At 42.7% G+C, this 115,343-nt stretch carries 89 protein-coding genes, 1 other RNA gene, 2 pseudogenes and 1 riboswitch (1 of these 93 running past the window's edge); of the genes and pseudogenes, 43 read left to right on the forward strand and 49 right to left on the reverse strand.

The features are described 5' to 3' along the window. The 3 genes and pseudogenes from V7K36_RS01925 to V7K36_RS01935 form a co-directional block, all read left to right on the forward strand. A pseudogene (locus V7K36_RS01925) lies at positions 1-123 on the forward strand (photosystem II D2 protein (photosystem q(a) protein)); the annotation flags it as partial. After that, entirely contained in the window at positions 107-1,498 is a 1,392-nt protein-coding gene (gene psbC, locus V7K36_RS01930; protein WP_335112734.1) for a photosystem II reaction center protein CP43, read from the forward strand. The pseudogene V7K36_RS01925 and the gene psbC, both read left to right, overlap by 17 nt. 130 nt (positions 1,499-1,628) lie before the next feature. Next, positions 1,629-1,814: a PCP reductase family protein gene (locus tag V7K36_RS01935; protein ID WP_334833163.1), complete on the forward strand. Its 186-nt coding sequence runs from the start codon at positions 1,629-1,631 to the stop codon at positions 1,812-1,814. Positions 1,815-2,026: 212 nt separating this feature from the next. Here the strand turns inward: V7K36_RS01935 and ovoA are convergent, their stop codons facing one another. From ovoA to V7K36_RS01950, 3 genes are all read right to left on the reverse strand, one after another. Further along, on the reverse strand, positions 2,027-3,382 hold the full coding sequence (gene ovoA / locus V7K36_RS01940; RefSeq protein ID WP_335112736.1) for a 5-histidylcysteine sulfoxide synthase: 1,356 nt from the start codon (positions 3,380-3,382) through the stop codon (positions 2,027-2,029). Positions 3,383-3,729: 347 nt separating this feature from the next. Further along, positions 3,730-5,886, reverse strand: coding sequence for a polyribonucleotide nucleotidyltransferase (locus tag V7K36_RS01945; RefSeq protein ID WP_335112738.1), 2,157 nt, complete (start codon positions 5,884-5,886; stop codon positions 3,730-3,732). Between the two features lie 102 nt (positions 5,887-5,988). Then, the gene (locus tag V7K36_RS01950) at positions 5,989-6,534 is read right to left on the reverse strand and encodes a GNAT family N-acetyltransferase (protein WP_335112739.1); all 546 of its coding nucleotides are present in this window, start codon (positions 6,532-6,534) and stop codon (positions 5,989-5,991) included. A gap of 143 nt (positions 6,535-6,677) precedes the next feature. Here V7K36_RS01950 and V7K36_RS01955 point away from each other — a divergent pair, with 143 nt between their 5' ends. The 3 genes from V7K36_RS01955 (at position 6,678) to V7K36_RS01965 (ending at position 13,716) form a co-directional block, all read left to right on the forward strand. Next, on the forward strand, positions 6,678-11,372 hold the full coding sequence (locus tag V7K36_RS01955; RefSeq protein WP_335112741.1) for an SNF2-related protein: 4,695 nt from the start codon (positions 6,678-6,680) through the stop codon (positions 11,370-11,372). 245 nt (positions 11,373-11,617) lie between these two features. Then, positions 11,618-12,466: a caspase family protein gene (locus V7K36_RS01960; protein WP_335112743.1), complete on the forward strand. Its 849-nt coding sequence runs from the start codon at positions 11,618-11,620 to the stop codon at positions 12,464-12,466. A 413-nt stretch (positions 12,467-12,879) separates the two neighbouring features. Next, on the forward strand, positions 12,880-13,716 hold the full coding sequence (locus V7K36_RS01965) for an SWIM zinc finger family protein (RefSeq protein WP_335112746.1): 837 nt from the start codon (positions 12,880-12,882) through the stop codon (positions 13,714-13,716). A gap of 290 nt (positions 13,717-14,006) precedes the next feature. Here V7K36_RS01965 and V7K36_RS01970 read toward each other — a convergent pair whose 3' ends face one another. Then, on the reverse strand, positions 14,007-16,037 hold the full coding sequence (locus V7K36_RS01970; protein WP_335112748.1) for a S9 family peptidase: 2,031 nt from the start codon (positions 16,035-16,037) through the stop codon (positions 14,007-14,009). Positions 16,038-16,275: 238 nt separating this feature from the next. Continuing rightward, complete coding sequence (ilvC, locus tag V7K36_RS01975; RefSeq protein WP_334943866.1) at positions 16,276-17,271, reverse strand: ketol-acid reductoisomerase; 996 nt, start codon at positions 17,269-17,271, stop codon at positions 16,276-16,278. 345 nt (positions 17,272-17,616) lie between these two features. Here ilvC and V7K36_RS01980 point away from each other — a divergent pair, with 345 nt between their 5' ends. The 4 genes from V7K36_RS01980 (at position 17,617) to V7K36_RS01995 (ending at position 22,315) form a co-directional block, all read left to right on the forward strand. After that, a complete protein-coding gene (locus tag V7K36_RS01980; RefSeq protein WP_335112751.1) occupies positions 17,617-18,543 on the forward strand; it encodes a DUF4349 domain-containing protein in 927 nt (308 codons plus the stop codon). A gap of 234 nt (positions 18,544-18,777) precedes the next feature. Continuing rightward, positions 18,778-20,139: an NAD(P)/FAD-dependent oxidoreductase gene (locus V7K36_RS01985; protein WP_335112753.1), complete on the forward strand. Its 1,362-nt coding sequence runs from the start codon at positions 18,778-18,780 to the stop codon at positions 20,137-20,139. A 179-nt stretch (positions 20,140-20,318) separates the two neighbouring features. Further along, positions 20,319-21,554, forward strand: a complete 1,236-nt coding sequence (locus V7K36_RS01990; protein WP_335112755.1) for an LL-diaminopimelate aminotransferase — start codon at positions 20,319-20,321, stop codon at positions 21,552-21,554. A 122-nt stretch (positions 21,555-21,676) separates the two neighbouring features. Continuing rightward, positions 21,677-22,315 carry a Uma2 family endonuclease gene (locus V7K36_RS01995; protein WP_335112757.1) on the forward strand — a complete coding sequence of 213 codons (639 nt, stop codon included), beginning with the start codon at positions 21,677-21,679 and terminating at the stop codon, positions 22,313-22,315. A gap of 182 nt (positions 22,316-22,497) precedes the next feature. Here V7K36_RS01995 and V7K36_RS02000 read toward each other — a convergent pair whose 3' ends face one another. Both V7K36_RS02000 and V7K36_RS02005 read right to left on the reverse strand, forming a co-directional pair. After that, the gene (locus V7K36_RS02000) at positions 22,498-22,794 is read right to left on the reverse strand and encodes a hypothetical protein (RefSeq protein ID WP_335112759.1); all 297 of its coding nucleotides are present in this window, start codon (positions 22,792-22,794) and stop codon (positions 22,498-22,500) included. 277 nt (positions 22,795-23,071) lie between these two features. Continuing rightward, a complete protein-coding gene (locus V7K36_RS02005; protein ID WP_335112761.1) occupies positions 23,072-24,412 on the reverse strand; it encodes a voltage-gated chloride channel family protein in 1,341 nt (446 codons plus the stop codon). Positions 24,413-24,525: 113 nt separating this feature from the next. Further along, positions 24,526-24,609, reverse strand: a riboswitch (Fluoride riboswitch). A 68-nt stretch (positions 24,610-24,677) separates the two neighbouring features. Here V7K36_RS02005 and V7K36_RS02010 point away from each other — a divergent pair. Beyond that, positions 24,678-25,163, forward strand: a pseudogene (locus V7K36_RS02010) (hypothetical protein); the annotation flags it as partial. A gap of 119 nt (positions 25,164-25,282) precedes the next feature. On the opposite strand, the gene V7K36_RS02015 reads toward V7K36_RS02010, so the two are convergent. Then, positions 25,283-26,878, reverse strand: coding sequence for an alkaline phosphatase family protein (locus tag V7K36_RS02015; protein WP_335112763.1), 1,596 nt, complete (start codon positions 26,876-26,878; stop codon positions 25,283-25,285). Positions 26,879-27,217: 339 nt separating this feature from the next. After that, on the reverse strand, positions 27,218-27,787 hold the full coding sequence (locus tag V7K36_RS02020) for a Uma2 family endonuclease (RefSeq protein WP_335112765.1): 570 nt from the start codon (positions 27,785-27,787) through the stop codon (positions 27,218-27,220). 167 nt (positions 27,788-27,954) lie between these two features. Here V7K36_RS02020 and ureE point away from each other — a divergent pair, with 167 nt between their 5' ends. From ureE to ureG, 3 genes are all read left to right on the forward strand, one after another. Beyond that, positions 27,955-28,401 (forward strand): urease accessory protein UreE, encoded by a 447-nt coding sequence (gene ureE, locus V7K36_RS02025; RefSeq protein WP_334948289.1) that lies wholly within the window; start codon positions 27,955-27,957, stop codon positions 28,399-28,401. Further along, positions 28,376-29,068 carry an urease accessory protein UreF gene (locus V7K36_RS02030; protein ID WP_335112767.1) on the forward strand — a complete coding sequence of 231 codons (693 nt, stop codon included), beginning with the start codon at positions 28,376-28,378 and terminating at the stop codon, positions 29,066-29,068. The genes ureE and V7K36_RS02030 overlap by 26 nt, the downstream gene beginning before the upstream one ends. Positions 29,069-29,131: 63 nt before the next feature. Beyond that, complete coding sequence (gene ureG, locus V7K36_RS02035) at positions 29,132-29,728, forward strand: urease accessory protein UreG (protein ID WP_335112769.1); 597 nt, start codon at positions 29,132-29,134, stop codon at positions 29,726-29,728. Positions 29,729-30,131: 403 nt separating this feature from the next. Here ureG and V7K36_RS02040 read toward each other — a convergent pair whose 3' ends face one another. Both V7K36_RS02040 and V7K36_RS02045 read right to left on the reverse strand, forming a co-directional pair. Then, positions 30,132-31,046, reverse strand: a complete 915-nt coding sequence (locus tag V7K36_RS02040) for a DUF1338 domain-containing protein (RefSeq protein WP_335112941.1) — start codon at positions 31,044-31,046, stop codon at positions 30,132-30,134. 55 nt (positions 31,047-31,101) lie between these two features. Then, positions 31,102-32,430, reverse strand: a complete 1,329-nt coding sequence (locus V7K36_RS02045; protein ID WP_335112771.1) for an acetyl ornithine aminotransferase family protein — start codon at positions 32,428-32,430, stop codon at positions 31,102-31,104. 50 nt (positions 32,431-32,480) lie between these two features. Here V7K36_RS02045 and V7K36_RS02050 point away from each other — a divergent pair, with 50 nt between their 5' ends. The 3 genes from V7K36_RS02050 (at position 32,481) to V7K36_RS02060 (ending at position 33,389) form a co-directional block, all read left to right on the forward strand. Further along, positions 32,481-32,636 carry a hypothetical protein gene (locus V7K36_RS02050; protein WP_335112773.1) on the forward strand — a complete coding sequence of 52 codons (156 nt, stop codon included), beginning with the start codon at positions 32,481-32,483 and terminating at the stop codon, positions 32,634-32,636. 59 nt (positions 32,637-32,695) lie between these two features. Next, positions 32,696-33,064, forward strand: coding sequence for a hypothetical protein (locus V7K36_RS02055; protein WP_335112775.1), 369 nt, complete (start codon positions 32,696-32,698; stop codon positions 33,062-33,064). 136 nt (positions 33,065-33,200) lie between these two features. Continuing rightward, entirely contained in the window at positions 33,201-33,389 is a 189-nt protein-coding gene (locus V7K36_RS02060; protein WP_335112777.1) for a hypothetical protein, read from the forward strand. Positions 33,390-33,449: 60 nt separating this feature from the next. On the opposite strand, the gene V7K36_RS02065 is transcribed toward V7K36_RS02060, so the two are convergent. The 9 genes from V7K36_RS02065 to V7K36_RS02105 form a co-directional block, all read right to left on the reverse strand. Further along, entirely contained in the window at positions 33,450-34,712 is a 1,263-nt protein-coding gene (locus V7K36_RS02065; protein ID WP_335112779.1) for a M20 family metallopeptidase, read from the reverse strand. A gap of 160 nt (positions 34,713-34,872) precedes the next feature. After that, on the reverse strand, positions 34,873-35,565 hold the full coding sequence (locus tag V7K36_RS02070; protein ID WP_335112781.1) for a DUF4337 domain-containing protein: 693 nt from the start codon (positions 35,563-35,565) through the stop codon (positions 34,873-34,875). A gap of 27 nt (positions 35,566-35,592) precedes the next feature. Beyond that, positions 35,593-36,498 (reverse strand): undecaprenyl-diphosphate phosphatase, encoded by a 906-nt coding sequence (locus tag V7K36_RS02075; RefSeq protein WP_335112783.1) that lies wholly within the window; start codon positions 36,496-36,498, stop codon positions 35,593-35,595. Between the two features lie 829 nt (positions 36,499-37,327). After that, positions 37,328-38,008: a dethiobiotin synthase gene (gene bioD / locus V7K36_RS02080; protein ID WP_335112784.1), complete on the reverse strand. Its 681-nt coding sequence runs from the start codon at positions 38,006-38,008 to the stop codon at positions 37,328-37,330. After that, positions 38,008-39,720, reverse strand: coding sequence for a serine/threonine-protein kinase (locus V7K36_RS02085; RefSeq protein ID WP_335112786.1), 1,713 nt, complete (start codon positions 39,718-39,720; stop codon positions 38,008-38,010). The genes bioD and V7K36_RS02085 overlap by 1 nt, the downstream gene beginning before the upstream one ends. 371 nt (positions 39,721-40,091) lie before the next feature. Then, complete coding sequence (locus V7K36_RS02090; RefSeq protein WP_335112788.1) at positions 40,092-41,657, reverse strand: glycosyltransferase family 39 protein; 1,566 nt, start codon at positions 41,655-41,657, stop codon at positions 40,092-40,094. Between the two features lie 197 nt (positions 41,658-41,854). Beyond that, positions 41,855-42,190, reverse strand: coding sequence for an SMR family transporter (locus tag V7K36_RS02095; RefSeq protein WP_335093103.1), 336 nt, complete (start codon positions 42,188-42,190; stop codon positions 41,855-41,857). 52 nt (positions 42,191-42,242) lie between these two features. Next, the gene (locus tag V7K36_RS02100; RefSeq protein ID WP_335112790.1) at positions 42,243-42,803 is read right to left on the reverse strand and encodes a YqeG family HAD IIIA-type phosphatase; all 561 of its coding nucleotides are present in this window, start codon (positions 42,801-42,803) and stop codon (positions 42,243-42,245) included. Between the two features lie 67 nt (positions 42,804-42,870). Further along, positions 42,871-43,857, reverse strand: a complete 987-nt coding sequence (locus V7K36_RS02105; protein ID WP_335112792.1) for a decaprenyl-phosphate phosphoribosyltransferase — start codon at positions 43,855-43,857, stop codon at positions 42,871-42,873. A gap of 633 nt (positions 43,858-44,490) precedes the next feature. Between V7K36_RS02105 and V7K36_RS02110 the strand changes: the two genes are divergently transcribed. Further along, a complete protein-coding gene (locus V7K36_RS02110) occupies positions 44,491-45,507 on the forward strand; it encodes a ribose-phosphate pyrophosphokinase (RefSeq protein WP_335112794.1) in 1,017 nt (338 codons plus the stop codon). 255 nt (positions 45,508-45,762) lie between these two features. Next, positions 45,763-46,458, forward strand: a complete 696-nt coding sequence (locus V7K36_RS02115; RefSeq protein WP_335112796.1) for a Uma2 family endonuclease — start codon at positions 45,763-45,765, stop codon at positions 46,456-46,458. Positions 46,459-46,745: 287 nt separating this feature from the next. Here the strand turns inward: V7K36_RS02115 and V7K36_RS02120 are convergent, their stop codons facing one another. From V7K36_RS02120 to V7K36_RS33930, 4 genes are all read right to left on the reverse strand, one after another. Beyond that, entirely contained in the window at positions 46,746-50,390 is a 3,645-nt protein-coding gene (locus V7K36_RS02120) for a response regulator (protein WP_335112798.1), read from the reverse strand. Positions 50,391-51,009: 619 nt separating this feature from the next. After that, positions 51,010-51,897 carry a hypothetical protein gene (locus V7K36_RS02125; protein WP_335112800.1) on the reverse strand — a complete coding sequence of 296 codons (888 nt, stop codon included), beginning with the start codon at positions 51,895-51,897 and terminating at the stop codon, positions 51,010-51,012. Positions 51,898-51,955: 58 nt separating this feature from the next. Beyond that, positions 51,956-52,234 carry a GlsB/YeaQ/YmgE family stress response membrane protein gene (locus V7K36_RS02130; protein WP_334692088.1) on the reverse strand — a complete coding sequence of 93 codons (279 nt, stop codon included), beginning with the start codon at positions 52,232-52,234 and terminating at the stop codon, positions 51,956-51,958. A 254-nt stretch (positions 52,235-52,488) separates the two neighbouring features. Then, complete coding sequence (locus V7K36_RS33930; RefSeq protein WP_442948424.1) at positions 52,489-52,692, reverse strand: hypothetical protein; 204 nt, start codon at positions 52,690-52,692, stop codon at positions 52,489-52,491. Positions 52,693-52,856: 164 nt separating this feature from the next. Here V7K36_RS33930 and argS point away from each other — a divergent pair, with 164 nt between their 5' ends. From argS to V7K36_RS02150, 3 genes are all read left to right on the forward strand, one after another. Continuing rightward, positions 52,857-54,620, forward strand: a complete 1,764-nt coding sequence (gene argS / locus V7K36_RS02140; protein ID WP_335112802.1) for an arginine--tRNA ligase — start codon at positions 52,857-52,859, stop codon at positions 54,618-54,620. Positions 54,621-54,690: 70 nt separating this feature from the next. Beyond that, a complete protein-coding gene (locus tag V7K36_RS02145; protein ID WP_335112804.1) occupies positions 54,691-55,254 on the forward strand; it encodes a Uma2 family endonuclease in 564 nt (187 codons plus the stop codon). 210 nt (positions 55,255-55,464) lie between these two features. Then, the gene (locus V7K36_RS02150; RefSeq protein ID WP_335112806.1) at positions 55,465-56,079 is read left to right on the forward strand and encodes a cobalamin biosynthesis protein; all 615 of its coding nucleotides are present in this window, start codon (positions 55,465-55,467) and stop codon (positions 56,077-56,079) included. 5 nt (positions 56,080-56,084) lie between these two features. On the opposite strand, the gene V7K36_RS02155 is transcribed toward V7K36_RS02150, so the two are convergent. Then, a complete protein-coding gene (locus V7K36_RS02155; RefSeq protein WP_335112808.1) occupies positions 56,085-56,438 on the reverse strand; it encodes a phage holin family protein in 354 nt (117 codons plus the stop codon). Between the two features lie 279 nt (positions 56,439-56,717). Between V7K36_RS02155 and V7K36_RS02160 the strand changes: the two genes are divergently transcribed. From V7K36_RS02160 to cheB, 7 genes are all read left to right on the forward strand, one after another. Continuing rightward, positions 56,718-58,268 carry a CheR family methyltransferase gene (locus V7K36_RS02160; RefSeq protein ID WP_335112810.1) on the forward strand — a complete coding sequence of 517 codons (1,551 nt, stop codon included), beginning with the start codon at positions 56,718-56,720 and terminating at the stop codon, positions 58,266-58,268. Positions 58,269-58,275: 7 nt separating this feature from the next. Continuing rightward, the gene (locus V7K36_RS02165) at positions 58,276-59,337 is read left to right on the forward strand and encodes a chemotaxis protein CheW (RefSeq protein ID WP_335112812.1); all 1,062 of its coding nucleotides are present in this window, start codon (positions 58,276-58,278) and stop codon (positions 59,335-59,337) included. Between the two features lie 167 nt (positions 59,338-59,504). After that, the gene (locus V7K36_RS02170; protein WP_335112813.1) at positions 59,505-60,962 is read left to right on the forward strand and encodes a methyl-accepting chemotaxis protein; all 1,458 of its coding nucleotides are present in this window, start codon (positions 59,505-59,507) and stop codon (positions 60,960-60,962) included. A gap of 92 nt (positions 60,963-61,054) precedes the next feature. Beyond that, positions 61,055-62,461: a methyl-accepting chemotaxis protein gene (locus tag V7K36_RS02175; RefSeq protein WP_335112815.1), complete on the forward strand. Its 1,407-nt coding sequence runs from the start codon at positions 61,055-61,057 to the stop codon at positions 62,459-62,461. Between the two features lie 21 nt (positions 62,462-62,482). Then, positions 62,483-64,063, forward strand: coding sequence for a HAMP domain-containing methyl-accepting chemotaxis protein (locus V7K36_RS02180; protein ID WP_335112817.1), 1,581 nt, complete (start codon positions 62,483-62,485; stop codon positions 64,061-64,063). Positions 64,064-64,113: 50 nt separating this feature from the next. Then, complete coding sequence (locus V7K36_RS02185) at positions 64,114-66,423, forward strand: hybrid sensor histidine kinase/response regulator (protein ID WP_335112819.1); 2,310 nt, start codon at positions 64,114-64,116, stop codon at positions 66,421-66,423. Between the two features lie 58 nt (positions 66,424-66,481). Continuing rightward, positions 66,482-67,612, forward strand: a complete 1,131-nt coding sequence (gene cheB, locus V7K36_RS02190; RefSeq protein ID WP_335112821.1) for a chemotaxis-specific protein-glutamate methyltransferase CheB — start codon at positions 66,482-66,484, stop codon at positions 67,610-67,612. Between the two features lie 226 nt (positions 67,613-67,838). Here cheB and V7K36_RS02195 read toward each other — a convergent pair whose 3' ends face one another. The 11 genes from V7K36_RS02195 to V7K36_RS02245 all read right to left on the reverse strand — a co-directional run bounded on the left by V7K36_RS02195 (position 67,839) and on the right by V7K36_RS02245 (position 83,911). Next, positions 67,839-68,222: a response regulator gene (locus V7K36_RS02195; RefSeq protein WP_334828129.1), complete on the reverse strand. Its 384-nt coding sequence runs from the start codon at positions 68,220-68,222 to the stop codon at positions 67,839-67,841. A 96-nt stretch (positions 68,223-68,318) separates the two neighbouring features. Continuing rightward, complete coding sequence (locus V7K36_RS02200; RefSeq protein ID WP_335112823.1) at positions 68,319-70,361, reverse strand: GAF domain-containing sensor histidine kinase; 2,043 nt, start codon at positions 70,359-70,361, stop codon at positions 68,319-68,321. Between the two features lie 658 nt (positions 70,362-71,019). Further along, a complete protein-coding gene (locus tag V7K36_RS02205) occupies positions 71,020-72,060 on the reverse strand; it encodes a peptidoglycan-binding domain-containing protein (protein WP_335112825.1) in 1,041 nt (346 codons plus the stop codon). A gap of 245 nt (positions 72,061-72,305) precedes the next feature. Next, positions 72,306-73,577, reverse strand: coding sequence for a M16 family metallopeptidase (locus V7K36_RS02210; protein WP_335112827.1), 1,272 nt, complete (start codon positions 73,575-73,577; stop codon positions 72,306-72,308). A 45-nt stretch (positions 73,578-73,622) separates the two neighbouring features. After that, positions 73,623-74,864, reverse strand: coding sequence for a M16 family metallopeptidase (locus tag V7K36_RS02215; RefSeq protein WP_335112829.1), 1,242 nt, complete (start codon positions 74,862-74,864; stop codon positions 73,623-73,625). Positions 74,865-75,148: 284 nt separating this feature from the next. Continuing rightward, complete coding sequence (locus V7K36_RS02220; RefSeq protein WP_335112831.1) at positions 75,149-80,590, reverse strand: trifunctional serine/threonine-protein kinase/ATP-binding protein/sensor histidine kinase; 5,442 nt, start codon at positions 80,588-80,590, stop codon at positions 75,149-75,151. Between the two features lie 942 nt (positions 80,591-81,532). Next, positions 81,533-81,716, reverse strand: a non-coding RNA gene (gene ssrS, locus V7K36_RS02225) — 6S RNA. A gap of 60 nt (positions 81,717-81,776) precedes the next feature. Next, the gene (locus V7K36_RS02230) at positions 81,777-82,934 is read right to left on the reverse strand and encodes a 5-(carboxyamino)imidazole ribonucleotide synthase (protein WP_335112943.1); all 1,158 of its coding nucleotides are present in this window, start codon (positions 82,932-82,934) and stop codon (positions 81,777-81,779) included. Continuing rightward, complete coding sequence (locus tag V7K36_RS02235; protein WP_335112945.1) at positions 82,931-83,422, reverse strand: pentapeptide repeat-containing protein; 492 nt, start codon at positions 83,420-83,422, stop codon at positions 82,931-82,933. The genes V7K36_RS02230 and V7K36_RS02235 overlap by 4 nt, the downstream gene beginning before the upstream one ends. 127 nt (positions 83,423-83,549) lie before the next feature. Continuing rightward, positions 83,550-83,762, reverse strand: a complete 213-nt coding sequence (locus tag V7K36_RS02240) for a hypothetical protein (RefSeq protein WP_335112833.1) — start codon at positions 83,760-83,762, stop codon at positions 83,550-83,552. Next, the gene (locus V7K36_RS02245; protein WP_334828103.1) at positions 83,759-83,911 is read right to left on the reverse strand and encodes a lmo0937 family membrane protein; all 153 of its coding nucleotides are present in this window, start codon (positions 83,909-83,911) and stop codon (positions 83,759-83,761) included. The genes V7K36_RS02240 and V7K36_RS02245 overlap by 4 nt, the downstream gene beginning before the upstream one ends. Before the next feature lie 342 nt (positions 83,912-84,253). Between V7K36_RS02245 and V7K36_RS02250 the strand changes: the two genes are divergently transcribed. Further along, the gene (locus V7K36_RS02250) at positions 84,254-84,481 is read left to right on the forward strand and encodes a hypothetical protein (protein WP_335112836.1); all 228 of its coding nucleotides are present in this window, start codon (positions 84,254-84,256) and stop codon (positions 84,479-84,481) included. A gap of 495 nt (positions 84,482-84,976) precedes the next feature. Continuing rightward, positions 84,977-85,300: a hypothetical protein gene (locus V7K36_RS02255; protein WP_180277395.1), complete on the forward strand. Its 324-nt coding sequence runs from the start codon at positions 84,977-84,979 to the stop codon at positions 85,298-85,300. 163 nt (positions 85,301-85,463) lie between these two features. Here the strand turns inward: V7K36_RS02255 and V7K36_RS02260 are convergent, their stop codons facing one another. Further along, positions 85,464-86,009, reverse strand: coding sequence for an ImmA/IrrE family metallo-endopeptidase (locus V7K36_RS02260; RefSeq protein ID WP_335112838.1), 546 nt, complete (start codon positions 86,007-86,009; stop codon positions 85,464-85,466). Between the two features lie 4 nt (positions 86,010-86,013). Beyond that, complete coding sequence (locus tag V7K36_RS02265; protein WP_335112840.1) at positions 86,014-86,385, reverse strand: helix-turn-helix domain-containing protein; 372 nt, start codon at positions 86,383-86,385, stop codon at positions 86,014-86,016. Positions 86,386-86,529: 144 nt separating this feature from the next. On the opposite strand from V7K36_RS02265, the gene V7K36_RS02270 reads away from it, so the two are divergent. From V7K36_RS02270 to V7K36_RS02295, 6 genes are all read left to right on the forward strand, one after another. Then, entirely contained in the window at positions 86,530-87,666 is a 1,137-nt protein-coding gene (locus V7K36_RS02270; RefSeq protein WP_335112842.1) for a restriction endonuclease-related protein, read from the forward strand. 3 nt (positions 87,667-87,669) lie between these two features. Next, positions 87,670-91,302, forward strand: coding sequence for a hypothetical protein (locus V7K36_RS02275; RefSeq protein WP_335112844.1), 3,633 nt, complete (start codon positions 87,670-87,672; stop codon positions 91,300-91,302). A 24-nt stretch (positions 91,303-91,326) separates the two neighbouring features. After that, on the forward strand, positions 91,327-94,299 hold the full coding sequence (locus V7K36_RS02280; protein ID WP_335112846.1) for an RNaseH domain-containing protein: 2,973 nt from the start codon (positions 91,327-91,329) through the stop codon (positions 94,297-94,299). Positions 94,300-94,512: 213 nt separating this feature from the next. Further along, positions 94,513-96,567: an FAD-dependent oxidoreductase gene (locus V7K36_RS02285; RefSeq protein ID WP_335112848.1), complete on the forward strand. Its 2,055-nt coding sequence runs from the start codon at positions 94,513-94,515 to the stop codon at positions 96,565-96,567. Between the two features lie 179 nt (positions 96,568-96,746). Then, a complete protein-coding gene (clpS, locus tag V7K36_RS02290) occupies positions 96,747-97,073 on the forward strand; it encodes an ATP-dependent Clp protease adapter ClpS (RefSeq protein ID WP_334828168.1) in 327 nt (108 codons plus the stop codon). A gap of 5 nt (positions 97,074-97,078) precedes the next feature. Beyond that, entirely contained in the window at positions 97,079-97,402 is a 324-nt protein-coding gene (locus tag V7K36_RS02295) for a DUF2103 domain-containing protein (protein WP_335112850.1), read from the forward strand. 24 nt (positions 97,403-97,426) lie between these two features. Here the strand turns inward: V7K36_RS02295 and V7K36_RS02300 are convergent, their stop codons facing one another. Together V7K36_RS02300 and V7K36_RS02305 are read right to left on the reverse strand one after the other, a co-directional pair. After that, entirely contained in the window at positions 97,427-97,747 is a 321-nt protein-coding gene (locus V7K36_RS02300) for a hypothetical protein (RefSeq protein ID WP_334828083.1), read from the reverse strand. Between the two features lie 888 nt (positions 97,748-98,635). Next, a complete protein-coding gene (locus tag V7K36_RS02305) occupies positions 98,636-99,121 on the reverse strand; it encodes a molybdenum cofactor biosynthesis protein MoaE (RefSeq protein ID WP_334828080.1) in 486 nt (161 codons plus the stop codon). A 486-nt stretch (positions 99,122-99,607) separates the two neighbouring features. On the opposite strand from V7K36_RS02305, the gene V7K36_RS02310 reads away from it, so the two are divergent. Then, the gene (locus V7K36_RS02310) at positions 99,608-101,695 is read left to right on the forward strand and encodes a hybrid sensor histidine kinase/response regulator (RefSeq protein ID WP_335112852.1); all 2,088 of its coding nucleotides are present in this window, start codon (positions 99,608-99,610) and stop codon (positions 101,693-101,695) included. On the opposite strand, the gene V7K36_RS02315 is transcribed toward V7K36_RS02310, so the two are convergent. Beyond that, positions 101,685-101,891 carry a KTSC domain-containing protein gene (locus tag V7K36_RS02315; protein WP_335112947.1) on the reverse strand — a complete coding sequence of 69 codons (207 nt, stop codon included), beginning with the start codon at positions 101,889-101,891 and terminating at the stop codon, positions 101,685-101,687. The two genes, V7K36_RS02310 and V7K36_RS02315, sit on opposite strands and share 11 nt — an antisense overlap. 2 nt (positions 101,892-101,893) lie before the next feature. Beyond that, complete coding sequence (locus tag V7K36_RS02320; RefSeq protein ID WP_334941634.1) at positions 101,894-102,628, reverse strand: DUF1995 family protein; 735 nt, start codon at positions 102,626-102,628, stop codon at positions 101,894-101,896. Positions 102,629-102,763: 135 nt separating this feature from the next. Here V7K36_RS02320 and V7K36_RS33935 point away from each other — a divergent pair, with 135 nt between their 5' ends. Beyond that, positions 102,764-103,270: a DUF1294 domain-containing protein gene (locus tag V7K36_RS33935; RefSeq protein ID WP_442948425.1), complete on the forward strand. Its 507-nt coding sequence runs from the start codon at positions 102,764-102,766 to the stop codon at positions 103,268-103,270. Positions 103,271-104,015: 745 nt separating this feature from the next. Here the strand turns inward: V7K36_RS33935 and V7K36_RS02335 are convergent. Genes V7K36_RS02335 through V7K36_RS02345 form a run of 3 tightly spaced genes read right to left on the reverse strand, consistent with a single transcriptional unit; the run spans position 104,016 to position 104,699 of the window. Further along, positions 104,016-104,204, reverse strand: a complete 189-nt coding sequence (locus tag V7K36_RS02335; RefSeq protein ID WP_335112854.1) for a hypothetical protein — start codon at positions 104,202-104,204, stop codon at positions 104,016-104,018. Positions 104,205-104,250: 46 nt separating this feature from the next. Further along, positions 104,251-104,424, reverse strand: a complete 174-nt coding sequence (locus V7K36_RS02340) for a type II toxin-antitoxin system VapC family toxin (protein ID WP_335112856.1) — start codon at positions 104,422-104,424, stop codon at positions 104,251-104,253. Further along, complete coding sequence (locus V7K36_RS02345; RefSeq protein ID WP_335112858.1) at positions 104,421-104,699, reverse strand: hypothetical protein; 279 nt, start codon at positions 104,697-104,699, stop codon at positions 104,421-104,423. Before V7K36_RS02345 ends, V7K36_RS02340 begins: the two co-directional genes overlap by 4 nt. 195 nt (positions 104,700-104,894) lie before the next feature. Between V7K36_RS02345 and V7K36_RS02350 the strand changes: the two genes are divergently transcribed. Then, positions 104,895-105,158 (forward strand): helix-turn-helix domain-containing protein, encoded by a 264-nt coding sequence (locus V7K36_RS02350; RefSeq protein ID WP_335112860.1) that lies wholly within the window; start codon positions 104,895-104,897, stop codon positions 105,156-105,158. Continuing rightward, positions 105,155-106,072 carry a hypothetical protein gene (locus V7K36_RS02355; protein WP_335112862.1) on the forward strand — a complete coding sequence of 306 codons (918 nt, stop codon included), beginning with the start codon at positions 105,155-105,157 and terminating at the stop codon, positions 106,070-106,072. Before V7K36_RS02350 ends, V7K36_RS02355 begins: the two co-directional genes overlap by 4 nt. On the opposite strand, the gene V7K36_RS02360 is transcribed toward V7K36_RS02355, so the two are convergent. Continuing rightward, positions 106,038-107,126 carry a DNA methyltransferase gene (locus V7K36_RS02360; protein WP_335112863.1) on the reverse strand — a complete coding sequence of 363 codons (1,089 nt, stop codon included), beginning with the start codon at positions 107,124-107,126 and terminating at the stop codon, positions 106,038-106,040. The genes V7K36_RS02355 and V7K36_RS02360 overlap by 35 nt on opposite strands. Before the next feature lie 408 nt (positions 107,127-107,534). Here V7K36_RS02360 and V7K36_RS02365 point away from each other — a divergent pair, with 408 nt between their 5' ends. Next, positions 107,535-108,800 carry a hypothetical protein gene (locus V7K36_RS02365; RefSeq protein WP_335112865.1) on the forward strand — a complete coding sequence of 422 codons (1,266 nt, stop codon included), beginning with the start codon at positions 107,535-107,537 and terminating at the stop codon, positions 108,798-108,800. Positions 108,801-108,953: 153 nt separating this feature from the next. On the opposite strand, the gene V7K36_RS02370 is transcribed toward V7K36_RS02365, so the two are convergent. Next, a complete protein-coding gene (locus V7K36_RS02370) occupies positions 108,954-110,123 on the reverse strand; it encodes a cysteine desulfurase family protein (RefSeq protein ID WP_335112867.1) in 1,170 nt (389 codons plus the stop codon). Positions 110,124-110,343: 220 nt separating this feature from the next. Between V7K36_RS02370 and V7K36_RS02375 the strand changes: the two genes are divergently transcribed. Continuing rightward, entirely contained in the window at positions 110,344-111,975 is a 1,632-nt protein-coding gene (locus tag V7K36_RS02375) for a DUF655 domain-containing protein (protein WP_335112868.1), read from the forward strand. 85 nt (positions 111,976-112,060) lie between these two features. Here the strand turns inward: V7K36_RS02375 and V7K36_RS02380 are convergent, their stop codons facing one another. Both V7K36_RS02380 and V7K36_RS02385 read right to left on the reverse strand, forming a co-directional pair. Next, entirely contained in the window at positions 112,061-113,146 is a 1,086-nt protein-coding gene (locus tag V7K36_RS02380) for a glycosyltransferase family 4 protein (RefSeq protein WP_335112870.1), read from the reverse strand. A gap of 357 nt (positions 113,147-113,503) precedes the next feature. Further along, positions 113,504-115,343 carry the 3' portion of a TonB-dependent receptor domain-containing protein gene (locus tag V7K36_RS02385; protein WP_335112872.1) on the reverse strand. Its footprint extends 233 nt past the window's final position, so the window shows 1,840 of its 2,073 coding nt (coding positions 234-2,073); the start codon falls outside the window, past its right edge; the stop codon is at positions 113,504-113,506.

Here is a 115,343-nt window from a genome sequence, read left to right on the forward strand (position 1 = left end):
ACCTTCTATACCAAAAACATTTTGCTGAATGAGGGTATCCGCGCTTGGATGGCTCCTCAAGATCAACCCCACGAACAATTTGTATTCCCTGAGGAGGTATTACCACGTGGTAACGCTCTCTAATAGACCAAATATCTTAGGCGGCGCTGGACGCGACCAAGAATCCACTGGGTTTGCCTGGTGGTCTGGTAACGCACGTTTAATCAACCTATCTGGCAAACTACTGGGTGCTCATGTTGCCCACGCTGGTTTGATTGTATTCTGGGCTGGAGCGATGACCTTGTTTGAAGTCGCTCACTTCATTCCTGAAAAGCCCATGTATGAGCAGGGCTTAATCCTATTACCTCACCTCGCCAGTCAGGGTTGGGGTGTTGGTGCTGGTGGTGAAGTTATTGATACCTTCCCCTACTTTGTTGTCGGTGTACTCCACCTAATTTCCTCAGCCGTCCTTGGCTTTGGCGGTATTTATCATGCCGTCCGTGGTCCAGAAACCTTAGAAGAATACTCTTCTTTCTTTGGTTACGACTGGAAAGACAAGAACAAGATGACCAACATCATCGGGTTCCATCTGATTATTTTGGGATGCGGTGCGCTGCTGTTGGTGATAAAGGCAATGTTCTTTGGTGGTTTGTATGACACCTGGGCACCAGGCGGTGGTGATGTTCGGATTATTACTAATCCGACATTGAACCCAGCAGTTATCTTCGGTTATATAATCAAGTCTCCCTTTGGTGGCGAAGGCTGGATTGTCAGCGTCAATAACTTGGAAGATGTGGTCGGCGGTCACATCTGGATTGCCTTTATCTTAATTGCTGGCGGTATCTGGCACATCTTCACCAAGCCTTTTGCTTGGTCACGTCGGGCATCAATCTGGTCTGGTGAGGCTTACCTTTCCTACAGCTTGGGCGCTCTCTCTCTGATGGGCTTCATTGCCTGCCTGTTTGTTTGGTTTAACAACACCGTTTACCCCAGCGAATTTTACGGTCCTACGGGTCCTGAAGCTTCTCAAGCTCAGGCTCTAACCTTCTTGATTCGTGACCAACGCTTAGGTGCTAACGTCGGTTCTGCCCAAGGCCCTACAGGATTGGGTAAATATCTGATGCGCTCTCCCACTGGTGAAATCATCTTCGGTGGTGAAACCATGCGCTTCTGGGATTTCCGCGGCCCTTGGTTGGAGCCTCTACGTGGTCCCAATGGTCTTGACTTGGAAAAAATCAAGAACGATATTCAGCCTTGGCAAGCTCGTCGCGCTGCTGAATACATGACCCACGCTCCTCTGGGTTCTCTGAACTCCGTGGGTGGTGTGGCTACCGAGATTAACTCCTTCAACTACGTATCTCCTCGCGCTTGGTTGGCGACTTCTCACTTCGTACTAGGGTTCTTCTTCCTAGTTGGTCACTTGTGGCACGCTGGTCGCGCACGAGCAGCTTCTGCTGGTTTTGAGAAAGGAATTAACCGCGATACTGAGCCAGTGATGTTCATGGACAACCTCGACTAGGTTGTAAGGTTTATCTAATCACTGACAATTAAATAATTTAGAGGCTCTTGCATAAAAGCAAGGGCTTTTTTTATAGGAGAATTAGTAATCTGCTGATTAAACTGGGCGACTTACCAAGGTAATTAATACTATGAGCGATTCCAATTTTATTGATGCTTTGCGATGGACATCTGAAGCTAAGGAAAAGTTACAAAATATTCCCTTTTTTGTCCGTGTTCAAGCTCAAGCCCGAATTGAACAACTGGCTCGTGAAGCAGAGCAAGAGTTTGTGACAGCTGATTTGGTAGAACAGGCTAGGCTTGAGTTTGGACAATAACACATTCTGGTTTAGCTTAGGAATAAGAATTAAATAACATCCAATTTATGTCCCTGGCTTACCTCACCCTCAATCCCTCTCCTTATAAAGGAGAGGGAAGCTAGAGATAGAATAAATAATCCACGTTCCTTACTCAAAAATTCATCTCATCGCTTACCCGTTCGCGTAGCGATGAGATGAATTTTTGGAATTTTTAGTTTTTTTGTACCTTTCTACCCTTGCAAATCTTGAGCAATTCTAAAACCAGCATGTTGATAAAAGTAGGGACGAAACCAGTTGCGATAGGTTGGTAATGCCATTGAACCATTAGTAGCCCATGAACCGCCGAGCATCATCTGATGTTTGCCATCAAAAAAGGGTGCTGCTTGGTCTTCGTAAAGCGGATGAGGTTCAAATCCTGGTAGGGCGTTGAAAGTGTCCCCTAGCCATTCCCAAACATTTCCTCTGAGGTCATAAAGCCCACAACTACTATTAGCTGGTTTGAACATTCCCACTGGGCTGGGGGAAATGAATTGTAAGTTGAGATTATAGTTAGCTAATAATTGGTTATCCTCACAGGTAAGTAAGGCTTGATTCCATTCGGCTTCACTCATCAGGCGTATTTCTGAGCCTTGAGAGCGACAAAATGCGATCGCTTCGTAGTAATTGACTTCCACAGGCCAGTCTAGAGGTAAGTCTATTTCGTCGAATGTGGCTCGATAACGGTAGCCATCCTGAAAGGGTATCCAGAATTTGGGATGTTGGACATTGTAGAGTTGCTTCCAATTCCCAGATTCACTATCCCAGTAATCGAAATTTTTGTAACCACCAGCTTGAACAAATTTCAGATATTCTCCGTTAGTGATTAGATGTTGACTAGCTAAAAACGGTTTAACTTCAACAGTGCGATCGCCATATTCGCTATCCCAACCATAGGTAAGATCATCTTGGGGTTTTCCTAGTTTCACCACACCACCTGGAACCCAGCGCATTTCATTGTTAGGAATATTACCGTTAGTAGGTGCGTAATTCCAGCCGGGGGGACGTTTTAGACGATCGCTAGGCAATTGACGCACCAGCATCGAAGAGGTTTCAAAGTGAATGCGACTATGTTCTATTCCCATCAGCAAAGCCCAGAAGGGATGCTGTTGATGAATTGGGAGATCCAGGCACGTATTTTGAATCACCTTTGTGATCGCCTCTCGTGCCTTGTCCCGATATTGCCAAACTTTTTTGACATCAGGCCAGCTAACCCCTTGCATAGCTGCGTCGAGTTCCGTCGGTGTTTGTGGGTCAACTCCGATTTCAAATAGGGTTTCGTATTGTGAATCAATTCGAGCTTTTATTAAACCAACGGCAATTAACTTGTTGATCAAAAAAACAGCTGAGTGACCAAGATAAAAAATTATCCGGTTTCTTAAAGGATCAGGGTTAAGATAAAAAGTCTCTTCCCCGACCAAACTTTTCATGAGTATTTCTTCAAGTTCCCAAGAATTTTCAAAGTAGTTGAGCAGGCTTTGTGAACTGCAATCACTGAGTATGGGAACTTGATTTGATTTCAGTTTATTTATCGTTGAAACTAAAGCCATGATATTTTTGACAGGAGATTAATTGCACAAATTACATAAATTATGACTGATTACAAGAAAAAGTGTTTTTGATCACATTTTTTCTGTGTCGCCATGATCGGGCAATTTGCTCAATTTGTAAATAGACAAATAATGTATTTTAAAATACTCAAACTACGGATTGACAGAATAATATAAATAATGAATTGACGTTAACTAGAGTCTAAAAAACCTAACAACTATATCTGATGACCGCAAAGTGATATCAAGTTAAAAGTTCTGCAACTAATTTGAGAAGCATACGGCGATGCCTTCACAATAGGCATCGCGGATTTTAGATTAGATTAAATCTAAAATCCCAAATCGAGTTATCGATTCACCGCCGCAGCTTCTCGTGCTGCTGCTGCTTGATCTGGGTGGATACCCAAGCGGGTGAGATTAATCCGACCTTTGTTATCAATTTCGCGCACTTTGATAATCACTTCATCGCCCACTGCTACTTCATCCTCAACTTTGCCAACGCGGTAGTCAGCAAGTTGTGAGATGTGGATCATACCTTCTTTTCCAGGCAGAAATTCCACAAATGCACCTATCGGTATAATCCGAGTGATGCGTCCGGCATAGACATCCCCTTCGTTCAGCTTGCGGGTCATGCCTTGGATGATGTTTTTGGCTCTCTTAGCCCTGTTCTCATCCACAGCTGAAATTGTCACCGTGCCATCATCTTCGATGTCAATTTTAGCACCAGTTTCCTCTGTGATTCCCTTAATAGTCTTGCCTCCAGGCCCGATGACCAAACCAATCATGTCTGAATCAATCTTGATTGTTAACAGACGTGGGGCATAGGGTGAGGTTTCAGTCCGCGGGGTGTCAATGCAGGCGAGCATTTTCTCCAGAATGTGCAATCGGGCTGATTTGGCTTGGTGGACAGCTTGGGAAATAATATCCAAAGATAGACCGGAGATTTTCATATCCATTTGCAAGGCGGTAATCCCGACATCCGTCCCGGCAACTTTGAAGTCCATATCGCCTAAAAAGTCTTCAATGCCCTGAATGTCGGTGAGGATTCGCACTTCCTCCCCATCCTTAATCAGACCCATTGCTGCGCCACTGACGGGTTTGAGAATTGGCACACCAGCATCCATTAGGGCGAGGGTGGAACCGCACACCGAACCCATTGAGGTGGAACCGTTGGAGGAAAGTACTTCCGATACGATGCGAATCACGTAGGGAAATTGTTCTTTTGACGGTAGCACAGGTAGTAGCGCTCGCTCTGCTAATGCCCCGTGACCAATTTCGCGCCTTCCTGGCGCCCGCATTGGCTTGGTTTCCCCGACTGAGAAAGGCGGGAAGTTATAATGATGCAGATAACGCTTGTGTTGATCTAGCTGCATGTCGTCGTTGAGGTTTTGGGCATCCCCAGGTGTACCCAGAGTACAAGCGGATAATACCTGAGTTAGTTCCCGGTTAAATAAACCGCTACCGTGGACTCGCTTTGGTAAGACATCAACTAAACAAGAAACAGGTCGCACTTCATCAAGTTTACGACCATCAACGCGAACGTTATCTTCGATGATTTGCCGCCGCATGAAGTATTTGGTAATATCTTTAAAAGTGTTACCAAGTGCCTTGCTATTTGCAGTTGCGGCAACTCGAATTGGGTCTTCTTGTGGCAGTTCAGTGATCGTTGTGGCAATTTCATCCTTGACGACATCTAAAGCGTCATCGCGTTCGGGTTTGGTGAAATGAAATTGAGACAGGATTTTCTTAATCTGGCTACTAGCGCGATCGCGGATATAATTTTCTAGCGTCTGGTCTACTTCTGGTGCTCCTGCTTGCACTATTACCAAACCCAGTTCTGCTACTAAATCTTGCTGCGCTTTGATTAAGTCCCGCACTGCTTCATAACCAAAGTCAATCGCCTCGATAATATCTCGCTCTGGCAACTGATTGGCTCCCGCCTCCACCATGATCACGCCATGTGGTGAACCTGCTACGACCAGATCCAAGTCTCCAGCTTCAATTTCTGCATAGGTGGGGTTAATAATGAAATCATCTCCCACTAAACCAACCCGCACTGCTGCCATTGGCCCATTAAAAGGAATCTGGGCAATTAGGGTAGCGATGGAAGCACCTGTAACTGCTAGCACATCGGGCGGTACTAACTCGTCCATCGACAGCGTTATGGCAATAATTTGCAGATCATCCCGTAGCCATGAGGGGAACAGGGGACGCATGGGACGGTCTATAAGACGGCTGGTGAGAATTGTTTTTTCTGGTGGGCGACCTTCCCGCCGCATGATCCCGCCGGGAATCCTGCCTGCGGCATACAGCCTTTCTTCATAATCTACTGTGAGTGGAAGAAAATCAATACCTTCTCTGGCTCGCGATCGCGTAGCCGTAACTAAAACGGATGTGTCCCCTGATTCTATCAACACCGACCCACCAGCCTGGGGAGCTAGTAAGCCTACTTTCAGTCGAATATCCCTACCATCGAAGGATATTGACTTATCAACTTCTGCCATTCAGTTTTTTTTCCTTCTCTTTCGCTATTCTCTTTCTGTGGCAATCCTAACATTTATGCCCTATGACTGACTCCTAGTACATACAAAGATAAGACTTGTGGTTCAACCCAAAGCGCGATACATCATCAGCGCGTCTACTACCTCTTCATCCCCTAGCTTCGCCGCACGCCCAATGCGCCCAATGATCTCAAATCCTAACGACTGCCAAAGTGTAATTGAAGGTATATTAGTTTCAAAGACCAAATTAAACATTACTGCCTCATAACCAAGGTTAGCTGCTATCAAAAGCATCGCCTCTCCCATGAACCGCCCTATCCCCTGACCGCGTAACCCAGGTTGTACAATAAAACCAGCGTTGCAAATATGGCTACACCGACCGGGAAAGTTTGGTTTTAAATAAAACGCCCCTAATATTTCTTTTGGCTTGTGTGTAGCATTCTCAACAGATGTCTTGACAACAAAGGCATCCTTACTCAACCAGTAAGCTGAAAATTCTGCCTGAGATAGAGGTTGTTTTTGGGGATAAGTTTTACCTTCAACAATTACAATATTAAGTAATGCTCTTACAACCTCCTGTTCTTGAGGATGCATATAATCTAGTTCCACTAATAACCCATTTTTTAAAACTTTAATTAGGGGAAAAATCATTATTAATAATCTTTGTGTAGAATATTTGCTGAAATATTTATTATATGCAATATTTGACTAAAAAATCTTATTGAGAAGATGCAAAAAAGAAAATAATAACGATTTTAATTCTTGAGTTTTGGGAAAATCTGAGTAGTTAGCAAATGGCGATTTTACACGGGAATTGGTTACTAAAAAATCAAAATGGTTGTTTATTTATTTGGGGAGAAACGTGGCGATCGCCACGAGTAAATTTCCAGCCTAATGACTCTGGAGATATACCACTACATCCATTGGCAATGACATCAGTTGAGTTGAGTGAGTGGTTGCGTTCGCGGAACATGGCGATTGCTAACTTCATCCAACAACCTCAAGTAGCGATCGCGATCGCTACTACTGGGCGAACGCGCAAAGCCGCCAGTACCACTGAGATCAGTTTGCCAACGCATTCGCAAATAATTGCCCTACCAACTTATATCCCCGAAGGCAGTAAAGAAGGAACAACAGCGATTTTCCCTGTGCATTCTGCCAGCTTGGGGTTGGATACAGACTCCCCGCAATATTTGCAACCGTGGCGAGTTGAGGGTTTTTGTCTTAATCCCAGCGAGGCAGTAAAATTTCTCACTGCTGTTCCCCTAAATGCTGCTAAAGGGGAAGATGCCTTTTTAGGAGGAGATTTACGTTTTTGGTCGCAGGTTGCCCGGTGGAGTTTAGATTTAATCTCACGGTGTAAATTTTTACCAATAATTGAGCGACAATCAGATGGTGCATTTGCCACTAGCTGGCAAGTACTTCTAGACAGTGCTGTAGATGGAACCCGCCTAGAAAAATTTTCTGCGAATATGCCATTGGTTTGTCGTACCTATCAGGAGGGAGTGGGGAGTGGGGGAATAAGGGAGCAGGGAGATCAGGGAGCAGGGGAAGAAGAATTAATAACCCATGCCCAATGCCCAATGTATGTAAACTTCCCCAGCGAACCTCAAGAATTACTTTTGGGATTTCTTAATAGTACGATAGATGCCCAAGTGCGAGAAATGGAGGGTTCCCAACCTCCAATGGAAGTGAAAGCAATGGCATCTTTACCATCTGCGGTGCGACAATGGTTGCAAGCTTTAACCAGTGCATCTGGTACAGTCAATGCAGATGCAATTGAAGTGGAACGACTGGAAGCGGCACTGAAGTCTTGGACTATGCCGCTACAATACGAATTAACTCTTAAAACTCTATTTCGTACCTGTTTTCAATTGCGTTCTCCAGAGGCTGGCGAAACAGATTGGACATTGGCGTATTTCCTGCAAGCGGCTGACAATCCAGAGTTTTTGGTGGATGCGGCAACTATTTGGAATAATCCAGTTGAGCAATTGGTTTATGAAAATCGGGTAATTGAGCAACCACAAGAAATATTTTTGCGAGGTTTGGGGCTAGCTTCCCGATTATATCCAGCGATCGCACCCAGTTTTGAAACCGAATATCCCCAATTTTCTGATCTCACTCCCATCCAAGCTTATGAGTTTATCAAGGTTGTAGCTTGGAGGTTGGAAGACAGTGGTTTGGGAGTAATTTTGCCTCCCAGTTTAGCGAACCGTGAAGGATGGGCGAATCGTTTGGGTTTGAAAATTACTGCCGAAACCCCAAAGACAAGGCAGGGACGTTTAGGGTTGCAAAGTCTGTTGAATTTTCAATGGCAATTGGCAATTGGTGGACAAACTATTTCCAAAGCTGAGTTTGATAAACTTGTGGCTTTAAATAGTCCGCTAGTGGAAATTAACGGCGAGTGGGTGGAATTGCGATCTCAAGACATCAAGACAGCCCAAACTTTTTTTACCACTCGCAAAGACCAAATGGCGCTTTCTTTGGAAGATGCCTTGCGTTTCAGTACAGGGGATACCCAGGTAATTGAAAAGTTACCAGTGGTTAGCTTTGAGGCTTCTGGAGCATTGCAAGAGTTGATTGGGGCGTTAACAGATAACCAGGCGATCGCACCTTTGCCCACACCAACAGGCTTTCAAGGACAGTTGCGACCTTATCAAGAACGTGGTGCCGCTTGGCTGTCCTTCTTGGAACGTTGGGGTTTGGGTGCGTGTCTCGCCGACGATATGGGATTGGGCAAATGCATAGCAAATAATACATTACTAGATGTAAACGGACTGTTACACACAGCCGAGACAATCTGGACAACTCACGCTGGAGAAACAGAGTTTGACGGCGAAGGATTTTGGGCTAACCCCACAGAGCAATTATTAGTTAATTCCATAGATGAAAAAACTGGCAAAATCGTCCAAGCTAATGTCAGACGGTTATATCGGCAGCAAGTCCGCGAGAAATTACGAAAAGTCACGCTAGAAGACGGTAATAGTATCACCATTACCCGTCGTCACAAGCTGCTGACAAGCAAAGGTTGGACAAATAACTTACAGGTAGGTGATTACGTTTGTGTACCAGGTAAAACGCTTTGGAATGGACAATCGCAAGATCCTGATTTAGTCAAATTTCTCGCTTGGCAGATTGCCGAAGGGCATGAACTACCCGATGTAGGAAGAGTCACAATATCTCAAAAAGACACCAGAGTACTAGAGGATTTACTCCAGACTTGCCAACGCATTCAAAAGCGCTATAACCTCAAAATTAACAGCCCTAATATCTGCACCTTTCCTAATAGAGTTCCTTGTCTTCGAGTTAACAGCCAAGCCTATCGGCGATTTTTAGAAGCTAAAGGTTATGTTTGGGGAAAACTGTCGGCAGAAAAATCTATTCCGCCTTTCATCATGCAGGCAGACTTGAATAGTGTGCGGATCTTTTTACAAAACTATTTTGATGCTGAATCTGCTGTGATTTGGAGTATGGGGAGTATCGAGATTTCTACAGCTTCAGCTTTACTAATTCAGCAACTTTCTACTCTGTTACGTCGTTTCGGCATTTGGTTGCGAATATCGCCCAAACTGAAGTGTGCCACTAATGGAACTCGTACTTTTCGCACCTACTATATCGGTGTAATTGGAGGAAATTCTGCCCGCAGATTTTGGCAAAAAATTGGTTTTAATAACTCAGAAAAACAGAGTAAATTAGAACAAATTTCTCAACTGGTTAGCAACACAAATATTGAAGGAATTCCGGCTTCTGATATTGTTGCCCAAACAGTCAGAGCCACGGGACTAGCGTTGCGGCATTTTGGGATGCACAACACTGTTTATATTAATGGCTCACAGCAATTTTCTAAAGATAGTTTACAGCGAGTAATAGCTGGGGTGAGCCGCATGATTAGTGGAGAAGCCCAAGAGCAGTATCAGCTACTAAAACCTTCCAAGTGGACAACTCAAACTTTGTCGGCCTATGGCAACCTAGATGTAGAACAGTTGAGCTTAACGAGAGACTCTTTGCAATGTCTTCTCGATCAAGAGGTCTTTTATTGCCGGATTGAGGGTATTGAAGATGTGGAGTATGAAGGGTGGGTTTACGACTTTGAAGTTAGCAAACATCACAATTTCGTTGCTAACAATATTATTTGTCATAACACTATCCAGTTCATTGCCTTTCTGCTTCACTTGAAAGAACAAGATGCACTCGAAAATCCAACTCTATTGGTTTGTCCAACTTCTGTTTTAGGCAACTGGGAAAGGGAAGTCAATAAATTTGCACCAAGCCTGAAAATTTTGCAATATCACGGTGACAAACGCCCAAAAGGGAAAGCGTTTTTAGAAGTAGTGAAAAATCACGATTTAATCGTTACCAGCTACTCACTTCTTCATCGAGATATCAAGTCATTACAAAGTGTCTCTTGGCAGATAATTGTTTTAGATGAAGCGCAAAATGTCAAAAATCCAGAGGCGAAGCAATCAAAAGCAGTGCGGCAATTATCAGCTACGTTTCGCATTGCATTAACGGGGACACCCGTAGAAAATAGACTGCAAGAACTATGGTCGATTTTAGATTTTCTTAATCCTGGGTATTTAGGTAATAAGCAATTTTTCCAGCGTCGGTTTGCGATGCCAATTGAAAAGTATGGGGATACAGCTTCTTTGGCTCAGTTACGTTCATTAGTTCAACCATTTATACTGCGGCGATTGAAAAGCGATCGCGACATCATTCAAGACTTACCAGATAAGCAAGAAATGACTGTATTTTGCGGTCTGACTGGCGAACAGGCTGCACTTTATCAACAAGTTGTAGAAGCATCTTTAGCAGAGATTGAATCTGCGGAAGGATTGCAACGCCGGGGGATGATATTGGCTTTACTAATCAAACTCAAACAAATCTGCAATCACCCAGCCCAATATTTGAAACAAGCGACATTAGAGCAACATAGTTCAGCCAAACTTCTGCGGTTAGAAGAAATGTTAGAAGAAGTTTTAGCAGAAGGCGACCATGCTCTAATCTTTACACAATTTGCTGAGTGGGGAAAGTTACTTAAACCTCATTTAGGAAAACAGCTGGGACGAGAAATATTCTTTTTATATGGCAGCACTAGTAAAAAACAACGCGAGGAAATGATCGACCGTTTTCAACACGATCCTCAAGGTCCACCGATTATGATTCTTTCTCTAAAAGCGGGTGGAGTAGGACTGAATTTAACACGAGCAAATCATGTATTTCATTTTGACAGATGGTGGAATCCAGCCGTGGAAAATCAAGCCACAGATCGAGTATTTCGGATTGGTCAAACCCGAAATGTGCAAGTACATAAATTTGTTTGCACTGGCACTTTAGAAGAAAAAATTCATGACATGATTGAAAGTAAAAAACAACTCGCTGAACAAGTTGTAGGTGCTGGTGAAGAATGGTTAACTGAAATGAATACAGATCAACTTCGCAACTTACTACTACTTGACCGTAGTGCAGTAATTGACGATGATGCAGAATAAGTTCGTAGTAAGGACTTTAGTCCTTGAATTGAGGGCTAAAGCCCTCACTACAAACCCGTCCAAATTGGTGTAGCAGATTACTATAGTGCTTCTCATTTGTATGCAATAGACTCTGACTTCACTTGCATCCCTTTCTCCTTTTAAAAGAGAGGCTTTAAGACTTACTCCCCTTGTAGGGAAGGGGCTGAAGGTTAGGTCTATTTGGACTCACCTGAGAACCGCTATAGATTAAATATGCGATATTAATGACAAATATCACACCTTCTTCTTTAGTCTGTGCCATCATGTCAAACCACTTTGCCCACGGTTATGCGTTGTTGATTGGGGTTGGCACAACAGCCGAATCCCGATGGTCATTGCCTGTCACAGTTAAAGATGTGCAAGCCCTGAAGACGGTGCTAATTGACCCAAACTTGTGTGCCTATCTGGATGATTCAGAACATATTCGCTTATTGCAGAATCAGCAGACGACGCGCAGCGCAATTTTGGATGGATTAACGTGGTTAAAGGAAAAAGCTGCTACTGATCGCGATGCAACAATTGTAGTTTTTTACTCTGGGCATGGGGGCATTGACACATCAACTCAGTGCTATTATCTGGTTCAGCATGACTTCAATTCCACAGACATTGCTAACACCGCTCTGTCTGCCCAAGAATTTACTGAAGCTTTGCGGCAGATTCAGGCAAAGCGGTTGTGGGTGGTAATTGATAGTTGCCACGCGGAAGGTATGGCTACTGCTAAGGGCGAACTACCTGCTGATTTTATCGCTACGGCATTACCCAAGGGGGTGGTCGATGCCTTGAAGCAGGGTGAAGGACGGGCGGTGTTTACGTCCTCCAGAGGCAATCAGGTTTCTTGGATACGTCCTGATGGAACCATGAGCCTCTATACTTATCATCTAATTGAGGCATTGCGAGGAGCGGCTAATCAACCAGGGGATTCCAAAGTCATGCTCTCAAATCTGATCAATCATTTGGGTAAAACCGTGCCAGAGAGCGCCAGAACCTTACGTCAGGCAGAACAGACTCCGTTTTTTGATACAGCGATGGAAGATTTTCCTATTGCCATGCTGCGGGGATGGAATAATTCGTAATTAATTCAAGCTTTCACGCCCCTATATACTGCCAGAGTTCCATTCTGTAAGCGTATATTTGCGAAACTGATATGTTCCTAATGATAACGCTATATATAGGAATCCGGTTTGATTTATGAAAAGATACGTAGGGTGTGTTAGCGACAGCGTAACGCACCAAACCCTTGATAATGGTGCGTTACGAACTTCGTTCTAACACACCCTACAATCCCTAATTTTGTTCAAAAATCAAGTAGTAATCCTATAGCAATCCTAAATAAGTTATGAATAAAAAGATCCCCGACTTCTTGAAGAAGTCGGGGATCTGAGCCTCTCGGTGTTTGCGACTCAAATAGGATTGCTATAGTCTGAGGTAATTCTCACAAAACGAGATCAACTTATCCATCCCATAATTTTGAATTTTGAATTTATTTATGACTAATTACACATTACAAGCAAGTCGAGAATGGTGGTCACAACAATGGCTAGATTTGTTAGATTCCTATCGTTTTAAAAAGCGTTTGGAACGTGCAAGAAATTATGCTCGTCAAGGAAATGTTCTCAGCATCGAATTTAAAGGTGCAAAAGTATTGGCTAGAGTGCAAGGTAGTGAAATCGAACCTTATAAAGTTTCCCTTTCCCTTGAACCCTTTAGTGATGAGCAATGGGGTTATGTAATTGAAACCATGTCTCAAAGGGCCATTTTTGCTGCCAAACTTTTAGCAGGAGAAATGCCACAAAATATAGAAGAAGTGTTCACAGCTAATGGTCTTTCAATATTTCCTTTTACCCTTGCTGATATTCAGAGTAAATGCTCTTGTCCTGATAAAGCAAATCCCTGTAAACACATTGGTGCGGTATACTATCAGTTAGGCGATCGCTTCAGTGAAGACCCCTTTATACTATTTCAATTGCGCGGACGTACCAAAGAACAAATCATCAGGGATTTGCGTCAGTTACGTAGTGCCAAGATTGAACCCAATACTACACAAACTCTTGATGTTCAACAGTCAATTCCTAATAACAAATACTCGGTAAAAATTGACTCTTTCTGGCAATATAATGAGCCACTAGAGTCAACCTTGGTAGTGATTGTGCCCTCCAGCAGCGAGACGGTATTAGATGTATTAGGAGCAATTCCCCTAGCCAAGGAAGAGGAAAATGCAGTAAATTCAACTTCGACTGATGTGGTAATGAAGTATTTGAATACGGTTTACAGAGATGTGAGCCAGAAGGCTGTTCTAGCAGCAATGAATGTGGGAGGAAGTTGACACTAATTCGTAATTCGTACTTATGAATTAGGTTGACTGGGTAGTTCAATTTTTAAGTAGGTAGTCGTAATTAAATATAAGATCAAACCTCACCCTCAATCCCTCTCCTTACTAAGGAGAGGGAAGCCGGAGGCAGGGGTGAGGTTTAATTTACTAATAATCCAATAATCCCCTATGCGATCGCTAATTCCCAACTCAACCACAACATTTAACTTTTCACCCCTAGCTTGACCTTTAATAAATACCTCCGCTTTTTCTTTTCCAGCAGAACACTGAATTCTTCTTCAAGACTATTTTCCAGTAGTTGCGGTTGAGGGGATCAAGTATTTATCATACCAAGCTAAATAACGCTCTAGGACATCACGTTGATAACTCGGTTTGCTGATTCCGTGGGACTGTCCGGGATAAACTACTAACTGAGTATCAATTCCGAGACTTTTCAGGGCTTGATACATCTGTTCAGAGTTTTGCAGTGGTACAGAACCATCCTTGTCACCTCCCAGAAATATTGTCGGTGTCACAATTCGGTCAGCGTGAAGAAATGGGAAAGAAACTCGTAGCCATGTATTAAGGTTCTTCCACGGTACGCCTAACTCCTGTTCTACGTCATAGATATACTCATCTGTACCGTAGGTTGCAAGAATATTTGATTCGCTAGCCCCACTAACTGCGGCTTTAAAGCGAGTATCTTGAGCAATAGTATAGTTGGTTAACATCCCCCCATAACTCCACCCACCAATTCCTAAACGCGATGGCGAAGCAATTCCGCTAGCGATCGCATAATCAGCACCGGCAATAATATCTTGAGCGTCTTTGTTTCCCCAGTCTGCATAAATCGCTTTGGAGAAGGCTTCACCTCTTCCTGAACTCCCGCGTGGGTTAACACCGACAACGACATAGCCTTTGGCCGCAAACAGTTGCCAATTAAACATAAACTGATTTGTGAACTGCCCCACAGGTCCGCCGTGCAGCATCAGCAGTGTCGGGTATCTCTTCCCTGACTGAAAGTTAGGTGGCTTGACAAGAAAACCGTGAATTTCTGTTCCATCTTTACTATCAAAGGTGATTTCATTTGTAGTTGCTAAATTTAGTTGAGCTAGCAACTGATCATTTTGGTGCGACAATGGACGTAAATCTTTACCTTTGAAGGCGAAGACTTCACTTGGTTGTTGTGGCGTTGAAGAAAGTAAAGCGATTTTGTCATCGCCTCCTAAATCAAAGTTACTAATATTTCGCCTTCCTGCTAACAAGCGCTCAATTTTGCCACCAGCTACGGGTATCTTTGCAAGGTGAACGTTGCCATCGTCTTCGATTAAAAACAGTATTGATTTCCCATCTTTTGTAAAGTGCGGTTTGACAACATTGCGATCAAGGCTGGAAGTCAGTAGACGCGGAGTGCCGCCAAGGGCAGGAATCACCGCTAGATGGTAAACTGCGTATTCAATGAGTTTGGGTGAACCTCCTTGAAGATAGGCAATTGACTTCCCATCTGGACTCCAAGCTGGACGGCTACCCCAATCAGGATCGCTATCAGGTCCAGAAAAAGTGGTTAGCTGGCGGGCTTTTGCTCCAGGTTGGGCAGCGATGACATAAAGATCCCAATTATTGTTGCGCTCGCTATTTTCACCGCGTTTGCTCACAAAAGCAATATTTTTACTATCACTTGACCAAGCAGGTAAAGACTCATTAAATGAACCTGGGGTGAGAATCTCTGTTTTGCGAGTTCCTAAGTCCAATACATAAAGATGTTCTCGACTTTTGTCGATAAAACCGACACCATCTTCTTGAAAGTGAAACAGATCGATAACAATCGGTGGTGGGGTTTTGCCATTAAAGGGAGTTTCTGGAGCTGGTTCAGACGCAATTACGGCTAGTCGTTTACTGTCACCAGACCAGACAAAATCGCTAACATCACCAGCAAAGTCGGATATTTTTTCGGCTTCACCACCTGCTAGGTTGAGCAACCAAATTTGCTGTTTTCCAGATTCACGGCTGGAGATGAAAGCTAGATACTTCCCATCTGGGCTGAACCGAGGGTTATATTCACTATCTTTACCGTTAGTTAAATGTAACGTTCGGGAAGCATCCCAAGAAGTCATGTAAATATGTTTATCTTGTGTCTCATTTTTCAAATCGGTATTAGTTACTGTGTAAGCAATCCAGTCTCCAGTGGGAGAAAGTTGGGGATCGCTAATTTGGCGAAAGGCAAACTGATCCTCAAGCGTCAGCAGGCGTTTCTCTTGAGCTTGAGCCGAAATATTTATACCAAGTGTCATCGCTAAAACAGCACTTATTAAAGCGATTTTTGTTAGCTTTTTCATAACTAGATATCTTGAAGGAGGCAGCTATGCTGAAGGAATAATTGGATGGGGATTCAGACGGTCCTGATATGTTAAGCAATTTTAGGGGTTTAAGTTGCATAGCAACTACTAAGCAGAGCGTTTGGTGTCGGGGTCTAAATCCCCGTCACCAAATGTAATTGCAAATTGCGAATTGGTTTAATGTAGCCGCGACTTCAGTCGTTTGGCTCCTCCACACAACTGAGTCGGGTACTTTTGCTTAAGCTTTTTTCAACCAGCTAAACATAGCGCGTAAATCTTTGCCAACTTCCTCAATTTTGTGTTCAGCTTCTTTGCGACGCAAGGCGGTAAATCCTGGTTTACCAGCTTGGTTTTCCAGAACAAATTCCCGTGCAAATTGCCCAGATTGAATTTCGCTGAGAATCTTTTGCATTTCAGCTTTGGTTTGTTCGGTAACAATTCGCGGACCACGGGTATAATCGCCATATTCAGCTGTGTTAGAAATGCTGTCGCGCATTTTGGCTAAACCACCTTCCACAACCAAGTCAACAATCAGCTTGACTTCATGCAGACATTCAAAATAAGCCAATTCTGGTTGATAACCAGCTTCTACCAAAGTTTCAAATCCGGCTTTGATTAAAGCACTCAAACCACCGCATAATACCGCTTGTTCGCCAAATAAATCTGTTTCGGTTTCTTCGCGGAAAGTAGTTTCGAGAACACCAGCGCGAGTACCACCGATACCTTTAGCGTATGCCATCGCCCGATCGCGTGCCTGACCACTGGCATCCTGATAAACTGCAAACAGCGCTGGTACACCTTCACCCTGTTCATAAGTCCGCCGTACTATATGTCCCGGACCTTTGGGTGCTATCATCACCACATCTACGTTATCTGGTGGTACAATTTGCCCAAAGTGAATATTGAACCCGTGGGCAAAAGCTAACACATTCCCTTCTTCTAAATTGGGTTCAATCTCATTTTTGTAAATCGTTTTTTGGACTTCATCAGGTAACAAAATCATGATAAAGTCAGCAGCATTGGCAGCATCTGCAACATTCTTCACAGTTAACCCAGCTGCTTCAGCTTTCGCTACTGATTTACTACCCGGATATAATCCCACAATCACATTCAAACCACTATCTTTTAAATTGAGAGCGTGGGCATGACCTTGGGAACCATAGCCGATAATAGCAATAGTTTTTCCAGCCAAAAGGTCTAAATTGGCATCTTCGTCATAATACATCCGGGCCATAGAAGCATCTCCTGTCAGCAAGCATCGTAAATTGGCAGATTTTTGATTGTACCTCAAATTGAGTAACCACAGATTAACTATGAGCTATTGAATTCTTTACCCCTTTTAACGTGAGTTCGATGAACCTCTCCCTGACTTGAACTAAAGTTCAATTCTGTCCCTCTCCGAGTCGGAGAGGGACAGGTTTTGCGTAGTAAAACCAGGGAGAGGTTTTTGATTCGACTAATTAGGCAAACACGATATAACCCATCGAACTCACGTCCTGTTACATAAATCGCAACAATCCAGGCTTTGAGTTTTTCTTCAGTAATACTGGGTTTAACTTCATCCATCTGGGGGTAGATTATGTACGCTTCGATTAAATTACCGCGCACATCTGCTTTATTTGTGAGTGCGTTATTAGGAGGGGTAATTTTCACCAGTTGTGCCGCTTCCCATCAGTCAGCAAATCAGGCTTTACCTCAAGTTGCAGCCGATGGCGCGGCAAATAAAGCAATGGCACCTGCTAGTGAAAGCAGTATTTCCCAAAAGACGGAAGCTGCACCAATAGCCCGTTCTCGTCCCCAACTAATCAAAAAGGCAGCAATGTCTTTGACTGTCAACTCTGTAGATAAGACTATTGATGCTGTTTCGCAAATTATCAATAAACAGCAAGGGGATTTGATCGGGTTGCAAGAACAACAACCCAAAAACGACAATCGGCGTTACACAGCAACAATCCAATTGCGGATACCAGAGAATCTGCTGGAATCTACCTTAGAGCAACTAGCTAAATTGGGCACTGTCGAGAGTCGTAATATCACTGCCGAAGATGTGGGCGATCGCCTGGTGGATTTCCAAGCTAGATTAACTAATTTGCAGAAAACTGAAGTCAATTTGCAAAAAATTATGGATCGGGCGGGTTCCATTAGAGATGTGCTTAGTGTTGCCCAAGAATTGAATAATGTCCGCCAAACAATAGAACAAATTAATGCCCAACTCAAAAGCCTACAAAATCAAGTTGCATATTCCACTATTACGCTGTACCTAGAAGCAGCAGTTTCTAGCACCAGTCCCCAACCTGCCTTTGGTTTGCAAGTTCAGGAAACTTGGAACAATTCTACCCACTCTTTGAGTGCATTTACCGTTGGCTTACTCAAGCTGGGTATTTGGTTAATTGTTTACAGTCCCTATTTGTTAATTTTTGTTGCTCTTGTCTATGGCTTTTCCCGTTGGCGGCGAACTCATTCACCACGTTTGACACAAACACCAGAATCAACTAATTCTGGGTGAAGTTACATAAATCCTACATCTATCTTTGAGAAATTTACACAAGCAACGAGTAATGTAAACATTCCAATATTTTATTGTCTGCGCCTCTATCTGGAAAAGTTCTGTTTATCCTGTAGTTCTGATTACTTTAATCATTCTTCAAATGTAAAAAGCAATACAAAATATCTGATGACAATTTTGATACAAATTTGTTAAGAATAGTTACAATAGTCAGAATACAGGATAATATTTCTTATGAAAAATTCACTTGACAATAATCCACCCCATCAAGTAGTGATTGTTGGCGGTGGCTTTGGTGGACTTTATGCGGCAAAAACACTGGCGAAAGCGGCAGTAAACGTCACTCTGATTGATAAACGTAACTTTCATCTATTTCAACCCCTTTTATACCAAGTCGCCACAGGTGCGTTATCTCCTGCGGATATTTCTTCGCCGTTGCGTTCTGTACTCAGCAAGAGCAAGAATACGAAAGTGTTGCTGGGAGAGGTGAATAATATTGATCCAGAAGCGCAAAAAGTGATTGTGGGCGATAAAGCAATAGCTTACGATACGTTAATTGTCGCCACAGGAGCGAAGCATTCCTACTTTGGTAAAGACAACTGGGAAGAATTCGCCCCAGGCTTGAAAACTGTAGAAGATGCCATAGAAATGCGTCGCCGGATTTTTACAGCTTTTGAAGCCGCAGAAAAAGAAACTGATCCAGAAAAACGCCGTGCTTGGTTAGCTTTTGTAATTATTGGTGGTGGCCCAACTGGTGTAGAATTAGCAGGCGCGATCGCAGAATTGGCAAACCAAACTCTCAAAGAAGATTTCCGCAACATCGACACATCGGAAGCTAAGATTTTGCTATTAGAAGGTCTGGATCGCATTCTCCCACCCTTTGCACCAGAATTATCACAAGAAGCGGAAGCATCTCTAACGCGGTTGGGGGTGATTGTCCAGACAAAAACGCTGGTAACGAATATTGAAAATGATCTTGTTACTCTCAAACAAGGTGATGAAGTTAAAGAAATTGCCTCAAAAACGGTATTATGGGCAGCAGGTGTGAAAGCTTCAGCAATGGGAAAAGTGCTAGCAGAACACACAGATGCTGAGTGCGATCGCGCTGGGCGCATTATCGTCGAATCTGACTTGAGTATTAAGGGACATCCCAATATTTTTGTAATAGGCGACTTGGCAAATTTTTCTCATCAAAATGGGAAACCCCTACCTGGTGTTGCACCTGTAGCGAAGCAACAAGGTGAATATGTCGCAGAACTAGTCCAGCATCGGCTTGCAGGTAACAGTTTGCCACCCTTTTCTTATGTTGATCACGGTAGTTTAGCGATGATTGGGCACAACTCTGCTGTGGTAGATTTGGGTTTTATCAAGCTGAAAGGTTTCTTTGCATGGCTGTTTTGGCTGTTGATTCACATTTATTTCTTAATTGAATTTGACAACAAATTAGTAATAATGATTAAGTGGGCATGGAACTATTTTACCCGTAATCGCGGAGCAAGATTGATTACAGGACAAGAATCCTCACCCACTCAGGAATTGGCGATCGCAACAGTTATTACAACATCAGAAAATAGTAAACAGCCGGTAAATATCTAATTGGGCATTGGGCATTGGGCATTGGGCATTGAGGAAAGAGTTCTTATAACTCCTAACTCCTAACAGACGCGATTAATCGCGTCTCTACTCCTAACTCCTGTACAGACGCGATTAATCGCGTCTCCCCGCCCTCATAAATTAGCAGTAAGCTGTTTGAGGGCGTTTTTCATAATCTACACATGGCAACTATTAACGACAACTACCTGAAACTGAAAGCGGGCTACCTGTTTCCAGAAATTGCTCGGCGGGTGAATGCCTTTGCGGAAGCGAATCCTGATGCTAATGTTATCCGGTTGGGGATTGGCGATGTTACTGAACCTCTGCCGGAGGCTTGCCGGACAGCTATGATTAAAGCTGTGGAAGAAATGGGCGATCGCAACACCTTCAAAGGGTACGGACCAGAGCAAGGCTACGCTTGGTTACGGGAAAAAATTGCTAGTCAAGATTTCCAAGCACGGGGAGCTGCGATCGATGCTTCAGAAATCTTTATCTCCGACGGTTCCAAGTGCGACACAGGTAACATTCTGGAAATCTTTGGACATGACAACATCATTGCCGTTACTGATCCCGTTTATCCCGTATATGTAGACACAAATGTAATGGTGGGTAATACGGGGAATATCAACGATAAAGGCGAATTTGAGGGTTTAGTTTATCTACCAATTACGGCTGAAAATAACTTCACCGCCGAAATTCCCTCAAAGAAAGTCGATTTAATTTATCTCTGCTTTCCTAATAACCCCACTGGCGCAACTGCAACCAAGGAATATTTAAAGGCATGGGTGGACTATGCCAAAGCTAATAACTCGATTATTTTCTTTGATGCAGCCTATGAAGCTTATATTACCGATCCATCACTACCCCACTCAATTTATGAAATTGAAGGTGCAAGAGAAGTTGCGATCGAATTTCGGTCTTTTTCCAAGAATGCAGGTTTTACGGGAATCCGTTGCGCGTTAACCGTGGTCCCGAAGACACTCACAGGAAAAGCCGCCGATGGTTCCGATGTGGAACTGTGGAAACTGTGGAATCGTCGCCAGTCCACCAAATTCAATGGTGTTTCTTATATCGTCCAACGAGGAGCCGAAGCGGTTTACTCTGAAGAAGGACAGACACAAGTCAAAGGATTGGTTAGTTTCTATCTAGAAAACGCCAAAATTATCCGCGAGAAACTCACAGCCGCCGGATTATCAGTGTATGGTGGCGTGAATGCACCTTACGTCTGGGTAAAAACGCCTAATGGTTTATCCAGTTGGGAATTCTTTGATAAGCTGCTGCAAACTGTCAACGTTGTCGGCACACCTGGTTCTGGCTTTGGTGCTGCGGGTGAAGGTTACTTCCGCATATCAGCGTTTAATAGCCGCGAGAATGTCGAAGAGGCGATGAAGCGGATTACTGAGAAGTTTAAGGTGTAAGGCGATCGCTTTTAGCTGCTTTTGTTAAACTCATTCTATTAGTCTAAAGGTTACGGTGGGCTGTATTCTCCACCGCAACCTGATAGATAATTATTTAAACTCAGCTTACTCATATTCTGGTTATGACTGCTGCCATTCCCGTTTTCAAACCTGTTAGCCAGATGCAGTTAGCACCTGGTAGCACAGTGACTATTCCAGATGTTACCTGGGAAGAATTTGAATCTATTTTACAAGAATTGGGAGAAAAAAGAACTACACGAATTGCCTACAGCCAGGGTACTTTAGAAATTATGGCTCCTTTACCAGAACATGAAATTCCCAAAGATTTAATTTCTGATATTGTCAAAATATTGCTGAAGGCTAAACATATCAGATACCAACCTTTTGGTTCCAGCACCTTTAAACGGCAAGGTGTAGCAGGAGTTGAACCTGATGCTTGCTTTTATATTCAGAATTATCAACGAATGATTGGTCATCGCCGCTTACAACCTAATGATCCGCCGCCAGATTTAGCGATTGAGACTGATGTGACATCAAAAACTACTCTCGATGCTTATGAAGCCATTGGAGTCCCAGAATTATGGGTTTACGATAGTGGAAACCTTTCTATTTATTTGCTAAGAGATGGGAAATACATAAAATCTAATAGCAGTCCCAATTTTGCAGATATAGCTATTACTCAGATTATCCCTGCTGCTGTGGAACGTAGTTGGCAAGTAGGAAGTTTTCAAGCTTTGGAAGAATTGGAAGCGATGATTTAGGAATAATAATTAAATAACATACAATTTATGTCCCTGGCTTACCTCACCCTCAATCCCTCTCCTTATAAAGGAGAGGGATCGTGAGATAGGATGAAGTTTTGCATTTTATTTAATCCACGTTCCTTAGTAAATAAAATAGGCAGTAGGAGGTGTATTGGCATTGCCAGCCGCAGGCATCGCCTTCATATTGTGCTTGCCAAGTTAGCGTTTTGGGTATGTTTGGCAGAATTAGTTTCTGGCTCTGAATACATAGCAAATAACTCACTAAAAACCTTTTCCCCATTAATCTCTCCACTACTAACAAATCGTTCTACCTCAATCGAACCATCCTCAAAAAATTCCACTTCCCATCGTTCCCCAGCCACCGCCACATTTACCATAATCGTTTCATCCCGATGATGGGCTAAAGTATAACTAATTTTCTCTTGTTCTAATTGATTTAGAAAACTAACTAGTTTGCCAAATCCGTGATTCTTCATTTGTCAAACCTCTTATCGCTTAATAACTTGCGAACAACTTTAAAACCCGGTTGATTTGCCTCTGATCCCGCTTATATCTCCTTCCATAACATTTCACAAAATTCATCCTAACTGGGGGATTCCTCTGGGAGTGGAGCCTGTTTTTTACTACCCTTCTTGTACTTCAGGATTTCAGACACCTTTTGCCCAGCAAATTTATGTACGATTTCCTCCTCTCTTTTTGATTGCGTGGCTACTTTCCTTTATACAATAGCGATCGCGCATACATGACTACTCTTTATTCCTGAGAATTACTTTTTCTTTCTTCGCTATCATCAGGTAAATCAATTTTTGGCGCAACTTTTGGTTGCCCATAATTAGCCAAAGTTACCCCTTCTTCTAAATATACAGCAGAGTATTTAGTCAACCCGATACGCTGTGAAGTGTAAATTCCAGAATGACCTGAAAATAAATAGCTCACTACACAGCCAATAGCAATAAATACCCCTGATTCCAAACCAAATAGTTCAATTCCCATTAAGGTGGATGCCAAAGGTGTATTTGCTGCACCCGCAAACACACCCACAAATCCCATTCCTGCTAACAGTGGTGAAGGTAATGCTAAAAGCAACGACAAAGTATTACCTAAAGTTGCACCAATAAAAAACAAAGGGGTCACTTCCCCGCCCTTAAAACCTGCTCCTAGAGTTAGAGTAGTCAAACCCAATTTTGCTGCAAAATCCCAAGGAGGTAGCTGAGTGTGGAAGGAATCAACGATAGTAGGGATACCAAGCCCAATGTATTTAGTTGTGCCACTCAAACCAACAATTGCTGCTATCATCGCACCGCCTACCAAAGGACGCATTGGAGGATAAGATATCTTTGCTTTAAACAAGTGACTAATTTGGTGAGTTACTTTAGCAAAGAATCTCGCTACAATTCCAAAGATTGCACCTGCAATAATCGCAGAAATCAGCCCCCAAATTGTGAGCGTCGGTATAGACGGCGCGTATTGGTATGCAGTATGATGCAAACCCAATAGTAAGGTTACTTGATTTCCAACGATCGCAGCAATTAAAGAGGGAAAAAGAGCATCATAATTAATTTTACCAATTGCTAAAACCTCTAGACCAAATACGGTTCCAGCTAAGGGAGTACCGAAAACTGAAGCGAATCCTCCACTGATACCTGCGGTTAATAAAATTCGCCGATTGGCTCCTTGAAAATGTAATATTTTAGTTAACTGGTCTGCCAAAGAAGCACCCATTTGTAATGCTGTACCTTCACGACCGGCTGAACCTCCAAATAAATGGGTGAGGTCTGTTCCTAGCAAAACAAGAGGAGCCATACGAAAGGGAATAATATTTTTGGGGTTATGGATTTCTTCAAGTAAAAGGTTATTTCCGGCTTCTACAGTCCGACCGAATTGATGATAAATCCAACCGCTCAAAAAGCCACCAAGGGGAAGTAAGGCGATAATCCACCGATGCGATTCCCGCCAATCGGTTGCCCATTCTAATGATGCCAAAAGAGCCGCAGAAGCCGTTCCAGCAAAAATGCCAACTACAACGGAAATAGGCAACCACTTAATTAAGTGTGGTAATGCAATAAACGGTTCAAATTGACGAAACTGTTTCATAAATACACTGGTGAACATCCCATGACTCCTTGAGGCGCGATTTGTAGACTTACACTTTCTACAGGGGAGTCAGGTGATGCGTTTAGCCAAGCCCTACTCTCCCGCAGTCAGCGAAGAAAGTAGGAGCCATCAGCCTTTCAGTGGTGATTTTGGGGACTGAAAAGGCGGTTTCGGCGAGCTCCATCGCCATTGATTTGACTTTCGTTGTGAGTTTAGTGTATCGCCAAATTCCAGGCTTAAGAGAAGTAACTAGGGTATTGTCACATATTACTTAACAAACGTACTTGACCCTGAAACTTTATCTGCCCAACATGTATGTGAATTATATCGTGACGGAAAGCGCGTTGAAGATGCTTTTCTGCTCACAAAAAGACTTCTTGGTTTAGCTTATATTTGGGTTGGCGACAACAATGGTGTACAAATCCAGATTTTTGCCACTTGGATTTTTTATGCTGTTCTTAACCAATTATGTATCGATGTAGCGTAGTTTACCGCCGTAGGCATCGCTCTCAACCAACCTTTAGACCGAATTTCTACAGAAATGGTGTTTCGCAGTTTATACCATTTGTCCCAAGCTGTTCTCCGTGGTGATGCCAGTGACGCTATTCCTTATCTTGTGCAACATCAAAAGCTCTTTGGATTAGTCAAAACTAGGCGTAAGCGTCATCGAGAGATTGACGCTTACACTCAACGAATTTGGGCAAAATCTTCTTACAGCAGAATTCAAGTATTTGAACCACATCTGTCGTAGGAGCACAGCAATGCTGTGCCCTTACTGCGTGGTCTATTTACCTCAAAATAGCTGTAATAAGTAATCAAGCGGACATGATATAACGTGTTTAGCTATCGGAAATCTCTATTGAAAAATTCTCAAAACTTCCTAGCATCTTCGATCTGCGTCCCTGGTAATGGTAGTGTATTTTCAGACCTAGCTCCCTGGAGTTTCCTCGGATCAAGTCCCAATGCCTCCAATACTGTAACCGCAATTTGTTTGCTAGAAACTTTCTTAATCTGAGAAGTCCCCCTAACACGAGCTTCTAGTCCACGACTACTGAGAATCAGAGAAATATGGGTATCATCATCAGAAAAACCGCCGTGTTCTGCCCTTTTGGTGCTATTTGAAATCACATATCCTGGTTTAAGTTTGATAATCACATCAGGAGTACGATCTTCCTGCAACGGATTCCCAAAGCCTGCTGCCAATAGTGCGCCACCCGAATAAACTGTATCAATTGCTGGATTTGTCAGTTTCTTTAAAACAGTTGTTGCAGTGCTAGCTTGGCTTTGATTCTTAAGCCAGAGTAAAGCAACATCATCCTGAGTAGCTTGATTAACTGTGATACCAGCTTTCGTTAAGGCATCTGTAAAAGTATTTTCGGGAATTAGGGTAGCTGTTCCCAAACGAGGATTTTGACCATGTTTCGCTGTCAAGACTATCAGTGTCGAGTCAAATTTCCCCTGTTGCTTTAAGGTATTTATTATCTTGCCAATACTAGCATCCGTATGTTCTAGAGCATTAATTAATCCTGACGAAGGTGTGCCATTAGTGGCAATACCACCATTATTGCTGGCATCCTTTTGGGCTACGCTGAGAGCTTGGAAATTCATGCCAAAAATGGCGGGAGTTCCGGGTTTAGTTGTGCCTCGTGAATTTTTTCCAGCAATTTCGTTCAGTATTGCATTTACCTTCAGATCATCATAAGCTTCCGTGAGGTTAGTGTCTTTAGTTGTCGTTTTAAATGTGAGATTAGCAGGATTCTGCGCTGTTGATTGGTCTACAAGTTTGCCATTTTCTAAAGCAACTTGGGCATTTATTTCTGGAGCGTAGAAGTCGTCAACTCCCTTGCCAGAAGGACCGTTGGCAATGTCATAAGCAGGATGTTTATCACTAAATGCAGTGTGCAAACCTGAAGCTTTTGCGATCTCAAAAATGGTATTTACTTTCAAATAGTTGTGAGGATAGACACGATTTCCATTACTATCTACTGGTAATTTGCTTGGGTCAATACTATTTATCCCGAAGTCACCCCCACCACTGAGGAGATTCGAGTTTTTATCAATGTTTTCCGCAAATTCAACTTCTATACCAGCAGCAGAGTCGGGTTTATCTGATAATATCCGACTATATGTATCATCATAATAAACCCCAGTGGTTTTGGGACTTGCTCCTGTTAAGTAGTTTAATGTACCAGGGAAGGAATCGGAGGGAGTGCTAGTAAACGCATTAGTGTAACTGATACCTGTTTGTCTTAAACTATTGATGTTTGGTAAATACAGTTGTAGTTTGGGATCTTCCAAATCTGCTTGACGGAAACCATCAATTGATAGTAGAAGCACGCTCTTAAACTTCCCAGGACGCTTATAGAAGGGTTTATCATCCTTTTTCCAGGCATCAGCTATTTTGACTATGGGCGAGGAGTAGTCATATCTAATTACTGGAGGCTGTAAATATTGAATTGGTATCATGATGTTTGGATGTGCTGTGTAAACAGAGTTCTAGAAGTTATTTTTGATAGTCACGCTTGGGCTTATGTTAATAAAGCTTCACAAAAGACTACTAAATCTTCAATAGCAACTCTGGTATTTTCAACCTCAAGATACGATTTAAATATTAAGAAAAGGTTATGTTAAATAGTTACAAAAGGTTATGATGTGAAACCATCTGACTAGCAGGAGGGCATGATTTAATGTTGCGGCTATCAACCTTGCCCGTAAAAATTCAGGTTCAATCTCATCAATTTTTAAATCAATATTTGCATCTATAATCTAGCGGTTAGGTTTCCATAAATATACTCGAATTTGCTATTATTCAGGAAAAAATAAACGGATAGAACAACAAAATCCAGGTAAAAGTGGTGATGTTATTTCATCATCCCCTAACAAAGTAGCAACTAAAACCAACTGTGCTTTTTCTCGCCGATAAACTTCGACTTTTTGAGTGAAGCGATCAACAATCCAATACTCACGCACGCCTTGAACTGAATAAAGTTTCAGTTTTGCTTCTTTGTCTCGAAATTCATTTTGTTTACCAGGGGATAAAACCTCTACGACTAAATCTGGTGTGCCTGTCAAATGTCCCGCTTCATCTTCAATTTGCGCCAGTCGTTCTCGACTTACCCAAACTACATCCGGTATAACGCTATTTGCTTGCGAAAAAATCACTCCTGGAGCCACAATTGTTTCCCCTAAACCACTCGAATCTGACCAAACATCGAGTTGTCGAGCAATTTTAACACAAACTTGTTGATGACGGCGGTGAGCAGTGCGAGTCACAAAGAGTTCTCCATTAATAATTTCATAGCGTGTCCACTCATTTTCGGGTAGAACCTCTAAATCGTAAATTGTCCAGCGTACTCCCTCAATGGCTTGGTTCATGATTGTCCCCGTTTGGCTCGTTGCCTTTGTTTGTTTAATTTTATCTTTTCTTCGGGCAAGGCAACTATGGTGTTTAAAATAATTCGTAATTCGTAATTCGTAATTAGTTAAATTAGAACCATAATGAAAAGCGGAAGATCAAAGCGGAAGATCAGGCGAAACTCTGTATGCTGACATTTACTCAACTTAAACCACCTAATCCCGATACCGCAGTCACCTTTACTCTGGCGTTGACAGCAGAAGAACGTACCCGCAGTCGTCATCGTTTTGAAACGGAAGATGGTAAGGTTGTGTTTTTACATTTACCCCGAGGAACTGTGTTACACGATGGCGATATTCTGCAAGAAGAAACCCATAGCAGTTTAATCAGAATTACTGTCAAATCAGAACTAGTACTGACTGCCTTTGCCCAAACACCACTTTTATTATTACGGGCGGCATACCATCTGGGAAATCGTCATGTACCTGTAGAAATTACCCCAACTTATTTACGCTTGTCCTCAGATTCTGTTTTACGCACAATGTTGGAACAATTGGGGTTAGAAGTTAAAGAAGAAATTTTACCGTTTCAGCCAGAATTGGGAGCTTATGGACAACACTATCATGCTCACTGATAGCCATCTTTTGAGCATTTTACAGCTGGCTAGCCCCACATTGCCTGTGGGAGCATATAGTTATTCTGAAGGCTTGGAAATGTTGGTAGAAAATCGTACGATCGCTAACCAGATACATCTCAAAGATTGGCTAAAAGCAGAGTTGCTCTACGGGGCAATTCGGTTAGAGGCGGCGGTGATGGTACGATCTGAGCAAGCTGCAAAAATAGGTGATGTTGAGTTGCTATGCCGTTGGAATCTCTGGTTATCGGCAGCTAGGGAAACAGAAGAATTACGCGCCTCTAGTTGGCAGATGGGGCGATCGCTCATCCAATTACTTGGTAAACTAGAACCGCAGATTATGCCTATTGCCAATGCTGTAGGTAATCCTTGCAATTATGCGATCGCTTTTGGCATTGCCGTTGCCCATTGGCAAATCAGCATCAAAGCCGCATTACTCGGATATCTGCATAGTTGGGCAAGTAATTTGATTACTGCTGGCGTGAAACTTATTCCCCTTGGACAAACAGCAGGACAGCAGTTATTGCTAGATTTGCAACCATTACTCAGTGCTGCGGCATTGGAAATTCTAGGGTTGGAGGATGATCAACTCGCCTGCTGTAGTTGGGGTTTGTCGCTAGCGAGTATGCAGCATGAAACTCAGTATACAAGGTTGTTTAGGAGTTAGTCATTGGGCATTGGGCATTGGGCATTGGGCATTGGGGCAGAGTAGACAAGGATAATATAACTAATGAATGCATTTCGAGTAGGGGTTGCTGGGCCAGTGGGTTCGGGGAAGACGGCTTTGGTGGATGCTTTGTGCAAGGGATTGCGTGAGCAGTATCAGATTGCGGTGGTGACGAATGATATTTATACTCAGGAGGATGCTCAGTTTTTAGTGCGTTCTCAGGCGTTGGCAAGCGATCGCATTTTGGGCGTAGAAACTGGTGGTTGTCCTCACACTGCCATCCGCGAAGATGCTTCGATGAATTTGGTAGCAATTGAACAGTTAGAGGAACGTTTTATCGATTTGGATTTGGTCTTTTTGGAAAGTGGTGGTGATAATTTGGCTGCTACTTTTAGTCCAGAATTGGTGGATTTAACGATTTACGTCATCGATGTTGCGGCTGGCGATAAAATTCCCCGCAAGGGTGGTCCCGGCATAACTAAGTCTGATTTGTTGGTGATTAACAAAACTGACCTTGCACCCTATGTCGGTGCAGATTTAAGTGTGATGGAACGGGATGCTAAGAAAATGCGCGGTGATAAACCTTTTATTTTTACTAATTTAAAAACTCAGTCAGGACTTGCAGATGTAATTAACTTTGTTTGCACAAATATCTGTTAAAAATAAAATAATCAAGAGTCAGAATTGAGCAAAAATGTTTCGCTCAACTCTCTAACTTTTCACGACATCTGGAAAACCTCTCTCTAAATCTCTCTCCTACAAGGAGAGAGACTTTGAATTTACCCCCTTCCCGACACGGGAAGGGGGTAATATCATGTCCGGGTAATTAGTTGTGATTCCCATAGTTATTGCACCCCACACGCCAGATGCTCCACTTGGGGAGACCTCTCTGAGCGCTGGCTCCCCTTAATCCCCTCCCCGCTCTTCGGGAGGGAGACAAAACGCAGCTTTGTCGGGGTGGGGTTCTTCGGGTTTAATAAGCAATCAAGCGGACATGATATAAGGGGGTTAGGTTTTTCATGGGCTTTTCCAGATGAGGTGAAAAGTCAGGCTCAACTCTGGGCTACTTAAACAAACGAGTCATTTCAAACAATTGCTGGGCATTACTTCTTAAAAAAGCATCGAAAAGTATTTGCTCTCCAGATTCCACTTCCACTAGATAGCGCTGGGCAATTTCATAATAGGCGTAAGTCCAAGGGATCTGAATCTCTGCGCCACTGTTATCATCTAACACTGTCACCATTTCTGTTACTGCTTGAGTTGCCGTTTGGCGCAAACCACAAGCAACATTTCCCTCTATCTCTGCTTTCATCGCTACACCCACGTTAGCCAAACCACTGGCGGTAGTCTCAATGTCTGGATATTCTGGGGTGTTCTGGCTGTTGACATAGCCTGTAAAATGGTTGACAACATATCCGTGTAGCAACACCCAAGCCCCATATTGAGTAACCTGATTCACCTCTTCGACAACAGAACGCCGGGGAGGTAGCCAAGAGCGGGTGAAGACTTGCTGGAGTTGTTTGGCAATGGTTTCAATATTCCCGTCTTTGTGTAGAAAAGTCAGAGGTAAAGTCAGTTCGTCTGAGATTGAAGATACTGTTTTAGAGATGAGTTGGGCAATATTAGCAGGCAATTCATCGACAATCAACTCGCTGATAAACAGTTTGGGTAAATTAAATTCCTCTTGCTGCGGATGACGATAATGACGAGCGTATAAATGGGTTTGAGGAAAATTATACTCTCCAGCCGCCACGTAACCTAAAGCTTCTGCAAGTTGCCCCAGGTAGTCAATTCCCAAGTTAACTTGACCCTGTGGACTATCTACTAATAAACGCAAAGACCGAAAGGCGATGTGGTCGTTGGCGACAGTCCCACCCGCAGCAGTTATCATTTGCTGGTAGGTACGGGCATGATTTACCCTAGTGCTGTATTCTTGCCAAAGTAATTTCCATAAATGAAAGGCTATTTCGGGTTTCATATACATTAGTTATTAGTCATTTGTCATTAGTCATTAGTCATTTTCTTCCCACTCCCTACTCTGCTTCATTTTTTAAAATCTCGCTGATAATCTGAAGGGCTATCTGAATTTGGTCGCTGTCGATAACTAGAGGTGGACAGAAACGAATTGCTGCTTTACCGCAACCTAGTAACAATAAACCGCGTAGAAAAGCTTCTTGGATAATGCGATCGCGCAATTTATGATCAAGATTACCCTGTTTATCTAATAAGTCCACCGCAACCATCAAACCCTTACCTCGTGGCGGCGATACTCTAGGAAATCTTTGATGCAACTTGGTAAGACTAGCTTGTAATAATTCTCCCATCTGGGTAGCGTTGGCCATTAAACCACTTTCCAGCAGTCGCAGAGTGGCAATACCAGCAGCACAAGCTACGGGATTACCGCCAAATGTGGTGGCGTGAGAACCAGGAGGCCAAGTCATTAACTCAGGTCTGGCAAGTATAGCTCCTAATGGCAGACCACTAGCGATGCCTTTAGCAGTGGTAATGATATCAGGCATGACACCCCAATGCTCGATCGCAAATAAGCGACCAGTCCGCCCCATCCCCGCTTGCACTTCATCCACTACCATCAGAATACCGTGGCGATCGCAAATATCCCGAATCCGTTTTAAAAAACCATCTTCGGGAACAATATACCCACCTTCTCCTTGAATCGCTTCGACTACGATCGCCGCTACTTCTGGCGGTGGTAAAATTGTGCCAAATAGCTGTTGTTCCAGGTAATCTAAGCTAGCGTGAGTGCCATAGGGGATATGAGTCACCCCAGGAAGTAAAGGCCCAAAATTAGCTCGCTGTACTGTTTTGGAACCCGTGAGAGACATTGCTCCATAGGTGCGTCCGTGAAATGCACCTAAGAAGGCTACGATTAGCGATCGCTTGGTATAATATCGAGCTAGTTTGATGGCTGCTTCGTTAGATTCTGCCCCGGAATTGGTGAAAAATACTTTTGCAGGGAACTCAGCGTTATTCCGTGGCTGGGGAAAAGGGGCGCGAATCGCTAGTTGTTCCGCTAGTTCCACCATCGGCTCATAATAAAAATCCGTCCCCGACATATGCAGCAGACGCGCCGACTGTTCTTGAATTGCTTTGACGACTTCTGGGTGGGCGTGTCCGGTGGCGGTAACGGCAATACCTGCGGTCATATCCAGAAATACATTGCCATCTACATCTTCCACCATACAGCCCTGGCCGCGAAATGCAACTAAGGGATAATCGCGGGTGTAAGAAGGGGAAGTTACGGCGCGATCGCGTTGTACAATTGCTTGAGCGCGAGGCCCGGGTAAAGAAGTTATTAGGCTGGGTGTACGAGGTAAATTTAGATTAATAGGGATAGCTAACATAATTTTTTAGATTTTTTAAAGATTACTGATGATTAAACCCTAAAAGTTGATTGCTTACAGTAGCATTTGATTCCATTGGTGTAGAAATTACGCATTTACGAAAAATTCGAGTATACGTCAGCGATCAGGCAAAAATACAGAAATCCTCAGAAGTTGCCCGTTTTTATAACACAACTTCTGCGATCGCGTCATCTTGTATTTTTTGAAGCATAATAGCTTCACTATTAGATATCAGGGTACAAGCTACAGAACATTTGTTGCTTTTGTGATCGCATTTGTTAGATCAGCAGTCGTATTTGTTGCTTTTGTGATCGCATTTGTTAGAACGGTAGTCGTATGTGTTGCTTTTGCGATCGCATTTGTTAGAACGGTAGTCGTATGTGTTGCTTTTGCGATCGCATTTGTTAGAACGGTAGTCGCATTTGTTGCTTTTGCGATCGCATTTGTTAGATCAGCAGTCGCATTTGTTGCTTTTGCGACCGCATTTGTTAGATCAGCAGTCGCATTTGTTGCTTTTGCGATCGCATTTGTTAGAACGGTAGTCGCATTTGTTGCTTTTGCAATCGCATTTGTTAGAACGGTAGTCGCATTTGTTGCTTTTGCGAGGGCAATACGTTTGTCGAACTCAGGTTAACATTCTTAACATTACGGAATTTTACAAAAACTCAATCTTCCTCTTCGCGCCTCTGCGTAAGCTATTTATAGCCTAATTCAGCAACGCCACATTCTCCATACCTACTGATGGAAAACCACCATAACCAACAAAAAGCGTGTCAGAATCAAGATTAGCCATCAATAAATCTAGGCATATGTTCTGGCAAGATGGACAGCTAATATACAACGGCAAATACAAGATAGAAAAACACTTGGGCGGTAGTGGTTTTGCAGTTACCTACCAAGCCATGCATACCAAGCTCAACCGCCGAGTCGTCATCAAAACCTTTTCAAGCGGCAGATAGAGCCGCGATGAAAAGTATTTCCAAGTAAAACCTGGAAACGAGATTTTAATATCCGCCTACTCATAAACTAAAAAACTTTTCCACGCATCTAACAAACATTTCCACACCCATTCCTAACGCCGTCTCATCAAAATCAAACCGGGGATGATGATGAGGATAGACCAAGTCTTTCTCAGGGTTAGCAGAACCTAAGAAGAAATAGCAACCAGGAACCTCTTGCAAGAAAAATGACATATCTTCAGCAGCCATAGTTTGGCATTCTGGCACAATACCCATTGGGGTTTCTACCACTTCTTCTGCTACAGTTCGCACCAATTCCGCTATCTTAATATCATTAATTACTGGTGGATAAAGTGACCAGTATTCTAAGTCATAACTCGCACCATGACTTTGACAAATTCCAGCAATAATCTGCTCAACACGCTGGTTGAAAAAGCCTTTCAAACTAGGATTAAAATACCTGACAGTGGCACTCATTCTCGCTGTATCAGCAATCACATTCCGCTTGGTTCCAGCATGAAGTTCGCCTACTGTCACCACAGCTGAATCAATGGGATTAACATTCCGAGCGACAATGGTTTGCAAAGCATTCACAATTTGAGCAGCAACTACCACGGAGTCAACAGTTTGATGGGGTAGTGCGCCGTGTCCACCTTTGCCCAAAATTGTGCAGTTAAAGCACTCCACAGCTGCCATCAACGCTCCAGCCCGCACACCCACTGTTCCCAAAGGCAAATTATTCCATAAGTGCAAACCGATAATCGCGTCAACATCAGGATTTTTCAGAACTCCAGCTTCAATCATCGGTTTTGCGCCTCCTGGTGATTCTTCTGCTGGCTGAAAAATAATTTTCACGATACCAGAGAAGTCTTGGCGATGCTGCTGGAGATGGTAAGCTGTACCTAAAGCGATCGCAGTATGTCCATCATGTCCACAAGCGTGCATGACTCCATCATGCTGCGATTTGTAGGGCACTTCGTTGAGTTCTTGGATTGGTAAAGCATCCATATCTGCCCGAATCGCCAAAACTTGGGGAGTGGGGAGAGACGCGATTAATCGCGTCTGTACGGAGTCCTGAGTGCTGAGTTTGTTACCTTTTATGGTGGCAACAATGCCAGTGTGAGCAATACCAGTTTGATGCTCAATTTCCCATTCTTGCAGCTTTTGTGATACAAATTCAGCCGTCAGTTTTTCTTGAAAACCCAACTCTGGTTGTTGATGCAATCGCCGCCGCCACTCTACTAATTGTGGTTGCAATGAACGGATTGCCAGTCGGATGCGAGATAGGTCAACAGAAGAGGGATTGGGAAAGGTAGAAACCATTATGAAGACAAACTAGTTTAAGTACAGCTAACTTAGTTTATTTTCCCAGTTTATCGTCGGGAGTGGGGAGTTTGTTCCCTTTTATGGTGGCAACATTCCTAATAATTCAATTATGTAGAGCATAAGTAGTTGATCATCCCGCCAGCTTGCCAATAGGACTTCAGAACACTTTGGGATTTGGGGAAGTGCGAGTGGAAAGCACTATTTTTTTTTCGGCTGGCTTTTCTAAGAAGTTTTCGGATAGTAATTTGGTCAACGCATCGGGATGTAGTTGCCAGTTTAATAATCCAGATAACCCCATCACCAAGCCAAATATAGTTGGAACCAAGGCGAGGTAGAACAACCATCTTTTCTGAGATAGAGATGTGATAGCAAATAGCGAGACAGAGAGCGATAAGGAGGCATCAGCTAGGTCAAACTGGTCGTCATGGTAATTCAGCTGGTCATAGGTTGTTTGATCTTTTTCGGCGGCTACCTTCTGTTCCTGCTTTTTCTGGTCTTCTTTATCAGCAATGACTTGATAAGCCGCAATCTGTTTTTCATAGTCAGCCCTCACCGCAGAAGGTTGAGAAAGAGATTGCAATTTGAGTTGCGTCACATTTGATTTGGCTATTTCTTCACGAATATTACGAGCTTGGTATAACGCCCAATCGTCAATTTTATTTGCTTGAGCTTGCTGCATTGCCTGAACCAGATTATCGTCTTTGACTTTGCAGATCCCCATAAAGGTTGCGATCAATGCAACTGCAATTGCAACAGCACTATTTAGACGGCTTTGACGTTTTTCGCGGTTAGCTGAGGTTTCGGGTTCATCGTTTTCCGGCTCAACCAGGTCAATCGGGTTTATGTCCATATCGTCATACCCCATTATCAGTTAAAATCAATTTTGCAACCAACCAGCCATCACAGCAACTATTAAAAATACACCCATCGCCAAGCGGTAGAAAATAAAAATCAAGGTACTGTGTTTTTCTAGGTAGCGTAGGAGTCCCCAAATTGCTAGAAAAGCGGAAATGCTGGCGGAGATTAAGCCCACTAATAAAGTCAACCAACCAGCTGCACTCAGTCCGGCTTTCGTAAGTGTGTGGAGTTCTACAGCACCTGCCAAAATCACGGCTGGTAAGCCCAACAAAAAAGAAAATCGGGCAGATGTCTCCCGTTTCATGCCCAAAAATAACCCAGCAGTAAGGGTGGAACCAGAGCGAGAAACGCCAGGAATCAGAGCAAAAGCTTGAGCAACCCCTACCCAAATGCCATCCCAGAGGGTGAGGTTGTCGAAAGTGCGATCGCGTCCTCCACGTTTTTCGGCGATCGCCAGCAATCCTGACATAATAATTGAAGCCGCTCCGATAACTACTAACCCTCGTATTGGTGAGTTACAGGCGTTAAGAATTGGTTTGAGTAGCACACCAGCCACAGCAATCGGCAAAGTTCCTAACAATAAGCCTAACATCAGTTGCAAAGAACTAGATTGATAGTCTTGCCTGCTAATTGCTCTAATTGTCTCTCCTGTTAATTTTTTTAAGTCTTGCCAAAAATAGACTAAAACAGCAGTCAAGCTAGCTAACTGCATTGCTGCGGAAAAAGCAGACCCCGGATCTTTCAGTCCCAGTAGAGTTGGCACTATCCGCAAATGAGCAGTACTGCTAATTGGTAGTAGTTCTGTAATTCCCTGAACGATGCCTAAAATAATCACGTCAATCCAGCTAAAGTTAGCAAAGTCTAGATTTACTTCGCTACCGTTGCCACAGACTGCATTCGCCACCACAAAAGAAAGCATCATCATGTCAGGCGTAAATAATTTACTTTTAATCAAATACCGACAAATTAACTTATGCTAGTGACGTTTCCGTGACTAAGATATGCCACTTGGATGACATTTATATATCGTGTATTCGCGCCGGTGTCGTCAGACAAGAAAATACCATTTGCTAATTCTAAAAACCTCTTTAAACATTCATACAGCGTTTTTCAGGTAAATGAGGTACACAGGTAGGGGCACAACAATGTTCATTGGTGTCAACTTAAGCGCAAACCCTTTTAAAACCTCGTTTCCAGCCTCTGGCTGGAAATGCACTTCAATTGCGGCTCTGCCGCAAGTCTTGAGGCGGAGCCTCCCATAGGCATAGGCATTCCCAGTCTCCGACTGGGAACGAGACAATCTCTAAAAGCTGGTTCTAGGGAGGTTTTTACGTTAAGTTGACACTAATGAACAATGTTGTGCCCTTACAATAATCTGTACAGAGGCGCTTGTTGCAATCTGCTGTATTTGGCACATACGAAAGCTGCTAATGAAGTGATGTTTTACTCACCAAAGATGAAATAAGGCAGGTAAATCCTGCCTTGTGTGTCACTAGAGTTAGGTTAATTCCATTCTTCCTCACCATTGCACGTCTTATTGACAAAGCTATTACCAAGTTATGTCAGAACTGTGACTGCACCAGTTGTAAAAAGTGATTGGACGTTCGCTACTTTTTCTCCAATGCCCAATGCCCAATGCCCAATGCCCCTGATCAGTGCTGAGTTTTGAGTGCTGAGTGCTGAGTGGGGAATCTCACTTTTTTACTCGGAAAAGAGGAACTGTTTTGCCCAATGTCCAATGCCCAATCCCCAATTTAAAGTGTTAGTGTTTCCCAATCTAAATCTGATGCTATTTCAGCAAGTTTATCTAAATCAGTCAGGTTATCTAAATAGGGCAAACAGCCTAAAACTGGTGTGTTAGTAAGTGATTGAATCAATTGGTGTGGTGTCCAATCGGCTATTTCTGCATCCGTTCGAGGTTGTACGCAGTTCAAAACAATGCCTTTGAGATTGACGCGCGATTGTCTAGCTAATGCTACATTCGCCACTGCTTGAGCGATCGCACCTAATCTGACTGGCACTACCAATACTGTTGGTAAACGCCATTCTCCCGCTAAATCGGCTACCGTTAATTCCTCAGTTATTGGCGAACCTAACCCTCCCAAGGCTTCTATAAGCACAAAATCACGATGCGATCGCAATTTCGACAAAGCTTGCCACACAAGAACTAAATCTACTCGGCGATTTTCCCGTGCTGCTGCTATGGGAGGGGCTAAAGGTGCTTGAAAGTACAAAGGTGTAATTTCTTCTGGGGATTGTTCTAGTGTAAATAACTTTTGATACCACTCGCGATCGCCAATCCCCGATTGAATCGGTTTCATGATTCCCCAGCTACGCAACGGGTAATATTTTTGCCAATAGGCTGCTAACGCTGTTGTTAAAACAGTTTTGCCAGCTTCGGTATCAGTTCCAGTAATCAGTAGTGTGTTTAACATTAATTTCTTTGGCCAGAAAACGGTTGTGTTCCATCAACCGGCGGAAAAGTTGGCGTTTCGCCACTCGGAGGAAGTGGGGTGGGTGTCTCTGTCGGAATTGCCAGGGGTGTTTCTGTTGGAATTACCAGGGGTGTTTCTGTCGGTATTACCAGGGGTGTTTCTGTCGGTATTACCAGAGGTGTTTCTGTCGGAATTGCCAGGGGTGTCTCTGTTGGTGTTGGTTTGACTGGTTTTTCCAATGCAACATTGAGATTGTAATTGCTTTCGGCAACTCCTGAAACCAGTGTTAACTCAATAGTATATTTACCAGTAACCAGCAATGTGCCTTCAAAGGATGTTACTTGCTGGGCATTATCAATTGGTTGTTGATTGGGACTTAAGACTGCTAGCAAAACGCTGCTTCTTGGGTCAATAAACGCAGTTAACTTGTCACCTTCCTGCCCAAAAAAAGTGTACCGGATTATTTGATTTGTTTTGAGAGTATCTTGAACCGTGGCTGTGTTATTAGATGCTGCCAGATTGAGGCGCTTAGTAGATACAACAGGTTGATCGTTAGTGGGTGTGGGTGTGAATGTAGTACCACTAGAAATCACTGGTGAAGGGAAATTTTGTGGAAGCGTCTCAGCTGGTGGTGTTTTCGGCTGGCTGCGGATGGAACTGACCAGCGCCCAAGAACCAAATCCCGCTATGATCACTACAGCGCTGCCAATTGCCCCGATCGCTAAGGGATTGTCCAAAACTGAGCTAGTGGAACGTGCTGGAATTACAGGATCGGGTTGTTTCTTGGGCGAAGCTGCTGGTGGTACTAGGTGAGGACGGCGATCAACAGCCATTGTCTGCAAGTTCGATACATCGGGGGTAGAAACACTGGGTTGAACCAGAGATTGTAGTGCTTGGGATACATTAGCAGCACTTTGGTAGCGATCGCTCGGTATATGATTCAACATTCGATTTAAAACCAGAGCAAATCGCGGATTAACTCTTACCCACCGTTGCCAATTCCAAGTTATTTGGTTTTCGTCAAATAGCTCCCTTGGTTCTTTACCAGTCAGCAAAACAATTGCACTCACCGCTAATCCATACAAATCACTACTAGGATAAGCTCCCCCTGTTTGCATTTGTTCACTCGCAGAGTAGCCTAATTTTCCCACGGTTGTTTCTGGCATTGCACTCTCTGGCGAGAGTAAACGCGTTGCCAGTTCCTTTACCACCCCAAAGTCAATTAACACAGGTTTAGCGTCACTATCTCGCAAAATAATATTTTCTGGCGAGATATCCCGGTGAATAATCCCTCGACTGTGAATATGCTCTAAAACAGGCAGCAACAACACTATCAGCCGCAATACTTCAGCTTCTGTGAAGGTTTGACCCACAGCTATCCGTTCAGCCAGCAGAGTTCGGTAGGTTTGACCTGCAACGTAGTCCTCCACCAAAAATAAGCGTTGGTCTTGCTCAAATCTTTCCCGGAATTTAGGGATTTGTGGGTGTTGTATTTGATACAAAATGGTAGCTTCTCGGTGAAAAAGCTCTTGTGCCTTCTCCCAAGCCAAAGCCTCTGTTGCTGTTGGAATCAATTCTTTGATCGCGCAAAGTTCGTTAAAGCGCCTCTGGTCTTCTGCCAGATAGGTTCTACCAAATCCTCCTTGTCCGAGAATTTGAATTATGCGGTAACGGTTTTGCAAGACAGTGCCAACTGTAATGGGTGGTTGCATGATCGAATGATTGAGTGTAATAGCAACTGAGGAGGAAGTCACCCACAAAGATTAAGTCCAAGAGGCGACATACAGTTACCTGCGGCAATATTCTACTATACCTAATGGGTAGATCCCCACCAGAGCAAGGTTGTTTCCTACTACTTGAAGAAGAATTCAGAAGTCATATCATGTCCGCTTGATTGCTTATTAAACCCGAAGAACCCCACCCCGCCTTGTCTCCCCTCTCCGCAAGCAGGAGGGGTTGGGGGTGGGGTTCTTTTATTATGGGTAATCTGGCGAACATGATATCAGGAGCAAAACGAAGAGGCTCCGCCGAGGCATCAGAATCAAAACGCTTATTCAGCGTTCGATGTTTCCTGAATTCTTCTTCAATTTTTCTTCCTGGGAAAACGATAGATTTTGAAATATGCAAAATTAACTTGAGAATCCAGGTTATACAAATCACTCATCTCTTTTTCAATCAATTCTTTGGGAAATAGATAATCACGATTAACTACGATCAAAACTATATCCGCACTATTTGTTAATTTTTCAATTTTTTCTGCAAAATTTTCAACCTTAATTCCCTTTCTTAACTGGTCCCCCAAATCCCTTCCATCCAGAGTTTGAGTGTCACCGTAGTATCTAAATAATCTGGGATTGCCAAATAAAAATACAGATTTTGTAGAAGGTGATTGATTTTTGATAATGTACTGGCTCGCAGAGCGGTAGTCATCTTTCTGATAGTCATCATTGAAGTAGTAGTTAGAAATAGAATAAATATTTAGAACTATCAGAGATATGACAGCGATTTGAGCCAACTGAGACACTCCATAACGCTTTGAGCTAATACCAGGTCTTTGACTCAAAGCTGATGGGATAAGCATGGCAAGTGGTAGCCAAAGATAATAAGAGTGACGCGGTACCCAATTAAATTTGGTAACTATAGCTAAGAGCAATCCTAGTAAAAATGCCATGACAAGAACAGAAGCAAAGAAGTAATCAGGATGCTGCTCTCTGTTATTTTTTTTGTGTCTTAATAAAACTTTTATTAAAGCCAGAAAAATTACAGTACCGACAATCACCAATAAAAGTATCTGAGGCCAGTAACGAAATATAACCTGTACTCTATCATCGCCGCGCAACTGCTCCATTGAAGGCCCGTAAGTTGTCCCCACTAAAATTCCGTGTAACACGAAAATAACATTTTGAATTATGGGAAATCCCAAGCGAGAAACCGAAATGCTTTCTGGATCAGTTGCTCCAGGTAAAGTCAGGTAATATAAAACTGGCGGTAAAGATAAAAACCCAGCCGGAAGCCACCATCGCAGCCATTGCCGAAAATTTCTATAGATGGCAATATGAGATAGACATAGAGCTATTGTGGAAAAGCAGAAGTTAATATTAGTAAAAATTCCTATGGCAGTAAAAAGACTGAATAGCCATATTGAAATACCTTGATTACCTTCATTTTTAACTAATACCGTGCTGAAGAAATATAGTTGAAGTGAAGCTATAAACATTGCTAAGGCATAAATTCTTGCCTCTTGGCTGTAGTAAATACAGAAAGAACTAAATGTCAGAATTAGCAAAGACCAGAAAGCGTGCTTTTTTCCATATATCCGCAAAGCAGTAAAAAATATAACGATAGTTGAGCCAATTCCTAAAACAGCAGAGAGTGAGCGAAGGGCAAATTCACTTTCACCAAATACCTGACGCCACAAAAACAAAACTATGAAATATAGGGGTTGAAATCTATCACTATTTCCGATGTATCTTACTCTCGCAATGCTCTCTTGAAGCGTCGAGACATCGGAATTAGTTAAACTCAAACCCTCATCATACCAAAGACTCTGGTTTGAGAGCATAAAGAAGCGGAGAACAACACTCAAAAAAATCACTATGAAAACAGAGAGATAATATTTTGACCATCTCTGATTTTGCATTTTTATCATAATTTTCTTTCTTCTGCATAACACTATAGTAACTACTGCGGCGTACCTTCTTTCATCCCAACTTCCGGGACAATGAATCAGGCAAATCCTTCAAAACAATGTAATAAGTCAAGAGTAGTTTGTTAGTGATACTAGGATAAACCGTTTTCTGTCCTGGTACTTTTAATTAGATAACTTAACTATTTTAGAAATACTAATCAATGTTTACTTAAAGCGATCGCACAGATACCGCTCAACATCAAACCTGCTCCTAACCATTGGGAAATTAAGACTTTTTCTCGCAAAACTACAGCACCAGTGATCATTGTGAATATAATTGTTAATCCGATCACTACTGGATAGGCAACTGATAAATTCAGTTTCCCTAAAACTACCACGTAAAAAACCGTACTCAGACCATAAGTACAAATTCCTCCCAGTAAATAGATATTTAATGGGCTTTGTCCTGCTCCTAGTTTTAATAGATTTTGAGCCAGTGTATTTAACCCCACTGTGATTAAAATCAGCAAGCTAAAAACTATCTGGTTGTTCATGGTGAAAATTTACTCAATTTATAAGGTGATATTTTTTGCTCAAAAGAGCAATTCACAAAAAACTCTCATACCCAGCAGCATCGTCAAAATTCCAAAGTTCTCCTCCAGATGGATAAGGTATTTGCACCCATTTGCCAGCAAATTTTTCCCACCATCGGGGCGGGTGCGGTAGAGTAGCAACTTGGATGTAGGCACATCTACAAAGTAATGCTCCCACAAAATCAGTATGTAAACTATCACCAATAACGAGTATGTGTTTTGCTGGCAACCGCATATGAGCTATTGCCTGTCGAAATGCTGGGGGAAAAGGTTTTTTAGCGGGACTGAGTGCTGGAATATCAAGACGATGAGACCAATATTTGACGCGATAGCGACGTTTCCCATTTGAGAGGATAAAAAATTGCAATCCAGCTAACTTTGCTTGTGTAATCCAATCTTCTGCACAAGGAGATAGGTAGCGATCGTCTTCAGAAATAATCGTGTTATCTAAATCAAGAACGATTCCTTTAACACCACAAATCTTAATTTTGTCAATTTTTATTTCAGCTAGTGTATGGATACGTCGTGGAAGCGGATAGCGTTTCTCTTTGATACCCAATTTAGGCCACTTCATCAAAAAAGATTTGAAATTTTTCATCCGCAAAATGCCGAAAATTCTGCCATTAGCCGATTTACCAGATTTATTCGATCAGCCCTTGATGTTTGAGTAAGAGAATCAGAAAGCAAGTGAACACCCAACCGATGACAGTTAACAGAATGGGCAAATCTTTCAACAAAACTTCTTCTGGTCGCTCACTACGTCCACCTTGCTCAATAGTGTCGTCATTGTAACTGGTAATTCCTTGGGGATCACTCAGTAGTTGATAGCGAAAAATTCCATACAAAACAAACGGCAAAGTCACTAGCATCCAAGATGTGGGTGCCCCATGTAGATAAGGACCCGCACTCCAAAGAGCATAAGTAACAACCGTGCTAGTGGTGACAACATTTTCCATGCGATCCAGCAGAGGCAAGGAATAGTATTTGAGGACAGAGCGAGGCTTGTTACCTTTAATTTTTGCTAATCGCAGTTCTGCTTTGCGCTTTTCAATACCCAAAAATAGGGCTAGCATCGCAGTGCAAAGTAAAAACCAAGCTGATAAAACGATGCCGGTAGCAGCAGCACCGGCATAGGCTCTTAGAACAAATCCGGTAGCGATCGCCCCAACATCTAAAATCACCATCCGTTTGAGTCGCAGATTATAGGCGATCTGCAACAGGGCGTATCCAGTTATGGCTCCACCCAACTGGGGCGATCGCAACCACGCAAAAATCAGAGCGCCACCTAATAGCACCAATGCCATACCACTAGCCACACGGATACTGACTAATCCGGCGGCAATTGGCCGCTTACACTTGACAGGGTGCTGACGGTCAGATTCAACATCTGCGATGTCATTGATTAAGTAGAAGCCACTTGATGCACAGCAAAATAATATGAACGCTAATAGGCTACCTAGCAGAGATTGCAGATTGATGCTAAATGCAAACAATGGCGCTGCAAATACCACCAGGTTTTTTGTCCATTGTCGCGGTCGCATGGCAGCTAAACAGTACGCCGACTTCTGGGAACTAGTTGCTATAGCAGTTAAAGATTTTTCTACTACTGAAGTACGCCGAGAGTCCATAAGTATGCCTGTCGCCTCCTTATGTCAGGAGAATTAGATTGAACAACTTTCCCAGGTTTTATTAAAATTTAAAATTTATCTTAGTAAAATTACTTACAACTTTTTCCCTAGCTGATATTACCGTTGTTAGTTAATGTTTTGATATAAAAAAATACATTTTTATACAATCTTTATTTAAACTTTATTCAATCTTTATCTAAAAACTTATACTGAGTAAATTATGTCCAGTGATAGATAATCATAGACATATCGTTTTTTGTAACCGCGTAATTAATAGAATAATCAGCTACATTTTCAATACTTAGACAGAGGTGTTATACTGTTACAAGAACAAACTTCAATATCACTTAAGTTATAAATGAGGTAGTTAGCAGAAGCTATCTAGCACACCAATTTTTAAGAGATTGGGTTATTTATCTCAACTCAAAAAATTTTAACTATAGACCTAGTGGACGGTCTTGATGTCCGTTAAGCTATCAATAGCTTGTAAACCTGAGAAAATTAGACAATTAGCGAATGATAATTTTATGGAAAAATGTTTTAATTTTGTATGGAAGCTTCAACAAAACTCACAGATGTTTTTTTAAGCGATTTCTCGGTTAAATCTATTAAATCTCTAATGATAATATTGCTATGAATGCACATAGAGGATCTGCTGTGCTCAGTTCTGCGACTTTCAAAGTGCAACCATCTGTAACAGGACTAACGAATAATCATCGCCTGCGGCTGTTTTCTGGCTCTGCCAATATACAACTGTCTCAAGAAGTCGCTGGTTATGTGGGCATGGATTTGGGGCCAATGATTCGCAAAAGATTTGCGGATGGAGAACTTTACGTTCAAATCCAAGAATCGATTCGGGGTTGTGATGTCTATTTAATCCAGCCATGTTGTCAACCGGTGAACGATCATTTGATGGAATTATTGATTATGGTTGATGCCTGTCGTCGAGCTTCGGCGCGACAGGTAACGGCAGTAATTCCCTACTACGGCTACGCCCGCGCCGATCGCAAAACGGCAGGACGAGAGTCAATAACTGCGAAGCTGGTTGCTAACTTGATCACCGAAGCAGGTGCTAACCGTGTTCTAGCAATGGATTTACACTCGGCTCAGATTCAAGGCTATTTCGATATACCCTTTGATCATGTTTACGGTTCGCCAGTATTGCTGGATTATCTAGCAAGCAAACAATTGCCCGACCTGGTGGTTGTTTCCCCCGATGTTGGTGGTGTAGCGCGAGCTAGGGCATTTGCAAAAAAACTGGGTGATGCTCCACTGGCGATTATTGACAAACGTCGTCAGGCACATAATGTTGCCGAAGTGTTAAATATCATCGGCGATGTTAAAGGCAAAACGGCAGTGTTGGTGGATGACATGATCGATACTGGGGGCACGATCGCGGAAGGGGCGCGATTACTGCGTGAAGAAGGAGCGCGTCAGGTATACGCCTGTGCAACTCATGCGGTGTTCTCTCCACCGGCGATGGAGCGGTTATCCAGTGGCTTGTTTGAGGAAGTCATTGTCACAAATACGATTCCCATACCAGAAAACAATCGTTTTCCCCAACTAGTGGTGCTGTCAGTAGCTAATCTGTTAGGAGAAACTATCTGGCGGATTCATGAAGATACTTCAGTCAGTAGTATGTTCCGCTAGACTGTCATTTGTGTTAGAGGAATAAATTACCCACGCTGTCCTTTTGATTCGGTACAGTGTGGGCTTTTAGTTATATAACTAAGTTTATTCTCAAGATTATTAAGAAATAATTTCAACTGTTCTTCTGCGAGATACCCGACAGCCCCATCCCTCTTAGGGTGGGGTTATTGGCGTGCAGTAGTAAAATGGATGCAGCACTGCCAAATTAGAATACTTTGATTCAGTTTGGACAATTTGCGTAAAGAGGACAAAGGGATGGTTACAACTCCTAAAAAAGTGATTTCAGTTTTACCTCTGGAAAATGGCGATCGCTTATCTCGCTGCGAATTTGAGCGTCGCTATCAGGCAATGCCGCATTTAAGAAAAGCTGAACTGGTTGAAGGAGTTGTGTATATCATGGCATCCCCACTGAGAATTAAAAGTCATGGGGAACCACATGGAGATTTGATCGGGTGGTTGTGGAACTATAAAACGGCAACACCTGGCGTTGTTTTGGGAATTGAACCCACAGTGCGTTTAGATCCGGATAATGAACCACAGCCTGACGCGGTACTATTCATTCCGGGCAGACAGGCATTGATTAGTGAGGATGATTATATCCAAGGCGCACCCGAACTGGTGATAGAAGTGGCAGCAAGCAGTGCAGCCATCGATTTACATGATAAAAAACGCACCTATCGACGGAATGGAGTACAAGAGTATATTGTCTGGCGAACATTAGATAATCAGTTGGATTGGTTTAGGCTGCAAGCAGACGAGTATGTTTCGCTACCAACCGATGAGCAGGGAATTATTCGCAGTCAGGTATTTCCAGGGTTGTGGTTGCCGGTACGTGCCTTACTGTCAGGAGAAATGGCAACGGTATTATCTGTGTTACAAGCAGGTTTAGCTGCCACTGAACATCAAGAATTTATGCAAAAGTTGAATGAGAATATGGGAAATAGGGAATAGATGTCTACTGAGTTTTTTCAAAAATCAAAGTTCCTGTTTTTGAGGATTCTTTAGAATCTGATGAGTATGGAAAAGCCCTCTTGGAAAAGGCTAATAAAAAAGATGACTCCTTAGAGGTTGTTTGAAAAGTCTAATTTATTACTAGCCCTGGCGACTAGAAGTCGCGGCTATACAGACAAAACCCACCTGCGTGGGTTAAAAACCCTACTTTTTCGTTAGTCCACGGAGGAAAACGAAAGTTTGTGTAGTAGCGAATTTTATTCGCCCAATACTTTTCAAACATCCTCTTAACGATACAACCAAACCCGGAGTAGTGAAAGCAGTTGCTCAGTATCTACAGGTTTGGTGATGTAGTCAGAGGCTCCAGCTTCAATGCACTTTTCGCGATCGCCTGGCATGGCTTTAGCAGTTAAAGCAATTATTGGTAGTGAGCGAAACTGTTGTTGCTGGCGGATGGCGCGGGTGGTTTCGTAACCGTCCATTTCCGGCATCATGATATCCATCAAAACTATATTAATGTCAGGATTAGCTTGCAGCCTCTCTATGCCATCTCTGCCATTTTCGGCAAACAGCACTTGCATTTGATAGCTTTCTAAAAAGCTGGTCAGGGCAAAAATATTTCGCAGGTCATCATCTACAATCAAAATTTTCCGATTAGCCAGCACCGGGTCAGTTTGATGTAGTTGCTCTAGGATTTGACGCTTTGGTGGGGGCAAATTTGCTTGCACCCGATGCAAAAACAGGGCAGTTTCGTCTAACAACCGCTCTGGCGATCGCACATTTTTAATAATAATTGTCTCTGCTAGTCCCCGCAGTTGGGTTTCTTCTTGTCGGCTGAGTTCTTTGCCGGTGTAAACGATGATCGGCAGTTTCAAAAGTCTGGGTTCAAGCTTGATCTGCTCAATTAGTGTAAACCCGCTCATATCGGGCAGACCGAGATCCAGCACCATACAATCAAAGTGATGCGATCGCAAAATCGAGAGCGCTTCTGCTCCCGTACCCACTGCTGTACTCTGGACATCACTATTACCAATCAGTTCGATAATACTTTGGGCTTGTACGGGGTCATCTTCGACGATCAGGAGAGTTTTTACCTGACGCTCAATAAAGCCTTTAATCTCAGTCAATACCTGAGTTAGCGCTTCTGGAGAAACGGGTTTTTGGAGATAGGTAATCGCTCCTAAGTGTAATCCCCGTTGCTGTCTTTCATCAACAGAAAGTATGTGTACTGGTATATGTCTAGTGTTTGCGTTATGCTTCAAACGATCCAGCACCGTCCAACCATCCATCTCTGGCATCTGGATATCTAGCATAATCGCATTGGGTTTAAACTGTTGCGCGAGTGCTAGACCTTGTTTGCTCTGTAAAGCAACGATGGTTTTAAAGCCCTGCTGACGTGCCATATCTAGTAAGATGCGGGCAAATTTATCGTCATCCTCGATAATTAGTAAAATGCGATCGCCCGGTTGAATTATTTCGCGATCGTCTGGGATTTCGCTGAGGAAGCTGCTAAGTACTTTCCCGGATGCAGAGGTATCCACAGTCGTGGGTCTGTTTTCGACCATTGGCACTTCTTTGATGATCGATGCTGTGCGGATAGAGGTGATTGGCTCAGGGGGTAGTGTGGTGAGAGTATTTTGACCATTCTTTTCCTGTCGCCTGGGCAAGTAAAGGGTGAAGGTGCTTCCCTGTCCTGGTTGGCTGACTAGTTCAATTCTCCCTCCCAACAGTTGAGCCAATTCGCGGCTGATAGACAAGCCCAAACCAGTCCCTCCGTACTTGCGGCTGGTGGTGCCATCTGCCTGTTGAAATGCCTCGAAAATAATCTTCTGCTTCTCGGCTGGAATGCCTATACCCGTGTCGCTAACTGCAAAAGCAATCATGGAATTATCAACTTCGCCTGCCTCCGAAGACATGCTAATTTGTAAGTTCACGCCTCCCCCTTCGGTAAACTTAAAGGCGTTAGCTAGGAGATTTTTCAGCACTTGTTGCAGGCGTTTGGAGTCGTTAGAAATTGTCGAGGGTAACTTCTCATCCAGTTGAATAGTAAAATTGATTTTTTTATTCTGGGCAACTTCCCGGAAAGTCTGCTCTAGAGATGTCTGCAAATCTGTAAAAGGAATTTGCTCAATATCGAGCGACATAGTACCCGACTCAATTTTTGCCAAATCTAGAATGTCATTGATTAACTCCAGCAAATCAGTTCCAGCCGAGTAAATAGTCCGGCTATACTCAACCTGTTTGTCGGTCAAGTTGCTAAGAGAGTTATCTGCTAGCAGCCTTGCTAAAATTAATAGGCTATTTAGCGGTGTCCGTAACTCGTGGGACATATTTGCGAGAAATTCTGACTTATATTTAGAAGACAACGCCAGTTGTTCAGCTTTTTCTTCCAAAGACTGCCTCGCCCGCTCAACTTCTTCGTTCTTGCGAGCAACTCCTCGATTTTGAACTTCTAACAATTCTGCCTTTTCTTCTAGCTCCTCATTTAATTGTTGTAATTCTTCGTTAGACTGCTTCACAAGAAATTGTGATTCTTCCAACTCGTGCGCCTGTTCTTCCAGGCGTTGATTGCTCTGCTGTAGTTCTTCTTGTTGGGTTTGCAGTTCCTCTGTTAAAGTAACAGACTCTTCAAGTAGTTGCTGAGTTTGCACTTGTGAGGCGATGTTATTTAAAAATACACCCAGATTTTCACTCAATTGCTCTAGAAATCTCAGGTGCAATTCGTTAAAAGGCCCAAAAGAGGCAAGTTCAATTACGGCATTCACCTGCGTCTCAAACAGTATGGGCAAGACAATAATATTTAATGGGGGAGCTTCTCCTAAGCCGGAACTGATGCGGATATAGTCACTAGGAACTTCTGTAAGCAGGATTCTTTGTTTTTCTAAGGCAGATTGTCCCACCAGTCCCTCGCCCAAGCGAAACTGATTTGCCAGATTTTTCCGCTCTTTATAAGCATAACTACTCAACAACTTCAATACAGGCTGGTCGTCTATTGAGTCCATCTTATAAAAAACGCCTTGGGATGCTCCAACCAGTGGTGCTAAATTCGACAAGATCATCCGAGACACATTTTCTAGATTTCGCTGCCCTTGGAGCATCTGGGTAAATTCAGCTAAGTTAGATTTTAGCCAATTTTGCTCGTCATTTTTTTGAGTTGTGTTTCGCAAATTAACGATCATCTGGTTGAAAGTGCGCGTCAACACACCAATTTCATCCAGGCGATCGCTATCTGGTAAACTCACCAATAAATCCCCATCCGCCACCTTTTGTGCTAAATCAGAAACTCGCTTCAGAGGTACTGAGATATTTCGGGTCAGGATGAATCCGATCAAAGCCAAGATCAAAGAAAATAGAGGAATACTATAAACAATGCTAGCGATGGTTTGCCGAGCAGCTACTCGTGCCCTCTCAGAGCGCTGTTTCAGCAGTGTATTTTCCTCAGTTTTCATCGTCTGGATAACTTTGCGGATTTCACCCATTAGTTGCTTGCCCCGGTCTGTCAGAACGACCTTCTGAGAAGCTTCAAAACCTTGGTTCTGGCGCAAGTCGATAGTTTCTTGAAGTTCATCCAGCTTCTGAGTGATTAATGGCTGTAAAACATCCAACTGCTGTTGTTGCTTAGGGTTATCTGCTGTTAACCTCTGAAGTTCCTTAACTTTTTGATTCATTACTTGAATAGCATCGTTATAAGGTTCTAAATAGCGCTGTTCTCCAGTAATAATGTAACCACGTTGCCCAGTCTCAGCATTTGTCACTTGTAAGTTGAGGTCTTCAAGCTGACTTAACACTTGGTAGGTATGGTTTTCTTGGCGCGAGGTTTCAATTAGATCATTGGTACTTTGGTAGGAGATTAGACCAATGGTGGTCAGAGTTGCCAAACTCAGGGCAAAACTTACTCCAATCTTGGTTCCAATCTTCAAACGATTCAACATTATTCCAGGCAGGTATTCAAATTATTTCTGTGTTTGAGACTATTCTGATTATGTTTTATAGCGTTTCCTATTCTACTGAGGTACAGCTTAACCTCACCCCGATAAACTTGTGTTTTATCTCCCCTCTCCGAACTTATGGAGAGGGGTTGGGGGTGAGGTTTTGATTTTGATATTTTATGTATATGTACTTCATGCACCTGGGAACCGCTATAACTATCCAAAACAAATGTAGGATATTTCGTTTACGTAGGATATATTTAGTTTTTCGCACGCCAAACAAATATTATCATTTCTCTCTTAATATCTTTACAAATGTAACGTTATTTTAAATAATAAATATTTTTTTCTATCTTGTAGAAATGTAAATGGGTAGAATTGGTTATGAAAATACTATTTTACTATATTGAAACAGATATTATTTTAATCGAAGATTACCCTCTTGTAGCTTATGTTTAATATCCTCCAAGGTTTTTTATCAAAAAAACTTGGAGGATATTAAACAATTCAACGCTCATTTAATATTACTAAATATAGTGGCTTTGGCGCTTGTATATGATATGAATACCATTGTACATCACTAGATAGATATATAGATCAACTAGATCAACCGGAACCGAAGTTATCGTCTAGCCGCATCAAGTTCAGATTGGCTATAAATCCGAAAATATTGAATTTTGTGACTCTCTAAAATCGCTCTTGCACCTGCCATATGGATATCAGTACTATTTAGGACTAATAGGTAATTGCCAATAGTCACTTGATGCTCATAATATCTGGCTAGCTCGTCAGGAATTCCTAAAGTAGTGTAGTTATTTTTGGAACTGCTAATATCTACCTCAGTCAGACCATTCAGGGTGTTTGTATCCTTAGCAATCACCGATACTTGACTCATCGGAAAGCCAGCAATTTTCAGTTCAGTAAGCGCTGTTTGTGTATCTTGGCGCGTAGAGAAAACACCAACTGCATTTTTATAGCGACTATTTGGGGTCGAGTATGGCTGAGAAATAACCCACTGTTGAATATTACAGCGATTAAAAACCCTCTTAGCAAGACGAATTTCTATATCTACCCCGGTTACTATCACTAAATAGTAACCTTTGCAAACTAGATTACTATAACCTTGTGCTTGCTCTTTAGGAATTCCTAAACCTAGCAACACACCATCCAAATCACCTGCGGTTACATTGATCGCACCACCTGCAGAAGCAATAGCGATCGCTATTGCTTCTGCTCCAGCTATGATGACTCGGCCTATACCAGGAATTACCCAGAGGACTAAACCGACTAATAAGCCAGTAACGGCTCCAGCAGTATCTTCTGAGGATGTATTGCCAGTGCTATCTTTGACTTCAACACTAGCAATATCATTTTGTTCTTCTGCATCCTGTGCAATTACGGAAACTTTGTGCATTGGAAAATTAGAAGCTTTTAGTTCCTGAAGTGCCAATTGTGCATCCGAACATCTAGCGAAAACTCCTATAGTTCTTCGCTCTTTTTCTAATGTCATTTTATCGGTTTATTGCAGCTAGAAGTGATTCCCAAGAGTGTTAGCTAATTTGAGCTTATTACACAGCCCGACGAGTCAATAGACCCCAAAGGAAAATCAGTAGCATAGCCCCAAGAACAGCAAATAAAATGCTTCCCAGGGAAAAAGCTCCTACAGATGCGGCGGCTGCTGAACTACTTCCTAGCAAAGTTTGACCCAAATAACCCCCGACAACGGCTCCAAGGATTCCTAAAACAATGGTGGAGAGAATACCGCCACCTTGGGTGCCTGGATAAAATAACTTAGCTAACGCACCTGCAATTAAACCCAAAACCAGCCAAGCAATAATGTTACCCATTGAATTTGTCCTTCGTGAAAATCTGCTTTGTTTGCTTTTGACTTTTTCATCTTAAAGTTTGCCGATAAAATTTCTGATCTATCTAGAGAACTAATAGCAAAAATCTTTAGATATCATTTTAATATTCACCAGGTCGTCTTTGAGGATGAATATATGAATTAGTGAATTGATCAAACTAGGGAAACTTAAAAACCTTAAATAAAAAATTAATAAACCACCACCTGGGAAGCATTATAATAATTTGTCGCACCAAACTAGCTGATTGAATTTGCTGTTGTGTGTATCAAGTTGTAATCGGATGGTGGGTAAATGCCTTTGCATAACTTTAACGGCTTAAAGCTTTTCGGGGAAAGTAGTGGGAATAGTTCTTTTCCGATTTCTTTGATTAGCGTCCGTGCTATGTGCTTTTGCTGCTGCAAGCCTGGATTGCCTTTGTATCCCAGATGTTTTGCACCCATGATGTATCACTAGGAACATCTGCTTCCATGCTCCTATGATTACAAGCAAATGCAGATTTAGGTTGCGATCGCCTGATCAATTGAGCGGCTCAAAATGAAATGCTAAAGTGAATAATCAAGCTTTTCCAGAGCCATATTACCCTGATCACAGATAAAATTTATATATGAACGCTACACAAGAAAAACTAAAACTTCAGCTTGAGCAGGCTTTAGTCGCGGCTTTTGGGGCTGACTTCGCTGGATTAGATCCAATTTTGGTTCCTGCTAGCAATCCTAAATTTGGTGATTATCAGGCGAATGTGGCTTTATCCCTGAGTAAAAAGAAAGGATTGCAACCAAGAGCGCTCGCAGCTGCGATCGTTGATAAATTAGATGTATCCGAAATCTGCGAACCACCAGAAATCGCCGGGCCAGGATTTATCAATCTGAAATTGAAAACGGCATACTTAGAAGCACAACTGAACGGGATTCAAGCTGATCCCAGACTGGGAGTTCCAGCCACGAAAACGCCCAAGCGGGAAATTGTGGATTTTTCTAGTCCGAATATTGCCAAAGAAATGCACGTCGGACACTTGCGTTCGACGATTATTGGTGATTCCATCGCCCGAATTTTAGAATTCCAAGGACACGATGTCCTGCGGTTAAATCATGTGGGTGATTGGGGTACGCAGTTTGGGATGTTAATCGCCTATCTGCGGGAAGTTTATCCAGATGCGCTTACCACCGCTAATGCTTTAGAGATTGGTGATTTAGTCTCTTTTTACCGCAAAGCCAAACTACGGTTTGATACAGATGCAGCTTTTCAAGAAACAGCACGCCAAGAAGTCGTCAGACTACAAGCAGGTGCAGAGGATACAATCCATGCTTGGAAACTACTGTGCGAACAGTCGCGGCGGGAGTTTCAAATAATTTATGACTTGCTAGATGTTCAAGTAATTGAACGTGGAGAATCTTTCTATAATCCTTTACTATCTGGCGTTGTCGAAGATTTAAATAAATCTGGGTTACTGGTAGAAAATCAAGGAGCGAAATGCGTTTTTCTGGAAGGGTTTACAAATAGAGAAGGTGAACCTTTGCCGTTAATTGTGCAGAAATCAGATGGCGGTTATAACTATGCCACAACTGATTTAGCATCCCTCCGCTACCGGATTCAGCAGGATCAAGCAAAGCGCATAATTTATGTAACAGATGCTGGACAAGGAAACCACTTTGCTCAATTTTTTCAGGTAGCACGCAAAGCCGGATGGATTCCCGATGATGTGGAATTAGTGCATATTCCCTTCGGGTTGGTGTTAGGAGAAGATGGTAAAAAATTCAAAACTCGTTCTGGGGATACTGTGCGGTTGCGGGATTTATTAGATGAAGCTGTTTCTCGTTCCTATGCTGACCTAAAAACTAGATTACAAGAAGAAGAACGCCAAGAAACTGAAGAATTTATTAATGAAGTTGCTAGGGTCGTTGGGATCAGTGCAGTTAAGTATGCAGACTTAAGCCAAAACCGCACCAGTAACTATATTTTCAGCTACGACAAAATGCTGGATCTCAAAGGTAATACTGCACCTTATATGCTGTATGTTTATGCCCGGATTCAGGGGATTAGCCGCAAGGGTGATATTAACTTTAAGAAGTTGGAAAACGATGCCGTCCTGTTGCAACATGAAACAGAATTAGCGCTGGCAAAATATTTACTTCAGCTGGATGAAGTTATTAGTAGTGTAGAGCAAGACTTGCTACCCAATCGTTTATGTGAATATTTGTATGAACTGAGTAAAAAGTTTAATCAGTTTTATGATCGCAATCAGGGAGTTCAGGTGTTGGAAGCCCAGGAACCACAGCGAACATCTCGCTTGATTTTATGTGATTTGACCGCTAGAACCCTGAAGTTAGGATTATCTTTGTTGGGAATTCAGGTATTGGAGAGGATGTAATACTAATTCGTAATTCGTAATTCATAATTCGTGGAGTTGGAAGAGGGCGTTTTATTGGAGGCGATCGCAAATGGTACAGACATCATCTAAAAACATAACTTTGGCGGAGTTTCTGATGCTACCAGAAACGAAGCCCGCTAGTGAGTACATCAATGGACAAATTATTGAGAAACCTATGGCACAGGGAGAACATAGCACTATTCAAGGTGAACTGATTATTTTTATTAATGCTGTCTTGAAACCCCAAAAAGTTGCACGAGCATATCCAGAACTGCGGTGTACATTTGGTGGCAGATCAATTGTCCCGGATGTAGCGGTATTTACTTGGGAGAGAATACCTCGCAAAGAAAATGGCAGGGTAGCAAATTTATTTTCAGCATCTCCCGATTGGACTATCGAGATTCTATCGCCTGATCAAAGACAAACGAAAGTTACAAAAAACATTTTACATTGTCTGAATTATGAAACACAAATGGGTTGGCTGATTGATCCAGAAGAACAAACAGTATTTGTGTACATCCGCAATCAACAGCCAGTCATGTTCGATGAATTAGAAGCTTTACTTCCTGTGCCAGATTTTGCAAGTGAGTTGAGGTTGACAGTAGGAAATTTATTTGGTTGGCTGTTGGAGTAAACCCAAGTATGTTAACAATTCAAAATTCAAAATTCAAACATTTTAGACATTTTCAGATGAAGAGGAGTGCGGTCTTGGGGTCTCCCCAAGAGGAGCAACTCCGGGGGATTTAAACCCCGACTGAAACTGGGGCTACCTGTAGAGGTAGGAGTCTTAAACCCTTTAATTTACGATAAACCGTGACAGGATCTGAATCAGGAAATAGAGCAAATGCAACAGGTTTTATGGGTAGGAATCGGTTGTAAACGGGGAACGTCATCGCAGTTGATTGATCGGGCAATTGAGCAAATATTTCGAGAAAATCAACTTTTTCAAAGTGCGATCGCAGGTCTTGCTACCATTGACACTAAAACCTCGGAAGTTGGTTTAGTAGAACTTTGCAACCTCCGCAATTTACCTCTAAAAACCTTTTCTGCCCAAATCCTTCGCTCTGTCTGTGTCCCCAACCCTGCCACAATTCCCGACCACAAAGTAGGTACACCTAGCGTAGCAGAGGCAGCTGCTATTCTTGCAGCTACTCAAACCCCGTTGTTTGCTGCTTCCCCCTTTACCAGTACAGAAGCTTTGAGAGTGAGGTTCTTATATCATGTCCGGGTAATTAGTTGTGATTCCCATAGTCATTGCACCCCACCCCTTAATCCCCTCCCCGCCGGCGGGGAGGGGAGACAAAACGCAGCTTTGGTGGGGTGGGGTTCTTCGGGTTTAATAAGCAATCAAGCGGACATGATATTAGTTCCTAAACAAATTTTCCAGTTACAAGGGCAACCAGGAGCGGTAACGCTAGCTGTTGCCCAAGCCTCAAATATGAGTATTACAATTTACTAATTTTTCTAGTCAACAACTCTCAACAAATAGTTAATTATGCTAGAAACAACTGCTAGCACAATTGAACCTAACAAAGCAGGTAGAAAGCCCTGAATCTCAAAACCATAACCAGGAGTTAGGGCACTTGCCAGCCAAAGGGTTAAGGCGTTGATCACTAATGTAAATAAACCAAAGGTGAGTAAGGTAATCGGAAACGTCAAAATCTGCAAAATTGGTCTAATAAATGCATTAACCAGACCAATAACAAGAGCAGCGACCAAGGCAGTCAAAAAATTCTTGATAAAGAATCCCGGAACAATATTAGCAGTAAGAAATAACGCCACCGCACTACCGAGCCAAGTTAATAAAAAGTGTTGCATAAGTTTTTTTAGATGAATTAGCCGTAAGTTTAATTAATTTCTGCTTGAGGTGTTCAATCAGATTGCTACTCATAATTTTTTATCCCCTCAATACTTGCTATTTTACCTGTTTTAGGGAATGAAGCAGCCATACTTTTTGAGGGGATATACAAAAAAAACCTGTTTCCACGCCGATGTCATCAAATAGATGTAACGGTAGTTAGCGATATATCATGCAAATGAGAATCAAAAGATTGAAATGGGAAACCTAAAGGTATCGGAAAAGAAAATCATGTAGTAATGAATCAGATGATCAGCGATCGCCCCATTTTATTTGAACCCAATCCTCAACGCAATGATGACTTTAGTTTGTCAGAGATGGTTAATCTGATTGCTGATACATTCGGCATTCAAATCCAACCACAGTATAAAGATACATTAAAGAAAAATCTTTTCACTCGCATCCGGGCGCTGGGATTATCCTCACTCAATGATTATTATCAGATATTGGTGGCAACAAATCAATTAATTCCCAGTGCGGTAGAGTGGCAAGAACTAATTTCTTTACTCACTGTCACTGAAACTTATTTTTTTCGGGATCAGGGGCAGATGTCGCTGCTCAAAAATCAGTTGCTCCCAGAGTTGATCGAGCGTAAACGGGATCTGAGTTTAACTCACTACAACCCTGCCAATGGACAATTTTATAGACCGACATTACGGCTTTGGAGTGCCGGCTGTTCGACAGGTGAAGAAGCTTACTCACTTGCGATTCTGGTAAAGGAACTGATCCCCGACAATCAGGCATGGGACATTCTGATTTTAGGCACAGATATTAATCAACCCGCGATCGCCCTAGCTCAACAAGGAATTTACAGCGATTGGTCTTTTCGGACAATCACTCCAGAGATCAAAAGTCGCTACTTTCAATCACACAAAAAAGGTTGGAAAATCGATCCTGCTATTCGAGCAATGGTCACATTTCAACCTGGAAACCTGATGCAGGATAACTACCCCACTTACGCGTCCAGGATTCACGATTTTGATTTGATTCTTTGTCGCAATGTGTTTATTTATTTTGATTTTAACGCGATCGCACAAGTTATAGATAAGTTTTACTGCTCTCTAGCACCGGGAGGGTTTCTGCTCACAGGTCACACAGAATTACACACACACAAAACTGAACCGTTTCAAGTCAAAAATTTTCCGCAATCTGCGGCTTATCAGAGGCATAACGCACTCAAAGAGAAGAGCAAAGACCTACATCCCCTAACCCCTGCTGCCAAATTTGAGAGCAGGGAAACCGAAATTTTTAACCCCTTTCTTCCAAGGTTGGGAACGGGCAGCGACGTGAGTATAAACACTCAAAAAAACCTTTTAGATACAGCCAAGCAATCGCTAATTCAAGAAGCTTATGCCGATGTAATTCAAATAGCGAAACAACTTATTGCTCTTGCCCCTCAACACTTTCAGGCATATTGTTTGATGGCAGAAGCTTACGCAAATTTTGGCGATTACTCTCAGGCAAATCAGGCGTGTCAGCAGGCACTCCAGATCAGCCCATTGGCGATCGAACCCTATCATTTGTTGGCTCAAATTGCCGAAGAGCAAGGAGATCATGACAGTGCAAAATCCTTCTTAAAACGTATTATTTATCTTGCTCCCAGTTCTGTTAATGCTCACATAGAATTGGGTTTTATATATGAACGAGAAGGAAATACAAAACAGGCTCAAAAAATCTGGCGATCGCTTTTAGAAATTTTGCAAAGTCTACCCCCAGAGCAAGTGATCGATTTCAATAACCAGCAAACCACTACCGAGTTAAAAGCACATGTTCTTAAGCATTTAAATTGAACCAATTATGAACGATCAATCCTACTTAATGTTTAAGCTCAATCACTCACGGTATGGCATTCCGGCTACAGCCGTGCAAGAACTCTTCTTTCTGCCAGAAGTGACTGCGATCGCCGAAACTCCTAGCACAATTTTGGGCGTGATTAATCTGCGAGGGAAGTTTCTGCCGGTGATGGATTTATATCACCGCTTAAAACAAGCACGTCCCCCCTTTCAATTGACTGACAGCATGATTGTCCTAGAGTGGCAAACTCAAAGAATCGGAATCATCGTCAGTCAAGTGGATAGTGTGCAAGCGATCGCGGCTGATCAAATCACTGCCAATGTCTGCGATCAGTCAAAAGAGAGTTTGCCGGATGGATTGATGATGGGCATTGCCAACGTTGAACAGGGAATTGTTACATTGCTCAATCCGGAAATATTGGTGCAACACGCCCTTATAGAGACTACTTTCAATCACAATTCTGATTTTAACAATAGCTCAGTCGATGATGCACTAAAACACCCATCTGATTCAGTCCTAAATCAGGACTTATATGATCATTTCGATTCCCAGGAGCGACAGATTTTTCAACAGCGATCTGAAACTCTCCGATGTTTGCTCGCTGACGAAAATTCGGCTGAACTTTTGCCTCTGGCTGTTGTGGGGTTGGCGGGGGAGTACTTCGGATTTAGCTTGGAAACGGTGCATGAGTTTACCGAGATTCATAAGATTACCCCGATTCCCTGCTGTCCACCACACATTGTTGGCAACATCAATTTGCGGGGTGAAATTGTCACATTAATCAATATCAATGATGTCGTTGATCTGCCCATGAATGCAGTGCGATCGCATCAGCATGCCGTTGTGGTTCGTCTGGATCAACGGGTGGCAGGCATTGCCGTCGATGACATTTTTGATGTGACGTATATTCATCCCTCCCAAATCACCACGACTCCAATTGCTCTGCATTCTGTCAAGGACGACTATCTCCAGGGTGTCGCACCCTATCGAGACCGGATGATGAGCATCATCAATTTGTCTAAACTGCTCACTTCAGAGGTGTTGGTTGTCAATGAAGAGATTTAATAAGTGGTCATGAAAAATAAATTATCTAGTTCAAAAATGGAACAGGAAACTCCCAACAGAGAAGGGATATAGCAATTTCAGTCCGATTAAAAAATAGCTATATCTAAATGGTAATAACGGCAATATCTGGAAATTTTCAAACTCATTCACTCATAGAAGATAACAAAATGAAAAGTAAGCAAAATTGCAAATTGAGATATTGGATTATTGGCGGGTATGCGGTTCCCATGCTCGCATTGTTAGTTTCTGCGGGGCTGATATTCATCAATATCAACCTAGTGACTCAGCGAGCGCAGAATTTAGTTTCTTCCTATAACGTTAATTCAGCGATTAATGCCCTTGCCACAAATGTGCAAAGCGGTTCTAAGTCAGTTCGGGGCTATTTGTTAGAAAAAAATCAGACATCCTTTGACGAATACCAAAAATCTCAAAAAAACTTCAACGAACTTTTGTCAAAGTTAATGTCGCTTGCCAGAACGGAGCAAGAGCGACAGTCGTTAACCAAGCTAGAGGGGCTGCTGAATAATTTGATGGTTGTCGAGGATGATTTGATTGCCAAAGTGAATCAGGGCAAAGTTCAGGAAGCTATTGAAACCTGGAGTCAGGAAAATGCCCGCAGTATGGTTGATGACCTGACAAGTGTGATCAATGAAATTCAGCGGCGAGAAGACCAGAATGTGATCGCGGCTGCTAAACAACAGCAAAGAGCGCTCGATACGCTCAAGCTAACCATCCTGTCCACAACTGGACTTTCCTTGCTGTTGTCGGTTTTGATTGGCATCTGGCTAATTAGCCGCACTGCTCGACGGATAAATGAATCAGCTAGTGCGATCGCCACCTCGACGGCTGAAATTGCCACCACCATCGAGCAACAAGAGCGCACTGCCAACCAACAGGCAGCTTCGGTCAGCGAGACCACCACTACAATGGACGAACTCAGCGCCTCTGCCCAACAGTCTGCCCAGCAAGCATCCACTGCCTCCACCAGCGCTCAACAGGTCTTAAATTTGGCAGATCAAGGCAATCAATCACTCACCCGTACCCTGGAAGGGATGGCAGCCTTGAGCCACAGAGTGAGTGCGGTAGCAGACCAAATGCTGCGCCTGACCGAACAAACCAAGCAAATTGGCACTATTTCCGGGTTAGTGAGTGACTTAGCAAATCAGACTAATATGCTGGCGCTAAATGCAGCAGTGGAGGCAGTGCGGGCAGGGGAACAGGGTAAGGGCTTTGCAGTCGTCGCCGCCGAAATTCGCAAACTGGCAGATCAAAGCAAGAAATCGGCTGAAAAAATTAATGTGCTGGTCAATGACATTCAATCCGCCATCAACTCAACCGTTGTGATGACGGATGAAAGCACAAAAACTGCCGAACAGGGTGCGGTAATGACTAAGCAGACAGTGGAAGTGTTCAGCAGTGTCACCGATGCCGTGAATCGGATGGTATTGAATATTCAGCAAATCTCGCTCAACGCCAATCAGCAAGCAATAGCGGTTCAGCAAATTTTACAGGCAATGAATGCACTCAAGAACTCTGCTAGAGAGACAGCCATCGGCATCAGTCAGACTCGCGTTAGCACTCACGAACTCAATAACGCAGCCTCCAAACTACAGAGTGTTGTGTAATCTTTCCTTGATTCAAAAGTCTGATCGGGAGGGTGCAAATAACGGCAATATCTGGAAATTATCGAACTTATTCACTCACAGCAGATAACAAAATGCAAAGTAAGCAAAATTGGAAATTGAGATATTGGATTATTGGCGGGTATGCCGTTCCTGTGCTGGCATTGTTAGTTTCTGCTGGTGCAACAGTCATAAATATCAACACGCTGAACCAACGATCGGAAGACTTAGTTCGTTCTTACGAGGTGAATTCAATTATTAATAGCCTTGCTATTAATGTGCAAAGCGGTTCTAAGTCAGTTCCGGACTATTTGTTGGAAAAAAATCAAGGGACGCTTGAGAGCTACCGCAAAGCTCAGAAGAACTCCCAGGAATTTCTCGCAAAAATGACGAAATTTACTAAATCAGAACAGGAAAGACAGTTTTTAACCAAACTGGAGAAAGAGATGAATAAGCTGACTACTTTGCAGGAAAACCTAATTGCAAAGGTAGATCAGGGCAAAGTCAGAGAAGCAGTTGAAATCTGGATCAAGGGAAATCTACACGCTCAGGTTGAGGAAATTACAAGCTTGATCGGAGAAATACTGCTTCGAGAAGACCAAAATGTTGCAACCGCCGCGAAACAGCAGCAAGAGGCACTCAATGCCCTCAAGTTCACCGTGATGTTAGCAAGTGGACTCTCCCTGACGCTATCTATTTTGATTGGCATCTGGGTTATTAGCCGCACTGCCCGACAGATGAACGCCTCTGCCAGCGCGATCGCGGCTTCTACAACCGAAATTGCCACGACCATCGAGCAACAAGAACGCGCCACCATCCAACAAGCCAGTTCAGTCAACCAAACCACCATCACAATGGATCAGTTGAGGGCTTCCTCCCGCCAGTCTGCCGAACAAGCAGAAGCCTCAGCCGCAGGGGCGCGGCAGGTGTTGTTGCTGGTAGACGGTCGTACTCAAGAGGGGCAAACCAGCCAATCGAGCCTACGAGAAAAAGTAGGCGACATTGCCACGCAAATTCTCCACCTGAGCGAACAAACCAATCAAATTGGCATGATCTCCGCCCTTGTGAGTGACCTGGCAAGTCAAACCAATATGCTGGCGCTGAACGCGGCAGTGGAAGCGGTGCGAGCCGGGGAACATGGCAAAGGTTTTGCGGTTGTTGCTGCCGAAATTCGCAAACTGGCAGATCAAAGCAAGAAATCGGCTGAAAAAATTAATGTACTAGTCGTAGACATTCAAAAATCGACCAATTCCACCGTCATAGTCACTGGTGAAGGTACTAAAACCGTAGAAAAGATTGTAGATGCTATCAAAACGATCGCGGTGAATGGTCAGCAAATTTCCCTGACTTCTAATCAACAGGCGATCGCCGTTCAACAGGTGGTAGAAGCCATGAACTCGCTCAACATTACTGCCAGAGAAACCGCTTCTGGCATCAGTCAAATTAAAGTTGGTACACAACGGCTGAATGATGCCGCTCAGGAACTAAAAGCCGTTGTCTAAAAATGTATTGGAGTTACAGGTATGTTGAAGAATATGTCTCTGCACGGAAGATTGATGGGTTCATTTTTGCTCATGGGCGGTGTCATTTTGGTGATCGGATCTGTCGGTTGGCGGGGTACTCATCAATTAAGCAGCGATATCGACACCCTCAGCTATAACAGCCTCCCCAGCATCAATGGATTGTGGAGAATTAATGAAGGGCAGACCCAAATCCAGTCGATAGAACGAGCGATTATCGACCCAGAACTAGCTTCTGCAACCAAACAATCTGAGTTAAATCGAATGCAGACAGCCTGGAAGCAGATTGACGCAGGCTTTGAGGAATATGATGCCGCGCCCCGCGATCCCGACGAGGACAAACTCTACCAAACATTTAAGCAACAGTGGCAGGCGTGGAAGCAGGATCATGCCGCCTATCTTCAGGCTTACCAGAACTTTACTCAGTTAGGTATTGCAAACCCCACTGCCAGACAGCTTGAATTGACCAGTCAAAGGCGGGAGAATTCTCCAGAAATGAAGGCGGCGATCGCTGCCACCGATCAACTAAAAAAACTTAGACAAAACGCTGTTGCCAAAAATGATCTTTCCTTTGCGGTTGCGACTAACTCATTGTTGCAATTGATCAAAATTAATCAGGATACTGCTGAAGATGCAAATAAAGCCGCCAGTGAAGATACCCGCTTGACCACAAGTTGGGTGATTACTGGTATCATTGTCGATCCTCTGGGGGCAATCTTACTAGGAATATTTCTGAGCAACAAAATAGCTAAACCGTTGACCGGCAAAATTGCTCAAATTGTTCAAACAATGGCTGCCTCCACTAATGAAATCGCCGCGACGGTTGAGCAGCAAGAACGGACTGCTACCCGACAGGCAGCTTCGGTGAATCAAACCACCATCACCATTGATGAATTGGGAGCCTCATCGCAGCAATCAGCCGAACAAGCAGAATCTGCAGCAGCAGGCGCACGACAAGCGTTGACCCTTGCAAGTAACGGTAGTGAAGCTGTAAAACGTACCCTCAAGGGTATGGAAACCCTACGGCAAAAAGTAGGAGCCATTGCCGATCACATTACACGCTTAAATGAACAAACTAAGCAGATTGCCAGTATCTCTAGTCTGGTGGGCGAGTTGGCAATTCAGACCAATATGCTGGCGTTAAATGCAGCTGTGGAAGCAGTCCGGGCAGGGGAACATGGTAAAGGCTTTGCCGTTGTCGCTGCTGAAATTCGCAAACTAGCAGACCAGAGCAAAAAATCAACTGAAAAGATCAACACCTTGGTAGGGGACATTGAATCTGCCATCAGCACCACTGTCGTTGTCACCCATGAAGGTACTAAAACTGTGGAAGAAGGGACGCGAATTGCCCAGGAAACGTCAGAATCCTTTGCAGGTGTGGAAGGTGCAGTGAATAAGATTGTCCTCAACAGTCAACAGATTTCACTCAATATCAACCAGCAAGCGATCGCCATTCAGCAAATTGTCTCTGCCATGAATGACCTGAATATTGCTGCGCGTGAAACTGCCAATGGCATTAGCCAGATCCGCTCTGGTACTGAACAACTAAAGGAGTCAGCGCAAACACTCAAGGCAACCATTTAGCGACGTGTGTAAAATCCAAAATTCACTCCTCTAACCTCTGCCATAACATTATGATCATCGATGATGAAGAACTGAGAGACGTTTTTAAAGTAGCCAGCGAAGAACACCTGCAAAACCTGGATGATGGATTGCTGCATCTGGAAAACCACCCCGATGATCTGGCTGTCCTAGAAGCCTTGATGCGAGAGGCGCATTCTCTGAAAGGCGATGCCAATATGTTGGGAGTTAAAGATGTAGGCACTCTGGCACATCAGATTGAGCATGTTTTGACTCAACTCAAGCGGCAAGAAAACCCTGTATCCTCGTTGGATAATGGTACGACAGACGCACCCTATGAACGCCTAGCTCATGCGATCGCCGCCATCCGCAAACTAGTTCACGAAGCCGTCACCGGAGAACCTGCCAGAGTTGATACATTTTATGCTCTAGCTGAATTGATGGGAGCGGAGCAGGGCAAAGGAGAAGAGAGTGGAAATCAGGAGACAGAATTCAGGAGCCAGGAGCCAGAAGCCAACGGTATTGAATTCACAAATACAGTCAAGAACAAGACCCTTGAGAGAAATCAAGAGGAAAACAGATCAATCCAAAATCCAAAATCTAAAATCCAAAATCCCTCCTACCGCATCGAAACCATCCGCGTTGGCACTCGCCAACTGGATACGTTGATGACACAAGCAGGAGAGTTAACTGTAACCAAAATTCGGATTGCTCATCGGCTGGGAGAAATTGAGGCGATCGCCAATCTGTGGGAAGAATGGAACCGAGATTTGTTCACTAATCGGTTTGCCTTCAGCCGAGAGCAAGAGGGTAACGTCGTCCTGAAGCGTCTAAAAACTTTTCATCATCACTCTGAAGAACGATTAGAGCAATTGGGTCATTTGGTGAAAACCCTGCAAAGTTCCCTTTCAGAAGACACAACCCGACTGGAACAACTGAGTGGCGATCTAGAAGAGGGGATTCGTTCTCTGCGATTGCTGCCCTTTGCAACCATCTTCAACCTCTTCCCCCGGATGGTGCGCGATCTGGCGCAGCACCAGGGAAAATTGGTGGAGTTGATCCTGGAAGGCAAAGACACCCTTGCCGACAAACGCCTGTTGGAAGAAATGAAAGATCCGCTAATGCATATCCTGCGAAATGCGATCGATCACGGGATTGAGCCACCACAGGAACGGGAACGGCTAAGAAAACCAAGAACGGCAACGATTCGGCTCAGGGCTTACCAAACTCCCACTAACATTGTGCTGGAAATCAGTGATGATGGCCGGGGGCTTGACCTGGATAAAATCAAACAAATAGCGGTGAAACGGCGCATTTGCGGGGAGGAAGAATCAGCGACAATGACTCCCAGCCAGATCCAGGCGTTGATCTTCGCACCGGGCTTTTCAACAGCCCCCCTAGTGACAGAATTATCAGGACGGGGTGTGGGGCTGGATGTGGTGCAAACCAATGTCGAGAAATTGAAAGGCACCATTGAGGTGGAATCCTTTCCTGGACGAGGATGTACCCTGCGTGTCAATCTCGGTATCACCTTGGCAACCGCCCATGTCTTGATTGTGCAAGTGAACGAAATGCCCTATGGCATCCCAGTGGAGTTTGTGCAAACCGCCTGCTTGATCAGGTCAGAAGAGATTTTTCCCTTGGAGGGGCATGATACAGTAATTCGGGATAGCAAACCCATTTCGATAGTGCAATTGGCTGATCTATTAGAACTGCCACCAATGCCATCTGGGTTAACTCAAGAAACGGCGCTTTCCTGCATTATTCTTCAGGTTGGGCAAGAACAACTGGGTGTGGTGGTAGATGCCTTAGTGGATGAGCAAGATGTAGTGATTAAACCTCAAAGTCAGTTGCTTAAACGAGTCCGCAATGTTTCTGGGGCAACAATTTTAGGCACTGGAGATGTGTGTATGGTGTTGAATCCCCAGGATTTGGTGAAGTCAGCCCGATCGCGATCGCAGTCCATCTCTTCTACCCAAGTTCGTCAAGTTGCACCCACAAAACAAACCGTCTTATTAGTCGAAGATTCTATTGCCACACGCACTCAAGAAAAGCGGATTTTAGAAACGGCAGGTTATCAAGTTATTACTGCCGTGGATGGTCTGGATGGATTGAACAAACTGCGATCGCAGTTTGTTGATGCCGTTGTCACCGATGTGCAAATGCCAAATCTCGATGGCTTGGGGTTAACTGCCAAAATCCGCCAATATCAGGAATATAGCGATTTACCAATTATCCTGGTTACTTCCCTTGCTAGCGATGAAGATAAACGTCGGGGTGCGGAAGCCGGAGCCAATGCCTACATTATCAAAGGTAGCTTTAATCAAGAAGCTTTGCTGTCAACTCTCCAAAGGTTAGTGTAGTGGTTTTCAGATGAATCAAGAACAATTTTTTCGTAGGATGTGAACTTACTCTCAACCAATGAAAAACTCTGCCCCAATTCGCGTCTTTCTGGTGGAGGATTCCCTCGTCGCCTTAACCATCCTTAAGCGGATTCTGGCGAGTTCCTCAGAAATGAATGTGGTGGGAACTGCTCCCAATGGCGTGGAAGCATTGGAGCGAATTCCAGCCGCACAGCCCCAAGTAATCTGCACCGATCTACACATGCCCAAAATGGATGGACTGGAACTAACCCGGCGGATTATGGCAGACTATCCCCGTCCTATTCTGGTGATCAGCGCCTCCGTCAACACCCAAGAAGATTCCCGCAATGTTTTTAAACTGCTGCAAGCAGGTGCTTTAGATGTCTTCCCCAAACCTAGTATCGACTCCCTTTCAGACTATGAACAGGTCAAGAACGAATTAATCAACCGGATCAGAGTTCTGGCAGGGGTTACAGTCTTTACTCGTCACACTTCTAGAACTGCGACGGTAGAACCCAAAACGCAGCCTGTTAGCCCCAAAAGTCAGCTAGAAGCATTCAGCCCCAAACCTGTCAGTAACTCGCAATTCCTCATTGCTAATTCGCCGTTCTGCCTGGCCAAAGTCGTGGCGATCGGCGCCTCCACAGGCGGTCCCCAGGCATTGCACACGATCCTGAAACAACTGCCTGCAAACTTTCCCGTACCCATTCTGTGTGTTCAACATATCAGCGAAGGATTTCTGCAAGGACTGGTAGATTGGCTGCAAGGAGAATGTTTCCTGCGGGTGACGATCGCCCAACCGGGAGAATTTCCCAAGCCGGGTACCGTCTACTTTGCTCCCGAACGACACCACCTGCAACTCAACACTCAAGGGCGATTAATCACCGTCAGCACTCCTCCCGTCTCCGGGCATCGTCCCTCTGTCACAGCATTGTTTCAAACCGTTGCTACCTGCTACCCGCGATCGGCAATTGGCATTTTGCTGACTGGTATGGGACGGGATGGCGCAGATGGATTACAAGCGATCGCCCAAGCCGGAGGCACCACCATTGCTCAGAATGAACAAACCTGCGTTGTCTTCGGGATGCCCAAAGAAGCGATCGCTCTGGGAGCCGCCCAACACATTTTGCCAATTAGCGAAATTGCTCCCATGCTCTTGAATCGAATCTCCAGTTTTCGGGTAGTTTAGGCATCCACCTAGTACAGGTCGGCGGAAATAAACAACCCATTTTAAATCAACGAAACGCTTACGCTGTATACCTGTTTGACCCAACTTTTGGAGAGGCTGCGCCAACGACTTCGCTCAGGGTCAACGCCGAGCAAAGTCGAGGCGTTGACTTTTGACTTTTGCCTTGCGGTACTAGCCCTCTTTGTCCCCCCGCAAGATTTTTTTCTCATTCATCCAAAAAAGCAGATCAGGTGCGAATAAATTTTCGTACAGCTTCTCGCAATTGTTCAGCATCAAAAGGTTTGATCAGATATTCTGTTGCACCTGCCAGATGCCCCTTCACCCGGTCGAAGGGGGAATCTTGAGAAGTCACCATAATCACGGGCAAATGCTGAAACTGGGGTAGGCTTCGCACTGTGCGGCAAAACTCCAACCCATTTACATCCGGCATCTGTACATCCAATAGTAAGACTGAAATCGGTTGATGATAAATGATCGACAGGGCATCAACCGCGTTAGCGGCTGTCATCACTTGATAACCCGGTTCTAAGGCTCGTTTAATCATTTGATGAATCACAGGGCTATCATCAAGCGCGAGAACAATCGGTGAGCTTGTCGTACCATTTGACATACTTTACACTCGATGAATCAATCATCGTTGGCCATTACTCTAGCATTCCGAAAGCAAAACTTGAACAATCGATATTTTGATAATTTTATACACACTTCAAGTACTTTTAAGCAGAGGCTCAACCGGAATTTGAATCCAGAACTCGCTACCTTTTTCCAGTTCTGATGAGCATTTTAAAATGCCACCATGTTTTTCAACCACAATTTGATAGCTGATGGACAGTCCCAGCCCGGTTCCCTTACCAATTGGTTTGGTGGTGAAAAATGGATTGAACAGTTTTTGCTGGGTTGTTTCTGTCATCCCAGAACCGTTATCTCGAATTCGAATCACTACACTATCCGCGTAGGAGAGTTGGGATAGATGAGAACTATCCGATTTTTGTCTACTAATGAGTTGTGTTTCAATGGTAATGATGGGATTAGGCGTTTCATCTAAGGCATCGATCGCGTTACCCAAAAGATTCATGAATACTTGATTCAATTGCCCCGCATAACAATCAACAGGCGGTAAATTTTCGTATGCTTTAATCACTTGTATCTCAAACTTGCCACTGGTTAATTTCAAGCGACTTTTCAAAATCAACAACGTGTTGTCAATCCCTTCATGGATATCCACAGGTTTCATCTCAGCTTCATCCAGGCGCGAGAAATTCCGCAAAGACAAGACAATTTGCCGAATTCGTTCTGCACCCATTCGCATCGACGATAATAGACTGGGCAGGTCTTGTCTTAGGAAATCAAAGTCCATCGCCTCCATCTTTTCTTCAATAGCAGCAGTCGCATTGGGACAGGTTGCCTGATAAAGATCCAATAATTCCAGCAAATCCTGGACATAGGCGGTTGCATAAGCAATATTGCCGTTAATAAAGTTCACCGGGTTGTTGATTTCGTGGGCAACTCCGGCAACCAATTCCCCCAGGCTCGACATCTTCTCTTGCTGCACCAGTTGCATTTGGGTTTGCTGCAACTGGCTCAGTGCGTTCCCCAGATAGGTTGCTTGAGTTTGGGCAGCAAAGGCGGTTGCTTGAGTTTGGGCAAGCAGTTCTGCCTGGTCAAGGGCGATCGCCACTTGATCGGTGACAGCTTTGAGTAACCGGACTTCGCTATCAGTCCATTGGCGAGAACCGCGACAGTGATGGCAAATAATAGCACCCAATTGACCAGAATGGGTTCTGAGTGGCAGCAACAGCACCGAGCTTACTCCCAGTTGGCGCAGCAGGGAGTGATCCTCCGGGGTCAGTGCCTCTGAAGTAGCAGAAACATCTTCAATTCTTAGCATATCTAGATCTAAGATGGTTTTTGCCAGGATGGAGCCATGCCCAAGGGAAAGTTCTCCCAGTGCCATGCAAATCTCTGGGTTAGTAGCTTCGTGAGTCACCATAAAGTTGAACTGATCTTTGTTGGGCAGACACCATACAAAGTCACAGCGATCAACTTGCAACAGAGTATGAATCTCATTCACCGCCGTTTGTAAAATCGTGTCCAGATCCAGAGAATTACGGATTTGAGTTGCCAGATTAAACAAAATTGAATCTTGTTGACCAAGCAATTCCTGAGTAATCAATTGCTGTTTTAGTTGTTTGATTTCCGGGATTATTTGACGCAGCTTCGTGGTGTTGCGCTTTAGCTCAAACTGCGCCATTGCTTGGTGGCTGAGTGTCTGCAATCCTTTTCGTTGTTTCTGGTTCAGGTGACGCAGTTCGGAGTCCATGACGCAGAGTGTACCCAGGACGCAACCGCCAGCCGTTACCAGTGGGACTCCGGCATAAAACCGGATATTGGGAGCATTTATGACGAGGAAATGGGTGGCAAAGTGGGGATCAGCCAGGGTATCTGGAATCACAAAGACATCTAACTGGCGAATGGTGTGGTTACAAAACGCGAGGTCTCGTCGAATTTCTGTTAATGTGATTCCAACCTTAGACTTAACCCACAGGCGATCGGCTCCGATAAAACTCACCAACGCTATTGAAGTTTGGCACAGATCCGCCGCTAGTACTGTCAAGTCATCCAATGCCTGATCGGGTGCGATATCCAAACTCTGAAACTGATATACTGCTTTAAGTCGTGTCAGTTCGTTGGTGCAAGGCATCTTTGTACAGGAAAGCATCGAATCAAGTAGTAATTCCGAAATTTTCATCGTTTTTTAATTAAGGCGTGATTGACAAGGAGTGAGAAGATGCTGACTGCTGATTTCTCAACTCTGGCTCACACTGTAATGATTCCCTCTGCTCTCCTATATTTGCAGGCATTCACAAATTTTGTAACAATGCGACTGAGGCTGAACTTGAAGAAGAATTCAGAAGTCAGATTCCTATTGTTCTCTCGTTCCTATGCTCTGCATAGGAATGGCTAATTAGGGGCTGCTGCTTCCAATCAGACATTGAGTCAGCAGCCCACATGAATGCATTCCCATGCTCCGCATGGGAACAAGTCAAGCCTCATCAAGCTAGGTTTTTAGGACTTGTGTGTACACCGTAGCCTCACAGGAAAAAGATTTTGAATTTTCCCCCTTCCCGCGTCGTCGGGAAGGGCAGGGTGGTTTCATACAAGCAGAGAAAAAATCAAACTGAGTTTCAAAGCCTCTCGACCCTTGCCTAACGGCAGGCTGACGCCAACGGGGAGAGGAATGGAAGTGGGATAAAAAGCCATGTCACAAAACGAGAATCAAGACTTATGTATTTTTCTTTCTTCATATCAAACCACCCTGCTTCCCGCGTCGGAAAGGGGGTTAGGGAGTTAGGTTTAACGCGAGTTTTTCCACATGACCTGAATTGTCAGATTCTGTTTCGATAAGGCTAACGCCGCAAAAGAACCTCCCAAGTAGAGCCACCAACTACACCGTCAGCTTCTAAACCATACCGCTTTTGTGCAGCTTTCACAGCTTCCTCGGTTGTTACGCCAAAGTCTCCATCGGCATCGCCTTTCAAGAAACCAAGCTTTTTCAGTTGTTGTTGCAACTTAACAACTTCAGAACCACTTAACCCTAAACGCAAAATTGGCAATCCTTCTGAGGTGTATTGAATACCAGGGGTTCGTTTAGTAGTTGTGTTTGACTGAGTTCGAGTAGTTGATGTAGTACGATTTGGTGTTTTCTGTGTCCTGGAAGTTGTACCTTTTTTTGGTGTAACAGGTTTTGGCTCCGGGTTGGTCGCAACAGCTTTTTTTGGGGTAGTAGGTTTTGGCTTGGGGCTAGTCGCAACTTGTGTTACTGCTTTTTTTGGTATAGTAGGTTTTGGTTGAGGGCTAGTCGCAACTTGTGTTACAGCTTTTTTTGGAGGGTTGGAGTTGGGATTTGCAACGTTGGTGAGGTTGCTAGCCTGGGTTGGAACAGGAAAATTCGTGGTTGAGTTAAATCTTGGCTGGGATGAAGGAACGGTTGATGCTGCTACCGGTTGATTAGGGAAAAGTCGTTGCCAAGTGCTGGCATCAACAACGCCATCTGGGTTTAAGCCAGCTGCTTGTTTAAAGCGGGAAACAGCACTGGCCGTCTTCTCACTATATACACCATCTACGGCACCAGAGTAATAACCCAAAAGTTTTAAAGCTCCTTGAAGTTCAGACACGCGTTCGCCTTGACTACCAACTTTCAGGGTAGGGCGGTTGATGCTATCTCCAGGATTTACTTGGGCAATTTTTTGTGGTGCAGCTATTGATACTACAGGCGTTGAGGCAATCAAGAGAGGTGTAATGGAGAACAAGAGTATTTCAATAGCTGATAAAGATTTAGAGCTTCTTGTCCACCAACCTTTTTGCCGTTTTTCCATCCGAAAGCGATTTACAGTTGGATCTAGTAATTTTAAGTAACTCAAAATACTTGCTCTCAGGCTACCTTGCATGGAATTAACTCCCAAATTATTCTCATGCTAATGGTACAGCCGCTTGGTCTAAAAAACAGCTGCATTTACGATGTCTCCGACGGTCACTGAGCTTGCCTGCCCTGAGCCTACGTCGTATCCCTACGGGGAAGCAAGCTAGCAAGAGCGTCTCCTAGAGAAGGGTCGAAGTGCGGGCGTAGCTGCGGCACATAATCCAATACGCTTGCTCCCTAACGCTTCTCAAAAAGGAGAGAATTAAAGCAAGTCTATGCGATCGCTCGATTAATTGCTTCTTCTTGACCAACTAAAGACAAGTAAGGTGATTTTAAATACTTACAAGCTGAAGCGATCGCATCTTTGGCACTCACAGCCGCAATCAATTCTTGGAACTTTGTGTCAAAATCAATTCCTAAGCCCAAAATTTCATACCAGCCGTATATTTGAGCAATTTGCCCGTTCGTTTGTTTACCCAAGGCGTACTGCCCCAGGATCTTGTTTTTAGCAGCTTGGAGGGCGCTTTCGGATATTTCGGCGGTAGACAATAAATCTACTTCTGTACGTAGTCCCTCTAGGGCGATGCTGGTATTTTCTGGTGCTGTACCCATGTAAACTACAAACGATGCTGGAAATAGCCTTGTGGAGTAAAATGCGGATACTTCGTAAGCTAAACCTCGTTTTTCTCGCAATTCGACAAACAAGCGACTAGAAAGCCCATTTCCCAAGTAGGTACACAGCAACTTCAGTGGGGCGTAGTCAATAGAACTCACCGATGTTCCCAAATAACCCAGCATCACGATTGATTGTTGTGTCTGTACTGGCTTCACCCTTACCTGCGGTTCCACCTTAATCTCAGGTAAACTCAGTATTGGTAGTGCTTGGGCTGTAGCTTGCCAATCACCAAAAACTTCTTCCACCAACGCCACTGCATCTGTAGGTGTGACTCTACCAGCAATACTAATTACTACATTATCTGGACGAAAATAAGTCTGGTGATACTCCACTAAATCAGCACGAGTTAAGCGGCTCATGGTGGATTCATCTCCCAGTACTGACATTGAGTATGGATGATTTTGGTACATTACCTGCCGCATTTGTTCAAAGGCGACGGTGAACGGTTGCTCTTTTTGGGAACGAATATCTTGGAGTGCTAAACGCCGTTCTAGTTCCACTTCAGCTTCGGGAAAAGTCGGCGATCGCAAAATTCGCCCCGCCAATGTTAAAATTTCCGCAAAATCGGATGTTACTGTTTTGAAAGATAGCAAAAAATAATCAGTACTGGCATCTGCACTCAAACTCGCTCCTACAGACTCGACAATTTCGGCAATTTCCAAACTAGAAAGACCATCGCATCCTTTTGTCATCACTGCTGATAGCAAATGTGCTAACCCTGCTTGCTCCCGGTTTTCGTGACAACTACCGGCACGCAAAAAGATTCGCGCCGCAATAATGTCAGCAGCAGGGTTTTCTGCCACCAGCACGACAATACCATTGTTTAATACGGTGCGATGGATAGGCGATTTTTGCAGCAAGGTTGTCATTTATAATTTGTCCTTTGTCATTTGTCAAAAACTAATGCCCAATGACTAACACGGTTTAAGTACAGTAACCGCATAATTTTGCGGCGAGAGATATTGTTTAGCTAATTTTTGCAGTTCTTGGGCATCAAAAGACTGAATCTGCTGGGGATATGTCACAGCTAATTCAGCTTTGGCGATCGTATTGTAATATCCATAAAGCCCTGTTAGCTGATTTGGCGTTTCGGTAGAAAACGCATACTCATTACATAGCAACCTGCGTCCGCGAGCAAGTTCCTGTTCACTAATTCTTAGAGTCTGCAAATCATCCAAATGAGCGCAAATTAAGGACTCAACTTCCTCCAGATTTTCTGGTTCCAACCAGGCAGTAATTGTAAATAAACTTGATTCCCGTTGTAGAGAAAAACTACTGCAAATTCCCTGTACCAATTGCAAATCTTCTCGCAAATCGCGCACTAAACGCGAAGTCCGCCCTTCTGCCAATAATACCGACAACAAATCTAAACCATAGCTAGTGCGGATTTCTTCTACTCCGGGTACAAGCCACGCCATCAACAATCGCGCTTGCTCTATGCGTGGTAAACACAGTTCTTCACGCTGAATACCTGTTATTACTGGCTTTGCTACTTTCTCAAACTGCGGACAATTAGAGCGTTCGGCAAAATCAGCAAATGAATGATTTACCATTTCCCAAGCTGGTTGCTGGGCTATCCCCCCGGCAATTACCACCGTCATGTTTTCCGGTTGATAGTGAGTGCGGTGAAAACAGCGCATTGCTTCTGGTGACTGCTGCATAAGTTCTTGCTCAGTACCCAGCACCGAACGTCCGTAAGGGTGATGCTGATAGATGCTTTGAATCAGAGCTTGGAATCCTATCCAGTCGGAATCGTCATTACAAGAGCGAATTTCCTCTAGCACCACGTCCCGTTCGCGGCTAAATTCATCTTCTGGAATTGCCGCATTCAGCAGTAGTTCTCCCAAGTAGGGCAGAGTATCTTTTAAATAAGGGGCAGCTGTGGTCAGCGAATAATGAGCATAATCATAGCTTGTCGCCGCATTACTCACGCCACCTCGGTTTTCAACCTTATAATCGAACATTCCAGGGGGTAGCGTCGCTGTACCTTTAAAAATCATGTGTTCTAAAAAGTGCGCCATGCCGAACCAGGGTTCTGGCTCTAGGCTTGCTCCAGCACGCACCCAAACATCCGCCACAACTACAGGAGTAGTGGGAATTTCTTGATGAATAAACGTTAAACCACTCTCTAGTCGGAAGACCGAGGCTGGAAACACGGTATTAGTTAGTTGTTTTAACAATTTTTTGTAGTTTTAACCACAATTTTAGATAATTTTGTTATTTTAACTCTGAACGATACCTAATTTAGAATCAAGTTATACAGATTTTGTAGAATTGTGTTGTTGCTGTTCTCCACACTACCGAGAAATTGGAAGTGTTATGCGTTGAGAGGAAAATCGTTCTACTCCTGTCTCAAGAAGGGATTTAATTCCTCTTGCCATCTCAAAATAAGCGAACGTACAGCACAGGTATCTACTTCTTGAAATCAGAGTAGTAGCCATTAAGATACTGGAATCTCAATGACAAATTCTGTTCCTTCGCCCAGCACAGAATTGCAACTCAACCGCCCATCATGGGTTTCCTCGACAATTTGACGAGCGATGGCTAATCCTAATCCCGTTCCTTTCCCCACCTCTTTAGTTGTAAACAGGTGGTTAAAGATCCGCGTTCTAATCTCCTCTGGCATTCCCTGACCGTTATCTCTAATGCAAATTGTTACCGTGCGTTGGTCACTGGATACTTCGGTGTGAATCAGTATTTGCTGATGATCGGCTTGCACTTGGGCAAAAGAACGCCCCTGAATAGATGTATCTAAGATATCAATTGCATTAGCGAGGATGTTCATAAATACTTGATTTAACTGTCCTAAAAAGCACTTGACAGGCGGTAATTTTCCATATTCGGTGATGACTTTGATCGTTGGACGTTTTTCGTTAGCTTTGAGGCGATATTTCAAAATCAACAGCGTACTCTCAATCCCTTCATGGAGGTTACAAGCAACTTTTTCGGTTGTATCGGCTCTGGAAAAGGTGCGGAGACTGATACTAATGTCTTTAATCCGTTCGGAGGCTACCTTCATTGAGCTTACGAGCTTTGGTAAGTCCTCAGTCAAGAATTTTAGGTCAATTTTTTCGCTATGCTGAATGACTGCGATCGCAGGAGTGGGATAATGTTGTTGGTAGCATTGGATATGGGCGAGTAAGTCTTGAGTATACTCTTGGGCATTGTTGAGACTGCCTTCAAGAAATCCAAGAGGATTATTAATTTCATGTGCCACACCTGCAACCAAATTGCCCAAGGTTGCCATTTTTTCATTTTGCACCATTTGTAGTTGGGCTTGCTCAACTTCTTGCAGCGATCGCTCTAACTGTTGCCCATAATTTTGAGATTCTTGATAAAGACGGGCATTTTCTAGAGAGATGGCGGCTTGAGCGCATAGCAGTTGGATAACTTCAATGTGATCGCGAGTAAATGCACCAATTGTGAACGGATTTTCTAGATATAGCAGCCCGATGATTTTACCCTGATTTAATATCGGCGTACACAACACACTTTTAGGTTTTTGCTGCATGAAATATGAGTCGGCGATAAAATCAGTTTGTGCTGTGGCATCATCTAACACAACAGTTTTTAAGGTGCGTTTGACATAATTTACCAGTGTAATCGGAATGTCTTCGCTGGTTGACAATGGTACAGATACCAGAGTGACTCCTTCATTGATGCTGGCTACAGCCTCAACCACTAAGTTGCCCTGTTGGAGTATAAGCAGGGCAGCTTTTTGTGCCCCAGCATTTTCCATCACCACTTGCAAAAGAACAGTGATTAATTGCTCTAGTTGAATTTCACTGGAGAGAACTTGTGAAGCTTTAAAGATGGTGGCAAAATCGAGGGCTTGAGAAATACTGCTGCTAGAAAGGTTTCTGTGGATGGTTTGATATAGGAATGATAATGTATCGACGGTTGAACTCAGTTGAAAGTGATTAAATTGCCCTTGTAAGATCGGAGCCAGAAGTTGAGGATAACGTTTTTCTAAGTCCTCGTTTTTGGCTTTAGCGCCCCAACGGGCATAGCAATAATAAGCTTCTTGCATATAAATTTGAGCGATTTTTTCTTTGCCCCAGTCAAGGTAGAACTTGGCCGCTAGTTCATTGCTTAAGGCTTCTTCTTGGATATATTCGTTTTCTTTAGCCAGAAAAATGGCGCGATCGTACAGTTCCATTGCTGCCATCTTTTCGCCCAAAACCCGATGGCGTTCTGCTTCCACCAAATCAAATTTGTGCTGGAAATTCATCGGTGCAAATTTGGCTCGAAACTGCAATTTTTCCTGGTTTTCGCCAACCTTTAAGAGTAATTGCTCCTGTTGAGACGGTTCAACCGTTGCATAGACAGCAAGCCGGGACAAAGAATCGTAGTAGTAGAAGACTGGCACAGATAGCATTCCTGGGACACCGTTGAGGTATTGATCTCCCTGATTTGCATTCTCAACTGCCGCCGGAAAATTCTCAAACAGATAACTGAGTGTTAACTTATTTAAAAAAAATATATGGGGTGTTAATTCGTCTTCTTTGAGGAGCGCAGATAAAAGTTGTTCTTCTTGACAATATTCACCAATAAGCAACTCTGGATTATTGCTATATTCGGTTAGATTTTTAATGCTTTGACAGACTATATTACACCAATTTAATAAGCGCTGGTTTTTGGCAAAATGCAACTTGTAGGCTTTGATATCTGCTAGCAGGATTTCCAAAACTTCTTTGCCACTTAAATAGACATAGAATAACTTGAAAATCATGGATGTAAGCACATGAAAAAAATCGCCTGTCTCTAATCCAATAGTATGAGATTCCTGTAATAAACTTATTGAGGTGCGAACATGTTGTTTATTATATTGATTTAATGCAGCTACCTTAAATATAGTCATGCTTTGAACAGATTTTGCTTGAAATCTATCTACAAGCATTAAAGCTAGCTTACCAAATTCGTAGCCTGACTCCAGTTGGTTACAAGCATTAAGTACAATTCCAAAATCTGCATACCCTGGTGCAGAAAGTGGTGCATTGCCGTATTTAAGAGATAAATTAACTTCTTCACAGGCCAAAATTGGAAACAGATACGAGCAATTCTGGTGGATGGCGGGAGCGATACTAGCCATAATCCGCAAAGCAACTAAAGCTTTGGGATCATCCATCAATGGCAAATCAATTAAGCCCTCAATACTTCTACCTGCCAATGTAGAAAGCGTGTTTAATACATATTGCTGAATGTCTGAAGGTGTTACTGATTTAGGTAATGTTACCCCAAGTTGCTGGAGAAATTCACGCCCAGTTACGATCGCTTCCAATGATTGATCCCGCAACTGATAAGCTTGGAGTTGAACTTCATAAACTTTCACTCTATCCAGTAAGGTGGTTGTTTCTTGGATGACAACCTGGATCAGAGATTCCATCTGCTCAAATTCATTGTTGAGAAAGGCAGCTTCGGCGGCTTCTTCGTATAAATTTCGAGTCAGTTCATAGGCGATTTCCCAACTATTAATCGTTAACAACTGCATTCCATAATTGAGGTAATGAATTGCTGCACCATAAGCGGTAGCTTCTTTCGCTTTTCGACCAGCATTCAGATTTAACTGAGCTAATTGTTGACGTTCAGTCGGCTGGGTGATTAGTGCTATTCCACAATTTAACTGACTGACAATCTCAAAAAGTCGCTCCTCTTTCTGAGACTCAGAGGTATTTTGTAAGAGTAATTGACCAATTTTCAGATGGGTAAATTGTTTCTCTTCATCTGGAATCAGTGAATAGGCAGCTTGCTGGACACGATCGTGTAAAAATTTGTAGATTGGGATTTGGAAATTGGAATTGAAGGGGTTTGAGTCAGAATTATGCCCACTATCTTGAAAGAATTTATAAACTTCACTAGTAGGTAAAACTAACCCTTCTTGCAAAGCTTTCCATAAAGATGCTGCCGTTTCGGTTTCACATTGTTCAGAAACGATTGCTAAGGTTAGCAAATCAAACTGGTTGCCAATGCAGGCGGCTAATTTCAACACATTTTGCGTTGCTGCTGGCAACTTCTGCAATTGTAGAGCTACGAACTTTACGACATCATCGGTGAGGGCGAGTGCCTTCACCGCAGCAATACCACATTGCCAGTACCCTTGCTCAAAATTAAAACTAATCAGTCTATCTTCATACAATGCTTTAAGAAATTGCGTTGCAAAAAATGGATTTCCCTGAGTTTTTTGATAGACGAGTTGTGTTAGAGGTTGGGCAATTTTATCTGAACAACTCAAGATATCAACCACCAATTGATTTAAACTGGCTTGACTTAACGGAGCTAAAGTAATAGTGTGAATCGTGGCATTGGCTTTGCGAATATCGGCTAAAGTCAACATCAACGGATGCGCTGTAGATACTTCATTGTCTCGATAAGCCCCAATCAAAAGTAAACATCCACTTCCTGATTCGCTCATCAACAACTGCATTAATTTGAGTGATGCTGAATCAGCCCACTGCAAATCATCGAGGAAAATTACTAATGGATGTTCTTTTGTGGTGAATACCTGAATGAACTTTTGGAAGAGTAAATTGAAGCGATTCTGGGCTGCACTTGGTAAAAGTTCCGTTGCAGGTGGTTGTTGACCAATAATTTGTTCTAGTTCGGGAATTACCTCAAGAATGACTTGCCCCTGCTCACCCAGCACTTGTAAAATTTTATTTTTCCAAGTTGACAATTGGGCATCACTTTCACTCAGCAATTGCCCCATTAAGTCTCGAAATGCCTGCACAAAAGCAGAGAAGGGAATATTCCGATTAAATTGGTCAAATTTGCCTTTGATGAAGTAGCCTCTCTGCCGAGCAATGGGTTTATGAACCTCGTTAACCAAAGCAGTTTTACCAATACCAGAAAAACCAGCTACCAGCATTAGTTCTGTCTGATTGTTGATAACGCGGTCAAAGGCTTTTAGCAGAGTTTCGACTTCATACTCACGACCATAGAGTTTTTCTGGGATAATAAAGCGATCGCATATATCCCGTTGAGCAATTGGGAAACTTGCAATTTTCCCCGTTTCCTTGAGTTGAGCCAAACAATTTTCTAAATCATATTTCAGCCCGAATGCACTCTGATAGCGGTCTTCGGCATTTTTTGCCATCAGTTTCATCACAATATCTGAAATCACTTGCGGAATTTCTTCTTGCCTTTTGCCTCCTGCCTCCTGCCTCCTGCCTCCTAATTGTTTTGGCTGCTTGGCAATATGACAATGTACCAATTCCATTGGGTCGTGCGATTTAAATGGTAATTCCCCTGATAATAACTCGTAAAAAGTTACACCCAGAGAGTAAAAATCAGTCCGGTAGTCAATTCCCCGATTCATCCGTCCAGTTTGCTCTGGAGACAAATAGCCGAGTGTCCCTTCTAGGACATTAGGACTCATCAGGATTTGAGTTTCCCGTGGCAACAGAGATGCAATACTAAAGTCAATTAACTTAACTTCTTTAGTTTCTGGATGAATTAAAATATTGGCAGGTTTAATATCTTTGTGAATGATCCGATTACGAATTAAAATATCTAATGTATTGCACAGAGCGATCGCAATTCGTAAAAACTCCATCAGAGATTCTATGCTTCCCCCCACTTCCCATTGCCCACTCCCTATTCCCCATTCCTTCAAGGAAATTCCCCCAAAGTCTTCCATCACTAACGCATAGCCATTCTGATAGGGTTCCAGGCTGTAGGTTTGGATGATTCCAGGTAGATTCAGATTTTTGGCGATGGTGAACTGGTTGCGAAACTGTACCAATTCACTGAAGCTGGGATAAGCAGTTTTCATCAGCTTAATCACCACAGATTTCTGGTCAGTTTCTCGATTAGCGCGATAAACTAAGGTTCTCGAACCATTGTAGAGTTCTTTGCTAACCTGATATCCGGGAATGCTGACCATACGGCTTAATTCTTGAGACTTCAGTATCTAGGGTTCCCAAAAACATGGCAATATTTACTGTTCGCTCATTTTGAGATGAAAAGAGGAATTAATTTCATAAGGGGAAAGGAATCGGGTCGTTGTTCAACCAAATGGCAATGGAACCGATAACCCATTGTATTGGCCAACCTGGGAGCAGATGGCAAAAGTGATTGCACATAATTCATTCTTCAAAAACAGATTCTTTTATGAATGAAATGCCTGAATCTATTTATCAGCTACATTCTAAGCTGTGTAAGATATAATTACTTTTTACCTTTCAAAAATAAGCGAACGTACAGTAATAAAAGAGCGCTAGCGGGCTGAATCAAAAGACCTCTGCCTGGTTTTACCTAGTAAAACCGTCCCTCTCCGACTCGGAGAGGGACAGAATTGAACTTTAGTTCAAGTCAGGGAGAGGTTCATGGAACTCACGTCAGGGCTATTTCATTCTCATCTAGCTCGCCTCAGAATGAATTCACCAGTCTAATAGCGAAAGTTGTCTAAAGACGACTGAGAAAAGGTTATAGTCCGTTTTAACGCAATGCGCTTGGGTTAGCGCCAAAAACCTTAAACTGTGTAGGTTGGGGAGCCACTGCGCCCTTGCGGTTTCCCGACTTGTCCCTTGCGCGTCTCCCAAAGGGAGAAGCAAGTGGCGTTTGAGGAACGAAACCCAATATTTGTCGTGGTTTATTGGGTTTCACTTTGTTCAACCCAACCTACAATTATCCTTAACCCAAGTGTATTGCGTTTTAACGTACTTTAGCTAAAAGCCTGTGAACTTTAGTTCTGGGCGGTTTATGTCTAGAACGAAATAGCCCTGAACTCAAGTTAGTTTAGGATTTCTGATTTTTACAACAAGTAATACTGATTTAAATTATTAAAGCTCCCAAATTCTAACTGACTTTAGGAGCTAATAATTTTAAGTTCACCGCGACGCCGTTTTACCTAAGTTTATGACCTGGTTTAACCAGGTGGGAACCTAAATTCCTCGTTTAAAGTTTCCGGGTACATGCCCGGTTTACTGCCACGAGAACTGTTTGACTCCCTTGTCTTTAAAGGCATAGATCAAAAAACTTGATGGCAGTCACCAACGTCGTAGTGCAACTCACCCATTATAGCTTTCAAAAAGATGTTGTGTGTTCAACGTCGAAAGTTTCTGAAAAATTTACCTGGGATACCAGATAGATTCTATGGTCTGGACGATGGCTGCGCCGACACCGTTGGCATAAGCAGTTGCTGACTCTATATTTTGATTATCTAGCAAAACGGTGACATGTCCCAACTTTCGCCCAGGACGTGATTCTGTCTTCCCATACCAGTGAAGGTGCGCCTGGTGAATCTCTGCTATTTGTTGACGCTGGCTTTGGTAGTCGCTGTGAGAATTTTCATACCCCAAGAGGTTCACCATCACAGCACCAGCGCACTGCAAAGCCGGATTTCCCAAAGGTAAACCACAAACGGCTCTCAGGTGTTGTTCAAATTGAGAAGTTTCACAAGCATCAAGAGAAAAATGCCCAGAATTGTGAGTCCGGGGCGCAATTTCATTTACCAGAATTTTGCCATCAGCACTGAGAAATAGTTCAATTCCAAAAATTCCCACTACTTCTAGGCTATTTAATAGAGTATGCGCGATCGCTTGGATTTCTGCTACTTGATTGGGCGTAATCTGGGCTGGCGCAATCACCCGCCGACACACTTGTTGTTCTTGTTGGGTTTCCACTACTGGATAAGTTACAATTTCTCCCTCCACAGAACGCGCTGCAATTATTGCTAGTTCTCGTTCAAATGGGACAAATTCTTCTAACAAGAAAAGTGATTGATTTAAAGTTAGCTTTTGCTCTAAAGTAGCAAAATCCTGAATTATGAAAGTACCCTGACCGTCATAACCGTGGCGTCGGGATTTGAGAACTGCTGGAAAACCTAAATATTCTATTTTTGATTTGAGATTTTCTGCCTCGTCAAGGGCGAAAAATTGAGGAACTGGTAAGCCCAAATCGCGTAAATAGCAGCGCTGATGATATTTATCTAAAAGAGGAGCCAAAGCTTCTAATCTGGGACGGAAACAAACGCCTTGCTGTCCTAAAAGAGATAAAGCTTGCAGGTTAACAAATTCGTTCTCAAAAGTGATGACATCACTTTTTTTAGCTAATATCTCTGTAGCACTGGCATCATCTACCGGGGCGAAAACGATTTCCTGAGCAATTGACACGGCTGGGTCGTGTTCACTAGGAGTTTGTACTACCAATTCTAATCCTAGCTTTTGTGCTGCATCCGCCATCATCCAGGCAAGTTGTCCGCCACCAATTACACCAACACGCTTCATTGACATCCTAGAGAATCACGAGTTTGCACGCCTGTTTTGGAATTCACACCACTGGCTTTCTGACACAGTTCTTTGATTTGCACCCTATCCAAAATTGCATCTGTAAAATCTGCACCGTCGATATTCACATCATTAAAGACGGCGCCCAGCAAAAGAGCTTCTTTGAAAACTGCATCGCTCAAATCTGCCTTAGTCAAGTTTACCTGATCAACCATTGCATTAGTTAAATCTGCTCCGTGGAGATTTGCTTTTGTCATCACCGAAGCGCTCATGACTGCTCCCCGCAAGTCAGCCTTTGCAAAGTTAGCCAGTTCCATATTGGCGTTAGAAAACTCCGCAGCTTGCAAACTGTCACCAGAAAAATCACGTCTTGACAACTCTGCATTGCTAAATGACAGTGGATGAGTCCAGTCTACTGCCAATGCGGAATTAGCCACACACCAGATAATAATTCCTAGAAGGAACGCCAACCCTTGCCGCCAAAACATATCGAGAGCCAATTTGGTGTCTAATCGCTGCATTTAATTACCGCATTTGAATATTAGCAAGACTGGTTTATCCTAATTGAGACTTGCAGCCTTGCTACCGGACTTGGGGAATGTGTATTTCCCTTGCTTAATATTTTGTAACGCAAAAAGGGCATAGGTGTAGCCCGTCGTGGACATCACTTTTCACCTTTAGCCAGAGAGCAACAATATTAGGAGCATTAGGAGCGATCGCACTCAGTATATAGCGTTTCCTAAGCAACTGAGGTACACTCAAATCTTTTTTACTAAGGTTAGTAACTTTGAAAACGTACCTCACCAAGTCGGGAACCACTATATTCACACATCACGCGCTTTGAAAAAATTATAGATAGCAAGGGCAATGGCTAAAAGCAACACTGCATGAATTAAATTTCCAGCAATATGAAGTGTCAGCCCTAATGCCCAAAAAGCAACCAGTACAACAACAATACCCCAAAGTATACTGAACATATATTTGCTCTGAGTCAAGTAAGTTTTAATTTCTCATAGATTTTACTCTTAGCTTCACTTTAATTCTATTTACCCTCAGAGAGGTATATAAATTTAAATCATCTTTCTTGAGAAAGAAAATTAATTACATGGGCAATTATCGCAATCAGCACCTGTTGTGGCAATGAGTCAACTAGAGCATCACACGGCCGGCAATACTTTTGGGTTAAGCGTAAACTACTCCCTCATGTTCTGGGTAACTGAAAAGTATTGAGATAGTATGCATTTCTGGAAAAGAGATTGTGGCATGTGTAGTCAGAGAGCAAATAGCACTTGATGCTTAATTTAGCTTAAGGGGGTCTGATGATTGATCGCTTTGTAAATTTAATTTTTATCGATTCCTTTGCCCTGGCAATTAACTTGACGTTTGGTATATTGCTTCGCACTAAAATCTGCAACTATTCATGGGATGGAATTGTAGGTGATGAGCTTTCAACACCAGAGACTAGCACTAGTCCTTCTGAATCGCCACCATCCTTAGAGGAACCACCATCCTTAGAGAAAGTAGATATAACCACTTCTATTTCATGAAGCCTGCCTGCTATTGTTGTCGAACGCGATTGCAATCGAGGCAGTACCGTTATGCAATCGCTTTTGATGGGAGCATCCCAAATGTGTAAAAACATCAGCTGTCATTGCGAGCGTAATGAAATAGAATCAAGCAATGTCTACGATGGGCTGTGACAGTCGTTAATTTCTTCACAATTCTTCATTTTTAGATTTGAATTTCAGGATATGAAGAGTTTTCTTGAGCAGTAATACTTACTGACTTCTTTACAATACTTTACTTTTAATTTTTCAAGTAAAGTTTATTGTCTTTCAAAGTAAACAGCCCCGATCAACTGTTAATCTTTTAATTAATCAAAGCAAGGTTTGAGCGTAATTATATGCGTCTCAATTGCTTAACAAAGCTTAAAAGTCCGATAATTAGCGTTAATTTTATAACGATTAGTTGGTTCTTCAGGAATCTCCAAGAGTTTACATTCACCAAGTACACAACTTCCACAAACCAAACTCCGAAACCCGATGATGAATCATTACTCACTTCAATGGATTGAGGCATGGTGCCAAGAAAATGGTTGGACAGATTTATTTGTAGAGCGACGTAACAACTTCTGGGCTTTCCCTCCGGGTGGGGTAATGCCGGAACCAATTCCAGTTCATGTTCTCAGATTGATTAAAGCCGAAAAGGGATTGACTTTTGAAGAACGATTGTGGTCGATGTCCGCAGTAATTGGCACAATCTTAGCTGTTCTTTTTACCTTTTGGTTTCAGTCGCCGATGCCATTAGTTTTGGCTTTCGCTTTTAACGCGGTTACGGTGGCTCAATTTGAACTTGAAGATGCCTAAACTCTTATGTTGAGCTTTGCGATTAAAAACTGCTCTTGTTTACTTTCAGCCAGAGCAGTTTTTAATTTCGCAAAAGGAGAGAAAATCACCACAGTTTCAGCTAAAGATTATTAGTTACTCATTAATGAATTCTGTTTGTTGGCAGAGCAGATATTGTAAAACATTAGCATTTGATAGACACCTCAGTTACATTGCTGCGAAACTTCACCATCGCTTCACTAGCGCCAAAATGTGCTGCAATCTGAGGTAACAGCATCTTTCGTTGTGTCGCCCATAGTAAACCACGTTTAGGAATTTGAAGACATCCCCCCAAATAAGTTGCTTCATCCTCGTTGTTTTGTTTACGTTTTGGTAGTCCGGTTACAGAATCAAAGCCAACAGACTTATGATTCAGCAACAAATGAGCTATTTCATGCATCAGATTTGATTCATACCGTGTAGGTGCATGACGGGGGTTGTATACAATCCAGAGCGGGCGATCGCTTATAATCGCTCCTGACCACCCATCGCTAGCAAGTAATACTGCTACTTGCTCTGGCTCTAAATTTGGAAGCTGATCGGGTGTAAAAAGTGTTGCTCCTAGCTTGGCTGCTAGAGTGTCTGCGGGTAATGGCTCAAACGATCGCACTCGAAGCAAGCTTCGTTGTTCAGTAGCGATCGCTTCACAGCGTTGCCTAACTTCAGGCGATAGACTTTGAATTAATGACATATTTTTAGGGATCTTGCTTCAATTCGCCATCATTTTTAGACAGATCGCGATACGCAGCTTTGACTAGGGATGCTAGAGCATTGGCGATCGCCGGATCAAGGTTTTTATCAGCGCGGAGTTGAATAGCGATCGTTTCAGGTGTATCCAGTTGATCCTGATCCTTCTCTGTAGTTCTAAACAACTCAGCAGGTGGCACTTCTAGCCAGTTACACAGTGATAGAAAAGTTTCCATGTCCGGCATTTTGCCGCTCTCCACCCTTGAAAGAGTTGATGGACTAACATTACCAATCTCTGCCGATGTTTCCCGTAGTCCTCTGCTGCCGCGTTTTTTGCGGACTAGACTTGCTAACCGTTCTATATCTAGATAACTTCCCATTCTTTTGCCTCTGTCTCACAAAAGAATAAATTGCTTTTTATTTGACACAAAATAAATAATATTGTATGTTTTATAAAACAAATGTATCACGCTTGAAAAAGTTCGTGTTGTTAAAAAAATCCTCTAAATGAAGGATTACCTCTAATGAAAAGTAGTGAATTTGACGGTCTTGTTCTTGGTTTAGCAGAGTTTGTCCGTCGAGATGGTAGGTATCCATATCCGGAACTGCTTCGTCGTGCTCTTAATAAACTAGCTCTAGATTTAACTGCTCTGCCATATCCCCGGACTCTAACTGGTCTTTTAGCATTACTCGAAAAACCTGTGCAGACGTGGTATCCACGAAGCTTATTGCCAAAAGAGTTTGACTCTGATTTTGGTCTGCTTTATGAAGGGGGATTGAGTGAAGAAGCAAGTCGGTACTTTTATGAGGAACTGCTTGAAAAAACCAAGTTGTCAGAGTTCGCCACCACTTTAACCAAGCAAATTGCTATAGAGAATTTCCAGTTTCAGAAAATTTTGGAACGGTTGCAAGAACTTTACAACAATGATGGCGATCCTGAGCGCGTTCAACAGGAGTATGTTTTGCTGCGTCTATTTTTGATTGAGAATCCATACACAACTTCGGCGCAGCTTCGGAAAGCATTTTCTACGACCCGACATATTTCTATTCAAGAAGTTGGCGAACTCTACGATGAGTGTGAAGAAAATGAGCCTTGTTGGAATTGCGATCGCTGCGGCCCTTTGTTTAAAAAGTATGGAAAGTTACGTGGTATTAAACCCAGTGCTTGCAACGACCATCGCCAAAATTTGCCGTTTATTCGACAAATCACCTGGAAACAAGGGCTGCGTCGTCTGAAGTTTGGCATTCACTGGCGTATTTGTTTACCTGGTATTCCTGAGATGCGCTTATTTCGTGCGTTGGAAGAACTTCAAAGCAAATACTCAGATCAGCTTTGTGCCATCCATCTTTATCCTGGCATTGATCGCTATGACTTACAGCTATGCTTCTGTGACAAATCAACCTGGGCTGTGGATATTAAAGATTACCGAAGTCCCTACAATTTAGCACCAAAGCTTACACCTCTATTCGGTGAAGGTGATCTGCGTTATGACGAGAGCTTTTATGTCATTCCCATCCAACGCCTGCAACAACGAGAGGACTACCTCGAAATTCTCCGCGAACAGGCGACAAACCTGCCAAGCAGTACTCACCTTTTGAGTGATGCTGTATTTAAGGAACGGGTTATCAATAAAATTGAGCAATTGCGGGAAGGAAAATAGCCAATGAGCCAGATGAGTTTATTTGAAGTACCGACCGAGTTTAAAGATCGCCTCGATCAGTTGAAGGAAGCAGGTTTGGATCGTACTCAAGCGGAATTGTTGCTTCAAGTAGAGCTTGGCTTTGCTCTCATGGAGCATTTGGAACTTGATGATGAGCCAGTCACGGCACCTTGGGCAATCTTGAGTGGAATGCCTTTGAGACATCCACGCTTACAGAACTTGAATGAGATAGAACGTCGAGCGATCGCCAACACTCGGCAAATAGTTCCATTTTCGGCCCGTTTCGCCTGGTTAGGTGCACTGCGTTCTTATCTAAGAATTCCTATAGATCAGCGTAATTATGGCGACTTCACTCCGCAAAACTGGGATAGCTATATTATCAATGCTGCCAAAAATCTCCGGCATCAAGTTCATCAAGATTTGTACGAACGGTGTCTAACTGCCAATTTAGATTTCCGGCTTCGCAAAGTTAAACGAGTAGAAGCCGGAACCACTTATCAGTTTGAGGCAAAGACAGGAGAAGAGACGGTTATAGTACCAGTCAAATTTACACAGCAGCAGTTGCAAAATGCACAGGTACAGCCGTTACCTTGGTTTGCTACAACTCGTTCTCGGACTTCGTTTTCGCTTCGCATTTCAGATTTAGAGCTAGATGCAGCATGGATTGATGAGCGAGAGTCAGCGTTAGCGCGTCAATTTGGCTGGAATGAGACTGCTAAGGGACACTGGGTTGATCGCTTTCGCAAAATTAACTTTCACAAAGTTCAGGAAAACGGAATACTGTTGCCGCAAGAGGAGCAAATTCTTGAGTTAGATGGCTTCACAAACATTGCAGGCATGGTTGCCTCTGGAAAAACCACGGTTTCGCAGTTGTTCAGTGTTAATATTCTGCGGCATGATTGCGATCGCCGCATCACCTTAGTCGTTAGTGATGTGCAATCAGCGATTAAACTAGCAAACCAAATTAACTGGTGGTTTTGTAACGATCCAGAGAATGATGATCCAGTAGCAGTGCCAATTTTGGGGCGCAGTAAACGTGATGCACACCTTCAGAGTTTCTCAGCCTCAAAAGATTATCAAGAACATCGACAACGCGGACAGCCTCACTGGGGTGAACGTTGGCTAGGCACAGCTTGTCCTCTCCAAGGTCAGCTAAAAGAGCGTGATTTTATTCAACTTCTAGACGGCAAAGCTCTTAAACCGGGAATTGAACCCTGTCATTCTCTCAAAGAAATGCCTAAAAGCGATCGCCAGCAGCGACGTAAAAACCTCGGTTCATCCTATTTGTGTCCATTCTTTGATAAATGCCCATCCCAACAAGCTTACCGTGATATGCCAAATGCCCGTGTTTGGATTACAACTCCTGGCGCGATGGCAATGGCAGGATTACCCCGTCATTTAGAGTTGCGTCCCATCAAAATTGGTGAACTCGTCAATGAACAATCAGATTTTGTTGTCTTTGATGAGATAGAAACAATCATCAAGTGGTTTGATGACACCTATGCTGAAGAAGTGGTTCTGACTGACGGCGGAAATAACGGCGTTTTTGATGATATTAGCGTAAAAACTGAGCGATTCTCAATAAATAACCGTGTTATGCCTCCATCAACACAGCGATGGACTGGCGCAGAACGTGATGCACAAAAAGCTATTACAGCAACATTGACCCTACTCGATAAATATGTTGGGCATCAAGTTCTCCGAGATTGGATCAAACGAGGTTACTTTACGCCTAACTCTCTTCTGTTCAAATTTGCCCGTCGTCTTGCTGGATTAGAAGAATTTGAAGATCCAGATACATCTGATGCGCTTTCACGAGCAAATGCTCGACTTATACAGCCAATTGTGCGCTATATTGATGCACTACTCAACGAGGATGATCCTTTACGGATGCAGCCTTCATCTAACCCAAACCGAGATCCAGTCTTTCGCCTTGCGCGTCTTATGCAAGAGATCAATAGTACTGGAGAAAGTGCTTCTGATGAGAACATCTACAGGGCTTGTAGAACATGGATTATCGAATTTTTTCCAAATACAGAACGGCGTTTAGCGCGACTGCGAACAGAATTGGAGAATCGCAATCAAAACTTGCAACAATCAAATCAACAACGGCGACGTTCACCAAACGGGGATGAGGCAGAGTTAGTAGATACTGTTGAAACCTTGGCTTATCGTCTCCAATTTGCACTGACGATCGCTCTTTTAGATCGGCACACTCGGATTGTTTTCTATGAATGGCATAATCGACCGACATCAATCAACGATGATTCGCCTCATCGTCGAATGCCTGCTGCTATGTTGAATATTTTGCCATTACCTCCCACGGGACGACAGTTCGGCACTTATTACTCCAGAGGAAATGATGACGACAAAAAAGCCAAAAAAGGCAGCAATAATGCCCTGACGTTGTTTGCTTACACCAATATTGGACGCTGCTACATTTTAAACTTTCATCGTTTATTTACAGATTTTAATGGTCAACGTGGCCCTAATGTGCTGGCACTTTCTGGAACATCCTACTTACCGGATTCTACGAGCTTTCACGTTGGCAAGCCGCAAGGTGTTTTAATGCCAGAACAGGGAGCGAGAGATGCGATCGCTCAAAGCCATTTCAAATTTCTTCCCCAATTTAACCAAAAGAACAAACCCCTCCGCATTTCTGGTAGCCCTGAACGGCAAAAAATGGGTTTATTTCAGGAAATAGCGCGATCGCTCGTTGGTAGTAACGGTACAGAGCATTTAGAGCAGGAACTCAGGGAATTAAAGCGTCTTGGCGAAAATGATTTAAGTAACTACTGGAGCGATCGCGCTCGTCTTTTGTTGCTCGTAAACTCATACGATCAAGCTCGTTGGGCAGCAAACGAAATTCGCAATTGCTGGTCAAGTATGCAGGACTTAGTTTATCACCTAGTCCCTGACAATATAGATGTTTACTCTGATGATGAATTAGGAAAACTTGTCAGACCACCTGATAAGGGTGCGTTCAATCGTGCAAATATTGAAACTTTTGGGCAAACTAACGGAAAGATTCTTATTGCTCCTATGAATGCGATCGGACGTGGTTTTAACATTTTGAATGCAAACGGTAAAGCTGCATTTGGTGCTGTTTACTTTCTGACTCGACCATATCCACATCCACATGATACACAAGCGATCGCCCAAGAAATGAACCGTCGCGCTTTAGACTGGGTGGATAAAGCAGACTTTTTAGCATGGCAACAAGGAGATGGAATTGTACAACGTGCTGAAAAGGTGCGCCAACTAGCGGCACGTTACTGGCGATCGGTTGAGCAACGTTCTTACTATAAAACTCTACGTGATAATGAGGAATTACTTGCTTTTCCCCGATTCGACCTTGCTGCTACCACTGCTGGGTTAGTTATTCAAGCTGTTGGTCGTCTCTTGCGTGGAGGTGTCCCATTTCGTGGTTATTTTGTCGATGCAGCTTGGGCACCCAAGAGTGCTGCTAGGAAAGCTGATCCAGAATTATCTGAACTGGATACAGAGCAGACAAGTCTTCTGGTTGCTATGCTTCTACGAATTTGCGACTACGCCAGTGAGGAAAACACAGTGGGAAATGCACTTTACAAGCCCCTTGCCGATGCACTGGAAAAAATTGAAGACCTGCATTGGTAACTTTGTTGTATTAATGAATCCATAATGCCTAAAAAAGACGTGCGACCTCCTATTCTCTTACCTGCCAGAATGAATCTTGCAACAGATACGTTCGCAGGTTTAAAAATTGAACTACTTTCATTTCCATTTACAGAAATTGTTGATAAATTTAGTAACAGTATGGAAAAGGTTCTATCACCTAATCGTAAGAAAAAGGTCTGGATACCATATCGACAGTTAAACAATGGATTGCTTGCCTGTGCATCAACATTGACGCATGGTTTTGAATACTTTGATACAGGCGATTATCGAGCTTTGGCTGTGGGAACGGTTGAAAATCCGTTGCGAGTTCCAACTCCTGAGCAAATACATGAGTTAGTGATTATTTGGGCGCAGGAGTGGACAAAGCAATTTGATGGTAAGGGTAAAGCAGATCAGGTGAATAGTGTTTGCGATCGCTTTCTAGAAGACATGGCAAAAATTCCTACTAATTGGAATTGGCAACCTATCACTCCAAAAACTCTCATTCAAAACATCAATGCCGAAAAAGGACTGGGATACCAAGCGATTCCTAGTTTCTTGGCAACGTTGCTGCATGAAAAAAAATGTGTTATTCGCTCCGGGCAAAGAGAGCAAGAAATCCAGTGGCGCAAGGTACAAGGCGATGGCTCAGGCCGTACTGGACTATTCCTAGTCAGTCAAGCATTTCCAGCACTATACACAGATGACTATGGCAAAGAAAGGGAAGGTTATTTTGTCTATCGCTTGGATTTTCGCGTTCAGACTCAAGCAGGGCGATTCAACCAAAATGGCAAGCTTCAACCGTGGATTTTTTTGCATTTAAGTTGCCAACGATATGCTCATGAGGCATTAATTGAAACGAATTACGGTCGTGATATCTCTCTACTGATGGGGATGAATGAGGAACGTCTATCTGGTTACGAAGTAGATTCAACTTTGATACGTCTTACCATTGAGAACAATGGAAGAGAAGATAGTAATCTGTGGAAATTTCAATTACCAAATTTGTTGGCTGCATTCAAAGCGCGTCCCCTTGAAACAACTGATAACATTCTTTGCAACCCTTCTATATACGGCAATTTAGATAATCATCCTAATTTGAATAGAGATGAATATTATTTAATTCATGCTGAAGGATACAAGTATGAACATGAAAACCATAAAAGAGGACATAGTATTAAACCAGGATTTAGTTTACAGGAACGCGGTAATATCGTTGCTCAGGTGTTAGAGCTTCTAAATGGTGTTTTAATATCAGATAATCCAATGCAATCTGATATTCCTGCTCCATCTGGTCAAAAAACACCCTTGGCTATGCGCGATTACGAATATATTTCTGAACCTCCAAGTTTTACAAAACAACAAAAAGAAAAGCTGACTGAAAAACAAATTAAGCAACGTGTAGATAACCGTCGTCAACAAAGACAAACAATCATTGCTGATGCTATTGAGCGGGCGTTGCAAGGAAAACCCATACATATTTTTCTTCTGTGGCGCGAACGAGATACCTGTGATGTAACTTACCAGACATTGCGTGATGCTTTCCTGCTCAATGAAGGAGAAGATTTTCCAGAGCATGTCAAAGTATCATCTGTGTGGATTGATGATCCAAATCTTTTGAAACCCCTCGACACAGCCGGACTCGCACCTAAAGATGGTCAAGAGTTTGATAAACAAATACGCAACCAGCATCAAATGAAACTCGATGCATGGCGCAACTTTTTGAAGCATGAGGTTATTGCTTTAATTGACTCTACTACTAAGCCTTACTGTTTTGCGATCATTGAAATTGGACAAACTAAAAAGAAGGGAGTTCATCCTAAACAAAGCATTTATAGAGTTGTTCGTGAAGCTTGTGTGTTAGAAAAAATCGGTTCCCAAATGGTGCAAACGGTTCAACCAAAACCATTTGACAAAGAAAATCAAGGTACAGACACATCGCCATCTTACAGTAAGAAGACAGAAGGACGTATTCTAAATGCTGTACTGGATGTAACGCTACGCCAGGTAGGGGTACTCTATGGACTGCCCTCAGAAGTCTACGAGCGAGCAGGGATAGCAAAGGAAATCGCCCAAAACCTAGATATAATTGCCCTTTGTCGCCGAAAAAGCAATCAAGGTCAAGATAATATTCACTATGCCTTGGCTGTTCGTCTGCGGGCAACTGGTGCAGTTGATGTGTTATTTCCCGATTGCAACAATTGGATTCCTTACGCACAGGCGGGGATTGAACTGGGACAGATTTTCTCACGGGTACGCCGCGATTGCAATTATCTTAAAACAGTTCAGTTAAAGGGAATAAACCTTGCAAAATTTGCGGCAGATGTACTAACGCAAGTGGGCGAACAGCCTACTCTTGTCTTAATTGAAGCGGATGTATGGCGTAACGAGCGTGGTGAGAAAAATGGAGGACAAGCTTGGTTCCAACTAAAAAATGAAAATCTCCTTGCAAAACGGGATATCTTAGACTTCCAACACGTTCCAGGTCATGCCTGTGTATATCCTCGTGACGATAACAAACTTAGGAACCTGCTTGGAATAATTCGCTTCCGCACTGGCGACGAGACAACTCAATACATCACTAATCGGCAAGCTTGGAATGAGAATTCTCTAGCACGAGATTTAATTCGCTTAAGTGGTTTTTACGATACCTCTGTACCTGAGTTGCTCCATTACTTCTCTATTGGAAGATTACCGAAAACACAGAAAGCCCAAGATACCTCAACAGCACGCGAACTCTATATGCTCGACTCTCAAAATGACGAATATGGTGTAAATATTGCATTTAAGCACCAGCAGATGCTAGAAATATTACCCTTTTTCGTTCATCCAGATTTTCAAAAAACAGAAGAAAGCCTAAAATCGCTTTGCCGAGTGCCACACTACTTACGAATCTCACCAGCGTGGTCTATGGGTAATATTCATTCACCATATCCAATGCATTTAGGCAAACAACTAATAAAAGATCACTTATGCATCCTTGGTGTAGAAGTCTGAATCAATATTTCTCATAGATGAGGAAAAAAGTACTCAGGACTCAGCACTTTTAACTCAGCTTTAATAACTTCAGGGTAAATTTAGCCTACATACTCAGTATTTTAGGTGTAAAACTTGTATTTAAATATATTTACTCTGATAAACTTGTGATGATCATTTCCTGAATGCTACCTTCTACAAGGTGACACAGGATTTGGAGTGATTTTTTTAACCATGAAGCGCAGACACAAAGTAGCTTATAGCTTGACATCGGTGATCAGTCTCAATTTAATATATACCTTAGTTGCATTTGATTGGGCGATGGCTGCGCCAACGTCTCCGACGAACGCCACACCACCGAGAACCCCAGACAAAAGTATCAATTGTGAAATTTTAGTTGTGGGTGGTGGACTATCTGGCGTCGCCACAGCTTACGAGGGATTGCTAGCAGGACGAACAGTTTGCCTCACGGAAATTACTGACTGGCTGGGAGGACAAATTTCTGCTCAAGGGACATCTGCGTTAGACGAACGCCCAACTCAGCGAGCTCTCAAATTCTATTCTCGCGGCTACCTAGAATTGCGAAACCGGATTGGGCGTAAATACGGTAAACTTAACCCCGGTGACTGCTGGGTAAGTGAATCTTGTTTTCTTCCCCGCGATGCTCACACCATTTTGACTCAGATGCTCAAAGATGCTGAGAAAAAGGGCAAAGGGAAGCTGCAATGGTTTCCCAACACAGTAATTAAAGATTTGGAAATCGCTGCTGATGGCAAAATAATTAATAGTGCGATCGCTATCCAACATCAACCAGCAAAAGGCGCACCACCTCTCAATACTTTTACTTTATCTCAAAGTATTGAAGATTCTTATAGCTACGAAAACTCATCTCGGTTTACTAAAACTATTCTCCGTTTTATTCCCAAGGCAGCGAAAGGGGATGCTCCTAAATGGTATGTCGTAGACACCAGCGAAACTGGAGAAATTATCGCCCTTGCTGATGTTCCCTACCGATTAGGCATTGATGCCCGTTCCTACCTAGAACCTTCTGCTTCCAGCACCAACAATGATCCATATTGCCCTCAAGGCTTTACCTACACCTTTGCAATGGAGGCAACCAAGGAACCGCAACCGCAGACGGTGCCCCCATTTTATTTAGAATACGCGCCATATTTTAGCTATGAATTAACCCGACTGGCTAACTTTGATTTGGTTTTTACCTATCGTCGCATTTGGAGTCCAAACAAAGGAAAACCAGCAAAATTCGGCGGTGTAAATTTTACTGCTCCTACACCAGGGGATATCTCTATGCAAAACTGGACTTGGGGTAACGACTACCGTCCCGGGACAGCCAAGGATAACCTGATTTACAGTCGCCAACAGTTACAAGCAACTGGGCAGTTAAAGCCAGGTGGCTGGATGGGAGGACTGCGGACAGAAAGCCTTCGCAAGGCTGAGGAAAATGCCCTATCTTTCTATTACTGGTTGGTAGCTGGGACTACAGATTCCCAACTGGGGGAGGGTATAAAGCAGCAGCAAGCCAATAACCGCTTGTTGTCAGGGCTAAATTCCCCGATGGGGACAGTGCATGGTTTATCCAAATATCCTTATATGCGCGAAGGACGGCGGATCATTGGCCGCCCCAGCTGGGGACAACCCGGAGGCTTTGGTATTTGGGAAATTGATATTTCTCGCCGAAATTATAATGATGAGTATTACTCCAAAACTCTGCCAGCAGATATGTATCGTAGGCTACGAGCAGCACTTGCAGGTTTAGAAGCAGTATCAGTAATTGACGGTAAAGTTTCACCAGACAAAGCAATGCGACGGACTCGTTCTACCATCTTTCCCGATGCTGTGGGTATTGGTCACTACGCTATAGATTTCCATCCTTGCATGGTGAATAGTCCCCCAGAAGCCCCTGGTAACACAGAACGTCCAGGCGAAAGACGTGGTGCTGGCCAAGCTTATCCCTTCCAAATTGCTCTGAGGGCGATGATTCCCCAGAAAATTGACAATTTGCTGGTAGGAGGCAAAAGCATTGCTACTAGTCATATTGCTGCTGCTGCCTATCGGGTACATTCCTTTGAATGGTCGTCTGGCGCAGCTGCGGGGACTGTGGCTAGTTTTGCCATCAAAAATGCGATCGCACCTTACCAACTAGTCGATGACTTACCCAAACAAGAGCCACAACTAGAAGCACTCAAACGGCTTTTGCAACAAAATGGCAACCCTACCGCTTTCCCAGATACATCTATTTTTAACGAAAACTGGGATAATTGGCGATAGGGCATGGGGCATGGGGCATGGGGCATGGGGCATGGGGCATTGGGCATGGGGCATGGGGCATGAATTCTTCCTAACCCCTAACTCCTAACTCCCCACTCCCCACTCCCCACTCCCCAGACAATAGAGTAAACTATTTACTTGTAGTGTAGTTTTGTAAAATTATCTTGCTCAATTGTTCTATAGTTATGACACTTTCAGCAGATGTTTACGGGATGGCCACAGCACCAACTATAGCTCCCGAACGGTCTAGTCAAGTTACCAGCAAGCCGTATCCGAATTACAAAGTGATTGTATTAAATGATGATTTTAATACATTCCCATATGTGGCTGAATGTTTGATGAAATATATTCCGGGGATGACTGGCGATCGCGCGTGGGATCTGACTAATCAGGTACACTATGAAGGTCAAGCGATCGTCTGGGTCGGTCCCCAAGAACCTGCGGAACTCTATCATCAGCAGCTGCGCCGAGCAGGTTTGACAATGGCACCTCTAGAAGCAGCTTAATCATCATGGGCAAACCCACCGTAAATCCCCTCCGGGCAGCTTCCCAAAAAGCTGCCAGACTGGTTTGGAATCACTCGACACACCTTTGTGGTCTGATCCCGATTTTAGAACGTCTTTGTCAGCAGGATAGCATCCAAACCGTGACACCGGGAGTGATTGGGCGGGCAAAAGGTCATTGCCCAAAAATGCAACTGCGTGTCTCAGTACCAATTCGCGGCGGCTATAAAGTAATTGCACGGCAGGGGAAGACGGTACAAGAGGTGTTCATTTTGACCACTTTGGCTCAGTCAGAACTGGAAACGGCATTAGCGATCGCTATGAAATCTTAATCATGCCCAATGCCCCATACATGACTATTCCTCAACACGGTGGACTGCAAATTTGTGTAGTGGCAGACTAACAATACAAGAAAAAGTTAAGAAATATGACAGAGCTGTAGTTATTCTCAAAGTCATGACTATAGATTCCCAGTCGGGTAAAACTATTTTCTCGATACCAAAGGCTACACAATAAACTAACCAGTAAGTAAAGCTCATTCTAAACAGAATCTGCTCTGTTTGTTCCATATCATTTTTTTGCTCCTTACCGTCCCACAGTAATATTAGTCCAATAATGCAAGCTACAAAGGAAACAGCAACTACAAATTCGTGACAAAATATATTTAACGAATGCATTTGTGTTTATTCCCATATTTTTCAGTTAAAGATCAGTCTAAAGGAATATTGCTTGTAGAAATACAAAATATTTACAAACCTCAATAGAGTCATGCAGTTTATGTAAACAAATGCAACAAAAATTGTTGTTTTACAAATCTAGATATTTTTAATAAAAATTAAGTATTTCTGTTAAGCAGGCGATCGCGGATTGAATCAGGAAATATCAATTTTGAGGTTCAACAAGCGATCGCGCTGCTAACCCCTTTGAGAAATTCAAAATTGAGATAATTCAAAATTTGAAAATTGAAAAATTATTTAATTAATTTTGAATTGTGAATTTTGAATTGGAGCGTAGCGAGGGTCATGTCTGCCAGAATGCTACACAAAATCGCTTCATATTGAGTTTTTTCAACCCATGATCACCAACTACTAACCAAACAGTTATTGCTAAAATTCAAACTCTGGTTGCCAAAATTTGAACCTTTGCAGCTAATGCAACATCATTCATAAGAAATCTTTAAGCGTTTGCAGCTATTGTATAAAGAGTTGCTGCAAAGGCTTCATACTTTGCAACAATTGCTAGTTAATTCATAATAAATCTTTAAGCATTTGTAGCAATTCTATAAGTAGTTGCTGCAAATGCTTCATACTTTGCAGCTAATGCAACATCATTCATAAGAAATCTTTAAGCGTTTACAGCAATTTTATAAGTAGTTGCTGCAAATGTCTCATACTTTGCAACAATTGCTCTGCCATCTATAAGCATCGCTTAAATCATTGCAGCAATCATTGCATTAAGCTTATAAATGCATTTAATACGAGAACACATCATAGTTTGCTAATTGCTGGATGAATTGCTGCGTGTTCAAGAGATTGCACTTGTTTGAAGACAATAGCTCAGAAAGCTTAACAATTTTCTGCTGATGTTTCACAAGCACCAATACTCACCCAGCAGCTAGAACCATCTTCCCAATGCTCTTTCTTCCAAATGGGTGCTTGGTGTTTAAGCGTATCAATAGCATACTGACAAGCTTCAAACGCCTCACTCCGATGAGGACAACCCACTGCTACTAAAACGCTAATTTCTCCAACTTGCAAACGTCCGGTGCGATGATGAATCACTACCCGATTCACATCAGATATAGATAAGCGAATATCAGCAGCAATTTGATAAAATATCCGCAATGCCATAGGTTCGTAAGCTTGATACTCTAGAGCAATTACAGGTTTACCATCAGTTTGATTGCGAACCACGCCACTCATTATAACCACAGCACCGTTGGCTGGATCGTCAGACTTGGCGTAGATTTCTTCAAGAGACAATGGTGCAAAGCTAATGGCAAAACTATCTTCAGCTCTTGGTTTAACAGCAGAGGCAAGTGTAATCGTCATAACTGCGTTGGTATTATGTAGGCTTTTTCTATTCTCTCTGAACAAAACGCTGCTGGTATATATTTAGTTGCTCTTGCTAATGCTTTTGGGCAAAACTTTTAGGATAACAAGAACAATTGAATTTCTGTAAAGAAATATATATAGGAATCCGATTTGATTTCTGAAAACATACTGAGACTGAAAATCCCGTTTGATCAGGGTTTCATCCGAAATCTTGTTCAAAAATCAGATATGAGTCCTATAATTAACATAGTTACATATATTACCGCCTAACTATCTTAGTCTCAGTAATTTTATCTCCCCACAAAAAATTATTAGGGTGTAAATATTCTAAAATTTACTTAAAATAACCAAAATTCTCGCTTATCCTTATTAAAGGAGATTAGTATAATTAAAGTCATCAAGCTATATGCTTGCTATGTTATTTAAATAATCTGCTCGTGACTTTATTGAGCTTGCTGAGTTTCCCACTTACCGAGTATTCCTATGAAATCTTTAGTGTGTAACAAAGAAGCAGCAAGGCTTGAGGCTCTGCGTCAGTACCAGATTCTCGACACTCCACCAGAAGAAACATTCGACGAGCTAGCGTTCTTAGCGGCACAGATTTGTAACACACCGATCGCCTTGATTAATCTAATTGACGCTAACCGCCAGTGGTTCAAAGCTAAGGTGGGGTTAGATGTACAGGAAATGCCACGAGATCAGGGGTTCGGCTCGATTTGCATGGAAAGTGGCGAAGTTTTGATTATTCCTGACACCTTAGCTGATGAACGATTTGCGACGAATCCTATAGTCACTTCTGCTGAACTTGGTGTGAGATTTTATGCAGGCGTACCTTTGTTAGCACCAGGAAAAGAAGCGATCGGGACTCTATGTATAGTTGATTGCGTACCACGCCAAATCAGTTCCAAACAGGTAGAAGCACTGCAAAATCTTAGCCGCGTGGTAGTTAGACAACTAGAGAGCCGGCGAAATTTAGTTGAACTGGAAAGCATCAAACAGGGTTATAAAGAGGCACAAGAAGCATTACACCAAAGCGAATCTATTTTGGGCAGTTTCTTTAAACAAGCGGCATTGCTAGATATTGTCAGTGATGCAATTGTCGTGCAAGATTCGTCTAACAAAATTTTATTATGGAACAAAAATGCTGAGAAAGTTTACGGCTGGAAGTCAGAAGAAGCTATAGGTAGGAAGTCAGATGAACTTTTGTCTACTGAATCTTTGTCGGCAAATCTAGAAATTTATCAGACTGTCTTAAAGGATGGATCTTGGCAAGGTGAGTTACAGAAAACCAGCAAATCTGGTAAAAAAGTCATCGTTGAAAGTCGCTGGACGCTGATAGATGATCAACATTCTCAAGCTAAATCAATCCTTGTAGTTGATACCGATATTAGCCAGAAAAAACAAATAGAAAAAAACTCTTTACGTGCTCAACGCCTGGAAAGTATAGGCACTCTTGCTAGTGGCATTGCTCACGATTTAAATAATGTGTTATCACCAATTTTGATGTCAGTGCATCTGCTCAAAGCTAAAACCTATGATCAACAAATTAGCCAGATGCTGTCAATAATAGAAAGCAATGCCAAACGTGGTGCTGATTTGGTAAAGCAAGTGCTGTCATTTGCTAGGGGAATTGAAGGCGATGTCCAAGGACAAGTCGCTACGCGTCAGCACACCGTGCTTCAAGTCAAATACCTGATTTTAGAAATACAGCAAATTATCTCACAAACATTTCCTAAATCAATCGCAGTGTACACAGAAATTCATGAGGAACTATTACCTATTTGTGCCGATAGTACCCAAGTATATCAGATATTGATTAATTTGTCTCTGAATGCGCGGGATGCCATGCCTACAGGCGGAACTTTAACAATATCTGCTGAGAATATTTGGATTGATGAAACTTATGCCAGTATGCATCTAGAAGCTAGAGTTGGTGCTTACATTGTTCTGACAGTTGCTGATACGGGGCTTGGAATCAACAGTGAAATATTAGATAGAATATTTGAACCATTTTTTACAACAAAAGAGTTGGGTAAAGGTACAGGACTTGGGCTATCAACAGTAATGGCGATTATTAAAGAACACGGTGGTTTAATCAACGTGTCAAGTTGTGTAGGCAATGGGACAAAGTTTAAGGTGTATTTGCCAGCAGTTAATCAAGTTCCAATCCAGTTATTAGAAAATATAGAAATACCAACTGGATCTGGAGAATGTATTTTGATTGTAGATGATGAAGCTGCCATTCAGGAAATTACTAAAACATCGCTAGAAAACTATAATTACACAGCAATTACTGCTAGTGATGGTATGGAAGCATTAGAAATTTATGCCCAGCATAAAGATAAAATTAGTGCTGTAATTATCGATATGATCATGTCCAATATGGATGGAGCAACTACAATTCGCATATTGCAAAATATAAATCCGTTATTGCCGATTATTGTTGTCAGTGGGCTTGTAAAAAATGAACAAATCCCAATCCATAAAACAGCTGAACATACAGCTTTTTTACCAAAACCTTACACAACGCAAGAATTATTGAAAACTCTACATGCAGTTATTAGTCAATAGTATAATTTGCATTATCTAGACGATCGCAGTTATATTTACCTTTAATCTCTTGGCTGAAAAAGCTGCCAATTGAATCAGAGGAATGTAAATCTTCCCAAGTATTCTCGTCTACGCCTAAGTAAGATTTTTGTAACCCACGGAGGTGGGTTTTGTCTGTGTAGTTGCGCTTTCTAACCGCCCTTTTAACTGTATTAATCCCTAACTACTCAACGCCTTTAAGAATCGTTGCAAACTCTTAAACACACTGGGCTTTCTCTGTGGTGTCGCATCTGTTGTTGTTTGTGGTTGTCCCTTCAAGAGGATGAGATCCAACTCATCACCCGATGGTTTTGTGGGTAATTCGGCAATTCTTTGATATTCACCGTTAGTTTCCAGCCAAACTTCCCACTGTCCTGGGTAGCAGCGACATAGGGCACTTTGATCGTCTATGGGGCGCAGGTAATAACAGGATTCAATGGTATTGGTGAAACGCTGGCGAGTTTGCCTTGCTGCATAACCAATACCCACAACCCCGGAATCTTCTAAGCGGGGATTTAAGAAGACTACAGGGCGATCGCCTATTTCTTCACATAACTTTTCCAACTGCGGTACTTCTACGGAAGTGGGAGCAATGAATAAGAAAATTTCATCCTCTGGCTGAATTTTTGTCTGCAAGGAAGCAGCCCTACCCGTACCAATATCCAAAATTTGAAATGGTGCATCAGCCCAATTGCGGCGGGCTAAGGCCGCAGCCCCAGCGTCAGCAAAGAAAATCTTCAAACGGGAACCATATTCTGTAAACAGGGGCAGAAATTGTTCCGCCACCGGCATATACTTGAGTTCTGGGAACAAGAACTCAACTTGTAGGCGAGTACAGCCATCGGCAAGGGCAGCTTGGACGGCTACACGAGATTGGGCGATCGCATCTTCAAGACTATTGGGAAGTTCACTCATGGTTTATATGTCACTCTAGCATTACTTCCATTGTTTCAGTATTAGCTCTGATTTTGGCGTTGCTAAATTTTAATATGAATAATTTGGTCTTGATATGGGAACCTTAAAAATAAAGTATTGATATCAAGGTCTTTGATGAAACCTGTTTTGCGTAAAGGTAAATTAACAAAATGGAAGGATGACAAAGGTTTTGGCTTCATCCGCTCCAGTGATGGCAGTCAAGACGTTTTTATTCATATCACTGCACTCCAAGAAACAAATCATCGTCCACAAGTTGGTAATGTGATTTGCTATCAGCTAACGGCTGATAAAGACGGAAGAATTCATGCTTGCAACGCCTTCATTGAAGGAGTTGTATCCAAACCTATGCCGATAATCTCATCTTTGGCAATCGAGAAAGAAACATTCCAGCCTAAAGCTAAATATTCTTTAATTTTCGAGGTATTGCTCTTATCTTTATTACCAGGTTTAGGAGCAATGCATTTTGCATTGACGACTTTCAACCCAATTCCTCTGATTCTTTATCCTGTGATAAGTTTTGTTACCTTTGCACTGTATGCGGATGATAAATCTCGTGCAAAACAGGGGCGTTGGAGAGTACCAGAAAGAACATTACATTTGTGTGAATTCATGGGTGGATAGTTGGGGGGATTCATCGCCCAACGAAGATTACGTCACAAAAGTAGGAAGGTTTCATACCAAGTTGTATTTTGGGTAATAGTAGCTATTCATCTGATATTTTGGTTGGATTGGCTTTTCTTTGGGAGAAGACTGGTGGGTTTATTTCTCAGCATTATAGAGGGTAGCAGAAAAAATAAGCAAAACAAACTGCTCAGTCGAGATTGCCTGACTACTTGCCCATTTTTCGATCTGCTGTTGAAGTTGAGGAAGAAAGTTTATAGGAGTAAATGCAAAGGTGCTTCACATCCCAATTTTAGAAGTGCGATCGCATAGAAGACACTCTCAAAATTTTACCTGTTGGTAAAAGACTCGTTTAAGGCTTTGGGCGACAGTGATATAGAGCGCCAATCAGATAAAACCGAGATATTTTGATACGCGATACCCAACCCAAATCCCCACAAGGCCACCAATGACGCCCAAGAGGATCGAGGTGAACGATAGCAAACTTCCACCCCACAATGCAGGGATGTAACTGCCAATCGTAGAGCCAACAAACATCCCAATTCCAATGATGGTTTTACTCATTCAAGAAAAGCCTTAATCAAAAGTAATGAAAATAAGTCATGCTTGAACTCCTTTATGACTCAAAATATTACCTTTTGGGAAAAAACTTGTTTAACACTTTCGGCAACCGTGACATAGGGAGCTACGCTCACCCGTACTCTGGAACTTGCACCAGATCAGCGATGTCTACGACGGGCTACGCCTACGCATTTCCCAAACGAGTGAAGTGATTCGGATTCAGCGTCAGGAGAACAGCTACCTCTGCCTTCAAGGCAGCTTGAGCAATCAGAGCATCGAAAATACCGCCACCAGGAAAGTTTAAGGCTGCCATTTGTGCGATCGCAGCCTGATAGTCATTGGAGAGTAGTGGAATCCCCTCAAGATACTGCAAAAGTATCTACAATAATGCTCTGAGCCTGTTGGGGAGTAATACGCGGCTAAATGGGTAAGCGCGTGATTACAAAATACGTTTCTGCCAAACTGTGAGTTGAGATAAATCCTTGAACTTCTATAGATTTTGCTGCCTTCAGCCGTGAGAAGTAAACAGAATGCTTCGGGTGATTGACAGTTAATGCAGCAACCAACACAGAGGTATCAAACAAGACTTTCATAAAGCCATCTGATCTTGAATGCGTTCTTCTCTCAACTCATCAATGAAGGTATTCAAATCAAAGTTTTCTGGTAATTGGGCATCTACAACCAAAATCCCTTCTTTTCGATAGACTTTTGGTTGGTTAGAAGACAGTAGATTGGTTGCTTCTGCCGTTTGCTGAGTGAGTGCATCAATTTTTTCAGCGATCGCTTGCAAAATAAACTGCTCAGTCGATATTCCCTGACTGCTTGCCCATTTTTCGATCTTCTGTTGGAGTTGGGGAGGAAAGTTCATAGTAGTAAACATAAAAGTGCTTCACGTCTCAATTTTAGAGTGCGATCAATGCTTAACTAAAGATAAATCCGGTGTCAGCCTCTGCAAAACTTGCTTCAACACCATCGCTGCTAGGATATAAGTATCCTATTTTGGGATTATCCGAAAATGGGTTTATTGTGTTTAACGTATACATAGTGCTAAAGCCAAGGCACAATGAAATTTGTTTTCATCCAGGACTATAAAATATTCCGTCGCTGTATGATTGCAGCTCGTAAGGAGGCAAAACTAACTCAAGAGACGCTTGCTAAATCCTTGAAAAAGCCACAATCTTTTGTAGCCAAATATGAAAACGGTGAACGGCGGTTAGATGTAATTGAGTTTCTGTTAGTTACTCGCGTAATCGGCATAGATCCTTGCGATCTTCTCAAAAGAATTGAACAAGGAATATCTGAAGCATCTTGTGAGGAGGAGATATGAATACACAGGATGTAATCGGGCTGGCATCTCAGTACCTAGATAATTTATCGGGTCATATTTTTGACGTTTTAGATATATCTAAGCCTGTAACTGTAGACGCAGCGCTAAACTTGACTAAAATTATCTCAAAGCTTTCACCCTTACTCGGAAATTTAATCGAATTTAACACAGTTGAATTTTTGAATAAACAAAATGAATTTTCTAAGTTTGGAAAGTGGCACAGGCAAGATCCAGGCTTTCCAGATACTATTTTCGTGGGAAGAGTTCAGCCAACACCAGGATTAGAGATTAAAGCATGGTTTCCATTAGCAACGGAAATAACAGCACGCTTTAAAGACAGCCAAAATCACTTTCAGTATGATCAGACCTATGTTGCTATGCTGGCATGGTTGCCTGAGAAAATTATCTATGGCAAGCCTCGTATTCTTGATGTATGTGTTGTCTCTGGTTTATCTGTAGCTTTAGCTAGAGATACTCATTATCATAATCCGCCAGATTATCTTGTTTTGGAGCCAGAAGATACAACTCAAAGAACAGCAAATTTACAGCAGACAAACACTAGCGGTTATAAATTTCAAGGATCTGCCGAAGAACTCTTAGAAGCTCAAAAAATAGTTTACTCATGGGGTGTTGAAGGAAAAATCTATAAACCAACTAGAGAATATCAGCGCCTTCTGCGTGAACTGTTGATCCGGTACAAATACAGACTAGATACTAATTTTGCAAAGATGGACAGAATCGTACATCCAGGTATTGAAAAATTTAAGCAGCGTGTCTATAACATTGAAGTTTCTGGTATTAAAGTTGGTCAATGGAATAGGCTTCTATCAAGCCGTCGAGAAGACAGTATCAAGAAATCTCTACAAGATTATCTAGAGATTAGAGAAGAGAGTATTGATGAACTTCTTGATTAAATCTCTGCACTCCATAATAAAAATAATCTGGATCAATTTCGCAAGAGTAAGCTTTTCGTCTTAGTTTACGCGCTGCTAGAGATGCACTGAACAGTCCACCGAAAGGTTCCCATATAACATCGTTTTTATCACTTGATGCTTCAAGAATAACGCTCATCAAATCCAGAGGCTTCTGATTAAGATGTAGTGCTTTTCCAGAAGGAGTCTTAACTCTCTCATCACCCCTTAGAGCTTGCCGATCCCAAACATTTGTAAAACCATGAGGGCATCTGAATTTGGAGCGCATCTTACTCCATTCTTGTCCTGTTAAGGATTGATTCCCATCCAAAGAAAAATAAGGTCTTCCTTCTGGACTACCATGCTCATTTGCATAGTTCACTAACCTCTCAAACATCTCTGGAGGAGGGAAATACCATAAATGTCCTTGATCAAAATACTTCCTAGTTGCAGCATTAGCTACACCACAAGCATCGTTTGCTCGTCGTAGTCGTAATCCAGAACGTTTCCACTCTTCTAGCAACCATACTTTCAACGTCAGTTCGTTGACTTTAACTTCTCTTACATATTGAACACACACTTCTGTAACTACAGGGAATCTACGAATTTTTTCTGTATTAACATTCCCTGCGATATGACCTTTTCCTTTGTTCCAAATATTACAATTAACATAACGCCAACCGTACTTTTCTAAAAGTGGATGTACAACAGCCCAGCCAATTTCTGAATTCCAAAACCAAAGTGTTGTGCATGGTATGGCTGCTTTTGACCATGCTTCAATATGAGGTTTATACCAATTAGGTAAATCAGTATGATCTGAAGTGTCTCCTTCAAAACCAAGAACACCGTAAGCTCCATCTGAAACGATGACCGTAGGCTGCTCCCAATTGTTATAGTGTTCGAGACTATCGCCTAGATATAGAGCAACACTTTCATCATTCCACACAGAAAAATTTAAGTTGGTGTTGAGATTGACTAGTTTTCCACGACCAACTGTGCTGATAGCCTTGCGTTTTAAGGTGTTGGGGAAACTAGGTTCTGGGTTAGATAGACTCATTTATTGGTTTACGTGGCTCTAAAACTTGATAGAGCTTATTTTATCCTATTTTGGGATATTTTTATATTGATAGACACTAGAATTAACCGTGACATATCGCCTTAGCAGTTCTGCCAAAGAATGTGACGGTGGTGAAGGGTTCTATATGCTAAAGGTGATCGCATCTTCAAGATTATCGGGAAGTTAATTCATAGTTTATTATGTCGGTTTAGCATTACTCCCATTGTTCCAGTATTAACTCTTATTTTTGGCAGGAGCCACATAGAGCGCTGCGATTGAAAATTACAGTTGAACTGAAGATAGATCAAGCTGTAATACTAGTGCCCTAACTATTTACTAATATTTATTTACTACTCTAAGTCTACAGTTATAATTGTATTTCTTTCTGTCATGCCTTAAAGGAAAGCAATGCCAAAGCAGTATAAAAGTTCACATATATTTGTACCTGGTGGAATGCCACAGCATACTTATGTGGCTCGCTCCGAAAGGAATTTGGAAAATAAATTACGTTCAGCAACCGACAATTTGTGCAAATTAGTGACTATAACAGGTGCGACTAAATCGGGTAAAACTGTTCTAACTAATAAAGTATTTCCAAGAAATGAGAAAGGTCTTTGGATAGATGGCGGAACAATTGGAGAAGAGAATGATCTTTGGAATTATATTTTAACAGAAATTCATGGCTACACTGATTTAGAGTTAGAAAAGTCACAGGAAACTACATCGTCAATTAAAGGTCAAATCGAAGCGGAAGCAAGCATACCTCTTTTTTTAAAGGGAAAAGGAAATTTGGGGTCAGATTACTCACAAAATCGTGGTATGGCACAAACTAAGAGTATTTCTCTTAGCCCACGCTCTGCCGCCATAACCCAACTTCGTAAGGCAAATATTCCCCTAATTATTGATGATTTTCACTATCTTAATAGAGACTTTCAGGGAAATATTATTCGTGCTCTAAAACCCTTGATTTTTGAGGGTCTTCCAGTTATTCTCATTGCCATACCTCATCGTAGATATGATGCGGTAAAAGTAGAAAGAGAAATTACTGGAAGGCTTGAATCAATACCCATTCCAACCTGGAATAATGAAGAGTTATTGGAGATTCCAAATGAAGGTTTTCCTTTACTGAATGTACATTTATCTAAATCCATTGGCTTGCGTTTAGCATCGCAAGCGTATGGCAGCCCTCATCTCATGCAGGAATTCTGCCGTGAACTTACAAGCTTTCACAAAGTTGAAACAACTTTATCAGAAAGGTTAGAAATAGATAATATAACTGATGAACTATTTATTAAAGTTGCAGAAGGAACAGGAAAAATTGTATTTGATAAATTAGCAAAGGGGCCTAGACAAAGGACTGATAGACTTCCAAGAATGCTGAAAAGTGGTGAAACCGCTGATATCTATAAAGTCATATTGTTGGCTCTAGCTCAACTATCTCCTGGGCTTGAAACCATCGAATATGAACAGTTGAGATCAGTTATAAAAGATGTCTTAATAGACAATATCCCTCAAGGTCATGAAGTAACAAGGGTGCTGGAAAAAATGACTGAAATTGCATCTAGTGATGAAGCTTCAACACCAGTACTCGATTGGGATAGAGAGGAACAAAAACTTCATATTACTGATCCCTTTTTTGCCTTCTTTCTGAAGTGGGGAGTGCAACATCTGTAAGGATTCCATGATCGCATGGATGAGTTCAAGGCGATCTCCTTCAGAGAAACTTCGCCAACGCTCACTGGCAGTTGATGGGCTTGCTCTTTAAGCTCTTGCAGGGACATAGAAAACACTCCGACAAATGCTGTATCTAAATTTTAGTATGAGCTATCAACGCTTAACTAAAGATAAATCCGGTGTTAGCCTTTGCAAAACTTGCTTCAACACCATCACTGTCCAATCTACATCAGCTTCAGTCGTATCACGCCCCAATGTGATGCGAATTCCGCCCAAGGCAGCTTTTTCGGAATAGCCCATCGCTAACAATATCGGGCTAGGGCTAAGTTTACCACTATGACAGGCAGCACCAGCACTGATGCCGATACCTGCAAGGTTTAGCTGTCGTACCAAGGTTTTACCGCTCAATTTTTCTCCATCGGCATTTTCTAGGCACATACTGACATGGTGAGGTAAACGATCGCAAGCATCACCTGTAGGAATTAAACCAGGAATCTCAGCTAGTTGGGCAAAAGCGCGATCGCGTAACTCAATCAACCGTGGTGTTTCTGTAGCCAATTCTTGTGCTGCTAATTCTGCTGCTATACCAAACCCCGCAATTATCGGTACTGCTTGCGTACCAGAACGCAGTCCCATTTCTTGTCCACCACCACCCAGTAAGGGCATCAAATCCACATCAGGACGCACGTACAACGCCCCTGCACCTTGAGGACCATATATTTTATGACTGGAAAGGCTAAGTAAGTCTACAGCGAGTTGTTGCACATCTATGGGTAAGCGTCCCGCAGCTTGCACCGCATCTGTATGGAACAAAGCCCCATGCGATCGCACAATCTTACCCAATTCTGCGATCGGTTGCACTGTCCCTACTTCACTTTGACCGTAAATTACGGAAACTAAAACTGTGTTATGTCGCAACGCCGCCTTTAAATCCAAGGGATTGACTCTACCTTTAACATCTACAGACAAGCGCGTAACTTCCCAACCCCACATCTCTAGCAACCGTACTGTCTCAGAAATTGCGGAATGCTCAACGCTGGAAATAATTAGATGTTGAGGAACAGCATACAACCGAGCCACACCCATAATCGCCAAATTATCTGCCTCAGTGCCGCCAGAGGTAAAGATGATCGATTCAGGAGTGGCGGCGTTAATTAAACCAGCAACTTGGACTCTGGCTTGTTCCACAACCGTTGCAGCCCGTTGTCCCCACTCATGTAAGCTGGAAGGATTGCCCCACTGTTGAGTGAGGACTGTTTGCATAACTGCGATCGCTTCTTTTCGAGTGGGTGTAGTGGCGCTGTAATCTAGATAAATTTGCATATAACTGAATAATGGTGGGAACACACGCTAGTAATAAGCTGCTGATCTTCTCAGCATATACAGTTTGAGTGGACAAATCCTGAAAAAAATCTCTGTAATTCTGCCTCTAGCAGTGGATTTTTCCCTTGAAGAAAGAAAGCTATTTCTCTACTTAATTCAAAACAGAAAATTTTGGGAATGATAAATATATCCACTCCTAATCCACTTTTAACAGATTACAGTGCAATTTATCTCTAGACAAAGATATTTTTTATATATCTTTTTACTGATCTTTCCCCTCGCTAGTTGTCAACGAGTCCAGTCCTACAATCAGCGTCCAGCACCCTTACTACAAGACCCGTTAGTTCAAGTTTACTTTAACCATTCTGAGTCTTCAGAATACAAAGAAGCTTACCGTCAGCAAACTCGCCTGGGGGATGATTTAGAAAAACAGATTGTCGATGCTATTTCGCACGCTAAATCTACAGTAGATGTGGCGGTGCAAGAATTACATTTACCCAAAGTTGCCCAAGCATTGGTTGATAGACAAAAAGCTGGGGTAAAAGTCAGGATAATTTTAGAAAATACCTACAGCCGACCTTGGAGTAGTTTAACATCTACTGAAGTAGGTAAGTTAGATAAAAGAGAACAGGAACGCTATCACGAATTCCGCCAATTTATCGATATTAACCAAGATAATCAACTCAGTCCAACAGAAATCAATCAAAGAGATGCTTTGATAATTTTGCAGAATGCCAAAATTGCCTGGATAGATGATCGAGCAGATGGTTCAGCCGGTAGCAATTTGATGCATCACAAATTTGTGATTGTGGACGATCGCATTGTAATTATCACTTCGGCCAATTTTACTTTAAGTGATACTTCTGGGGATTTCACAAATTCCAGCAGTTTAGGTAATGCAAATAACTTATTACAGATTGACAGCCCGGAATTAGCATCTTTATTTACAGAAGAGTTTAACATCATGTGGGGAGATGGTCCGGGAGGTCAGCCAGATAGTCAATTTGGTTTAAAAAAGCCAATGCGTTTACCTAAACTAATAACTTTAGGAACAAGCCAAATTACTGTGCAATTTTCGCCTACTTCTCCAACTCAACCTTGGATTAACAGTAGTAATGGTTTAATTGGTAAAACTTTAGATTCAGCAACTAAATCTATTGATATGGCGTTATTTGTTTTTTCCGAACAGCGTCTTGCCAATATTTTAGAAAAACGCCATGAACAAAGTGTGCAAATTCGCGCTTTAATTGAACCACAATTTGCCTATCGTCCTTATAGCGAAGCATTAGATATGATGGGGGTTGCTCTCAGTAACAAATGTAAATATGAAGTTGATAACCATCCTTGGTCAAATCCAATTACTACTGTAGGCGTACCTGTGTTACCCAAAGGCGATTTATTGCATCACAAATTTGGTGTTATTGATAGTCAAACAGTAATTACAGGTTCTCATAATTGGTCAGATGCTGCTAATAGTGGTAACGATGAGACACTTGTAGTAATTAAAAGTCCCATAGTGGCTGCCCATTATGTGCGAGAATTTGCTCGTATTTATACCAAAATTAAACCTGGCTTACCACCAGGAATTCAAGAAAAAATTAAATTAGAACAAACACGGTGTCCCCAGATAAAAACTTCTTCATCAAGTGAACTTCAATCAATTCAAAAAGTAAATATCAACACCGCAAGTCTAGAAGAATTAGCAACTCTCCCTGGTGTGGGTAAGAAATTAGCACAGAGGATAATTATTAGCCGTCAACAGCAAAAATTTACATCTTTACAAGACTTAGAAAGAGTTCCAGGAGTTAAGGCGAAGACATTGGAAAAATGGCGCGATTGCCTGATTTGGTAATAGGGGTGTACAACTAGCTGTGCGCCCCTACGATGGTTTGTATTCTACGTAGTTAAAAATATGTAATATTACACAAATGCTCCCTTTAAATGCGATCGCTAGCTAAACCAGTCAAACTCCGGAAATGCCCATTCTGAGAAAATCGTTCTGCTATTATTTGTTGATAAACCGCCTCATAGCCATCAGTCATGCGCTCAACGCTGAAAAGATTTTCGACATGCTGACGACAGGCATAACGGTCTAACTCTGTTACTTGGTCAATAGCACTGATGCACTCTTGAATATTATTGCAGAGGAAACCCGTCTTGCCGTGGGAAATTATCTCCTCAGTAGACCCCAATTTTATCGCAATCACTGGCGTACCCGAAGCCATTGACTCCACCATCACCAATCCAAAGGGTTCCCGCCAAGTGATCGGGAACAGAGTTGCTACCGCACCTCCCATCAGAGCATTTTTTAGAGCATGGTTGGCTTCACCCAAATACTCAATTTGCTCCCCGTCAATGTGCGGTTTAATTTCCTTCTCAAAGTATTCCACATCAACGGCATCTATCTTACCTGCCATTTTCAAATGCCAACCAGCTTGTTTGGCAATTTCTATGGCTAAGTGCGCTCCCTTTTCTGGAGACATCCGACCCAAAAACGCCAGGTAGGGCGGATCTTCTGGTTGGGAGTGAAAATTATAACTGCTGACATCAATCCCGTTGTAGACCGTTGCTATAGAGTTCAACCCTAACCTTGGTTCTCGTTGTGCATCGGAAATATTGACGTAGGGTTGTTTTTTCCCAAAACTAAACACCTTTTCGTTGTCAGGGGTAAAAATACCGTGCAACGTATGAACCGTAGGGGTTGTAACGAGATTTGCGTAAGTCAGCGCCCCATACCCCACATGAGAGTGAATAATATCAAACTCTTCTGCGCGTTCATACAGCGAAGCTAAATTTAGCAATTCGTAAATGCTGTAATCTTTGATAGTAGGATCGAGTCTGAGGGCACGGGGATGAACTGACGTTAGTTTTGCCAGACTAATAGAATCTCCCGATGCAAATAAAGTTACTTCGTGTCCGCGTCGGACTAATTCATCGGTCAATAACCCCACTACTAACTCTACACCACCATAAGCTGGAGGTGGAACTCTCTCCCACAGTGGAGCTATTTGAGCAATTCGCATCACAAACCTCCTAAAAAATAAAACTTGAATTAGAAGTTTCTTATTTCTGTTGTTGGAGTGCTTGTAATTGATTCACTCTGCATCAGAAAGTAACTTCAGATACTAAACTTCTTAACAATTCCCTTCAAATATTATGCTCTTAATCTCTAGATTTTTCGTCTATCCTAGTACGGAAATTACCCACTTCTAAAGAGGTAAATACATTCTAATTTATTAATTTTTGTGTAATTTAGTACAATTTGAAATAGAGGTTTTTTTATAAATAGGAATTTTATACAATCGTCAAAATCTAAGTTAAATCGTGATAATCGGCGAAAAAGCTCTACTATCGCCTGTTAATTATCTGATTTTCAAATGTTAATTAAAAAATAAAGTGCGTAGATACTCTTTGGGCGGCTTTCCGTACCTAACAGATTTGCTGGGCTGATACACCAACCCGATTCGGGGACTGAACGCACTATCATTCTGTTCTGGTTCGTCTGTGCCACTCTTTTGGGAAATCCAATCAAAGCGCCCACCAATTAATAGCTTTAGGTTTTCTTGAAAGCTAATCTGATCTTGAAGGTAGAACCCATAAGATTGAATAGTCTGAAAGTTACTAAAAGTATAAAGACTAGTAAGTGGCTTGGGAATATTGTAGTTTGGGTTGAAGACATCTAGAGCAGGTACAGCAAGAATAATCGGATTATAAATTTGCACAAAGCGGTTGACATCGAAGCCTAACACAAGTTGGTGTGGAATCGAGCCTGTATTAAACTTACCAAGCAAGTCGATCTGTCCAAAATAGTTGTCTCTCATGTAGTTACGCCTTGCAGCATATTGCTCTAAGAAACGATCATCCACTAGATTTGTTCCTACCGTATACTCCTCGATGGCGTTAAAAGCAGTTATAGAAAAATTATTACGGAGCTGCCAGTTATCGCTAAACTTGTGGTTTAGCGTGTAGCCATATTTTTGAGTGGTATAATGTTGACCATCAAGAGGATAATTTAAGTAACGACTTCGAGGCAGCTTGAAGGTATTATCGCTAAAAAGAGTAGTGAAAGTCTCAGGAATACCATTGAATTTAGTAGATTCATAATATAGATTTAGGTCTGTCCTATCTCCCAATTTCCAAGTGATTGAAGGTGCGAGCGTGGTCAAATGTGAGGTGACAAAATCTTGAAACCCGTTTGAACTTTCATAGCTGGCGTTTAAGCGATAGAGCAGGGTTTTATCGTCATTCAATGGGCCTGAGAAATCGATGCTGGGCTGATAAAATTCACGGTTTCCTGCCTGAAATGCAAGATTGTAATAGGGTTCACTGAGGGGTTGTTTGGTGATAACGTTGATGATTCCACCGGGTTCTACTGCTCCAAATAGAACTGAGGCAGGCCCTTTCAAAACTTCCACTCGCTCAATCGTTTCAATTGGTGTCAGGCTGCCAGCATCTCGATAGCCATTTCGGAAATTTCCTGCTTGTTCAAATCCTCTGATAATATAGCTTCCTGCGGGTGAGTTAAAATTGGTATCTGCACTGAAAACACCACTGACCGTTTCCACTGCCTCAGTCACAGTTTTCACATTGCGGTCTTCTACCAACTGTCGTGGTATGACCTGAATCGATTGCGGAATATCGCGCAAAGGCGTGTCTGTCTTTGTTGCAGTTGTAACATCCGGCACGCGATACCCATCTTGCTCACCCGTCACCACCAACTCAATCGGCCCGTCCTGCTGTACTGTTGGCTTTTGTTGCGGGGTTTCACTCGTTGGCTTCTGTGATGTTTGAGGTGGCTGCGGTGGCTGCATCGCTGTTGTAGCAGAAGTTATCCCAAAAACCAGCCCTGCATTATCATCAAATAACTCAACTGTTGGCAAAGCCTTCTCACCTACCACTGTGACTCGGACAGTGTTTGCATCAATATTCGTAACTGTTATTTCAGTAATTCCCGCAAGCGGTTTTTCTGAACGAAATGTGAAAGCCTCGCCCGACGCTAAACGCAACTGCCCGCCAGATACATCAGGAATAAAATTATTACCCATACTGCGATTTGTTATTTGCATTTGAGTCCCAAGAGTGGTCTGTAAAATTATCTCCACACCTTTATCAGTGGGATTTGCTTTAACTCCTGTAATTTGTACTATTTCTGATGCAGGTGTTATTTGTGGTGTAGGCGACTGTACTAGTAACGGTTGGGCATTGGTAATGGGGGGTTCG

Source organism: Nostoc sp., assembly GCF_036919555.1.
In the GTDB taxonomy this organism is placed as follows: Bacteria; Cyanobacteriota; Cyanobacteriia; order Cyanobacteriales; family Nostocaceae; genus Nostoc.

Coding starts and splice junctions, on each gene's coding strand:
- V7K36_RS02345 (WP_335112858.1), bottom strand. CDS start 104,699: ATGAACTTTCCTCCCCAACTCCAACAGAAGATCGAAAAATGGGCAAGC.
- V7K36_RS02180 (WP_335112817.1), top strand. CDS start 62,483: ATGTTGAAGAATATGTCTCTGCACGGAAGATTGATGGGTTCATTTTTG.
- V7K36_RS02340 (WP_335112856.1), bottom strand. CDS start 104,424: ATGAAAGTCTTGTTTGATACCTCTGTGTTGGTTGCTGCATTAACTGTC.
- V7K36_RS02355 (WP_335112862.1), top strand. CDS start 105,155: ATGAATACACAGGATGTAATCGGGCTGGCATCTCAGTACCTAGATAAT.
- V7K36_RS02255 (WP_180277395.1), top strand. CDS start 84,977: ATGATGAATCATTACTCACTTCAATGGATTGAGGCATGGTGCCAAGAA.
- V7K36_RS02195 (WP_334828129.1), bottom strand. CDS start 68,222: ATGTCAAATGGTACGACAAGCTCACCGATTGTTCTCGCGCTTGATGAT.
- V7K36_RS02170 (WP_335112813.1), top strand. CDS start 59,505: ATGAAAAGTAAGCAAAATTGCAAATTGAGATATTGGATTATTGGCGGG.
- V7K36_RS02125 (WP_335112800.1), bottom strand. CDS start 51,897: ATGACATTAGAAAAAGAGCGAAGAACTATAGGAGTTTTCGCTAGATGT.
- V7K36_RS01955 (WP_335112741.1), top strand. CDS start 6,678: ATGGCGATTTTACACGGGAATTGGTTACTAAAAAATCAAAATGGTTGT.
- V7K36_RS02020 (WP_335112765.1), bottom strand. CDS start 27,787: ATGAACCAAGCCATTGAGGGAGTACGCTGGACAATTTACGATTTAGAG.
- V7K36_RS02300 (WP_334828083.1), bottom strand. CDS start 97,747: ATGCATTCGTTAAATATATTTTGTCACGAATTTGTAGTTGCTGTTTCC.
- V7K36_RS02065 (WP_335112779.1), bottom strand. CDS start 34,712: ATGGTTTCTACCTTTCCCAATCCCTCTTCTGTTGACCTATCTCGCATC.
- V7K36_RS02015 (WP_335112763.1), bottom strand. CDS start 26,878: ATGATACCAATTCAATATTTACAGCCTCCAGTAATTAGATATGACTAC.
- V7K36_RS02360 (WP_335112863.1), bottom strand. CDS start 107,126: ATGAGTCTATCTAACCCAGAACCTAGTTTCCCCAACACCTTAAAACGC.
- V7K36_RS02090 (WP_335112788.1), bottom strand. CDS start 41,657: ATGATAAAAATGCAAAATCAGAGATGGTCAAAATATTATCTCTCTGTT.
- V7K36_RS02205 (WP_335112825.1), bottom strand. CDS start 72,060: ATGCAAGGTAGCCTGAGAGCAAGTATTTTGAGTTACTTAAAATTACTA.
- V7K36_RS02030 (WP_335112767.1), top strand. CDS start 28,376: ATGGACAACACTATCATGCTCACTGATAGCCATCTTTTGAGCATTTTA.
- V7K36_RS33930 (WP_442948424.1), bottom strand. CDS start 52,692: ATGGGTGCAAAACATCTGGGATACAAAGGCAATCCAGGCTTGCAGCAG.
- V7K36_RS02365 (WP_335112865.1), top strand. CDS start 107,535: ATGCCAAAGCAGTATAAAAGTTCACATATATTTGTACCTGGTGGAATG.
- argS (WP_335112802.1), top strand. CDS start 52,857: ATGAACGCTACACAAGAAAAACTAAAACTTCAGCTTGAGCAGGCTTTA.
- ovoA (WP_335112736.1), bottom strand. CDS start 3,382: ATGGCTTTAGTTTCAACGATAAATAAACTGAAATCAAATCAAGTTCCC.
- V7K36_RS02005 (WP_335112761.1), bottom strand. CDS start 24,412: ATGAAACAGTTTCGTCAATTTGAACCGTTTATTGCATTACCACACTTA.
- V7K36_RS02250 (WP_335112836.1), top strand. CDS start 84,254: ATGATTGATCGCTTTGTAAATTTAATTTTTATCGATTCCTTTGCCCTG.
- V7K36_RS01935 (WP_334833163.1), top strand. CDS start 1,629: ATGAGCGATTCCAATTTTATTGATGCTTTGCGATGGACATCTGAAGCT.
- V7K36_RS02285 (WP_335112848.1), top strand. CDS start 94,513: ATGAAGCGCAGACACAAAGTAGCTTATAGCTTGACATCGGTGATCAGT.
- V7K36_RS02105 (WP_335112792.1), bottom strand. CDS start 43,857: ATGGACTCTCGGCGTACTTCAGTAGTAGAAAAATCTTTAACTGCTATA.
- V7K36_RS02100 (WP_335112790.1), bottom strand. CDS start 42,803: ATGAAGTGGCCTAAATTGGGTATCAAAGAGAAACGCTATCCGCTTCCA.
- ureE (WP_334948289.1), top strand. CDS start 27,955: ATGCTGACATTTACTCAACTTAAACCACCTAATCCCGATACCGCAGTC.
- V7K36_RS02045 (WP_335112771.1), bottom strand. CDS start 32,430: ATGTTAGCTATCCCTATTAATCTAAATTTACCTCGTACACCCAGCCTA.
- V7K36_RS02070 (WP_335112781.1), bottom strand. CDS start 35,565: ATGGACATAAACCCGATTGACCTGGTTGAGCCGGAAAACGATGAACCC.
- V7K36_RS02280 (WP_335112846.1), top strand. CDS start 91,327: ATGCCTAAAAAAGACGTGCGACCTCCTATTCTCTTACCTGCCAGAATG.
- V7K36_RS02165 (WP_335112812.1), top strand. CDS start 58,276: ATGAACGATCAATCCTACTTAATGTTTAAGCTCAATCACTCACGGTAT.
- ilvC (WP_334943866.1), bottom strand. CDS start 17,271: ATGGCCCGGATGTATTATGACGAAGATGCCAATTTAGACCTTTTGGCT.
- V7K36_RS02245 (WP_334828103.1), bottom strand. CDS start 83,911: ATGTTCAGTATACTTTGGGGTATTGTTGTTGTACTGGTTGCTTTTTGG.
- V7K36_RS01995 (WP_335112757.1), top strand. CDS start 21,677: ATGACTGCTGCCATTCCCGTTTTCAAACCTGTTAGCCAGATGCAGTTA.
- V7K36_RS02380 (WP_335112870.1), bottom strand. CDS start 113,146: ATGCGAATTGCTCAAATAGCTCCACTGTGGGAGAGAGTTCCACCTCCA.
- V7K36_RS02095 (WP_335093103.1), bottom strand. CDS start 42,190: ATGAACAACCAGATAGTTTTTAGCTTGCTGATTTTAATCACAGTGGGG.
- V7K36_RS01990 (WP_335112755.1), top strand. CDS start 20,319: ATGGCAACTATTAACGACAACTACCTGAAACTGAAAGCGGGCTACCTG.
- V7K36_RS01965 (WP_335112746.1), top strand. CDS start 12,880: ATGACTAATTACACATTACAAGCAAGTCGAGAATGGTGGTCACAACAA.
- V7K36_RS02110 (WP_335112794.1), top strand. CDS start 44,491: ATGAATGCACATAGAGGATCTGCTGTGCTCAGTTCTGCGACTTTCAAA.
- ureG (WP_335112769.1), top strand. CDS start 29,132: ATGAATGCATTTCGAGTAGGGGTTGCTGGGCCAGTGGGTTCGGGGAAG.
- V7K36_RS02275 (WP_335112844.1), top strand. CDS start 87,670: ATGAGCCAGATGAGTTTATTTGAAGTACCGACCGAGTTTAAAGATCGC.
- V7K36_RS02260 (WP_335112838.1), bottom strand. CDS start 86,009: ATGTCATTAATTCAAAGTCTATCGCCTGAAGTTAGGCAACGCTGTGAA.
- V7K36_RS01980 (WP_335112751.1), top strand. CDS start 17,617: ATGTACGCTTCGATTAAATTACCGCGCACATCTGCTTTATTTGTGAGT.
- V7K36_RS02200 (WP_335112823.1), bottom strand. CDS start 70,361: ATGAAAATTTCGGAATTACTACTTGATTCGATGCTTTCCTGTACAAAG.
- V7K36_RS02175 (WP_335112815.1), top strand. CDS start 61,055: ATGCAAAGTAAGCAAAATTGGAAATTGAGATATTGGATTATTGGCGGG.
- V7K36_RS02185 (WP_335112819.1), top strand. CDS start 64,114: ATGATCATCGATGATGAAGAACTGAGAGACGTTTTTAAAGTAGCCAGC.
- cheB (WP_335112821.1), top strand. CDS start 66,482: ATGAAAAACTCTGCCCCAATTCGCGTCTTTCTGGTGGAGGATTCCCTC.
- V7K36_RS01985 (WP_335112753.1), top strand. CDS start 18,778: ATGAAAAATTCACTTGACAATAATCCACCCCATCAAGTAGTGATTGTT.
- V7K36_RS02160 (WP_335112810.1), top strand. CDS start 56,718: ATGAATCAGATGATCAGCGATCGCCCCATTTTATTTGAACCCAATCCT.
- V7K36_RS02130 (WP_334692088.1), bottom strand. CDS start 52,234: ATGGGTAACATTATTGCTTGGCTGGTTTTGGGTTTAATTGCAGGTGCG.
- V7K36_RS01950 (WP_335112739.1), bottom strand. CDS start 6,534: ATGATTTTTCCCCTAATTAAAGTTTTAAAAAATGGGTTATTAGTGGAA.
- V7K36_RS02155 (WP_335112808.1), bottom strand. CDS start 56,438: ATGCAACACTTTTTATTAACTTGGCTCGGTAGTGCGGTGGCGTTATTT.
- V7K36_RS02145 (WP_335112804.1), top strand. CDS start 54,691: ATGGTACAGACATCATCTAAAAACATAACTTTGGCGGAGTTTCTGATG.
- V7K36_RS02040 (WP_335112941.1), bottom strand. CDS start 31,046: ATGAAACCCGAAATAGCCTTTCATTTATGGAAATTACTTTGGCAAGAA.
- V7K36_RS02350 (WP_335112860.1), top strand. CDS start 104,895: ATGAAATTTGTTTTCATCCAGGACTATAAAATATTCCGTCGCTGTATG.
- V7K36_RS02000 (WP_335112759.1), bottom strand. CDS start 22,794: ATGAAGAATCACGGATTTGGCAAACTAGTTAGTTTTCTAAATCAATTA.
- V7K36_RS02310 (WP_335112852.1), top strand. CDS start 99,608: ATGAAATCTTTAGTGTGTAACAAAGAAGCAGCAAGGCTTGAGGCTCTG.
- V7K36_RS02295 (WP_335112850.1), top strand. CDS start 97,079: ATGGGCAAACCCACCGTAAATCCCCTCCGGGCAGCTTCCCAAAAAGCT.
- V7K36_RS02085 (WP_335112786.1), bottom strand. CDS start 39,720: ATGCAACCACCCATTACAGTTGGCACTGTCTTGCAAAACCGTTACCGC.
- V7K36_RS01970 (WP_335112748.1), bottom strand. CDS start 16,037: ATGAAAAAGCTAACAAAAATCGCTTTAATAAGTGCTGTTTTAGCGATG.
- V7K36_RS02270 (WP_335112842.1), top strand. CDS start 86,530: ATGAAAAGTAGTGAATTTGACGGTCTTGTTCTTGGTTTAGCAGAGTTT.
- V7K36_RS02210 (WP_335112827.1), bottom strand. CDS start 73,577: ATGACAACCTTGCTGCAAAAATCGCCTATCCATCGCACCGTATTAAAC.
- V7K36_RS01960 (WP_335112743.1), top strand. CDS start 11,618: ATGACAAATATCACACCTTCTTCTTTAGTCTGTGCCATCATGTCAAAC.
- V7K36_RS02075 (WP_335112783.1), bottom strand. CDS start 36,498: ATGATGATGCTTTCTTTTGTGGTGGCGAATGCAGTCTGTGGCAACGGT.
- bioD (WP_335112784.1), bottom strand. CDS start 38,008: ATGTTAAACACACTACTGATTACTGGAACTGATACCGAAGCTGGCAAA.
- V7K36_RS01945 (WP_335112738.1), bottom strand. CDS start 5,886: ATGGCAGAAGTTGATAAGTCAATATCCTTCGATGGTAGGGATATTCGA.
- V7K36_RS02305 (WP_334828080.1), bottom strand. CDS start 99,121: ATGACGATTACACTTGCCTCTGCTGTTAAACCAAGAGCTGAAGATAGT.
- V7K36_RS02320 (WP_334941634.1), bottom strand. CDS start 102,628: ATGAGTGAACTTCCCAATAGTCTTGAAGATGCGATCGCCCAATCTCGT.
- V7K36_RS02230 (WP_335112943.1), bottom strand. CDS start 82,934: ATGAAGCGTGTTGGTGTAATTGGTGGCGGACAACTTGCCTGGATGATG.
- V7K36_RS02235 (WP_335112945.1), bottom strand. CDS start 83,422: ATGTTTTGGCGGCAAGGGTTGGCGTTCCTTCTAGGAATTATTATCTGG.
- V7K36_RS02220 (WP_335112831.1), bottom strand. CDS start 80,590: ATGGTCAGCATTCCCGGATATCAGGTTAGCAAAGAACTCTACAATGGT.
- V7K36_RS02370 (WP_335112867.1), bottom strand. CDS start 110,123: ATGCAAATTTATCTAGATTACAGCGCCACTACACCCACTCGAAAAGAA.
- V7K36_RS02265 (WP_335112840.1), bottom strand. CDS start 86,385: ATGGGAAGTTATCTAGATATAGAACGGTTAGCAAGTCTAGTCCGCAAA.
- V7K36_RS02115 (WP_335112796.1), top strand. CDS start 45,763: ATGGTTACAACTCCTAAAAAAGTGATTTCAGTTTTACCTCTGGAAAAT.
- V7K36_RS33935 (WP_442948425.1), top strand. CDS start 102,764: ATGAAACCTGTTTTGCGTAAAGGTAAATTAACAAAATGGAAGGATGAC.
- V7K36_RS02150 (WP_335112806.1), top strand. CDS start 55,465: ATGCAACAGGTTTTATGGGTAGGAATCGGTTGTAAACGGGGAACGTCA.
- V7K36_RS02120 (WP_335112798.1), bottom strand. CDS start 50,390: ATGTTGAATCGTTTGAAGATTGGAACCAAGATTGGAGTAAGTTTTGCC.